112 protein-coding genes, 1 tRNA gene and 5 pseudogenes (1 of these 118 only partly in view) are annotated in these 110,556 nt (G+C 68.1%); 59 read left to right on the top strand and 59 right to left on the bottom strand.

Annotated elements, in window-relative coordinates; genetic code table 11:
* Positions 1 to 932 (bottom strand): IS3 family transposase gene (locus ACOFKS_RS02595; protein ID WP_419807427.1). Its coding sequence is split into 2 segments (ribosomal slippage): positions 1 to 683 and positions 683 to 932, totalling 1,122 coding nucleotides (it extends 189 nt beyond the left edge of the window); the frame shifts between segments, so codons are not numbered across the junction.
* Between ACOFKS_RS02595 and ACOFKS_RS02590 the strand changes: the two genes are divergently transcribed.
* Both ACOFKS_RS02590 and ACOFKS_RS02585 read left to right on the top strand, forming a co-directional pair.
* Positions 840 to 1,070 carry an ATP-binding protein gene (locus ACOFKS_RS02590; RefSeq protein ID WP_419807686.1) on the top strand — a complete coding sequence of 77 codons (231 nt, stop codon included), beginning with the start codon at positions 840 to 842 and terminating at the stop codon, positions 1,068 to 1,070. The two genes, ACOFKS_RS02595 and ACOFKS_RS02590, sit on opposite strands and share 93 nt — an antisense overlap.
* Before the next feature lie 189 nt (positions 1,071 to 1,259).
* The gene (locus ACOFKS_RS02585; RefSeq protein WP_419807941.1) at positions 1,260 to 1,553 is read left to right on the top strand and encodes an integrase core domain-containing protein; all 294 of its coding nucleotides are present in this window, start codon (positions 1,260 to 1,262) and stop codon (positions 1,551 to 1,553) included.
* On the opposite strand, the gene murJ is transcribed toward ACOFKS_RS02585, so the two are convergent.
* The 10 genes from murJ to ACOFKS_RS02535 all read right to left on the bottom strand — a co-directional run bounded on the left by murJ (position 1,546) and on the right by ACOFKS_RS02535 (position 15,780).
* Positions 1,546 to 2,880: a murein biosynthesis integral membrane protein MurJ gene (murJ, locus tag ACOFKS_RS02580; protein WP_419807685.1), complete on the bottom strand. Its 1,335-nt coding sequence runs from the start codon at positions 2,878 to 2,880 to the stop codon at positions 1,546 to 1,548. The two genes, ACOFKS_RS02585 and murJ, sit on opposite strands and share 8 nt — an antisense overlap.
* A 34-nt stretch (positions 2,881 to 2,914) precedes the next feature.
* Positions 2,915 to 3,955: an SDR family oxidoreductase gene (locus tag ACOFKS_RS02575; protein WP_419807684.1), complete on the bottom strand. Its 1,041-nt coding sequence runs from the start codon at positions 3,953 to 3,955 to the stop codon at positions 2,915 to 2,917.
* Between the two features lie 17 nt (positions 3,956 to 3,972).
* Positions 3,973 to 5,319: a hypothetical protein gene (locus ACOFKS_RS02570; protein WP_419807683.1), complete on the bottom strand. Its 1,347-nt coding sequence runs from the start codon at positions 5,317 to 5,319 to the stop codon at positions 3,973 to 3,975.
* 79 nt (positions 5,320 to 5,398) lie between these two features.
* A complete protein-coding gene (locus ACOFKS_RS02565) occupies positions 5,399 to 6,694 on the bottom strand; it encodes a nucleotide sugar dehydrogenase (RefSeq protein ID WP_419807682.1) in 1,296 nt (431 codons plus the stop codon).
* A 116-nt stretch (positions 6,695 to 6,810) separates the two neighbouring features.
* Positions 6,811 to 8,772, bottom strand: coding sequence for an asparagine synthase (glutamine-hydrolyzing) (gene asnB / locus ACOFKS_RS02560; RefSeq protein ID WP_419807681.1), 1,962 nt, complete (start codon positions 8,770 to 8,772; stop codon positions 6,811 to 6,813).
* Positions 8,773 to 8,789: 17 nt separating this feature from the next.
* Entirely contained in the window at positions 8,790 to 9,977 is a 1,188-nt protein-coding gene (locus ACOFKS_RS02555) for a glycosyltransferase (protein ID WP_419807680.1), read from the bottom strand.
* Positions 9,974 to 11,218, bottom strand: a complete 1,245-nt coding sequence (locus ACOFKS_RS02550; protein WP_419807679.1) for a hypothetical protein — start codon at positions 11,216 to 11,218, stop codon at positions 9,974 to 9,976. The genes ACOFKS_RS02555 and ACOFKS_RS02550 overlap by 4 nt, the downstream gene beginning before the upstream one ends.
* Entirely contained in the window at positions 11,215 to 12,369 is a 1,155-nt protein-coding gene (locus ACOFKS_RS02545; protein ID WP_419807678.1) for a glycosyltransferase, read from the bottom strand. Before ACOFKS_RS02545 ends, ACOFKS_RS02550 begins: the two co-directional genes overlap by 4 nt.
* A gap of 136 nt (positions 12,370 to 12,505) precedes the next feature.
* Positions 12,506 to 13,693 (bottom strand): glycosyltransferase family 4 protein, encoded by a 1,188-nt coding sequence (locus ACOFKS_RS02540; protein ID WP_419807677.1) that lies wholly within the window; start codon positions 13,691 to 13,693, stop codon positions 12,506 to 12,508.
* 80 nt (positions 13,694 to 13,773) lie between these two features.
* A complete protein-coding gene (locus ACOFKS_RS02535; protein ID WP_419807676.1) occupies positions 13,774 to 15,780 on the bottom strand; it encodes a polysaccharide biosynthesis protein in 2,007 nt (668 codons plus the stop codon).
* 98 nt (positions 15,781 to 15,878) lie between these two features.
* On the opposite strand from ACOFKS_RS02535, the gene ACOFKS_RS02530 reads away from it, so the two are divergent.
* Positions 15,879 to 16,460 (top strand): sugar transferase, encoded by a 582-nt coding sequence (locus ACOFKS_RS02530; protein ID WP_419807675.1) that lies wholly within the window; start codon positions 15,879 to 15,881, stop codon positions 16,458 to 16,460.
* Here the strand turns inward: ACOFKS_RS02530 and ACOFKS_RS02525 are convergent.
* Complete coding sequence (locus ACOFKS_RS02525) at positions 16,457 to 17,278, bottom strand: NAD-dependent epimerase/dehydratase family protein (protein ID WP_419807674.1); 822 nt, start codon at positions 17,276 to 17,278, stop codon at positions 16,457 to 16,459. The genes ACOFKS_RS02530 and ACOFKS_RS02525 overlap by 4 nt on opposite strands.
* Before the next feature lie 475 nt (positions 17,279 to 17,753).
* Here ACOFKS_RS02525 and ACOFKS_RS02520 point away from each other — a divergent pair.
* Positions 17,754 to 18,874 (top strand): IS3 family transposase gene (locus tag ACOFKS_RS02520; RefSeq protein WP_419807427.1). Its coding sequence is split into 2 segments (ribosomal slippage): positions 17,754 to 18,003 and positions 18,003 to 18,874, totalling 1,122 coding nucleotides; the frame shifts between segments, so codons are not numbered across the junction.
* Positions 18,875 to 18,891: 17 nt separating this feature from the next.
* On the opposite strand, the pseudogene ACOFKS_RS02515 reads toward ACOFKS_RS02520, so the two are convergent.
* From ACOFKS_RS02515 to ACOFKS_RS02495, 5 genes and pseudogenes are all read right to left on the bottom strand, one after another.
* A pseudogene (locus ACOFKS_RS02515) lies at positions 18,892 to 19,108 on the bottom strand (GDP-mannose 4,6-dehydratase); the annotation flags it as partial.
* A gap of 256 nt (positions 19,109 to 19,364) precedes the next feature.
* Positions 19,365 to 20,183: a class I SAM-dependent methyltransferase gene (locus tag ACOFKS_RS02510; protein ID WP_419807673.1), complete on the bottom strand. Its 819-nt coding sequence runs from the start codon at positions 20,181 to 20,183 to the stop codon at positions 19,365 to 19,367.
* Positions 20,184 to 20,376: 193 nt separating this feature from the next.
* Positions 20,377 to 20,685: pseudogene (locus ACOFKS_RS02505) on the bottom strand (integrase core domain-containing protein); the annotation flags it as partial.
* 155 nt (positions 20,686 to 20,840) lie between these two features.
* Positions 20,841 to 20,924: pseudogene (locus tag ACOFKS_RS02500) on the bottom strand (hypothetical protein); the annotation flags it as partial.
* Between the two features lie 175 nt (positions 20,925 to 21,099).
* Positions 21,100 to 21,174: transfer RNA gene (locus tag ACOFKS_RS02495), tRNA-Gly, on the bottom strand.
* 101 nt (positions 21,175 to 21,275) lie between these two features.
* On the opposite strand from ACOFKS_RS02495, the gene ACOFKS_RS02490 reads away from it, so the two are divergent.
* On the top strand, positions 21,276 to 21,953 hold the full coding sequence (locus ACOFKS_RS02490) for a phosphatase PAP2 family protein (RefSeq protein WP_419807672.1): 678 nt from the start codon (positions 21,276 to 21,278) through the stop codon (positions 21,951 to 21,953).
* On the opposite strand, the gene ACOFKS_RS02485 is transcribed toward ACOFKS_RS02490, so the two are convergent.
* Positions 21,933 to 22,757, bottom strand: a complete 825-nt coding sequence (locus ACOFKS_RS02485; protein WP_419807671.1) for an HpcH/HpaI aldolase/citrate lyase family protein — start codon at positions 22,755 to 22,757, stop codon at positions 21,933 to 21,935. The two genes, ACOFKS_RS02490 and ACOFKS_RS02485, sit on opposite strands and share 21 nt — an antisense overlap.
* Complete coding sequence (gene galE, locus ACOFKS_RS02480) at positions 22,754 to 23,746, bottom strand: UDP-glucose 4-epimerase GalE (RefSeq protein WP_419807670.1); 993 nt, start codon at positions 23,744 to 23,746, stop codon at positions 22,754 to 22,756. The genes ACOFKS_RS02485 and galE overlap by 4 nt, the downstream gene beginning before the upstream one ends.
* A gap of 46 nt (positions 23,747 to 23,792) precedes the next feature.
* On the opposite strand from galE, the gene msrA reads away from it, so the two are divergent.
* Positions 23,793 to 24,347 carry a peptide-methionine (S)-S-oxide reductase MsrA gene (gene msrA / locus ACOFKS_RS02475; protein WP_419807669.1) on the top strand — a complete coding sequence of 185 codons (555 nt, stop codon included), beginning with the start codon at positions 23,793 to 23,795 and terminating at the stop codon, positions 24,345 to 24,347.
* 116 nt (positions 24,348 to 24,463) lie between these two features.
* On the opposite strand, the gene ACOFKS_RS02470 is transcribed toward msrA, so the two are convergent.
* Positions 24,464 to 25,465, bottom strand: a complete 1,002-nt coding sequence (locus tag ACOFKS_RS02470; RefSeq protein ID WP_419807668.1) for an L-threonylcarbamoyladenylate synthase — start codon at positions 25,463 to 25,465, stop codon at positions 24,464 to 24,466.
* Positions 25,466 to 25,506: 41 nt separating this feature from the next.
* On the opposite strand from ACOFKS_RS02470, the gene ACOFKS_RS02465 reads away from it, so the two are divergent.
* Both ACOFKS_RS02465 and ACOFKS_RS02460 read left to right on the top strand, forming a co-directional pair.
* Complete coding sequence (locus ACOFKS_RS02465; protein WP_419807667.1) at positions 25,507 to 27,195, top strand: acyl-CoA dehydrogenase; 1,689 nt, start codon at positions 25,507 to 25,509, stop codon at positions 27,193 to 27,195.
* Positions 27,196 to 27,319: 124 nt separating this feature from the next.
* Positions 27,320 to 28,135 carry an arylamine N-acetyltransferase family protein gene (locus ACOFKS_RS02460; protein WP_419807666.1) on the top strand — a complete coding sequence of 272 codons (816 nt, stop codon included), beginning with the start codon at positions 27,320 to 27,322 and terminating at the stop codon, positions 28,133 to 28,135.
* Here ACOFKS_RS02460 and ACOFKS_RS02455 read toward each other — a convergent pair.
* Genes ACOFKS_RS02455 through ACOFKS_RS02445 form a run of 3 tightly spaced genes read right to left on the bottom strand, consistent with a single transcriptional unit; the run spans position 28,132 to position 29,530 of the window.
* The gene (locus ACOFKS_RS02455; RefSeq protein WP_419807665.1) at positions 28,132 to 28,536 is read right to left on the bottom strand and encodes a hypothetical protein; all 405 of its coding nucleotides are present in this window, start codon (positions 28,534 to 28,536) and stop codon (positions 28,132 to 28,134) included. The two genes, ACOFKS_RS02460 and ACOFKS_RS02455, sit on opposite strands and share 4 nt — an antisense overlap.
* Positions 28,533 to 28,904 carry a GntR family transcriptional regulator gene (locus ACOFKS_RS02450; protein WP_419807664.1) on the bottom strand — a complete coding sequence of 124 codons (372 nt, stop codon included), beginning with the start codon at positions 28,902 to 28,904 and terminating at the stop codon, positions 28,533 to 28,535. Before ACOFKS_RS02450 ends, ACOFKS_RS02455 begins: the two co-directional genes overlap by 4 nt.
* A 47-nt stretch (positions 28,905 to 28,951) precedes the next feature.
* Positions 28,952 to 29,530: a nitroreductase family protein gene (locus ACOFKS_RS02445; protein ID WP_419807663.1), complete on the bottom strand. Its 579-nt coding sequence runs from the start codon at positions 29,528 to 29,530 to the stop codon at positions 28,952 to 28,954.
* Between the two features lie 91 nt (positions 29,531 to 29,621).
* Between ACOFKS_RS02445 and ACOFKS_RS02440 the strand changes: the two genes are divergently transcribed.
* The 4 genes from ACOFKS_RS02440 (at position 29,622) to ACOFKS_RS02425 (ending at position 33,265) form a co-directional block, all read left to right on the top strand.
* A complete protein-coding gene (locus ACOFKS_RS02440) occupies positions 29,622 to 31,271 on the top strand; it encodes a peptide MFS transporter (RefSeq protein WP_419807662.1) in 1,650 nt (549 codons plus the stop codon).
* Positions 31,268 to 31,960 (top strand): NnrU family protein, encoded by a 693-nt coding sequence (locus ACOFKS_RS02435; protein WP_419807661.1) that lies wholly within the window; start codon positions 31,268 to 31,270, stop codon positions 31,958 to 31,960. Before ACOFKS_RS02440 ends, ACOFKS_RS02435 begins: the two co-directional genes overlap by 4 nt.
* Before the next feature lie 143 nt (positions 31,961 to 32,103).
* Positions 32,104 to 32,631, top strand: coding sequence for a hypothetical protein (locus tag ACOFKS_RS02430; RefSeq protein WP_419807660.1), 528 nt, complete (start codon positions 32,104 to 32,106; stop codon positions 32,629 to 32,631).
* A gap of 1 nt (position 32,632) precedes the next feature.
* A complete protein-coding gene (locus ACOFKS_RS02425) occupies positions 32,633 to 33,265 on the top strand; it encodes an OmpA family protein (protein WP_419807659.1) in 633 nt (210 codons plus the stop codon).
* Here ACOFKS_RS02425 and ACOFKS_RS02420 read toward each other — a convergent pair.
* A complete protein-coding gene (locus ACOFKS_RS02420) occupies positions 33,262 to 34,254 on the bottom strand; it encodes an aldo/keto reductase (protein ID WP_419807658.1) in 993 nt (330 codons plus the stop codon). The two genes, ACOFKS_RS02425 and ACOFKS_RS02420, sit on opposite strands and share 4 nt — an antisense overlap.
* Positions 34,251 to 35,501 carry a dicarboxylate/amino acid:cation symporter gene (locus ACOFKS_RS02415; protein ID WP_419807657.1) on the bottom strand — a complete coding sequence of 417 codons (1,251 nt, stop codon included), beginning with the start codon at positions 35,499 to 35,501 and terminating at the stop codon, positions 34,251 to 34,253. Before ACOFKS_RS02415 ends, ACOFKS_RS02420 begins: the two co-directional genes overlap by 4 nt.
* Positions 35,502 to 35,633: 132 nt before the next feature.
* Between ACOFKS_RS02415 and glmM the strand changes: the two genes are divergently transcribed.
* Positions 35,634 to 36,974, top strand: a complete 1,341-nt coding sequence (gene glmM, locus ACOFKS_RS02410; RefSeq protein ID WP_419807940.1) for a phosphoglucosamine mutase — start codon at positions 35,634 to 35,636, stop codon at positions 36,972 to 36,974.
* A 9-nt stretch (positions 36,975 to 36,983) separates the two neighbouring features.
* Here the strand turns inward: glmM and ACOFKS_RS02405 are convergent, their stop codons facing one another.
* Entirely contained in the window at positions 36,984 to 37,997 is a 1,014-nt protein-coding gene (locus ACOFKS_RS02405; RefSeq protein WP_419807656.1) for an NAD(P)/FAD-dependent oxidoreductase, read from the bottom strand.
* A 215-nt stretch (positions 37,998 to 38,212) separates the two neighbouring features.
* Here ACOFKS_RS02405 and ACOFKS_RS02400 point away from each other — a divergent pair, with 215 nt between their 5' ends.
* The 3 genes from ACOFKS_RS02400 to ACOFKS_RS02390 are packed head-to-tail and all read left to right on the top strand — an operon-like array spanning position 38,213 to position 39,979.
* Positions 38,213 to 38,452: a DUF1272 domain-containing protein gene (locus ACOFKS_RS02400; protein WP_419807655.1), complete on the top strand. Its 240-nt coding sequence runs from the start codon at positions 38,213 to 38,215 to the stop codon at positions 38,450 to 38,452.
* Positions 38,449 to 39,453 (top strand): histone deacetylase family protein, encoded by a 1,005-nt coding sequence (locus ACOFKS_RS02395; RefSeq protein WP_419807654.1) that lies wholly within the window; start codon positions 38,449 to 38,451, stop codon positions 39,451 to 39,453. The genes ACOFKS_RS02400 and ACOFKS_RS02395 overlap by 4 nt, the downstream gene beginning before the upstream one ends.
* 52 nt (positions 39,454 to 39,505) lie before the next feature.
* Positions 39,506 to 39,979, top strand: a complete 474-nt coding sequence (locus tag ACOFKS_RS02390; protein ID WP_419807653.1) for a DUF1440 domain-containing protein — start codon at positions 39,506 to 39,508, stop codon at positions 39,977 to 39,979.
* Here ACOFKS_RS02390 and ACOFKS_RS02385 read toward each other — a convergent pair.
* From ACOFKS_RS02385 to ACOFKS_RS02350, 8 genes are all read right to left on the bottom strand, one after another.
* Positions 39,971 to 40,999 carry a sensor histidine kinase gene (locus ACOFKS_RS02385; protein WP_419807652.1) on the bottom strand — a complete coding sequence of 343 codons (1,029 nt, stop codon included), beginning with the start codon at positions 40,997 to 40,999 and terminating at the stop codon, positions 39,971 to 39,973. The two genes, ACOFKS_RS02390 and ACOFKS_RS02385, sit on opposite strands and share 9 nt — an antisense overlap.
* Positions 41,000 to 41,001: 2 nt before the next feature.
* The gene (locus ACOFKS_RS02380; RefSeq protein WP_419807651.1) at positions 41,002 to 41,445 is read right to left on the bottom strand and encodes a response regulator; all 444 of its coding nucleotides are present in this window, start codon (positions 41,443 to 41,445) and stop codon (positions 41,002 to 41,004) included.
* The gene (locus ACOFKS_RS02375) at positions 41,442 to 42,953 is read right to left on the bottom strand and encodes a sensor histidine kinase (protein WP_419807650.1); all 1,512 of its coding nucleotides are present in this window, start codon (positions 42,951 to 42,953) and stop codon (positions 41,442 to 41,444) included. The genes ACOFKS_RS02380 and ACOFKS_RS02375 overlap by 4 nt, the downstream gene beginning before the upstream one ends.
* Before the next feature lie 123 nt (positions 42,954 to 43,076).
* Positions 43,077 to 43,838 (bottom strand): 3'-5' exonuclease, encoded by a 762-nt coding sequence (locus tag ACOFKS_RS02370; protein WP_419807649.1) that lies wholly within the window; start codon positions 43,836 to 43,838, stop codon positions 43,077 to 43,079.
* A gap of 19 nt (positions 43,839 to 43,857) precedes the next feature.
* On the bottom strand, positions 43,858 to 44,367 hold the full coding sequence (locus ACOFKS_RS02365) for a PH domain-containing protein (protein ID WP_419807648.1): 510 nt from the start codon (positions 44,365 to 44,367) through the stop codon (positions 43,858 to 43,860).
* 38 nt (positions 44,368 to 44,405) lie between these two features.
* On the bottom strand, positions 44,406 to 45,770 hold the full coding sequence (pgmG, locus tag ACOFKS_RS02360; protein WP_419807647.1) for a phosphoglucomutase/phosphomannomutase PgmG: 1,365 nt from the start codon (positions 45,768 to 45,770) through the stop codon (positions 44,406 to 44,408).
* 151 nt (positions 45,771 to 45,921) lie between these two features.
* Positions 45,922 to 46,179: a J domain-containing protein gene (locus tag ACOFKS_RS02355; protein WP_419807646.1), complete on the bottom strand. Its 258-nt coding sequence runs from the start codon at positions 46,177 to 46,179 to the stop codon at positions 45,922 to 45,924.
* Entirely contained in the window at positions 46,176 to 46,997 is an 822-nt protein-coding gene (locus ACOFKS_RS02350) for a division plane positioning ATPase MipZ (RefSeq protein ID WP_419807645.1), read from the bottom strand. Before ACOFKS_RS02350 ends, ACOFKS_RS02355 begins: the two co-directional genes overlap by 4 nt.
* 94 nt (positions 46,998 to 47,091) lie before the next feature.
* Between ACOFKS_RS02350 and panC the strand changes: the two genes are divergently transcribed.
* From panC to ACOFKS_RS02325, 5 genes are all read left to right on the top strand, one after another.
* A complete protein-coding gene (gene panC, locus ACOFKS_RS02345; RefSeq protein WP_419807644.1) occupies positions 47,092 to 47,928 on the top strand; it encodes a pantoate--beta-alanine ligase in 837 nt (278 codons plus the stop codon).
* Between the two features lie 185 nt (positions 47,929 to 48,113).
* A complete protein-coding gene (locus tag ACOFKS_RS02340; protein ID WP_419807643.1) occupies positions 48,114 to 48,410 on the top strand; it encodes a hypothetical protein in 297 nt (98 codons plus the stop codon).
* Between the two features lie 72 nt (positions 48,411 to 48,482).
* Positions 48,483 to 48,794, top strand: a complete 312-nt coding sequence (locus tag ACOFKS_RS02335; protein ID WP_419807642.1) for a putative quinol monooxygenase — start codon at positions 48,483 to 48,485, stop codon at positions 48,792 to 48,794.
* Positions 48,795 to 48,851: 57 nt separating this feature from the next.
* Positions 48,852 to 49,538, top strand: a complete 687-nt coding sequence (locus ACOFKS_RS02330) for a helix-turn-helix transcriptional regulator (RefSeq protein ID WP_419807641.1) — start codon at positions 48,852 to 48,854, stop codon at positions 49,536 to 49,538.
* Between the two features lie 117 nt (positions 49,539 to 49,655).
* The gene (locus tag ACOFKS_RS02325; protein ID WP_419807640.1) at positions 49,656 to 50,099 is read left to right on the top strand and encodes a hypothetical protein; all 444 of its coding nucleotides are present in this window, start codon (positions 49,656 to 49,658) and stop codon (positions 50,097 to 50,099) included.
* Between the two features lie 16 nt (positions 50,100 to 50,115).
* Here ACOFKS_RS02325 and topA read toward each other — a convergent pair whose 3' ends face one another.
* Positions 50,116 to 52,695: a type I DNA topoisomerase gene (gene topA / locus ACOFKS_RS02320; protein ID WP_419807639.1), complete on the bottom strand. Its 2,580-nt coding sequence runs from the start codon at positions 52,693 to 52,695 to the stop codon at positions 50,116 to 50,118.
* A gap of 149 nt (positions 52,696 to 52,844) precedes the next feature.
* Here topA and rhuM point away from each other — a divergent pair.
* A pseudogene (gene rhuM / locus ACOFKS_RS02315) lies at positions 52,845 to 53,875 on the top strand (RhuM family protein).
* On the opposite strand, the gene dprA reads toward rhuM, so the two are convergent.
* Together dprA and plsY are read right to left on the bottom strand one after the other, a co-directional pair.
* Complete coding sequence (gene dprA / locus ACOFKS_RS02310) at positions 53,872 to 54,960, bottom strand: DNA-processing protein DprA (protein WP_419807638.1); 1,089 nt, start codon at positions 54,958 to 54,960, stop codon at positions 53,872 to 53,874. The pseudogene rhuM and the gene dprA overlap by 4 nt on opposite strands.
* On the bottom strand, positions 54,957 to 55,619 hold the full coding sequence (gene plsY / locus ACOFKS_RS02305) for a glycerol-3-phosphate 1-O-acyltransferase PlsY (RefSeq protein ID WP_419807637.1): 663 nt from the start codon (positions 55,617 to 55,619) through the stop codon (positions 54,957 to 54,959). Before plsY ends, dprA begins: the two co-directional genes overlap by 4 nt.
* A gap of 188 nt (positions 55,620 to 55,807) precedes the next feature.
* On the opposite strand from plsY, the gene ACOFKS_RS02300 reads away from it, so the two are divergent.
* Genes ACOFKS_RS02300 through hemA form a run of 3 tightly spaced genes read left to right on the top strand, consistent with a single transcriptional unit; the run spans position 55,808 to position 58,660 of the window.
* A complete protein-coding gene (locus ACOFKS_RS02300) occupies positions 55,808 to 56,533 on the top strand; it encodes an EF-hand domain-containing protein (protein WP_419807636.1) in 726 nt (241 codons plus the stop codon).
* A 31-nt stretch (positions 56,534 to 56,564) separates the two neighbouring features.
* Positions 56,565 to 57,362, top strand: a complete 798-nt coding sequence (gene murI, locus ACOFKS_RS02295) for a glutamate racemase (protein ID WP_419807635.1) — start codon at positions 56,565 to 56,567, stop codon at positions 57,360 to 57,362.
* Between the two features lie 44 nt (positions 57,363 to 57,406).
* Positions 57,407 to 58,660 carry a 5-aminolevulinate synthase gene (gene hemA, locus ACOFKS_RS02290; RefSeq protein ID WP_419807634.1) on the top strand — a complete coding sequence of 418 codons (1,254 nt, stop codon included), beginning with the start codon at positions 57,407 to 57,409 and terminating at the stop codon, positions 58,658 to 58,660.
* Here the strand turns inward: hemA and ACOFKS_RS02285 are convergent.
* From ACOFKS_RS02285 to ACOFKS_RS02275, 3 genes are read right to left on the bottom strand one after another with little or no spacing between them, the layout of a single operon-like run.
* Positions 58,657 to 59,097, bottom strand: coding sequence for a hypothetical protein (locus tag ACOFKS_RS02285; protein ID WP_419807633.1), 441 nt, complete (start codon positions 59,095 to 59,097; stop codon positions 58,657 to 58,659). The two genes, hemA and ACOFKS_RS02285, sit on opposite strands and share 4 nt — an antisense overlap.
* Positions 59,094 to 59,594, bottom strand: coding sequence for a DUF3429 domain-containing protein (locus tag ACOFKS_RS02280; RefSeq protein WP_419807632.1), 501 nt, complete (start codon positions 59,592 to 59,594; stop codon positions 59,094 to 59,096). The genes ACOFKS_RS02285 and ACOFKS_RS02280 overlap by 4 nt, the downstream gene beginning before the upstream one ends.
* On the bottom strand, positions 59,591 to 60,151 hold the full coding sequence (locus tag ACOFKS_RS02275; RefSeq protein ID WP_419807631.1) for a Uma2 family endonuclease: 561 nt from the start codon (positions 60,149 to 60,151) through the stop codon (positions 59,591 to 59,593). Before ACOFKS_RS02275 ends, ACOFKS_RS02280 begins: the two co-directional genes overlap by 4 nt.
* A 106-nt stretch (positions 60,152 to 60,257) precedes the next feature.
* Between ACOFKS_RS02275 and glyA the strand changes: the two genes are divergently transcribed.
* From glyA to ACOFKS_RS02240, 7 genes are all read left to right on the top strand, one after another.
* Entirely contained in the window at positions 60,258 to 61,583 is a 1,326-nt protein-coding gene (gene glyA / locus ACOFKS_RS02270) for a serine hydroxymethyltransferase (protein WP_419807630.1), read from the top strand.
* A 1-nt stretch (position 61,584) separates the two neighbouring features.
* Positions 61,585 to 61,761, top strand: a complete 177-nt coding sequence (locus tag ACOFKS_RS02265) for a hypothetical protein (protein ID WP_419807629.1) — start codon at positions 61,585 to 61,587, stop codon at positions 61,759 to 61,761.
* Position 61,762: 1 nt separating this feature from the next.
* Entirely contained in the window at positions 61,763 to 62,248 is a 486-nt protein-coding gene (nrdR, locus tag ACOFKS_RS02260) for a transcriptional regulator NrdR (RefSeq protein ID WP_419807628.1), read from the top strand.
* A 13-nt stretch (positions 62,249 to 62,261) separates the two neighbouring features.
* Positions 62,262 to 63,413: a TrmH family RNA methyltransferase gene (locus ACOFKS_RS02255; protein WP_419807627.1), complete on the top strand. Its 1,152-nt coding sequence runs from the start codon at positions 62,262 to 62,264 to the stop codon at positions 63,411 to 63,413.
* 62 nt (positions 63,414 to 63,475) lie between these two features.
* Complete coding sequence (locus ACOFKS_RS02250; protein ID WP_419807626.1) at positions 63,476 to 63,934, top strand: hypothetical protein; 459 nt, start codon at positions 63,476 to 63,478, stop codon at positions 63,932 to 63,934.
* Between the two features lie 2 nt (positions 63,935 to 63,936).
* Positions 63,937 to 64,344 (top strand): hypothetical protein, encoded by a 408-nt coding sequence (locus ACOFKS_RS02245; protein WP_419807625.1) that lies wholly within the window; start codon positions 63,937 to 63,939, stop codon positions 64,342 to 64,344.
* Positions 64,345 to 64,346: 2 nt separating this feature from the next.
* The gene (locus ACOFKS_RS02240) at positions 64,347 to 65,168 is read left to right on the top strand and encodes a ferredoxin--NADP reductase (protein WP_419807939.1); all 822 of its coding nucleotides are present in this window, start codon (positions 64,347 to 64,349) and stop codon (positions 65,166 to 65,168) included.
* 111 nt (positions 65,169 to 65,279) lie between these two features.
* Here ACOFKS_RS02240 and gyrB read toward each other — a convergent pair whose 3' ends face one another.
* A complete protein-coding gene (gene gyrB, locus ACOFKS_RS02235; protein ID WP_419807624.1) occupies positions 65,280 to 67,832 on the bottom strand; it encodes a DNA topoisomerase (ATP-hydrolyzing) subunit B in 2,553 nt (850 codons plus the stop codon).
* A 177-nt stretch (positions 67,833 to 68,009) separates the two neighbouring features.
* Between gyrB and ACOFKS_RS02230 the strand changes: the two genes are divergently transcribed.
* Entirely contained in the window at positions 68,010 to 68,639 is a 630-nt protein-coding gene (locus ACOFKS_RS02230; RefSeq protein ID WP_419807623.1) for a PEPxxWA-CTERM sorting domain-containing protein, read from the top strand.
* Between the two features lie 288 nt (positions 68,640 to 68,927).
* On the top strand, positions 68,928 to 69,563 hold the full coding sequence (locus ACOFKS_RS02225; protein WP_419807938.1) for a choice-of-anchor C family protein: 636 nt from the start codon (positions 68,928 to 68,930) through the stop codon (positions 69,561 to 69,563).
* A 76-nt stretch (positions 69,564 to 69,639) separates the two neighbouring features.
* Here the strand turns inward: ACOFKS_RS02225 and ACOFKS_RS02220 are convergent, their stop codons facing one another.
* Positions 69,640 to 70,809, bottom strand: a complete 1,170-nt coding sequence (locus ACOFKS_RS02220) for a DNA replication/repair protein RecF (RefSeq protein ID WP_419807622.1) — start codon at positions 70,807 to 70,809, stop codon at positions 69,640 to 69,642.
* Positions 70,810 to 70,910: 101 nt separating this feature from the next.
* Complete coding sequence (locus ACOFKS_RS02215; RefSeq protein WP_419807621.1) at positions 70,911 to 71,702, bottom strand: Coq4 family protein; 792 nt, start codon at positions 71,700 to 71,702, stop codon at positions 70,911 to 70,913.
* Positions 71,703 to 72,076: 374 nt separating this feature from the next.
* Here ACOFKS_RS02215 and ACOFKS_RS02210 point away from each other — a divergent pair, with 374 nt between their 5' ends.
* Together ACOFKS_RS02210 and ACOFKS_RS02205 are read left to right on the top strand one after the other, a co-directional pair.
* Positions 72,077 to 72,316, top strand: coding sequence for a hypothetical protein (locus tag ACOFKS_RS02210; RefSeq protein WP_419807620.1), 240 nt, complete (start codon positions 72,077 to 72,079; stop codon positions 72,314 to 72,316).
* Entirely contained in the window at positions 72,316 to 72,753 is a 438-nt protein-coding gene (locus ACOFKS_RS02205) for a hypothetical protein (RefSeq protein WP_419807619.1), read from the top strand. Before ACOFKS_RS02210 ends, ACOFKS_RS02205 begins: the two co-directional genes overlap by 1 nt.
* 8 nt (positions 72,754 to 72,761) lie before the next feature.
* Here the strand turns inward: ACOFKS_RS02205 and rlmN are convergent, their stop codons facing one another.
* Genes rlmN through ACOFKS_RS02185 form a run of 4 tightly spaced genes read right to left on the bottom strand, consistent with a single transcriptional unit; the run spans position 72,762 to position 76,493 of the window.
* Positions 72,762 to 73,970, bottom strand: a complete 1,209-nt coding sequence (gene rlmN, locus ACOFKS_RS02200; protein ID WP_419807618.1) for a 23S rRNA (adenine(2503)-C(2))-methyltransferase RlmN — start codon at positions 73,968 to 73,970, stop codon at positions 72,762 to 72,764.
* A gap of 32 nt (positions 73,971 to 74,002) precedes the next feature.
* Entirely contained in the window at positions 74,003 to 75,373 is a 1,371-nt protein-coding gene (locus ACOFKS_RS02195) for a glycoside hydrolase family 47 protein (protein ID WP_419807617.1), read from the bottom strand.
* Complete coding sequence (locus tag ACOFKS_RS02190; RefSeq protein WP_419807616.1) at positions 75,370 to 75,855, bottom strand: hypothetical protein; 486 nt, start codon at positions 75,853 to 75,855, stop codon at positions 75,370 to 75,372. Before ACOFKS_RS02190 ends, ACOFKS_RS02195 begins: the two co-directional genes overlap by 4 nt.
* Before the next feature lie 2 nt (positions 75,856 to 75,857).
* On the bottom strand, positions 75,858 to 76,493 hold the full coding sequence (locus ACOFKS_RS02185; protein WP_419807615.1) for a histidine phosphatase family protein: 636 nt from the start codon (positions 76,491 to 76,493) through the stop codon (positions 75,858 to 75,860).
* A 136-nt stretch (positions 76,494 to 76,629) separates the two neighbouring features.
* Here ACOFKS_RS02185 and ACOFKS_RS02180 point away from each other — a divergent pair, with 136 nt between their 5' ends.
* The 6 genes from ACOFKS_RS02180 (at position 76,630) to ACOFKS_RS02155 (ending at position 82,653) form a co-directional block, all read left to right on the top strand.
* Complete coding sequence (locus ACOFKS_RS02180; RefSeq protein WP_419807614.1) at positions 76,630 to 77,295, top strand: outer membrane protein; 666 nt, start codon at positions 76,630 to 76,632, stop codon at positions 77,293 to 77,295.
* 250 nt (positions 77,296 to 77,545) lie between these two features.
* Complete coding sequence (gene dnaN, locus ACOFKS_RS02175) at positions 77,546 to 78,661, top strand: DNA polymerase III subunit beta (protein WP_419807613.1); 1,116 nt, start codon at positions 77,546 to 77,548, stop codon at positions 78,659 to 78,661.
* 165 nt (positions 78,662 to 78,826) lie between these two features.
* On the top strand, positions 78,827 to 79,216 hold the full coding sequence (locus ACOFKS_RS02170; protein ID WP_419807612.1) for a hypothetical protein: 390 nt from the start codon (positions 78,827 to 78,829) through the stop codon (positions 79,214 to 79,216).
* Between the two features lie 187 nt (positions 79,217 to 79,403).
* Complete coding sequence (locus tag ACOFKS_RS02165; RefSeq protein ID WP_419807611.1) at positions 79,404 to 80,156, top strand: sulfite exporter TauE/SafE family protein; 753 nt, start codon at positions 79,404 to 79,406, stop codon at positions 80,154 to 80,156.
* 12 nt (positions 80,157 to 80,168) lie between these two features.
* Entirely contained in the window at positions 80,169 to 81,410 is a 1,242-nt protein-coding gene (locus tag ACOFKS_RS02160; RefSeq protein WP_419807610.1) for a class I SAM-dependent methyltransferase, read from the top strand.
* Positions 81,411 to 81,420: 10 nt separating this feature from the next.
* A complete protein-coding gene (locus tag ACOFKS_RS02155) occupies positions 81,421 to 82,653 on the top strand; it encodes an argininosuccinate synthase (protein ID WP_419807609.1) in 1,233 nt (410 codons plus the stop codon).
* 761 nt (positions 82,654 to 83,414) lie between these two features.
* On the opposite strand, the gene rpsD is transcribed toward ACOFKS_RS02155, so the two are convergent.
* The 3 genes from rpsD to pepN all read right to left on the bottom strand — a co-directional run bounded on the left by rpsD (position 83,415) and on the right by pepN (position 87,081).
* The gene (gene rpsD, locus ACOFKS_RS02150) at positions 83,415 to 84,029 is read right to left on the bottom strand and encodes a 30S ribosomal protein S4 (protein WP_419807608.1); all 615 of its coding nucleotides are present in this window, start codon (positions 84,027 to 84,029) and stop codon (positions 83,415 to 83,417) included.
* Between the two features lie 147 nt (positions 84,030 to 84,176).
* Entirely contained in the window at positions 84,177 to 84,425 is a 249-nt protein-coding gene (locus ACOFKS_RS02145) for a hypothetical protein (RefSeq protein ID WP_419807607.1), read from the bottom strand.
* A 73-nt stretch (positions 84,426 to 84,498) separates the two neighbouring features.
* Positions 84,499 to 87,081, bottom strand: a complete 2,583-nt coding sequence (pepN, locus tag ACOFKS_RS02140; protein ID WP_419807606.1) for an aminopeptidase N — start codon at positions 87,079 to 87,081, stop codon at positions 84,499 to 84,501.
* Positions 87,082 to 87,199: 118 nt separating this feature from the next.
* Between pepN and ACOFKS_RS02135 the strand changes: the two genes are divergently transcribed.
* Both ACOFKS_RS02135 and ACOFKS_RS02130 read left to right on the top strand, forming a co-directional pair.
* The gene (locus tag ACOFKS_RS02135) at positions 87,200 to 88,921 is read left to right on the top strand and encodes a M28 family metallopeptidase (protein ID WP_419807605.1); all 1,722 of its coding nucleotides are present in this window, start codon (positions 87,200 to 87,202) and stop codon (positions 88,919 to 88,921) included.
* Positions 88,922 to 89,066: 145 nt separating this feature from the next.
* Positions 89,067 to 89,891 (top strand): NAD(P)-dependent oxidoreductase, encoded by an 825-nt coding sequence (locus ACOFKS_RS02130; protein WP_419807604.1) that lies wholly within the window; start codon positions 89,067 to 89,069, stop codon positions 89,889 to 89,891.
* Here ACOFKS_RS02130 and ACOFKS_RS02125 read toward each other — a convergent pair.
* Together ACOFKS_RS02125 and ACOFKS_RS02120 are read right to left on the bottom strand one after the other, a co-directional pair.
* On the bottom strand, positions 89,801 to 90,715 hold the full coding sequence (locus ACOFKS_RS02125; protein ID WP_419807603.1) for a DMT family transporter: 915 nt from the start codon (positions 90,713 to 90,715) through the stop codon (positions 89,801 to 89,803). The genes ACOFKS_RS02130 and ACOFKS_RS02125 overlap by 91 nt on opposite strands.
* A 103-nt stretch (positions 90,716 to 90,818) precedes the next feature.
* Positions 90,819 to 91,820, bottom strand: a complete 1,002-nt coding sequence (locus tag ACOFKS_RS02120) for a threonine aldolase family protein (protein WP_419807602.1) — start codon at positions 91,818 to 91,820, stop codon at positions 90,819 to 90,821.
* Positions 91,821 to 91,876: 56 nt separating this feature from the next.
* Here ACOFKS_RS02120 and ACOFKS_RS02115 point away from each other — a divergent pair, with 56 nt between their 5' ends.
* Positions 91,877 to 93,019 carry a winged helix-turn-helix domain-containing protein gene (locus tag ACOFKS_RS02115; RefSeq protein ID WP_419807601.1) on the top strand — a complete coding sequence of 381 codons (1,143 nt, stop codon included), beginning with the start codon at positions 91,877 to 91,879 and terminating at the stop codon, positions 93,017 to 93,019.
* A gap of 107 nt (positions 93,020 to 93,126) precedes the next feature.
* Here the strand turns inward: ACOFKS_RS02115 and ACOFKS_RS02110 are convergent, their stop codons facing one another.
* Positions 93,127 to 93,702 (bottom strand): NADPH-dependent FMN reductase, encoded by a 576-nt coding sequence (locus ACOFKS_RS02110; protein ID WP_419807600.1) that lies wholly within the window; start codon positions 93,700 to 93,702, stop codon positions 93,127 to 93,129.
* Positions 93,703 to 93,807: 105 nt separating this feature from the next.
* On the opposite strand from ACOFKS_RS02110, the gene ACOFKS_RS02105 reads away from it, so the two are divergent.
* Entirely contained in the window at positions 93,808 to 95,958 is a 2,151-nt protein-coding gene (locus tag ACOFKS_RS02105; RefSeq protein ID WP_419807599.1) for a transglycosylase domain-containing protein, read from the top strand.
* Positions 95,959 to 96,238: 280 nt separating this feature from the next.
* On the opposite strand, the gene gpmA is transcribed toward ACOFKS_RS02105, so the two are convergent.
* Complete coding sequence (gpmA, locus tag ACOFKS_RS02100) at positions 96,239 to 96,925, bottom strand: 2,3-diphosphoglycerate-dependent phosphoglycerate mutase (protein WP_419807598.1); 687 nt, start codon at positions 96,923 to 96,925, stop codon at positions 96,239 to 96,241.
* A gap of 82 nt (positions 96,926 to 97,007) precedes the next feature.
* Between gpmA and ACOFKS_RS02095 the strand changes: the two genes are divergently transcribed.
* Positions 97,008 to 97,733 carry a dienelactone hydrolase family protein gene (locus ACOFKS_RS02095; protein WP_419807597.1) on the top strand — a complete coding sequence of 242 codons (726 nt, stop codon included), beginning with the start codon at positions 97,008 to 97,010 and terminating at the stop codon, positions 97,731 to 97,733.
* Between the two features lie 41 nt (positions 97,734 to 97,774).
* On the opposite strand, the gene ACOFKS_RS02090 is transcribed toward ACOFKS_RS02095, so the two are convergent.
* The 4 genes from ACOFKS_RS02090 to ACOFKS_RS02075 all read right to left on the bottom strand — a co-directional run bounded on the left by ACOFKS_RS02090 (position 97,775) and on the right by ACOFKS_RS02075 (position 100,669).
* Positions 97,775 to 98,368: a tetratricopeptide repeat protein gene (locus tag ACOFKS_RS02090; RefSeq protein WP_419807596.1), complete on the bottom strand. Its 594-nt coding sequence runs from the start codon at positions 98,366 to 98,368 to the stop codon at positions 97,775 to 97,777.
* Positions 98,369 to 98,476: 108 nt separating this feature from the next.
* Positions 98,477 to 98,932 carry a GNAT family N-acetyltransferase gene (locus ACOFKS_RS02085; RefSeq protein WP_419807595.1) on the bottom strand — a complete coding sequence of 152 codons (456 nt, stop codon included), beginning with the start codon at positions 98,930 to 98,932 and terminating at the stop codon, positions 98,477 to 98,479.
* Positions 98,932 to 100,041 carry a M14 family metallopeptidase gene (locus tag ACOFKS_RS02080; protein WP_419807594.1) on the bottom strand — a complete coding sequence of 370 codons (1,110 nt, stop codon included), beginning with the start codon at positions 100,039 to 100,041 and terminating at the stop codon, positions 98,932 to 98,934. The genes ACOFKS_RS02085 and ACOFKS_RS02080 overlap by 1 nt, the downstream gene beginning before the upstream one ends.
* Positions 100,042 to 100,063: 22 nt before the next feature.
* Complete coding sequence (locus tag ACOFKS_RS02075; protein WP_419807593.1) at positions 100,064 to 100,669, bottom strand: DUF4136 domain-containing protein; 606 nt, start codon at positions 100,667 to 100,669, stop codon at positions 100,064 to 100,066.
* Between the two features lie 136 nt (positions 100,670 to 100,805).
* Here ACOFKS_RS02075 and ykgO point away from each other — a divergent pair, with 136 nt between their 5' ends.
* From ykgO to ACOFKS_RS02060, 3 genes are all read left to right on the top strand, one after another.
* Positions 100,806 to 100,931 carry a type B 50S ribosomal protein L36 gene (ykgO, locus tag ACOFKS_RS02070; protein ID WP_003046794.1) on the top strand — a complete coding sequence of 42 codons (126 nt, stop codon included), beginning with the start codon at positions 100,806 to 100,808 and terminating at the stop codon, positions 100,929 to 100,931.
* 118 nt (positions 100,932 to 101,049) lie between these two features.
* Complete coding sequence (locus tag ACOFKS_RS02065; RefSeq protein WP_419807592.1) at positions 101,050 to 101,667, top strand: HAD-IA family hydrolase; 618 nt, start codon at positions 101,050 to 101,052, stop codon at positions 101,665 to 101,667.
* A gap of 42 nt (positions 101,668 to 101,709) precedes the next feature.
* A complete protein-coding gene (locus ACOFKS_RS02060; protein ID WP_419807591.1) occupies positions 101,710 to 102,654 on the top strand; it encodes a DUF3829 domain-containing protein in 945 nt (314 codons plus the stop codon).
* Positions 102,655 to 102,697: 43 nt separating this feature from the next.
* On the opposite strand, the gene pyk is transcribed toward ACOFKS_RS02060, so the two are convergent.
* On the bottom strand, positions 102,698 to 104,152 hold the full coding sequence (pyk, locus tag ACOFKS_RS02055; protein WP_419807590.1) for a pyruvate kinase: 1,455 nt from the start codon (positions 104,150 to 104,152) through the stop codon (positions 102,698 to 102,700).
* 72 nt (positions 104,153 to 104,224) lie between these two features.
* Between pyk and ACOFKS_RS02050 the strand changes: the two genes are divergently transcribed.
* The 9 genes and pseudogenes from ACOFKS_RS02050 to ruvB all read left to right on the top strand — a co-directional run.
* Entirely contained in the window at positions 104,225 to 104,518 is a 294-nt protein-coding gene (locus ACOFKS_RS02050) for a DUF1244 domain-containing protein (protein WP_419807589.1), read from the top strand.
* Between the two features lie 58 nt (positions 104,519 to 104,576).
* Positions 104,577 to 104,816 carry a DUF2312 domain-containing protein gene (locus ACOFKS_RS02045; RefSeq protein ID WP_419807588.1) on the top strand — a complete coding sequence of 80 codons (240 nt, stop codon included), beginning with the start codon at positions 104,577 to 104,579 and terminating at the stop codon, positions 104,814 to 104,816.
* A 97-nt stretch (positions 104,817 to 104,913) separates the two neighbouring features.
* Positions 104,914 to 105,657 carry a YebC/PmpR family DNA-binding transcriptional regulator gene (locus tag ACOFKS_RS02040; protein WP_419807587.1) on the top strand — a complete coding sequence of 248 codons (744 nt, stop codon included), beginning with the start codon at positions 104,914 to 104,916 and terminating at the stop codon, positions 105,655 to 105,657.
* A 145-nt stretch (positions 105,658 to 105,802) separates the two neighbouring features.
* Entirely contained in the window at positions 105,803 to 106,288 is a 486-nt protein-coding gene (gene ruvC, locus ACOFKS_RS02035) for a crossover junction endodeoxyribonuclease RuvC (RefSeq protein WP_419807586.1), read from the top strand.
* A 157-nt stretch (positions 106,289 to 106,445) separates the two neighbouring features.
* A complete protein-coding gene (gene ruvA / locus ACOFKS_RS02030) occupies positions 106,446 to 107,048 on the top strand; it encodes a Holliday junction branch migration protein RuvA (RefSeq protein WP_419807585.1) in 603 nt (200 codons plus the stop codon).
* Entirely contained in the window at positions 107,045 to 107,920 is an 876-nt protein-coding gene (locus tag ACOFKS_RS02025) for a glycoside hydrolase family 16 protein (RefSeq protein WP_419807584.1), read from the top strand. The genes ruvA and ACOFKS_RS02025 overlap by 4 nt, the downstream gene beginning before the upstream one ends.
* 11 nt (positions 107,921 to 107,931) lie before the next feature.
* Positions 107,932 to 109,146 carry a GFA family protein gene (locus ACOFKS_RS02020; protein ID WP_419807583.1) on the top strand — a complete coding sequence of 405 codons (1,215 nt, stop codon included), beginning with the start codon at positions 107,932 to 107,934 and terminating at the stop codon, positions 109,144 to 109,146.
* 30 nt (positions 109,147 to 109,176) lie between these two features.
* A complete protein-coding gene (locus ACOFKS_RS02015) occupies positions 109,177 to 109,866 on the top strand; it encodes a hypothetical protein (protein WP_419807582.1) in 690 nt (229 codons plus the stop codon).
* A 13-nt stretch (positions 109,867 to 109,879) separates the two neighbouring features.
* A pseudogene (gene ruvB / locus ACOFKS_RS02010) lies at positions 109,880 to 110,556 on the top strand (Holliday junction branch migration DNA helicase RuvB); the annotation flags it as partial.

Below are 110,556 nucleotides of genomic sequence, written 5' to 3'. Positions count from 1 at the left end.
CAAGCGACCATTAAAGCTTTCGACGAAGCCGTTCTGCTGCGGCTTGCCCGGCGCGATGTAATGCCAGTCGACCCCGGTATCCTGGCACCAGGCAAGAACGGCGTGACTGGTCAGCTCGGTGCCATTGTCGCTGACCACCATGCACGGCAGCCCGCGACGTTCGGCGATAGCGCTCAGCTCACGAACGACCCGCCGACCGGACAGCGACGTATCGACGATGCAGGCCAGGCATTCCCGGCTGTAATCGTCGATGACGTTGAGCAAGCGGAACCGCCGGCCGCAGGCCAATGCATCCGATACGAAGTCGAGCGACCAGCGCTGGTTGGGCTCCTGCGGGATTGCCATCGGCGCCCGCGTGCCCAGCGCGCGCTTGCGCCCGCCACGCTTGCGTATCGTCAGCCGCTCCTCGCGATACAGCCGATACACCTTCTTCAGGTTCATGCCCTTGCCCTCACGCTGCAGCAGGATCGCCAGCCGCCGGTAGCCGAACCGACGACGCTCGTTCGCGATCTCACGCATCCGCTCGCGGACAGCATCGTCCTTCCCGCGAAGCGGCTCATATTGCCATGCCGACCGATTGACCCCGATCAGCCTGCAGGCGCGACGCTCGGAGAAGCCGTGATCGGCCATCAGCTTCTCCACCGCAGCATAGCGCTCTGCAGACCGGGTCAGTTTTTTCCCAGCAGATCCTTAAGCGCCGACACGTCCAGCATCGACTCCGCCAGCAGCTTCTTCAGGCGTCGGTTCTCATCCTCGAGCGCCCGCAACCGCGCCGCGTCGGACACCGTCAGCCCGCCGTACTTCGACTTCCAATTGTAGAACGTCGCATCGCTGATCCCGTGCTTGCGGCACAGGTCCGCCGTCTTCACGCCAGCCTCGTGCTCGCGCAGCACGCCAATGATCTGATCCTCGGTAAATCGGCTTCGCCGCATCGCTCGTCTCCATCTGACGAGCTAACTTACCAATGGCATGATTCCCGGGGAGCAGGTCACATGCTAGACCGGCTCACGCACCACTGCGCCATTGTCGACACCGGTAACGACAGCTGGCGCCTCAAGCACCGCAGCTGATGTCCCAGCGGACGGAAGGACGCTCCGCGCTGGTTGCAACTCCGGTTAAGCTACGCGCGCCCTACTCCGCAACCAGCGCGAAAGGTGCGCCCGGCATCGATCTGCCGCCACTCGAAAGGGGGGCCTTGTTCGGCGCCGATGAGGGGTCCCGGTTGGACGCCTATTTACAACACCCACTAGTTCCTTTCGCTGGAGGACGCCCGGGCCAAGATCGAGGCTTGGCGGCGCGACTACAACGAAAGCCGCTCTCACACATCACTTGGCTGGCGCCGATCGAATATGCTGCTGCCGCTGCCATCAAAGCGGCCGATTGAACGCCGGAAACCGGGGCACCCTCAACGTCACCACGCACATGCTCGCGCGCCCGCAGGGCAGGGCAGGAGCCTTGAGGCGCTGACGGTAGAGCCTTCACACGACGTCCCCAGGAAGCATGGCAAGACGCCCACGGAGAGTACGTTTTCTCGGAACAACCCGACTATTTAGAGCGGATTTGGCTAACTTGGGCAACTAGCGAAAAGGCATACATCCCCACAGTGGACAGCATAAGGGCATAGAGCCCCAAAACCGGGATCAGAAGCTGCAATAAGGTGATCTTCACGATAACTGCCATTCCCGCGATGATCGATACCGACTTGTAACGCCCACTCGCCGCTAGCCACTGGACGATGGCGGTGCTCGCGAAGAAGAACGGTAACTGCATGATACCGAGACGGACCAGATCGGCAACCACGTCGGCGTCATGGCCGCCGAAGGCTCCGCGTTGCAGCAGGAGCCGGATGGCAGGCCCCGATGCCACCCATCCCAAGGCGGCGCAAACAACACCTAGCACTCCGCAGACGACCGCCCATTGCCATGCCTGCTGACGAGCAAGGGCGACGTCGCCATCGGCGATCGCGCGTGAGAAGGTCGGCAACAGGGCACGGGCGATAATGACAATCGCGATGCTGGTGCCCATGCCGATCAAACGATTGGCGTAATTGAGGGACGCCACCGCGCCAGCGCCCAGCCGTGCGGCATAGGCCTGTTCCACGGGTACGGTGATCCACAGGATACCGGCGCCGATAGCCAGAGTTCCGATCGCCTTGCGGATGCGCGGCCAGTGCGGGGATGAGAAGTCGAGCGAGAAGCCCCCTATACCCTCATCCGTTCGAAGAAGGAGGAAAGCCAGAAAGGCTATCTGAACGATCGTTCCTGTTAACAGGCCGGTGATGAGCGCGTTCTCGTCGCTCCACGCAAGAGGAGCGATCGCACCCAGCGATATGCCGATCGGCGGGAAGGCCTCGCCTATGGTGTAGAGGTAACGCTGCTGTGCCTGCAGTCGCGTGGCTAGGTAGCCGGCGACGAGACCCAGGCCGGCGACGGGAGCCAGGCGTACGATCATTGCCTGCGTCAGCGAATGGGTCGTAGACGTGGTCGCGCCTGTCATAAGTGCGCTGGCCCATGGCGCCGTGACCGCGGCTAGGGCGCATAGGCCGATAGCGAGCATGGCGATGACGGCATTGAGTTCCGCAACCATATGCTGGTGGCTTCGCTGGTCGCGGACGCTGGAAACCAGCAGGGGAACAAGACCGGTTGCAGCGGTGCTCACCAACAAGACTGGCAGCCAGCTGGCGATTGTAAACGCCATGTTGAAGGCGTCGATCGAAATCCCGGTCCCGTATCGGTAGGCGAGCGTCACCTCGCGTACGATCGTGAATAGCTTGGCCGCGATGGCAAGCGCAGTCACCCGCGCGCCGCTGGCCACGATCGCTCGACTGCTTGGATGGATCGCAGCCATCGATGCCGCAGCCAGTTTACGAAAGGGCTTCATCTGCCGCGACATTGGATGTGCCGAGTAGTTCTGTTCAAGATAAAAGGCCTTTTCGATCCGCTTCCAGATACCAGGTCATTGCCTCGCGCAATCCCTTGTCAACAGTATGGCTCGGTGCATAACCTATTCGATTCTCAGCCTTCGAAATGGCGGCTTGCGAGTGACGGACGTCTCCAGCGCGAAAATTGGCATGTATGGGATCGAGGCGATAGAAATGCTGATGTTCGCTCAGGATTTCGCGGATCTTGCCGAACAACTCATTGAGTGACATTCGATGGCCGAGAGCGACGTTGAACACTTCGCCCTGTCCATCCGCAGGCGTCAGTGCCGCGCGCAAATTGGCTTGTACGGCATTGGCGATGTAGCAGAAATCCCGGCTCGTCTCGCCATCGCCGTTAATCACAACCTCCTGGTCCCGGATCATCGCAGCCACCCACTTGGGAATCACTGCGGCATAGGCTCCGTTGGGATCCTGACGCGGACCGAAGACGTTGAAATAGCGGAGGCCGGTCGCCGCGAAACCGTAGCTGCGGCGATAAACGGCGCCATAGAGTTCGTTGACGAGTTTGGTCACGGCATAGGGGGAAAGCGGATTACCTATGACATCCTCGACCTTGGGCAGGGCGGGGTGATCCCCATAGGTTGAACTAGACGCGGCGTAGACGAAGCTCAATACGCCTGAGACGCGCGCTGCGTCGAGCATATTCACGAACCCCATCACGTTGGTCTGGGTCGACGTGATCGGATCGGCGATCGACCGGGGTACCGATCCCAGCGCAGCCTGATGCAGGACATGGTCGACGTCCTGCGTGCAACGGCGACATGCGTCCGGGTCGCGAATGTCCGCTTCGACGAAGGTAAAATTCGCCCAGGCGTCGCCGACGACCTCGGCCACCTCGTCAAGGTTGCGTTGATGGCCTGTCGCAAAATTGTCCATCCCCGTGACGCGCTGACCGTGACGCAGCAATGTTTCGACCAAGTTTGATCCGATGAAGCCGGCGGCCCCGGTTACCAGCCAGTTCCGCTGTTTCTGGCGCAGTGCGGCTGCGAAATCGTCGGCGATCCAGTTCGTCATGCGATGCTCCTTGGTCGTCAGCGGGCCGTCTGGCTGCGGCGAATAAGCGTAAAGCCGGACGGCAACGCCGGTGCGATTCTAGCGGCTGGGCCTTCCAGATTTACGCGCACCGCGATTGACGGCCCGCTGTAGGCGGTAATGGGGTGTTGAACGAGGTTTAGATCGCCCGAAATCGTGATCGCGCTCCACGTGTTCGCAGTGCGAACGGTCTCGAGCCGCATGCCTGAGTAGCTGGAGAAGCCGATGCCGGTGACGCGGTCGAGGCCGGCGGATACCTGAAGAAGGTCGAACACAATCCGGATGTCACTGATCCGGGCCGTGCCCGTCGAGGGATCAGGCTGGTGTTCCAGTTTCACTAGGTTGGAGAACCGGGCCACGGAGCCGCGAAAGGTCGCGTTCAATCGGATGTCCCTAGTATCGAAAACATACCGCTTGATGAGAAAGCAGGCATCCGCACCGAGCGCATCGCTATCATGATCGACGGTTAGGTTGATCTCATGATCGCTGACACCATAGGCGAAATAGCTTCGCCGACAGTTCCGGGTGGACAGGTCCGCACGGACCTTATCGCCGTTTTCCGCGAAGACCATGCCGTAATAGCATCGAACCGCTGACGATCTGGTGACGCGAATGCCTCTGACCCGCTGCGGCAATGTGCCGGCGGCAAAGAGGAACGCGACCGCATCGTACACGACAATCCGGTCCAGGGTGAGATTGTCGCAGTCCCCCAGGTTGGCATCGGGAGATATAAAATACAGCCCGCGCCATTCGGCATTGATATCGGTGCCGCTATCCGTCGCCCGCATTGATCGGATCGTGACGTTACTAAAGTCGCGAAGGGTGAAGAGAAAGGTTTGACAGTGCGGCGTCGCGGAATGCGACCGAATCGTCGCGCCGCGGCCATCGATAACAGCATCGCGCAGATGGTCGATCATGAAAATGCGATTGATCCTGCCCGACCACGCGCCGACGAAGTATCGACGGCCCGCAGAAAAGGCGACGGTTCCGCCTGCCGTCTGCCAGAATGCGATCGCCGATTGTATCGCGACATAATCGTTGGCTTCGTCGTCGCCGATCGCACCGAATTGATCGACCTCAATCGCGGCGCTGGGCTCGAGACGATAATGATGCCCATCGCGGCTGCGTGCGGCTCCGCGGGAAGCCCATTGCACGTCGGACGGTGCGGGCGATGCTGTGCGACGATAGCGTGCGGCACCGATGCCGACCAAGCTCCAGCCCCGCGTCACGATAAAGGGGGCTCCATACGTTATTGTGGAGGCGATCGCGGCGAACGTATCCACGACGACGGCATTCGAACCTGCTGCGCAACCAGCGCCCGTGCCACCAATCGGCAGTGCGATCATGCCGGTTATGATCCGTCGCCGACTGATCCGGTAGGCCAAGCGCTTCGTGGCAGTGCCGGTCGCGAAGACGTCCCCGATGCTAAAGGCTCCAGTATGCGATACCCTCGGGCACTCGAGCCGGATCGACGGCGGCCTTGAGGTCGATGAAGACACCGTCCGGGCGCAGGCATCCCACCAACGCATCGATATTATCCAGGTAATTGCGGTGATTGACCGCGAGAATCAAGACATCGACATCGGCCAGTTCTTCGGGCGCAGTTAGCGTGACGCCATATTCGTGCTTGGCCTCCGCCGGGTCGGCAAGAGGGTCGTGGATGCTGGTCGCGATGCCGTAATCGGCGAGCTCTTCCAGGATGTCCGGAACCTTCGAGTTGCGCAAATCGGGAACATCTTCCTTGAACGTCAAACCCAACACCGCCACCCTCGCTGCCTGGACGTTACGGCCGCGCTTGATGAGCATCTTTATCGCCTTGCGGGCGACATGACGACCCATGTCGTCGTTGATCCGGCGACCCGCCAGGATCACCTCGGGACGATAGCCAAGCTGCTCGCTGGCATGAGTGAGGTAATAGGGGTCGACGCCGATGCAATGACCGCCCACCAGACCCGGTGAAAAACGCAGGAAGTTCCACTTGGTGCCCGCCGCATCAAGAACGGCTTTGGTGCTGACTCCCATGCGGTCGAGAATGACCGACAGTTCGTTCATCAGCGCCACGTTGAGGTCGCGCTGGGTATTCTCGATGACCTTGGCCGCCTCCGCCACCTTGATGGTCGGTGCGACGTGGAGTCCCGCATCGATGATGGCGCCGTAGACGGCCTTCACGCGCTCTAGCGCTTCGGGACTGTCGGCTGCAACGATCTTAGTGATGGTTTCCAGGCGGTGTTCCTTGTCGCCCGGATTGATCCGCTCCGGCGAATATCCCAGCGCGAAATCGATGCCGTGTTTCAGGCCCGAAATCTTCTCGAGAAGCGGGCCGCAGATGTCTTCAGTCACACCGGGGTAGACAGTGGATTCGAAGACGACGATGGCGCCGCGCTTCAGCTTTTCGCCGATAAGCTGGCAAGCGCTGCGGATCGGCCCAAGGTCGGGTTGCCGGGAGGCGTCGATCGGGGTCGGCACGGTGACGATGAAAAAGGTCCGATTCGCGAGATCCCTCACATCGGCGGAAATACGCAAGGGGCAGGCATGCAGGCGCGCGTTCTCGATCTCGCCGGTACGATCGTTGCCGTTCCGCAGTTCGGCAACGCGTCTTTGCGAAATGTCGAAGCCGACCACGTCGGTCATCTTCTCTGCAAGCGCGACTGCGACGGGCAAACCTACGTATCCGAGTCCGATTACGCCGATTTTCTCGTCAACAACCATGATCTTTCGCAATCCTGCCGTGAATCTTCGCGTTGCTGCCCACTAGGCAGCGGGCTCGCCGCATTGTTTGCGTCGGATCCGCTTGGCACCGCCCTTAAGTGCCGAATTATTTTGGCGCAAGCGAAGTGCTAGGATGCTCGCTTTGTGATTGCGATCGCGGCGCGGTGCTCGTCGAGCCAGGCCTGAAACATCATGATGTCCCAGACACGATAGCTCGTAGTGCTGCTTGCCCCATGATCGATTTCGCGCTGTAGGTCTTCGACCCGTGCAGGTGCGAAATACCCCTCGGCAGCGATACGGGTGGGGTCGAGCAACGTATGCCGCCATTCACGCAGGGGACCGGTCAGCCAGGCGCCGAGCGGCACGCCGAAGCCCATTTTCGGTCGATCGATGAGGGATTGCGGGACGTAGCGGTATAGGACCTGTCGAAGGATATGCTTGCCGACTCCGTCCTTCAGCTTGGTCGAGAGCGGCAAACGCCATGCGAACTCTACGACACGCGGATCGAGGAAGGGAATTCGTGATTCAAGGCTGACCGCCATCGACGCACGATCCACTTTCGTCAGAATATCGCCGGGAAGATAGGACAAGGTATCGAGATACATCATCGTTTCACGGAAGTCCGTAAACGCCGGGCGAGGTATCCCGGTGATACCTGCCGGTTCGCGGCCCCCCAGCGCCATGGCTTCTGGTTCGATGTCGTGCGAGACGAGACGACGATATAATTCCTCTGGCGTGCTGCAGCGCAGAACCTCGGCCACTTTGCCCAAGCGGCCATACAGATGGATGCGGCGATAGCGCTCGGGCAGGAGCGGCCGGATCGCGTGCAACGCCTTCTCGGTGACAGGCGATTCAAGGCCCGCCGCGACGGCGCGGCGTAGCGGCAGCGGGATCGGCTGAGTCAGAGATCGAAGACGATCGGCATGGACGTATCGATTGTAGCCGCCGAAGATTTCGTCGCCTGCGTCGCCCGAAAGGCTGACGGTGACATGCTGCCGCGTCAGCGCGGACACCAGCAGGGTCGGAATCTGCGAGGAATCGGAGAATGGCTCGTCCCAAATAGCCGGAAGCCGCGGGAGTGTATCTAATGCGTCCTGCGGACGGGCGATCAGTTCAGTATGTTCGGTGCCGAGGTGGGTTGCTATCGCCTTGGCATGATCGGCTTCGTTGAAGCGCGGATCGTCGAACCCGATTGTAAACGTCTTGACCGGGCGCGTTGATTGCGCCTGCATCAGTGCAGTGATGAGCGATGAATCGATCCCACCGGAGAGAAATGCCCCCACCGGTACGTCTGCGTCCATGCGTAGACCCACCGCATCGAGCAGCAGCGCATCGAGTTGATCCACGACTTCAGTCGTATCGGGCAGGGGATTGGCTTTGGCGTGTGTGATTGTTTCCAGCAGCGACCAATAGGCTTTCGGGCTGGCGCTGGTAACGAGCGGACGAATTTCGACATAGTGCCCGGGTTCGAGCTTTGATATGCCTTCCCAGATGCTATGCGGCGCGGGGATGTAGTTGTGGCGCAGATATAGGGTGAGCGCATCGCGATTGATCGTGCCGGAGAAATCGGGATGCGCATACAGCGCCTTCATCTCCGAAGCGAAGAGCAGCTTTCCTTGCTGCCATCCGAAATAGAGGGGCTTTTCGCCGAACCGGTCGCAGGCGAGCGTGAGAACCTCGCGTTTGCGGTCCCATACCGCCAGCGCGAACATACCGTTGAAACGTTGCAGGGCCGTTTCGATTCCCCAAGCCTCGAAAGCGGCGAGTATTACCTCGGTGTCCGAATGTCCGCGCCAGTTTGGCGCCCGTCCGGCTTCGTCCAGTTCGCGGCGCAGCAGGCGATGGTTGTAGATCTCGCCGTTGTAAACGAGCTGGTAACGATCTTGCGCCGACGCCATCGGTTGATGGCCGGCCGTCGAAAGATCGAGGATCGAAAGCCGCCGGTGGCCGAGGGCGACGCCGTGGTGGGGTTCGAGCCACAATCCGGCATCGTCGGGACCGCGATGTCGGATGCCGGTCGTCATGCGACGAAGAATTGCCTTGGGGTCACCAGACGCGTTGGCAGAGATGAAGCCGGCAATGCCGCACATCGCTGAAGGTCCTAGCTTTAGAGGGGGGTGCCAGGGTTTATAGCCGAGTGGTCGGGAGAGCGCAAAGTGCGGCTCTCTGGTCGCCGTTTCCGTACGTCCGTATAGAGCGCGCCATAACAAGCGGCCATAGCTTCCAGACTGAAGCCACGCACGATGTGATTGCGGGCTTTTCGGCCGACAACAAGGCGTTCTCCCGGCGATCTGGAAGTGAGATCGAGTATTGCCTGTGCCAGCGCGTCGATGTCGCCGGGAGGGACGAGCACACCGTGACCATCCATCAGTCGGGCGGTATCGCCGACAGCCGTAGCGATGCAGGGCAGTCCCGCCAGCATTCCCTCCGCCACTGCATTAGGAAACGCCTCGCTCCGGGAAGGATTGATCAGGGCATCGAGGCCACTCAGCAAAGCCGGTGCGTCGTCGCGCTCCCCGAGCGCGTGGATGCGGTTAGCGATGCCCAACTCGGCTGCGAGGGCCGCAACCGGTCCGTCGATGACCTCCGTTCCGGCACCGATCAAAACCAGATGGGCACGGGGTCGGTCAGGCGCGATGGCAGCGAACGCGCGAAGCAACAGATCATGGCCCTTGATCGGGTGGACGCGCGCGAGCTGGCCGATCAGCACGACGTCTTGCGGTAGACCGAGCTTGTCGCGCAGATCCTCCGCACCGGCTGGCGCAACCGGAGCCGCTTGGACCCCATAGCCGTTGGCTATGACGACGCCCTTTGCGGCGGGGTAGCCGATTGCCTCGTGCTGAAGTTGGCTGGCGTGGGACACGTAGCAGATGCGCGTGGCTCGTCGCCCGAGCACGGCCAGTGCGCGAATGATCGCCACGCTGCGGCGTTTCTCGCCGGTAAGATCATCCAGCGAGTGGCGGATGCCGATTACCAAGGGCAGGCGATGCGGCAAGACTGCGAGCAGCGCTGCAGGGTGGATCAACCATGCATGGACCAGATCGGGGCGGGAGGCGGCGACGAGCTTGCGCCAGCGTGACCACGCGAGGCGGAGCCCCCCGCCCCCAAGATGATGGACCGGTACTCCGGCCGCTGCAATGCGCCGAGCAAGCAGCGTATCTCCGCCGGAGAGCGTCGCGACCGCGACATGCTCGATCGGCGCCGATGTCTCGACGAGACGGGCGAGAGAAACCTCCGCACCGCCGCGATTGAGGCTTGTGATGACGTGGAGGACGCGAGGAGGGCGATCCGTCACGGCTGCGGCTCGTCGCTAGGTTCCAGGGCAGCTACCGTGCGTGTAACGATCCACAACGCCAGGCAGGAATAGAGAATCCTGTTGATCAGCGTAATACTGTTCGCGACATCATTGCGATGAATATAAAAGGCGATAAAGGAGCCAACCAAGGCAAGCGCCAGTTTCGCGAAGCTATCAGTTTTCCGCATATAGCGGCTGATCGATACCAGGGCAGCATTCTGGATGACAATGTATATAAGTATACCGATATATCCCATAGCGGCATAAAAGTTCGCGTAGATATTGGACGCGACGCCATATCTCAGATTTGGAAAAAGCTGATCCTGAAAGTCAAACTTAACCTGATCGATAGAAATAGTCGTCAGAACGTTTGATAAAGGGATTACTGATATCAATGAGCTAAGAAAGCTCTCAATGGGTATAGAAAAGTCACGTTCAATCACTTCCTTGAGAATAGATTGAGTGATAAATGGCTCAGACTTAAGAAATATATTGGCGAGGAAGTCGCGATCGCCTAAAGTCTGAAAGACAAGGTCCCATCTGCCGAGCTTAACGTTAGCGTAAACAAATTTATAGGCAAAAAGAAACATAACAATGGAGACAAGCGTAAAAATGTTTCTAACCTTGAAGAATGATCGTACTCCGTCACGATAGGCAATCCAAACAAAGATACAGAAGGCGGCAATCGCCAACTCAGAGCGAAATCCGATGAAGACCAAGAACGCGACACACAGAATCGACGGCATAGCCATTATATACTGTTTCTGCACGATGAACAGGACTAGGGTAACCTGACTCAGCGTGGCAAAAAGAATAATGGAGCGGTCCTGGACGTTCAGAACATCGTTCTTGTCGGGGCTGAACAAGTCCTCGCCTCCCACCAAAAGGGCTACTACGAACGAAATCAGCAAGAGCGCGACAATAACGGCGTTGGCCGCTGGCGTAGTGAACGGGCGCGTCGTTTGCTTTTGTTGTACCGACAGAGCGGGTAACGGATTATACAGGATGCCGGTAAGAACGGCGCCCCCCAGCGCCCCGATCCACACAAGATAGGTCGCGGTGGATATTGGCTCAATAGGAAAGTCGTCAGGATAATAAGGATTAAATAGCAATCCATGAAACCCTGGCATAAAATAGACAATACAGCCAAAGTAACCAGCTGAAACGAAGTCGAATGTCGAGCGCTTAAAAACAAAAAACCAAACACCTAAAAGCGAAACTATGTAGAAAATATATATCATGCAACCACACCGATCTCTGTCGGTAATTGTGGGAGTACTCCGTCGAGGAGGACGTTCTTGTAGGCGGCTGTTGCGGCCTCCTCGGAGAAGGCATGAAGCGAAGGTGCTGGAGCAAAATGACTTCCGTCCAATGTCGCCATGATCGCGGACGCCATCCTGGCGGGATCTCCGACGGGAACAAGTGCGGGCGATCCTTCGCCAAGGATTTCCCGTGGCCCGGTCGGACAATCGGTGCTGACGACGCATGTTCCCACGGCGAGCGCCTCGACGAGGACGCTCGGCAAACCCTCGGAGGTGGACGACAGGACGAACACCGACGCGTGCTTCATGTAGGAGAAGGGATTAGACTGGTATCCGGCCAAGTCGACATCGCCGTCAATCCCGAGACGGTGCGCCAGGTCTGACAACGTCCGGCGCAGGGGACCGTCACCGAGGATCACAAGCCGAATCGCCCGGTGACGGCGGATCAGGAACATGGCTTCGAGCAGCGTGTCGAACCCTTTTTCGGGCACCAGCCGGCCGACCGCCAGCACGACCGGTACGTCCTGGTGCAGCCAGGGGTGATCGACCGGTTCCCCAGCTTTAGCCAGGAGGCCGTCGGATACGACCGGATTGTAGATCGCAAACACCCGCTGCCGCGAAAGGCCGAGGCCGGCGACGAGCTCGACCGAGAGCGCTTTCGAGACGGTGACGATCGCATCGGCACGACGATAGAGAAGGCGCATCGCGCCGCGCAACGATCGTTCCTTCAGGCTGCGTTGAGTCCGCTGCAGCGCTGCGAAACTCTGCCGTTCGCTGATGACCAAGCGCGACGTCGACCGTGCAATCGCATGGGCGACAATCGCGATCAGATTGGCGTGATGCATGGCGGAAAGAAGGGCGGCGGGACGTTCTCTCATCAGATAGCGCACCAGCCCAGGCAGGGCCGCAGCGACCCGGCGCCGGCCCAGGTCGACGATACGTACCTTGCCCGAAACGTCGTTCAGAACACTACCTGTGGCGGAAGCCAGGACGAGGTCGACGTCGATTCCCTGTCGGCTCAAGGCAACGGCCAGCCGCACGATAGATTTTTCGGCCCCCCCACCGCCCAGCGAGGGAAGGAACATCGCGATTTTGCCGACGGCGGGCGTCTCGGACTGCTGCAGATACAAAGGTTCTCTCACGGCTGCCTGTTGCCGGGAACGACGCCGCCGGCCGCTGATGGCATGCGTTCATCCAAGGGAGGTATCGCTCGTCCTGTCGCCGGGCCGGCACGAGCCTGCCTATCCGAACGCTTGGGCACCGGGATCATCGTGCCTCGGCCAGGCGGGAAGCCGGTTCGGTTAGGCCATCATACCCCAGGATCAACGCCGTTGTCGCATCGGCAACGATGTCCAGCTCGTAGAGTCGGGCGCAACGGGCGTGTCCTGCCGCACCCATCTTCCGGACGCAAACCGGATCATCGGCCAAATCGAGCATCGCTGCCGCCAGCGCGTCGGCATCAGCGACGGGCACCAGCAGCCCGTTCTGCCTGTCAACAACGGTGCTGCGACAGCCAGGGGCATCCGTCGTGATGATTGCCCGGCCGACGGCCATGGCTTCAAGATTGGTACGTGGCGTTCCCTCGCGATACGAGGGCAGCACGAAGACGTGGCATGCCGCGAATTCGGCAAAGGGATCGGCAACGTGACCACGCGCTTCCACGACGCCCTCGCTCACCCATTTGGCGACATCCTCGTCGGTGATTGAGGCGTAATTGTAGTCGGTTCCACCGACAAGCACGAAACGAACGTCAGGCCTGACCGCTTTGACTGCGCGCGCTGCGGCGACATATTCGAGGACGCCTTTGTCACGAAGCAGGCGGGAAACCATCAGGAACACAGGGGGGCCGCCTGGGATCGGCATGGCGCGGAACTTCTTCATATCCACACCCGAACCGTTGACCAGTGCCGTTCGCGTGCCGGCCGGGATGGATCCGCTCCGGCGCAGCGCTTCGAGGTCGTCGGGGTTCTGGAGAATGGCCAGGTCGGCCCACGAGAGGGCGAAGCGATAGCTTACCCTGGCGAACACGCGCGCCAGTCGGCGCGAAAAGCCGCGCCCATCAATGAAGGCAAACCCGAGGCCAGGAATCATGCACACCCGTCGTTTCACGCCGATCAGGCGCGCTAGGGGCAAGGCATAGATAACGGATTTGATGGTGTGGACGAAAAGGATATCCGGCTGGTACGCTTTCAATATACGCCACAGGGCTCGTATGTGGGAAAGATCCGCCAACGGATTCATTCCTGCCGGTTGGAGCGTCCAGGGAACGAACTCTATACCTGTACGGTCGAAATCATTGATGTTGAAACCCTTCGACGGGGTGGCGACAACGACGACTCTATAACCAAAGTCTCTAAGCCTCCGCATTACCGGAAGGCGAAAGAGGAACATATATTGTGCGTGAGCACCCACGAAGATCGCGGTCTTTTCATTAGGCGGATAAATCGGGGTCACGAACGGCAAGCCTTGGAAAAAAGCGAGGGGGTAATTTGAATCAAGATCAAGCTGCGTGCCGTCGTGGAACGGCGTCGAACTTAGTAGGCATCCATGGGAGATAAGACCTTGTTAACGATGTCTTCACAACTGGAGATGCCAATTCCGCGGTGCTTTGTCGTTTCGAGATAGATGCTGTCGACCAAAGCGGAGCTGGGGTCGTATTCCGTCACGATGGCGCGCAGCAGATTGCGGGTATCCATCGAGTCCTGTCGCGTGATTGCGGAGTGGAGGCGCGCCAGGTGCGGCTCCAGATCGCGTATCGCAAGGAAGACTTCCGATGCCTTACGAATGCGCGGGTGGTCGGTCGCAAGCGGCGCGTCCTCGATCAGCAGTTCTTCGTACAGCTTCTCACCCGGCCGCAGGCCGACGAACTGAAGTTCTATGTCTCCTTGAGGGTTGCAGGCGTCACGCACCGACAGGCCCGACAATTCGATCAGGTTGCGCGCCAGATCGACGATCCGCACTGGCTCGCCCATGTCGAGCACGAACATCTCGCCCCCCCGCGCCATTGCCCCGGCCTGAAGAACGAGTTGTGCTGCCTCAGGAATCGTCATGAAGAATCGCGTGATGCGCTCGTCGGTGATGGTGACGGGACCTCCATTGCGAATCTGCTGTCTGAACAGCGGCACGACCGAACCGGAGGACCCCAAGACGTTGCCGAATCGGACCATCGAAAGACAGGTGTCGCTCTTCTCGTCCGCCAGCGCCTGCAGCACCATTTCCGCCATCCGCTTGGTGGCCCCCATGACGTTGGTAGGGCGCACCGCCTTGTCGGTGCTGACGAGCACGAAATAGCGGACGCGGTGGCGGATGCACTGGCGGGCGACCGTCAGAGTGCCGAACACGTTGTTGGCGACGCCCTGCACGGGATTGTGCTCGACGAGGGGGACGTGCTTGTAGGCCGCGGCGTGATAGACATGACTGGGCTGCCAGCAAGCCAGGATGCCGTCCATCCGCAGCTCGTCCTGGATCGATCCCAGGAGCGCCACGAGTTCGACCGGCGCCGCCCGCTCGTCCGCCGCGCGCCTGGCCGCCAAGGTTAATTCCAGCTCGCGATGAACGGTATAGAGCGCGTATTCGCTGCTGTCGAAGAGGAGCAGGCGGGCCGGGTTGGCCGCGATGATCTGCCGGCAAAGCTCGGAGCCGATCGAGCCGCCCGCCCCGGTCACGAGGATCGTGTTCCCGTTGAGATGCCGCGCGATCACGTCAGCGTCGGGGGCCACGACCTCGCGGCCCAGCAGGTCGTTGATGTCGAGGTTGGTGATGTCATCGTTCAGTCGGTTGCCCAGCGCCAGTTCGACGAAGTCGGGAAGCGTTCTGACGCGAACCTGAAGCGGGCGCAGGGCAGCGAGAATTTCGTTGCGGCGGTGCTGCGTGGCATTTGGAACGGCGAGCAGGATTTCGGTGACGCCAAGTTTGGCGATCAGCGTGGAAATATGTGCGGGCGCATGAACTCGGACCCCGTTCAACGAGGCGCCCTGCAACCCGCGGGCGTCGTCGATGAAACCGACCACCTTCATCTCGCGTCGGCCGGCAAGCACGCTGGCGACCTGGCGGCCCGACTCGCCGGCGCCGTAGATCAGGACGCGCACCCTTGGGTGCGAGCCCGCTCCGCGGTCGAGCAACTCGGCCAGTAAATGCCGCGCCACAATCCGCGTCATGACCATGAAGACGAACAGCAGCACCGGCTGAATGATGCCGACCGTGCGGGGCACGCCGGGGACGCCCCATAACGAGAAAACGGCAAAATAGGCGGACGTATAAGCGAGAGAGGCGGTTAGGATCTGACTGACGCCGGTGGTGTCGGCATGCCGAAATACGGGTCGGTACACCCCCAGCGCAAAGAAAGACGGGAATGCCAGCAGCAAGGATCCCAGCGCCGCCGGCGCGGGCGGACCGTAGAGAGGAGCCCAGGCGTTCAGGCGCAGGAAAAAGGCGATCCATACCGCCAACAGGCACAGGACCACGTCAAGTGAGATGAGCAGTAGGCGCTTGGTCCAGCGCGGCAGCAAGATGACCAGTTGGGCCGCGTTCACTAAGCGCATCGAAATAAAACTCGCGGATCTATCAACGTGATTGCGTGCGCTGTTTATCGAGTGGAGCGCCGCTTGACCAGCCAATGTCTTCCTTCCTAGGGCGCGATATGCATGAGATTGGGATACGAAGCGGCAAGAAGCGCGCGTTTGATCTTGCGCTGGCGTTGCTGCTCGCGGTGCCGGCTGCGGTGGCCTGTGCGGTCGCGGCGATACTGATCTGGCGCGATGACCGTGCAAGTCCGTTGTTCGTGCAGACCCGGCTCGGCCGCGACGGTCGTCCGTTCAGACTGGTAAAGCTGCGCACTATGCGCGTGGGGACCGGCGACTTGCCCTCCCATGAGGCCGCACGCAGCAACATCACCTCCAGCGGCGCAATGATGCGGCGTACGAAGCTCGATGAGCTGCCGCAGCTCTGGAATGTTATTCGCGGAGAGATGAGCTTCGTCGGCCCGCGTCCGGGATTGCCAAGTCAGCGCGAGCTTGCCGAAAGCCGGCGTCGCCATGGGGTAGACAGGCTGTTGCCGGGCATTACCGGCGTGTCCCAAGTCGCCGGGCTCGATATGTCGACACCCGAGCGTCTTGCCGAAATGGACGCGACCTACGCGGGGAGTTGGTCGTTAATTCGTGACATGCGGCTTCTCGTGCGGACCGCCCTAGGCGGCGGGCGTGGCGACGCGGCAAAGCTTTAGCGGGAAGCCTGCCAGCCGATCGCGTCGCGCAGGCCGGCCCGATCGCGTTCTAACTGCCCGGACGTGACGCGACCGCCAATCAGTCTATCGACCCCGGGAACCGGCAGCAGCCGAGTTCGACCTCCTCCCAAGGCGCGCGCAAGGGCCGCAAGGCTTGCCGATTGCCCGTCAACGGGTACGAAAGTTAGTCCGCGCGCGCGTGCGAAAGTATCTTCATCGATCTCAACTAGGCGAACGCAGAGGTTTGCGAGGGAATCCAGCGCCAAGAACCGACGCGGTGCCCGCGCCAGCCCCAATGGCAGAATCCAGCCCTTTTCCACGGCGCGTGCGATGTGGCGGATGGCACCGCGCGCTCCTGGGCCATGAAGCGGTGGCAGACGCAGGATCACGGCGGGCGCTCCCGGCTCTGGCGCTAGGCCGACGGCTTCCATCGCGCGCTTCGACTGCCCGTAGAGATCATTGCACCGGCCGTCACGATCGGCATATACAGAACTTGCAGCAACAACCCGCTTGATGCCCTGTCTCGCCGCAGCGGTACGCAGCGCGGCCATGACGGTCGCGGCGTCGCCGACATTGTTGACACGATAGCGTCGGCGATCGGCACGATCAGCGAAATGAAAGATCGTGTCGCATCCTGCCACGGCTTCCGCCAGCATCGCTGCGTCGGTCAGATCGGTCACGATACGTAAGGTATGGCCGGTCGATGGCGCATCAGAGCGTCGGCTGATGCCGATGACCACATGCCCGGCGTCGCGTAAGGCGTTTCCGACCCTACCGCCGGCAAGGCCCGTGATGCCGGTGATCGCGACGGTCGACATAAGAGTGTCGTACCTGGGGCGTGATTATTCGGCAACTGCGGGTTTCATAGGGACTGCTATTGCAGCTTTAAGCACGATAGCGTTTTTTTGGCATCTAAGATTGAGCGTTTCCATGCTTTGGAACTCATAGGCAGCTGAAGCTAGCCTTGTCATAGGCATTGTGGCGAACCGCGGGTCGTCGCTGGTAAGCCCATATCCTTAACCGCCGGATTTCTCGATCCTCATTAGGACACCACCTCCGCCTCTTTCTCTATCCACCACGCGGCGTGCACGAACCCTGCGTCGCGCTGGACCAAGAGTGCGAACGGCACTCTGATGACGTGATGTACCCGCCTGACCCGGTCCGCGCCGGTAATTGTTCGAGCAATTTGTGATGAGCACCGGGAGGCCATAGGTATCCCCAGGCCGATACGAGGTGACCTGCTCCCCGGGAATCATGCCATTGGTAAGTTAGCTCGTCAGATGGAGACGAGCGATGCGGCGAAGCCGATTTACCGAGGATCAGATCATTGGCGTGCTGCGCGAGCACGAGGCTGGCGTGAAGACGGCGGACCTGTGCCGCAAGCACGGGATCAGCGATGCGACGTTCTACAATTGGAAGTCGAAGTACGGCGGGCTGACGGTGTCCGACGCGGCGCGGTTGCGGGCGCTCGAGGATGAGAACCGACGCCTGAAGAAGCTGCTGGCGGAGTCGATGCTGGACGTGTCGGCGCTTAAGGATCTGCTGGGAAAAAACTGACCCGGTCTGCAGAGCGCTATGCTGCGGTGGAGAAGCTGATGGCCGATCACGGCTTCTCCGAGCGTCGCGCCTGCAGGCTGATCGGGGTCAATCGGTCGGCATGGCAATATGAGCCGCTTCGCGGGAAGGACGATGCTGTCCGCGAGCGGATGCGTGAGATCGCGAACGAGCGTCGTCGGTTCGGCTACCGGCGGCTGGCGATCCTGCTGCAGCGTGAGGGCAAGGGCATGAACCTGAAGAAGGTGTATCGGCTGTATCGCGAGGAGCGGCTGACGATACGCAAGCGTGGCGGGCGCAAGCGCGCGCTGGGCACGCGGGCGCCGATGGCAATCCCGCAGGAGCCCAACCAGCGCTGGTCGCTCGACTTCGTATCGGATGCATTGGCCTGCGGCCGGCGGTTCCGCTTGCTCAACGTCATCGACGATTACAGCCGGGAATGCCTGGCCTGCATCGTCGATACGTCGCTGTCCGGTCGGCGGGTCGTTCGTGAGCTGAGCGCTATCGCCGAACGTCGCGGGCTGCCGTGCATGGTGGTCAGCGACAATGGCACCGAGCTGACCAGTCACGCCGTTCTTGCCTGGTGCCAGGATACCGGGGTCGACTGGCATTACATCGCGCCGGGCAAGCCGCAGCAGAACGGCTTCGTCGAAAGCTTTAATGGTCGCTTGCGCGACGAGTGCCTGAACGAGCACCTGTTCCCATCGCTGGCCGCGGCAAGACGGATCATCGAGGCATGGCGGACGGACTACAACACCGTGCGTCCGCACAGCAGCCTTGGCGGGTTGGCACCCGCCGAGTTCACCAACTGCCCCCGCCAGGGGCATATGGACACTGAAGCTAAGTTATCAGCGGCCTGAAAACGGGGAGCAGGTCAGAGGTGGTCCGACCCTGCCTTCGACGCCCATTAGGGCTAGCGCGGATCGTAGGACGTGTCCTCGCTGAAGACCCCCGTTTCCCAACGAGCCGTAGACCTCGTCGGCCGAGTTATGGTGGAAGCGGAACGCCGCCTTCGCCTCGCCCTCCAGCCCCTGCCAATAGGCGCGCGTGGCCGACAGCATCGTGATGGTGCCCACGAGGTTGGGCTGGATGAAGGCGTCTCGATCGCCGCGTCAGCCAGTCCCTGCGATTGCGCCGGGCTGGATCCGCCGGCGACATCAGTCGCAGCGTGCCCACCTGATTGGCCTTGCGCAGGGGCGAGATCGGGCGCGAGCGAAGTTTGCGCAGAGGGCTCATACGGTTAGCGGCCCGTCCGCCGGGCCGCCCCTGTCCCCGAAGCAACATGTCTGCTTCATGCGACCGAGGGCGCGTTAGAGCAGACCGGTACGCATTCCAGTCAAGCCTACGCGGTCAGGCGCGAGCGTTGAACACGAACTCGCTACACCCCGTTCCAAAGACACCGAGGCTCGGGCGCACCACACTCTTGTGCCTCAAGCGCAAGCCAAGTGCCTCAACAAACCCAATCACCTCGTCTGCACGTGTCGATTGGTAGGGGTAGCCTCCCAGCCAGTCGTCAGCGTCACGCCAAAAATCCATGCCGCGGTCAGCATTGTAGTGTCGGATCATGGAAAGAGGACTGACACGTCGGAGAAGGCAGGAGGCCAGTAGGCGAGCAGCACCGAAAGGATAACGAATCAGTCGTCGGACGAGCGGGCCGGCCTTCGCGTAGAAGTGCTTCTCCTTCTCCCATAAGCCGCAGAGCGGGGCCTTCTCGTATAGAGCGATCGCAAAGACCCCACCTAATGCTACGAGCTCCGCGGCGGATTCAATGGCACGCCACACGTCACCCGTGTGGTGAAGTACGCCCCACGAGTAAACAATGTCGAACTTTCCTAAATTCTTAACATCGCCATCAAGTATCGACTGTTGTCGCGCCACTGGAGGAAAACCACCGCTGACGAACAACGCGTTGGCTGTGGCGACCGAGTCATTGTCCACATCGATGCAGATGACCGAGGCGCCTTTCTTCATGGCGGCAAGGGCATGGACGCCGGACCCGCACCCGATGTCGAGGAAAGTACGATCGTTCAGATCGCTGAGTCCCAACCGCTCTAGACCCTCAGATGCCCGATCAATCGCGTCATTTGGCAGATCAGCAGCATAAGCGGCCCAGTTTCGCCCGAAGTCAAAATGAGTTGATGGGCGGGTCGGGTCGACCAGGATGTCCATGTCCATTTCCCGAAATTGGACCACGCCCCCCTCTACCGGCAATCAGAAAGCGCCAAGCCGCCCGAAGTGACCGACACGTGGAGAATGCAGCCCGAAAGGGATGACTTTCGAACCAAGTGGAAGCTGCCGCCCAACGGCAACATTCGACATCATGCGTGACACGCAATCTCCAAAAAAAGGCACGGTTCTTGACCTAGGTGTTTAGTCCCGGCATCTGATGGATCGGAGTGACAATGAACCGACCTGCCTCTGACGTCCATATCTTGGCGATGTATTCGTAGGGTGTGAGGCCGCTGAGCGTCTTGAGCCGGCGAGCGAAGTTGTAGGCAGCCATGAAGTCGGCGAGGTGCGTCCGGAGCTGGTCGTGGCTCTCATGGTCGAAGCGTTTGACGGTCGCCTCCTTGATTGTTCGGTTCATCCGCTCGACCTACCCGTTGGTCCACGGGTGGTTCGGCTTGGTGAGCCGGTGCTCGATGTCGTTCGCCTCACAGATGATGTCGAAGCGCATCTGGCGCGACCAAGTGTCGCGACGCGAGCAGGAGGATCGATTTGCTGAGGATCGCTTTTCGCCTTCTCGGTCAGGATGATCGCCCGTGCGCTCGCGATGGACAGCGATCCCGCTTCAGAAACGCCGACCGGTAGCAACCGGGCTGACACGAAACGGGCATCAATCTCGGCGGCAACAAGGTGTGACCGTCGAGCAGCCACTCTCAAGCTGTCGGTGCGGAGCGAGCGCCAGATTTCAGACCGTCCATTACCGGGCGGAGAGCGTCAGGAAGCCGTCGCCTGACGTAGAAAAGGCCGTTGCGCAGAACGACGACTAAGGCGCGATTGTGGGGCGTGTTTGTGTAGCAGTCGCGCAAAAACAGCCTACTCGACGGCGCAACCCACTGTTTTACCGTGCTTCTTTCGCGACTGGAGCGGGCGAAGGGATTCGAACCCTCGACCCCAACCTTGGCAAGGTTGTGCTCTACCCCTGAGCTACGCCCGCTCTGGCGCCATGCCCGGCCTACGGCTCGGGCGGGTGAGGGGCGGCCCCTAGCAGCGCCTCCGCGCCCTAGCAAGCGTTTACGGAACGGCTATGACCCGGCGATGCTCGATCCCCGTCCCACCCGTCGTCCACCGCCGCTACTCGTCGGGGCGGGTGTGGTCGCGCTCGGGCTGGCGCTGGTGCTCGCCGCCGGGTTCGCGTTGGGACGCTGGCCGCTCGCTCTCGACCGCGCGATCCTGCTCGGCCTGCGCGCGTGGGGCGGGCCGTCGTGGCTGCGCGGCGCGGCGGTCGACGTGACGGCGCTGGGCAGCGTCACGGTGCTGACGCTGGTGGTGATCGCCGCCGCCGGGCTGCTGATCGCGGAGCGGCATTACCTGACCGCGGGCGTCGCGCTGCTGGCGACGATCACCGGCGGTCAGGCGGTGACGCTCATCAAGCATCTCGTCCACCGCCCGCGCCCGACGCTGGTCGAGCACTGGACGACGATCCACGACCTGAGCTTCCCCAGCGGCCATTCGGCGTCCAGCGCGATCGTCTATCTGACGCTCGCCGCGCTGGCGACGCGGACGATGCGGAGCACGACCGGCAAGCGCTACGTCATGGCCACCGCGATCGTGCTGGTCGGGGCGATCGGGGTCAGCCGCGTGTATCTGGGCGTCCACTGGCCGTCGGACGTGCTGGCGGGGTGGAGCCTCGGGACATTCTGGGCGCTCGGCTGGTGGCTGGCAACGGCGCGGTTCCGGCAGTCGCTTGGGGCTTCACTGGGCCGCGGCGAGTAGCCGCTGCGCTGCCTTCAGGTGCGGCGCGTCGACCATCCGGCCGTCGAGCTGCAACGCGCCCGCGCCCGGATTAGCGGCGAAGAGGTAGACGACGCGGCGGGCGTGGTCCAGTTCCGCCGCCGACGGCGTGAAGGCGGCGTTGATGACCGGCACCTGCGTCGGGTGGATCGCCATCATGCCGGTGAAGCCGTCGCGCCGTCCCCGCGCGGCATAGGCGGCGAGGCCGTCCAGGTCGCGGAAGTCGGGGTAGACGGTCTCGATCGCGGGCACGGCGGCGGCGTGCGCGGCGAACAGCGTGAGGCTGCGGGCGAGCTGGTAGGGCGCGGTATAGCCGCCGTCCGCCTCGCGCGCGGTGCCGGCCCCGATCGCGGCGGGCAGGTCCTCCGCGCCCCAGGTGAGACCCGCAAGCTGCGCGGCGGCCTCACGATAGGAGCCGAGCCCGAAGATCGCGGCGGGGGTCTCGGTGGCGACGGGCAGGATCGGCAGCGCCGTCCGCTCGCCCAGCCGCCGGATGTCCGCCGCACCTTCCGCCTTTGGCAGGACCAGTCCGTCGGGCGCCGCGTCGGCGAGGGCGGCGAGATCGTGGTCGACGAAGGCCGAGTCGAGCGGGTTGATCCTGACGAACGCGGTGATGCCACGCTGCTCCGCCAGGTACGCCGCCACCGCCGCGCGCGCCGCCGCCTTGCGGTCGGGCACCACCGAGTCCTCCAGGTCGAGGATCAGCGCGTCCGCGCCGCTCGCCGCCGCGTTGGCGAAGCGCTCCGGTCGGTCGCCTGGCACGAACAGCAGCGACCGCAGCCTCATGCCTGCCGCTCCGCGAGCGTCCGTTCCCATGCCAGCGCATCGCCGACGATGCCGTCGAGATCGTCGTGCTGCGGCCGCCACGGCAGCGCCGCCAGGATCGCGCGGTTGTCCGCGATCAGCTCCGCCGGATCGCCGGCGCGGCGCGGCTCCAGGCGGCGCTCGATCGTGCGGTTGGTGACGCGGTCGACCGCGTCGAGCACCTCCATCACCGAGAAGCCACGGCCATAGCCGCAGTTGAGCGTGTGGCTCTCGCCCGGTCGTTCGACCAATAGCTGCAATGCCGCGACGTGCGCCGCCGCCAGGTCGGACACATGGATGTAATCGCGCACCCCGGTGCCGTCGCGGGTCGGGAAATCGGTGCCGTAGATGCCGACCGCGTCGCGCTTGCCGATCGCCGCCTCCACCGCGATCTTGATGAGGTGGGTGGCGCCCACGGTCGACTGACCCGACCGCCCCTTCGGATCGGCGCCGGCGACGTTGAAATAGCGGAGCGCCGCATAGTTGATCGGATGCGCCGCCGCGACGTCGCGCAGCATCGCCTCCGTCATCAGCTTCGAGGTGCCGTAGGGGTTGATCGGCACCGTCGGATCGCCCTCCGCCACGGGCACGCGCGCGGGCGTGCCATAGGTCGCGGCGGTCGAGGAGAAGATGAAATGCGGCACGCCCGCCGCCACCGCGCTCTCGATCAGCGCGCGCGTCGCGACGGTGTTGTTGCCGTAATATTTGAGCGGATCGTTGACCGATTCGGGCACCACCACCGAGCCGGCGAAATGCATGATCGCGCGCACCCGGTGCTCGCGCAGCACGTCGGCGATACGCGGATCGGCGACGTTCATCTCGACCAGCGTCGCGCGCGCATCCACCGCCCAGGCGAAGCCGGTGACGAGGTTGTCGACGACGACGACCTCATGCCCCGCATCGAGCAGCGCCAGCACCGCATGGCTGCCGATATACCCGGCGCCGCCGGTGACCATTACTTTGCCATCCATTGCCGCGCGTTAGCCGCTTCCTACATCTGGAGAAAGGAGATCACTGATGACCGAATATGCGACGCTGGCGGGCGGCTGTTTCTGGTGCACGGAGGCGGTGTTCAAGGATGTGATCGGGGTGGAGAGCGTCGAGTCGGGCTATATCGGCGGCCATGTCGAGAACCCGACCTATCAGGCGGTCTGCAATGGCTCGACCGGGCATGCCGAGGCGATCCGGATCGGCTTCGATCCCGCGCAGCTGCACTATGGCGACCTGCTCGACATCTTCTTCGCGACCCACGATCCGACCCAGCTCAATCGCCAGGGCAACGACGTCGGCACGCAATATCGCTCGGCGATCTTTCCCGAGACGGTGATGCAGGAAGAACAGGCGAACCAGGCGATCGCGCGTGCGCAGACGGACCAGTCGAAGCCGATCGTCACGACGATCGAGACGCCGGAAGGCGTTGGCGCCGAATGGTATCCGGCGGAGGGTTATCACCAGGATTACTGGGAGAGTTCGGGGCGGTCGAACCCCTATTGCATGGCGGTGATCCCGCCCAAGCTGCAGAAACTGCGGAAGAGCTTCGCGGCACGCGCGAAGTCGATGGCGACCGCCTGATCCACCGGACGAGCGGTTCGCCCTTCCGTCATCCCCGCGCAAGCGGGGACCCAGCTCCCGAGTTCAGGTGATGGGTCCCCGCTTTCGCGGGGATGACGAACAGCTGCGAACAGGGGTCAGCCTCGGTGCGCCGCGCGGTGGAGGCGGTCGTTGATCGCCGCACCGATCCCTTCCATCGGCACCGGCGCGACCGCGATACGAGGTTTGTCCGAAGCATCGGCGCGGTGAAGCGCGGCGAACAGCTGCGCGGCGGCTGCGGTCAGGTCGCCCGTAGCGGACAGAGTGTCGTCGCCGGCGAGTGCGCCGAAGCCGATCAGCCACTCGCCTGACTCGGCGACCGTGGCGTTCAGTCGTAGCGGCTTATCGGGCGCGTAATGCGATGGTAGTTGGCCCGGCGCGGTCGGCTTCCACCCCTCCGACGGCCGTCCTTTCGAGGGAAGTGTATCGGAAGTCGGGGCTGCGGTCTCTTCGGCGGTGTTCGCAACCGGACTCTCGCCTTCGCTGGTGTGGAGTGCGTTCGCGACCATCGCCGCCGTCACCGGTCCCGGCCGCAGCACCGCGCGTCCCGCCACGATCGTCGATTCGACCCCCGCCGGGCAGGCGCCGTCGTCGAGGATCAACGGCACCGCCGCGCCCAGACTCGCCGCGACATGCGCCGACGTGGTCGGGCTGATCCCGCCGCTCCGATTCGCGGACGGGGCCGCCAGCGGTGCGCCGCTCGCCGCCAGCAGGGCCCGCATCGCGCGGCCCGCCGGCACCCGGATCGCGACGGTCGGCAGCCCCGCCGTCACCGCGCGCGCCAGCCCCGCCCCTTCGCGCACCGGCAGCACCAGCGTCAGCGGCCCCGGCCAGAACGCCGCCGCCAGCGTCTCCGCATCCGCATCGAACACCGCCAGCGCCCGCGCCGCCGCGACATCCGACACATGCACGATCAGCGGATTGAAGCTCGGCCGACCCTTCGCCGCATAGATCCGCGCCACCGCGTCCGCCCGGCGCGCGTCGGCGGCGAGGCCGTAGACGGTCTCGGTCGGGACGCCGACGACCTCGCCCGCCGCGATCAGCGCGGCGGCGCGCGCGATCGCGGCGTCGTCGAAGGGCAGGATGGTTGGTGTCGCCATGCCACGCCGCTATAGCCCGGCGCCGAGGAGTTTCGAGAGCCATGCCCTTCACGCCCCCCGTCGCCGACCAGCGGCTGGTCCTGAACGAGATCGTCCGCCTGCCCGAGCTCGCCGCCACCGAGCGGTTCGCCGCCGCCACTCCCGACGTGATCGACGCGGTGCTGGACGGCGCGGGCGAGTTCGCCGCGGGCGAATGGGCGCCGCTCGCCAAGGTCGGCGATACCGTCGGCGCGACCTGGACACCCGATGGCGTGGTGATGCCCGACGGCTATGCGCGCGCCTATCGCGATTATGTCGAGGGGGGCTGGGGCACGATCGGCGTCGCCGAGGAATGGGGCGGACAGGGTATGCCCTTCGCTGTGCAGACGGCGGTGCTGGAGATGCTGGGCGGGGCGAACATGGGCTTTGCGCTGTGCCCGACGCTGACGGTCGGCGCGATCGAGGCGCTCGCGCATCACGGCTCGCCCGCGCAGCAGGCGGCTTATCTGCCCAAGCTCGCGACCGGCGAGTGGACGGGCACGATGAACCTCACCGAGCCGCAGGCGGGCAGCGACGTCGGGGCGCTGCGGTCGAGCGCCGTCCCGCTCGGCGACGACAAATGGTCGGTCAAGGGCACCAAGATCTTCATCTCGTTCGGCGACCACGACATGGCCGACAACATCGTCCACCTCGTCCTCGCCCGCACCCCCGACGCCCCGGCGGGAACGCGCGGCATCTCGCTGTTCCTGGTGCCCAAAATGCGGCTCGACGGCACCCCCAATGACGTCCGCGTCGTGTCGATCGAACACAAGATGGGGCTCCACGCCTCGCCGACCTGCGTGCTGTCGTTCGGCGACCATGACGCGTGCGTCGGCGAGCTGATCGGCCCGGAACATGGCGGGATGCGCGCGATGTTCACCATGATGAACAACGCGCGGTTGAACGTCGGGCTCCAGGGAGTGCAGGTGGCGGAGGGCGCGACGCAGGCGGCGGTCGCCTATGCGCTCGATCGCGTCCAGTCCGCCCGCGCCGGCGCGGCAAGCCGTGATTCGGTCCCGATCGTCGAGCACCCCGACGTCCGGCGGATGCTGCTCCGCATGAAGGCGCAGACGCTGGCCGCGCGCGCGCTGGTCTATTACGCCGCCGGTCAGGTCGACCGCGCCGGGCTCGGCGATGCCGCCGCGCGCAACCGGCTGGAGATCGTCACCCCACTAGCCAAGGCGCACGGCACCGATCTGGGCAACGAGGTCGCCAGCATCGGTATCCAGGTCCATGGCGGCATGGGCTATATCGAGGAGACCGGCGCCGCGCAGTTCTTCCGCGATGCCCGCATCACGCCGATCTACGAAGGCACCAACGGCATCCAGGCCGCCGATCTGGTCGGGCGTAAGCTGGGCCTCGACGGCGGCGCGGCGTTCGCGAGCCTGATCGCCGACCTGCGACAGGATGCCGAATCGGAGGAACTGCTGGCGCTGATCGACGCCTGCGACGTCATCGGTGGGCGGCTCGCGAACGTCGGGCACGATGATCGGCTGGCGGCGAGCTATCCGTTCCTGACGATGTTGTCGGTGGCGGTGTGCGGTTGGCTGATGGAGCGGCTCGGCCGCGCGGCGGATGCGGGCGAGATGACCCGCGTCGCGGCGCGCTTCTACGTCGCACAGATCGTCCCCGAGGCGCTCGGCCTCCGCGCCGCCGCGACCGCCAGCGCCGACGTCCTCTACAGCCTCCCCGCCGAGGCGTTCGCCGCCTAATCCTCCCCGGCACGGGAGGTGGCGCGTGCGAAGCACGTGACGGAGGGGGCTTACCGCGAGCATACCGCCTGTGGCGGCCTCCCTCCACCCCTACCCCCTTCCAGGAGGATCAGAGAGAAGACCCATGTTCGACCTCCCCGCCTATCTCTCCCGCATCGGCCTGCCCGCGCGCGTCACCACCGACGCGGAGGGGCTGCACCGGCTCCAGCGCGCGCACCGGCTGGCGATCCCGTTCGAGAACCTCGACATCGCGCTCGGTCGCCCGATCGCGATCGATTCGGCCGCCGTCTTCGCCAAGCTCGTCGTCGCCCGGCGCGGCGGCTATTGCTTCGAGCAGAACCGGCTGTTCGGCGACGCGCTCGCCGCCCTCAGCTTCGTCGCGCGGCCGCTGCTCGGCCAGGTGCTGCTGAGCGGCACCCCCAGCCCGCCAGGCACTCATGCGCTCAGCCTGGTGACGATCGCCGGGCAGAACTGGATCGCCGACGCCGGCTTCGGGGGCAGCTACGCCCCGCCGATGCCGCTCACCGATGGGGCCGAGGCGAGCGCCCCGGACGGCGCCCGTTTCCGCCTTCAGGCTGACGGCGACGGCTGGACGCTGCTGCGCGACGGCGACCCCTGCACCACCGACGGACGCGGCGGCGGTCCCGGCTGGCGCCCGCAATACCGCTTCACGCTCGCCGAAGTCGACGATGCGGCGATCGCAGCGGGCAACGACTGGGCGGCGACCCACGCCGACAGCCGCTTCGTCGCGCACCGTATCGTCTCGATCGTCCTCCCGAGCGGCTTCGCCCGCCTCACCGACCGCGACTACCACCGCCAGGTCGGCGACGCCGTCAGCGAGGGCGAGATCACCGACCCGCGCGTCTATCGCCTGCGGCTGAGCCTGATGTTCGGGATCGACCTGACACGCGAGGAAGTGGCCGCGCTGGGCCTGTTCTAGACGGCCCGCAACCGCGCCGACGCGATGTGCCAGCGCAGCTGCGCCGTGGTGGCGCCGTCGACGCCGTTGACCCGGCGAAGCACGTAACTGCCGCGGAAGCGCTGGCGGGTGCCGTTCCTCAGTGTCGCCGTGACCGTCACCGGCACCGTGACGAACACCGATCCCGCCGCACCCTCGCCGTCCGTCGGCGTGCCTGCGACGACGCGGGTATGCGCGGTGCGCGCGAAGCCGCTCGCAAACGCCGCGCACCTCTTGCCGCTAGCGCCGTTCCAGAGCTGATATGCGGTCCGATAGCGACCCCGCTCGATCGCCGCGTAGTAGCGCTGCACGACCGCGCGCGCCGCCGCAGGCGTGGTCTGGGCGGCGGGGAGGCCGCCGGCGAGCAGCAGCAGGCCGATCACGCGCGCTCGGCCTCCAGCAGGTCCGCGGCATCCAGCCCGAGCAGTTCGATATAGTCCCGGATGCGCGGCCAGTGCCCGGTCACGAAGCGCTCACGCTCCGCCACGCGCAGCCGCTCCGCCGCGCCCGGTAGCACAAACATGCCGACACCGCGCCGCACCTCGACATAGCCGTCGTCCTGGAAGCTCTGATACGCCTTGGCGACGGTCAGCGGATTGGCGCCGTGCTCGGCCGCCAGCGCGCGCACCGAGGGCAGCTGATCGCCCGCGCGATATTGCCCGCGCAGGATCGCCGCCGCCACGGTGGCACGCAGGCGCAGGTAGACCGGCGAGTCGCCGTCACCCAGTCCCGTGCCGCCCCATGCTGTCATGCTGCCTTAATACAGCAACGGGGGTCGCGAGTCCAGTTGCGCCACCGTCACCATCGCGACACGATCGCTGTCAGGTCGGGCCGGGGCCGCTCCTCCAGCGCGCGGCCGGGCGTGCCGATGAAGACGAAGCCGACGATGCGCTGGTCCGCGTCCCCCGACGCCTCCACCAACGCATCGCGCACCGCGTCGGAAAAGGCGGGCCAGCCCGTCAGCCACCCGGCCGCATAGCCCATCGCGTGCGCCGCATGGAGCAGGTTCATCGCCGCCGCGCCCGCCGACAGCTTCTGCTCCCATACCGGCACCTTGTGGTCTCGCACCGGCGCCGACAGCACGACCACCAGCGCCGGCGCCTGCGTCGCGAACTGCCGCGCCGTCGTCAGCTCGTGCGCCGGCGCGCCGGGATGATCGTCCGCCCAGACCCGCGCGAGCAGATCGGCCAGCCGGGCGCGATCCTCGACGACGACGAACCGCCACGGCGCCAGCTTGCCGTGATCGGGCGTCCGCGCCGCGATCGCGATCATGCGGTCGATCTCCTCGCCGGTCGGTCCGGGGGCGCCGAGATCGCGCGGCTTGCCCGAGCGGCGGGTGGCGAGCAGCGAGAGCGGGGTGGTGGCATCGTTGAACATGGCCGCGCCCTTACCCGCCGCGCGCGACGATGGGGAGGATTTACACGGGGCGGACAGTCGCTAGGCTCGGGCGCGGCAAGTGGAGAGTGGCGTGGGCTTCAAGAACGTGGCGTCGTGGAACGAGGGCGACTGGATCGCGGCGCTGGGCGCGATCGCGCTGTTCGCGGTGCTCGCCTTCGGGCTGTCGCTCGGCGGCCGCAAGTCGGACGAGGTCGTCGGCCATCCCAAGGGCCTGTTCGTGCTCTTCTATGCCGAGATGTGGGAGCGCTTTTCCTATTACGGCATGCGCGCGCTGCTGATCTTGTATCTCACCAAGTTCTGGCTGTTCGGGGACGGCAAGGCGAACCTGATCTACGGCGCCTATACCAGTCTGGTCTACATCACCCCCGTGCTCGGCGGCTATCTGGCCGACCGCTATTTGGGGCAGCGCAAGGCGGTGGTGTTCGGCGGCATCCTGCTCGCGATCGGCCACGGCTTCATGGCGTATGAAGGACTGCAGGGGGTCACCGATCCGGTCGTCAAACAGGGCGATCCGGCGCTCAACGTCTTCTGGTTCGCGCTGGCGCTCATCATCGTCGGCTCCGGCTTCCTGAAGGCCAACATCTCCGTCATCGTCGGCCAGCTCTATCGCCTGACCGACGGCCGCCGCGACAGCGCCTATACGATCTTCTACATGGGGGTGAACACGGGTGCGGCGCTGGGCACCATCCTGGTCGGCTATCTGGGCGAGACGGTGGGCTGGTCCTACGGCTTCGGCTTGGCCGGGATCGGCATGGTCGTCGGCCTCATCATCTTCGCGATCGGCCGCCCCGCGCTGCGCGGGCAGGGCGAGGCGCCGGGGCCGTTGGCGAAGGCGCGCGAGTACACGCTCTACGCCATCGGCCTCGCCGCCGTCGCCGTGATCTGGCTGCTGGTCCAGTATCAGGACGTCGTCGGCAACCTGCTCGCCGTCGCGGGCGTCGCGATGCTCGGCTACACGCTGTACGAGGCGTTGAAGCTGCCCAAGGAACCGCGCGAGCGGATGTTCGCGATCCTGTTCCTGATCGCGCTCAACCCGATCTTCTGGGGTCTGTTCGAGCAGGCGGGCGGCAGCCTCAGCCTCTATACCGACAAGTTCGTCGATCGCGGCGGCGTGCCGACCAGCCTGTTCCAGTCGATCAACCCGATCTACATCGTGCTGCTCGGCCCGATCTTCGCCGGCCTGTGGCTGATGCTCGGCAAGCGGGGCCGCGACCCGTCGGCGCCGGTCAAGTTCGGGCTGGCGCTGTTTCAGGTCGGGCTCGGCTTCCTGGTCTTCGTCTGGGGCGCGAAGGCGGCCGGGCCGGGCGTCGCGACGCCGGTGCTGTTCGTGTTCCTGATCTACCTCCTCCACACCATGGCCGAGCTGTGCCTGTCGCCGGTCGGGCTGTCGGCGATGAACCGGCTGACGCCGCGTCACCTCGCCAGCTTCATCATGGGCGCGTGGTTCTACATGACGGCGGTCGGCAACTTCATCGCCGGCAAGATCGGTGAGGCGACCGGCGGCGAGGGCGGCGTGATGACGCAGGGCGGGACGCTGTCGATCTATCAGACGATCGGCTGGGTCAGCATCGGCGCCAGCGTCGTCGTGCTGCTGGTGTCGCCGGTGGTGAAGCGCTGGATGCATCTGGACACGCTGCGTGACGACGACGAACTCGCCGGACAGGCGCAGCTCGCCGAGCCGGAGGCCGCGGGCTTTCGCGTCGCGGGCGAGACGCGGTGACCGGTCTGGGCGCCGTCGTCGCGGCCGCCGTCGCGTTCGTCGGCACCCATTTCGCGATGTCGCACCCGTTACGCCGGCCGCTCGTCGGGGTCACCGGGGAGCGCGGGTTCCTGATCCTGTATTCGCTGGTGTCGTTCGCGACGCTGGCCTGGCTGGTCGTCGCCTATCGCGCCGCGCCGCCGGAGGCGCCGTGGTGGACGCCCGGCGACGCGTTGTGGGCGGTGGCGACCGTCGTCATGCTGATTGCGAGCATCCTGCTGATGGGGTCGCTGCTCGGCAACCCGGCGCTGCCGACCGGCGGCGCGCCGGGCAAGGTGCCTGACCGGGCGCGCGGTGTCTTCGCGGTCACCCGCCACCCGATGATGTGGTCGTTCGCGCTGTGGGCGGGGGTCCATGTCGCGGTCTATCCGATCGCCGCCAACGCGGTGCTCTGCGCCGCGATCGCGGTGCTGGCGCTGGTCGGCGCGGCGATGCAGGACCGCAAGAAGGAACAGCTCCAGCCTGTCGAGTGGCGGGCGTGGGAGTCGCGCACCGGCTATTGGCCGTTCGCCGCCATCGCGAGCGGCCGCGCGAGCTTTGCCGGGTTTCGTCCGCACGACATCGCCGGCGGCGTCGTGATCTGGCTGGCCGCGACCTGGGCGCACCTTCCGCTCGCCGGCTGGGCGGCGGGGGTGTGGCGGTGGATCTAGCCCAAGCGGCACCGGCGCCGCGCGACAGCGTGGGCAAGCGGCAAGCTCGGGCGACTCTACGCGGCGGCTACCGGCGACGTCGCGAGTGAGGGAACAAAGCCGCCCGTCGCGGCTACTGTGGCAAACGATCGGGAGAGAAGGCGATGAAGGCATATCCGGTTCTGGCCGTTGCGATCGTGTCGCTCGCCGCCTGTCAGCAGCGCGGCGCCGACAATGTCGCCGATGTGGCCGCGCCCGCCGCGACCACGCCCGGCCTGCCCGCTCCGGCCGCGTCCACGCCCGCCCCCGTCGCGGCGGGTCCATCGCTCGGCCAGTCGATGGATGCCAAGGAGGAGCTGCGGCTCGACGTGATCGAGGCGACCCGCGCGGGCGGCATCCTGACGCTGCGGACCCGCATCACGCTGGTCGGCGGCAAATCGGGCAGTCGTCCGGTGCCCGGCTCGGTCAGTGACGGCATCTATGTCTCGGCGGCGGACAAGAAGTACCTCGTGCTGAAGGACGACGCCGGCAAGGCGCTGATGTCCAACAACTATTATCCCAGCTTCGATCAGATCGGCGCGTCGTCGACCTGGTGGGCCAAGTTCCCCGCGCCGCCACCGGAAGTGAAGGCGATCGACTTCTATTTCAACGACTTCACGCCCGTAGGAAACGTCGCGATCACGGACCGCTGACGTGATCCCGTTGTGGAGAGGCGCGCCGCTGGTCGCGACGCTGCTCGCGACCGCCGCGGCCGCGCAGACCGCGAGCGAGGAGGCGACCGCCGACGCCGCCGCCCGCGCCGCGCTGCCCCGCGCGGAGATCCGCACGCTCCTGCCCGAGGTGCGGACGATCCAGGGGCTGGGCGGCGGCATCGGTGGTGATGCGCGGACGATCAGCGGCGCCGTCGTGCCGATCGCCTCGCTACAGCGATCGCTCGCCGGCGACGGGTTGGCGACGCGGCTGGTGGGCGGGCGGCTGGAGGTCAGCCTGCCCGGCGACGTGCTGTTCGACTTCGACAAGGCGACGATCCGGCCCGACGCGATCCCGACATTGGCGAAGGTCGCAGATGCCGCCGCGCGGAGCGGACGTCCGATCACGGTCGAAGGCCATACCGATGCGCGCGGCGGCCCCTCGCATAATCGGCCGCTGTCGGAGGCACGTGCGCGCGCCGTCGCCGACCGGCTGGTCGCGGCGGGCATCGAGCGGGCGCGGATCACCAGCGTCGGCTTCGGCGCGACGCGGCCGGTCGCGCCCAACAGCGATGCCGCCGGACGCGACGACCCGGCGGGACGACAGCGCAACCGCCGCGTCGCGGTCGTGCTCTAGATCCGCACCATCTTCATGCCCCGCTCGGCATAGCGCGGCCCCGCCGTGCCGCCTTTCGGTGCCGCCTCGTCCAGCTCGCGCAGGTCCTGCTCGGTCAGCGCCACCTTCCACGCGCCCGCCGAATCGCGCATCGTCTCGCGTCGCTTGACGCCGGGGATCGGCACGATGTTCGGCCCCTGCGCCAGCAGCCAGGCGAGCGCGATCTGCGCGTTCGACACCTCGTGCCGCGCCGCCACCGCGCTCACCGCATCGACGACGCCCAGATTCTTGGGCAGGTTCTCCGCCGAATAGCGCGGGTCGTTGCGCCGCCAGTCGTCGGCGCCGAGATCGTCGAGGCTCCTGATCCCGCCCGCCAGAAAGCCGCGCCCGAGCGGCGAATAGGGCACGAAGCCGATATCGTTGGCGCGACAGATCTCCAGGATCTCGTCCTCGACGTCGCGCTCCCACAGCGAATATTCACTCTGCAACGCCGCGATCGGATGCGTCGCCACCGCACGGCGCAGCGTGTCCGGCCCGGCTTCGGACAGGCCCAGGTGACGGACCTTGCCCTCCTTCACCAGCTCGGCCATTCCGCCCACCGTCTCCTCGATCGGCACGTTGGGGTCGACGCGGTGCTGATAGAACAGGTCGATCGTGTCGATGCCCAGCCGCTGGAGCGACCCTTCGACCGCGCGCCTGGCGTTGGCGGGCGAGCCGTCCAGCCCGGCCATCTGGTCGCCGTTCCACTTCATCGCGAACTTGGTCGCGATCACCAGGCCGTCGCGCTTGCCGTCGATCGCGCGGCCGACCAGCTCCTCGTTAGAAAACGGGCCGTACATCTCGGCGGTGTCGAAGAAAGTGACGCCGAGATCGATCGCCTCGTGGATGGTCGCGATCGACTCGCCCTCGTCCGCCGCGCCGTAGCTGATGTTGCCGCCGGCGATCATCGGCATGCAGCCGATGCCGATCGCGGACACCTCGAATCGCTGTCCCAGCCACCGCTTCATCATGCTAGAGTCTCCTCGGCCACCGCATCGGCGGCCTGGTCACGGGTAACGATCGCGGTCAGCGCCAGGTTGCTCGTGACGTTGCCCAGCGTGCGGAAGATGTCGGGGATCGTCTCCACCGCGATCAACAGCCCCAGCGGCGCCAGCGGCACGCCCATGGCCGACGCGATCGGGACGACGGAGGCGAAGAAGGTGATCTGGCTCGGCAGGCTGATCGAGCCGAGCGACGTGACGGTGCCGACCAGCACCGCCGCCGCCACCGCCCCGGCCGATACCTCCACCCCGAACCAGCGCCCGATATACATCGCGATCGCGACGTTCATCGCCGGCTGCGTCGCGCGGAACATCGCGACGCCGAGCGGCAGGGTCACGCCCGATGCCCCGCGCGGCACCCCCATCGCGCCCACCGCCTTGAGCATCGCGGGCAGGGTGGCGAGCGACGACTGCGTGGACACGGCGAAGATCTGCGCCGGCAGCGCCTGCTTCGCGAACTGTGCGACCGGCACCCGCGCGCCGGCGACGACGACGAGATAGGCGACGATCGTCACCACCACGCCGACCGCGGAGATCACCAGCAGATAATGGACCAGCGCCCCGAACGCGGCGCTGCCCGCCCGCGCGCCGACCAGGAACGCGAGCGCGAACACCCCGATCGGCGCCAGCAGCAGCACCCACCCGACCACCACCAGCATCGTGTCGCGGATCGCGGCGGACAGCCGGATCAGCAGCGCGCGTCCTTCCGCGTCGATCCGGGCGAGCGCGAACGCGAACACCAGCGTGAAGACGATCAGCGACAGCAACGCGCCGTTGCTGGCGGCGGCGAAGACGTTGGTAGGGATGATGGCGGCGAACAGCTCGCCGATCGGTGGCGCGGCGGCAACCTCTGGCGACCCGCCGAGCGCCCCGCGCAATGCCCGCGCCGCGTCGACCGGGATCGGCACGGCATTCAGTATCAACGGGGTCAACAGCGCCGCGACCGTGCCGTTCAACACCAGCAACACCAGCGTGCCGACGATCGTCCGCGCCGCCAGCTTGCCGGCGCTGGCGGCTTCCGCGGTCGATGCGACGCCGGTCACCAGCAGCGACACCACCAGCGGGATGACCGTCATCTGCAATGCGTTGAGCCAGGCGGTGCCGACCGGCTGCGCGATCAGGATACCCACCCGCGCCGCCTCTCCCCAGCGCGCGATCAGGATGCCGCCGAGCAGGCCGGCGAGCAGGGCGAGGAGGATGCGGGTGGGTCGCGACACGGTGGTTCTTTCGTCACCCCGGCCTTGTGCCCGAGTCCGCTGGGGAGCACAGGCTGTGAGCGGGAACCTGGACGATCCAGCCTGGACGACCCTGGATGCCGGGACAAGCCCGGCATGACGATGGAAAATGCGATGGCGCGCAAATATTTCGGCACCGACGGCATCCGGGGGGCGACCAACACCGCGCCGATGACGGCTGCGATGGCGATGAAGGTCGGCATGGCGGCCGGCGCGTACTTCCTGCGCGGCGAGCACAAGCACCGCGTGCTGATCGGCAAGGACACCCGCCTGTCGGGCTACATGCTCGAATCGGCGCTGGTGGCGGGGTTCACGTCGGTCGGGATGGACGTGGTGATGGTCGGGCCGATGCCGACGCCGGCGGTGGCGATGCTGACCCAGTCGATGCGTGCCGACATCGGCGTGATGATCTCCGCCAGCCATAATCCCTATGCGGACAACGGCATCAAGCTGTTCGGCCCCGACGGCTTCAAGCTCTCGGACGACGCCGAAGCGGCGATCGAGGAACTGATCGATGGCGACGTGCCGCTCGCCGCGTCGGGCCAGATCGGCCGCGCGCGCCGCGTCGACGACGCGCAGGGCCGCTACATCCACTTCGCCAAGTCGACCTTCCCCTCCGACCTGACGCTCGACGGGCTGAAGGTCGTGATCGATTGCGCCAACGGGGCCGCCTACAAGGTCGCGCCGTCCGCGCTGTGGGAGCTCGGCGCCGACGTGATCGCGATCGGCGTGACGCCGGACGGCACCAACATCAACCATCGCGTCGGCTCGACCGCGCCGCAGACCTGCGCGGAGACGGTGGTCGCGTCGGGCGCCGATATCGGCATCGCGCTGGACGGTGATGCCGACCGGCTGATCGTCGTCGACGAGACGGGGCGGGAGGTCGACGGCGACCAGTTGATGGCGACGATCGCCGGCGGCCGCGCGCGGGCGGGGACGCTCAAGGGCGGCGGGCTGGTCGCGACGGTGATGTCGAACCTGGGGCTGGAGCGGCATCTGGCGGCGCAGGGGCTGGCGCTCCACCGCACCAAGGTCGGCGACCGCCACGTGCTGGAGGCGATGCGCGCGCGCGGCTTCAACGTCGGCGGCGAGCAGTCGGGGCATATCATCCTGTCGGACTATGCGACCACCGGCGACGGCCTGGTCGCGGCGTTGCAGATCCTCGCCGAACTGAAGCGCGCCGGTGCGCCGGCCAGCGAGGTCCTCCACCGCTTCGAGCCGCTGCCGCAGGTGTTGAAGAACGTCCGTTTCGACAAGGGCGCGACACCGCTGGAGGTCGAGTCCGTCAAGACCGCGATCGCGGCGGGCGAGCAGACGCTGCACGGCACCGGCCGCATCCTGATCCGCCCGTCGGGCACCGAACCCGTGATCCGCGTCATGGCCGAGGGCGAGGATCGGGGTACGGTGGAGGCGGTGGTCGACCGCATCTGCGCGGCGGTGCGGGCGGCGGCGTAGCAGCCGGCCTCAGTCGCCCGCGATCGCCGCGGCGACCTCTCGCCCGAGCAGCGGCGCGAGCAGCACGCCGGGATGCGCCACCAGACCGAACAGCCCCGCGCACCCTTCCAGCGCGCCGCAGATCGGTCCGTCCACCGGCATCGGCCGCTCGGCCGTCGCGGCGGATCGGCAGACGGGCGGTGCCGGCAGCCGCAGCAGATCGGCGATGGCGCGCGCATAGTCGGCCGCCATCGCGGCCACGCCCGCGGTGCCGCCCGGCGGCACGTCCGCCGCCGAGACGAGCCCGCCGTCGAGGCCGGGACGCACCTCCAGTTCGCCGGCGTAAACCAGGTGGCGCAGCCTGTCGGGCGGCGCGTCGAACCGGAGCAGCATCGCCGGCGAGGCGTTCACCCGCAACGTGACGCCTGCCGACCGCGCCAGCGTCACCCCGCCGACCCCGTTGGCGAGCAGCACCTGGTCGGCCGTCACGTCGCGGCCATCGGCCCGCACACCGGTCGTGCGCCCGCTCGCCGTCAGCACCGCCTCCACCCGTCCGTCGATCAGCGTCGCCCCTGCCGCCGTCGCCGCCGCCATCAGCTGCGCCGCCAAGCGGCCGGACTCGACGGCCATCTCGTCGGGTGCCCAGGCCGCCAGCGCAGGCGCGGCAAGCCGCGGCACGCGCGCGAGCACCGCCCTACGCGACAGCGATTCGATCCGCACGCCCGCCGCCCGTAGCGCGTCGATCCGCGCCGCGGTCGCGTCGTCGTTCTCGCCCCAGGCGATTGTGCCGCGCGCCGCGACCGGCAGCGGCCCTAGATCGCTCGCCAGCCGCGTATATTCGGCCAATGCCTCCAGCCGTCGGGCGATCACCGCCGGCAGCGGCGGCTCCGTCGCGAGCGTGCCGAGCCAGCCGTACGACGCGGCGGTGGCACCCGGACGGCCGTCGCGGAACAGCGTCACCGCCGCGCCCGATCGGACGAGATGCCATGCAGCGGCCGCACCCGCGATGCCGCCGCCGACGACGATGACCCGGCGTGCCGCCATTCCGCTCCCCTCCAGTCTGCTCGTCCTGCGCGGCGGCACAGGGCTCTTGCTCTTCTATCGGCTGACCGCCTGCGATACGACGGAAAGGTAGCGGCCGGCTCGGTTCCGGGGGCAGCATGTGGCGGTCGCTGTGTGAGCAAGCCGGCGCACGGTCGATTGTCGGACCTGAGTGCTTGAGCCTTCCGGTTCGCGTCGGCCGCGCCTATTCCACGTCCATGCTCGCCATGCACCCCGACTGCCAGCGCTGCGGCGCCGACCTGCCACCGCAATCGGGCGGTGCGTTCATCTGTTCGTTCGAGTGCACCTTCTGCGCCGAATGCGCCGATGCGCTCGACGAGCGCTGCCCGAACTGCGGCGGCGAGCTGCTCGACCGGCCGACGCGCACGGGCAAGGCGCTGAAGGATCATCCCGCCGCCGCCGAGCGACGGTTCCGCGACGGAGGGATATCAGCATGAGACATTTTTTCTCGCCACGCCAGCTCGCCCACGCGCCCGCGATCGAGCTGCACAACGGGGCCTTCGTCCCTTATGCCGAGGTGCCTGCGCGCGCCGAAACCATCCTGCGCGCGATCGGCGGTGCCGAGGAGCCGGCCGACCATGGCCTCGCCGCGATCGAGGCGGTGCACCCGGCCGCGTATCTCTCCTTTCTGCGGGACGCGCCCGCGATGTGGCGCTCGGAGGGGCGCTCGGGCGATGCCATCCCCTATGTCTTCCCGGTGGTCGGGCGGCGACCGCTGCGGCTCGACCGGATCGATGCGCTGCTGGGTCAATACGCCTATGACGCCACGACGCCGATCACGCCCGACACCTGGAATGCCGCCTATTGGGGCGCGCAGACCGCGCTCGCCGCGACGCACGCGGTGCTCGACGGCGAGCCTGCCGCCTTTGCGCTTTGCCGCCCGCCGGGTCACCATGCCGGGGCCGATTACTGCGGTGGCTATTGCCACCTCAACGTCGCCGCGATCGCCGCCCAGGCCGCTCGCGATGCCGGCATCGCGCGGGTCGCGATCCTCGACATCGACTATCACCACGGCAACGGCACGCAGGACATCTTCTGGGAACGCGGCGACGTGTTCTACGCCAGCGTCCATGCCGATCCCGCCACCGACTACCCCTTCTACTGGGGCCATGCCGATGAGGTCGGCGTCGGCGACGGAGAGGGCGCGACGCTCAACCTGCCGCTGCCGCACGGCACGACGCTGGACCCGTTCCGCCGCGCGCAGGCCGAGGCGCTCGACGCGATCGCCCGGTTCGCACCCGACCTGCTGGTCGTCAGTTTCGGTGCGGACACCTGGGAAGGCGACCCGATCAGCCACTTCGCGCTCAGGACCGCCGATTACGCGGTGCTCGCGCGCGGCATCGCTGCGCGCGGCTGGCCGACGGTGATCGTGATGGAGGGCGGCTATGCCGTCGACGCGCTCGGCGACAACGTCGTGGGCTTCCTCAGCGGCTTCTGACCGGAACGCCGCTCCTGCTGTGCCGTTCTGTCCTGACAACGGGAGATCAGGAATGGCTTGGTGGAAGGTCCTTGCGGCGGGGGTGGTCGGCGGCATCGCCGCGACGGCCGCGACCAGCCTGTATCAGGCGCTCGCCGCGCCCGCCTTCGGGCAGGACGGCGGCGACGGCGATCCGGCCAATGTCCAGGCCGCCGACTCGGCGAGCGAGCTTGTCGCCGGCCGGCCGGTGCCCAAGCCGGGGCGGCAGGCGGCCGGTAGCGCGGTTCACTATGCGACCGGCATGGCGCTGGGCATCGGCTATGCCGTCGCGGCGACCCGCGCACCGGCGGTGACGAAGGGGCTCGGCGTGCCGTTCGGACTAGGCGTGGCGTTGGTGCTCGACGATCTGCTGGTGCCGGCGTTCGGCTGGGGCGACTGGCCGGCAGAAACCGGCGCGGCGACGCATGCCTACGGCCTTACCACTCACGCGGTGTTCGGCGCGGTGCTGGAAGGCGGGCGGCGGCTGGTCCTCGACGCGCTAGACTAACGCGGCACGCAGCGTCGCGCGGACGCCGGCGTGAGCGGAGTCGTAGGTGACGCTCGCCCGCAGGCTCTGCGCCATCGCGCGGATCAGTTTCTGGCCCAGTCCCGTCCCGCGCGGGCCCGCATCGGGCACCATGCCGCAACCGTCGTCCTCGACCACCAGTTCGAAGTCGTCGTCGGTTTCCCGCAGGCGCACCCGCACCTCGCCACCGCCGGCGGGATAGGCGTATTTGCATGCGTTGGTCACCAGTTCGGTCACGATCACGCCCAGCGACACGGCGCGATCGGTCGGCAGGCGCACCGATTCGGCGAGCAGCTGCAAGCGGCGCGGCGCGGCCTCGCTCGACAGCGTCTCCCCCAGTTCGTCGATCAGCGCGCGCAGGTATTCGCGCATGTCGACGCTCTCGACGTCGCTGGAGGTGTAGAGCCGCCGGTGGACCTGCGCGATCGCGTCGATCCGCCGCTGCGTATCTTCCAGCGCGCCGCGTGCGGCCGGGTCCGATAGCGCGGTGGCCTGCAGCCGGATCATCGCCGACACGATCTGGAGCGAGTTGGCGACGCGGTGATTGACCTCGCCCAGCAGCGCCTCCAGCCGCGCATTGCTGGCGATCAGGTCGGCGTCGGCGGTCGCCTTGTCCCGCTCCAGCCGGGCGCGGTCGAGCACGGCGGCGAAGCTGGCCGCGAGCAGGTCGAAGAAGTCGCCGCCGACCGTCTTGACGACATAGTCCGCCGCCCCCGCCTTCAGCGCCGCGACCGCGATGCGGCCCTCGTCGGACCCGGTGACGTAGACCACGGGCGTGGTGTCGCCCCGCGCGCGCAATGCCGCCAGCGTGGCGAGCCCGTCCATGCCGGGCATGTAATGGTCGATCGCGATCAGGTCGAAGCGGTCGTTGGCCGCCTTTTCCAAGCCAGCCACGCCACTTTCGGCATCCGCAACATCATAGCCCAGCCGCGTCAGCGCACGCGTCGCCAGCCGCCGGATTCCGTCGTCGTCGTCGACATATAGGACGCGAACGCCGGCCAAGATCAAACTTCGGGGTCCGGCACCTGGATCACCGACAGGAACAGCCCGAGCTGGCGGATGGCCTGGGCGAAGCTTTCGTAGTTGACCGGCTTGGTGATGTAGACGTTGCAGCCCAGATCGTAGCAGCGCTGGATCTCGACCTTGTCGTCGGTGGTGGTGAGGACCACCACCGGCGTACGCCGCAGCGGGCTGCCCTCCGCCTTGATCTTGGCGAGGATGTCGGTGCCGCTCATGTCGGGTAGGTTGAGGTCGAGCAGGACCAGCGCCGGGCCGTTCAGCGCCGGGCCTTCGGGCGAATCGAACATGAACTCCAGCGCACTCGTCCCGTCGAGGAAGTGCCTGATCTGGTTCATGATTCCGGCCCGCCGGATATTCTTCTCGATCAGTCGCGCATGGCCTTCGTCGTCCTCGATCATCACGATGCTGACGGAGCGATGATCGGTCATGGCCGGGGTGCCTCTGCTTGAAAGACGGGGGGCAGGACGAGGCGGAAGGTCGACCCTTCGCCGAGCGTCGAGACGAGGTCGATGGTACCGCCCAGGCGATAGGCGAGCGCGCGGACATGCGCCAGCCCGATGCCTTCGCCCGGCTGATCCTGTGCGCCCGAGCGGCGGAACAGGTCGAACACGCGCTGGTGATCGGCAGGGGCGATGCCGCGGCCGTTGTCGCCGACCGACACCGCCACCCGGCCGCCTTCGACCGTGCCGGTGATGTCGATCCGGCCGGGTCGGCCGGGCTGCAGGTATTTGGTCGCGTTCTCGATCAGGTTCGAGAGGATCTGCTCGACCGCCAGCCGGTCGCTGGCGAGCGCCGGCATCGGGCGGTGGACCGTGACGGCGGCGCCGCGCTCGTCGATCGTGTGGGCGAGTGCTGCCACCGTGTTGTCGGCGATCATGCCCAGGTCGAGTGGCTCGGGGCTCAGCACGCGGCGGCCCTCGCGCGACAGCTTGAGGATGGCGTTGATGAGCCGGTCCATCTTCTGGGTCGAGGTGCGGATGAACCCGATCGCCTCCGGCAGATCCTCGCGCGCCGCGATCCGGTCATCGGCGGTGACCAGGTCCGGCGCATTCTTTTCGGCGCGATCTACCAGCGCCGCGAGCGTCGCGCCGGCCGCCTCCAGCTCGGCGGTGAAACCCATCACGTTGACCAACGGCGAGCGCAGGTCGTGGCTGACGATATAGGCGAAGCGCTGGATTTCCTCGTTGGCGCGGGTGAGGTCGGCGGTGCGCTCGGCGACCTGATCCTCCAGCCGTTCGTTGAACCCGCGCAGCCGGTCACGCGAGGCGGCCAGATCGCGGGTGAAGCGGAGCATCGTCAGCGCGGTCAGCCCGACCAGCAGCGCCAGCATCGCGCCGGCCAGGCCGGTGACGACATAGAAGATGCCGGTCGAGCGCTGCAGGTCGCGGTCGCGGATGGCGAGCAGGCGCCGCTCCTCCGCGCCCAGTCGCCCTGCACTCTCGCGGACGACGCGAGGCCGCCTGAAATCGGCTTCGGCGATGAAGACGCGCTGTGCCTCGTCCAGCCGGCCGGCGCCGACCAGCGCGATCGTGCGCGCCCGCGCGGCGGTCAGCGCGGCGTTGGCGCGACGGTAGGTGACGAGTTCGCGCTGCTGCACCGGATTGTCGCGGGTCAGGTCGGCGAGTGCGGCGATGGCGGGCTCTACCGCGCGTTCGAAGCCGGCATAGGCGTCGAGATAGACGTCCTGGTGCGCCAGGAGGTAGCCGCGCCGCGTCGTCTCCGCCTGCTCGACCAGCTTCTGCGTCCGTTCGATCGCGATCTCGACCCGATAGGTATGCGCCACCCACGCCGCATGACGCTGGTTCTCGCGCTGCACCCAGATCGCGGCGACTCCGGCCGCCAGCAGCAGCAGGAAGCCGAGCGCCAGCGAGGCGATGAGATATCGGCCGATGGACTGGTCGTTCGCCCCCATCCGCCGCGCGAGCGCGCCGAACATGGTCGTGGCTATAGCGTAACGATTTCAGAACGCTAGAGCAGCAGGGTCGCGCTTCAGAGCAACAGCTCCTGCGCGCCTTTGTTGCGCTTCAGAGCAACAGTTCCTGCGTGCCTCTGTTGCGCTTCAGAGCAACAGTTCCTGCGCGGTTGCCCGGCCGACGCTGCCGCCGCCGCTGCGGCGGTCGAACTCGGCCTGGGCGGTGAAGCGGACGTCGGGGTCGCGGTCGGTCAGGAAGCCCATCAGCGATTCGTGCGCGATCTCTCGCCAGTCCTTGCCACGATCGGGACCGTAGCGGACGCGGGGCAGCAGGCCGGGGGTGCGGGACCATTCGATCAGCTGCGCGACGCTCGCCTCGTTAAGCATGTCGCGGAGGTGAAAGGCAGTGACATAGGCGTCGGGAAAGGCGCGGTGGGCGGGCAGGCCGCGTTCGTGTTCCAGCCCGTGCGGCTTGCGCCAATAGCGCAGCACCTGGTTGGAGAAGGCGGGACTGTCGGGCCAGAGCCGCAGCGCGCATTTCCAGGTGCAGATCCAGTCGGCGCCACGGGTCAAAGCGGGGGTGCAGAATTGCTGTTCGAAGTCGGCGCGATGCGCGGCGAGCGCGACCCGGCGGGGCCAGGGGTCGAGCACGGGCCGGGCGACGTCGTGCCAGAACGGCGCGTCGGCTACTTCCTCGTCGAGGATGTGGTGGACCGCCTGCGTGACCGGCGGGATGGCGCGGCCGGGATTGACCCAGCGGGCACCGCCCTCGCCCTGGATCTCCCACCGACCGTCGCTGCCGAGCGCGACGTCCTGCCAGCCGATCTCCAGCACCCCGTGCGCGGGCGGGGCGTTGCCCGTGGTCTCTAGGTCGATGACGCGGACGATCTGGGGCGGGGGTGGAGGCATGCTCAACCTAGATGGGCGTTCAACCGTTCGGCTGGAAGCCCTCGTGATCGAGGTCCAGCTCGCGGACGCCGCGCCGCTGCCGCGCGCGCTCGATCAGGCCGCGCAGCCCTTCGCGCCGGTCGCGCGCCTGCGGCACGTCGGGGAGCACGAACTGCGTGTCGCCGGTGGTGCGGTCGGTCGAGGTCAAGGTAATGGTGCCGATCCCCGCCATCTGCCCGAGCACCGAGAAATCGAGGCGGATGTCCTTGACCCGATACAGCTCGATCTCGTCGACGGTCTTCATCACCAGCCCGTGGCAGACGATCAGCCGCTGATCGGTGACTTCGTACAGCGACGACAGCGCGCGCAGCCAGTGGACGAGGATGAGGACGACCCCCAGCGCGCTCGCCGCCAGCGGCCAGGCGGTGCCGAGTGCCACGGTGGCGATCACCCCGGCCGCGACGAGCGCCAGCGTGCCCAGTCCCGCCAGACTGCCGTAGAGCCAGCGGAGCGTGCTGGTGCGGAAGCGGTCGACTTGCTGCTCGGGCATCGGCGCGAGACTAGCCGTGGCGGCGGGCGCGTCAAGATTCACCACCGCACCCCGGAGCGCGCGAGCTGGTCGTCGATCGCCGCGAGCAGCCGGTCGAGCGCGGCTTCGTCCTGCGCCTCGGCGCGGACGGTGACGACGGCCTCGGTGTTGGACGCGCGTAGCAGCCACCAGCCGTCCGGCGTGGTCACCCGCGCGCCGTCGGTGGTGTTCACGGTCGCGCCGTCGGCCAGCAACCGCGCGACGATCTCGGCCGCGATCGCGAACTTGCGCGCCTCGTCGACCGGCACGCGCAGCTCTGGCGAGGTGCAGAGCGCGGGCATGGCGCCGCGCAGCTCGGTCAGGCTGTGGCCCGACGCGGCGATCGCCTCGATAAGGCGAACGGCGGCATATTGCGCGTCGTCGAAGCCGTACCAGCGGTCGCCGAAGAAGATGTGGCCGCTCAGCTCGCCGGCCAGCGGCGCGTTGGCCTCATACATCGCGGTGCGGATCAGACTGTGGCCCGACTTGCCCATTACCGGCCGCCCGCCGAGCTCGGCGATGCGGTCGAACAGCATCGCGCTCGACTTGACGTCGCCGATGATCGTCGCGCCGGGATGGCGGGCGAGGACCGGTGCGGCGAGCAGGGCGAGCAGCTGGTCGCCCCAGATCACCCGCCCGTCGCCGTCGATCGCGCCCAGCCGGTCGCCGTCGCCGTCGAACGCGACGCCGAAATCGAGTCGCCGTTCGCTGACCAGGCGTTTCAGCTGATCCAGATTGGCCTCGACGGTCGGGTCGGGATGATGGTTCGGAAAAGTGCCGTCGACCTCGGCGTTGATGACGTGGTGCTCGCCGGGCAGCAGCTGGACGAGCCGTTCGATCGCCGGTCCGGCGGCGCCGTTGCCGGGGTCCCAGCCGATGCGATAGCCGGCGCCTTCGACATCGCGGACGAGGCGCTGGACATAGTCCTCCGCGACATCGGCGGTGGTGACGGTGCCGCTGCCTTCTGTCCAGTCGCCCGCCGCCGCGAGCCGGGCCAGATCCTGGATGTCCTCGCCGAAGAAGGCGGCGTGGCCGAGCACCATCTTGAAGCCGTTATAATCGGTCGGGTTGTGGCTGCCCGTCACCTGCACGCCGGCGTCCACCTCCAGCTCGGCCTCCGCATAGTAGAGCTGCGGCGTCGGTCCGAGCCCGGTGCGGACTACGTCGACGCCGCCGGCGGTCAGCCCCTCGACCAGCGCCGCTTCGAGCGCGGGCGAGGAGAGGCGGCCATCGTAGCCGACCACGACGCGGGTGCCGCCCGCGCGCCGCACGCGGGTGGCGAAGCTGCGGCCGAGCGCCCGCGCATCGGCGGGGCCGAGCGAGCGGCCGACGACGCCGCGCACGTCATATTCGCGCAGGACGACGGGATCGAAGCGGTGGGTCATGCCGGGGTCCGGACGCGCGACGCCTCACGAACCGCACGGTACGTCGCCGCGAAAACAGTGCCTGCGACGTGACCGACGGGCGATCGGCGGGCAAGGCTAGGCGTGGTCATGCCGAACTGTTGGCACGGATCGGCGGTCGTGGAACAGTCCTTCAGTCGAGGCGGCGCAGCAGCGTGTCGCGCGCGGCGTTGACCCGGCGGGTCAGCTCGGACGAACCGCCCCGGTCGGGATGGACGCCCGCGACCAGCCGCCGATGCGCGCCACGGATCGCGTCGGCATCCGCATCGGGACCGAGGCCCAGCACCGCGCGGGCATCGGTCAGCTCGCGATCGGCCGGCGCGGCCTTGGGCTTGGGACGGAAATAGTACCACAGCGCCAACAGCGCGGCGACGAGCAGCAGCAGCTTCATGCCGAGGCGGCTTCGGGCACCGGATCGCCGACCATCGGGAGCTGACGCTCGGGCAGCGACAGCCCCGCCATCATCTCGCGCAGTTCCTGCCGCGCGGCGACGTGGCCGATCCCCATCTGCCCGAAGGCGCTCGAGTCGATCATGGTGAGGCCAGCGGGGAACAGTTCGCGATAGATAACGCGCTCGCCGAGTCCCGGAATGAGACGGAATCCGACGCGCTTGGCTAGCTGCGTCAGCGCTTCCTGGACGCGGCGCATGTTGCGTGCCTCGATGTGCTGGAGGCGATTACGCAGCACCACCCAGTCGATCGTCGCGCCGTCCTCGCGCGCCCGCGCCTTGCGTGCATCCCAGATCAGCTCGGCGTAGAAGGAGGGGCGCGTGACCTTGTAGGTCTCCGGATCGACCTGACCGATCAGGTCGAAGTCGACGAAGCTGTCGTTCATCGGCGTCACCAGCGTGTCGGCGCGCTGTGCCGCCAGCCGCGCGAACGGGTCGTCGCGCCCCGGCGTGTCGATGACGAGGTAATCGGTGCCGTCGAGCAGCTGCACGTAGAGCTCCTCGAACCGCTCCGGCGTGTGGCCGTCATGCGTGGCATAGGCAGGCATCGGCAGGTCGGCGCCGGTGCGCTTGATCGTCGCGGCGCGGTTGTCGAGGTAACGGCCGACGGTTCGCTGGCGATGATCGAGGTCGAGGCACGCGACGCGCGCCCCTTTCGCGGCCAGCGCGATCGCGACATGGACCGCGGTGGTCGACTTGCCGGTGCCGCCCTTTTCGTTGGCGAAGACGATGACGTGGGTCTGGTCCGGCCCGCTGGGCAAGGCGCGTTCCTCCGGTGAAGGTGGGTTGACGGTTTACCCATGCTCCATAGAAGCCGCCGCTCTCGGTTGCGAGAGGGGTATTGGGGGTGCTGCGTTGCGAACCGTCCGGGAGCTGACCGAGTTGCGCGCCGCCGTCGCCGAATGGCGCGCGGCGGGCGAGCGCGTCGCGCTGGTGCCGACGATGGGGGCGCTCCATGCCGGTCACATGGCGCTGGTCGAGGCGGCCAGAAGGCCGGGCACTCGCGTCGTCACGTCGATCTTCGTCAATCCCAAGCAGTTCGGCGCGGGTGAGGACCTGGCGCGCTATCCCCGGCGCGAGGCGGGCGACGCGCGGATGCTGACGGACGCCGGCTGCGACCTGTTGTGGGCGCCGGCAGCGGAGGTGATGTACCCCGACGGCTTCGCGACGGCGGTCGCGGTGGCGGGGGTGAGCGAGCACTTCGACGGTGCGGTGCGGCCCAGTCATTTCGACGGGGTCACTACGGTGGTGACGAAGCTGTTCAATCAGGTCGCGCCGGACGTCACCTGTTTCGGTGAAAAGGACTGGCAGCAATTGCAGGTGGTGCGGCGGCTGGTCGCGGACCTGGACCTGCCGATAGAGATCGTCGCGGTGCCGACGCAGCGCGAGGACGACGGTCTCGCGCTGTCGTCCCGCAACATCTATCTGTCGCCCGACGAGCGTGCGGCAGCGGTGGCGCTGCCCCGCGCGATGGGCGTGGCGGCGCGGGCGATCGGGCGCGGCGACGAGGCGGCGGACGCACTGGCGGCGGCACGGGCGAGCCTGACGGCGGCCGGGTTCGACGTCGACTACGTCGCGGTGGCGGATGCGGAGACGCTGGCGCCCGACCCCGCGGCAGGACGGCCGCGCCGGTTGCTAGTGGCCGCGCGGCTGGGGACGACGCGGCTGATCGACAACATCGCGGTGGAGTGACGGGTCGTGGCGCGGGATGCGCCGCGGCAAAGCCGCGCCGTCGAACGGATTCGGCTGCGCCGACCCGCCTGCCGCACTGGCCGGTCGTGGTCGCTGCTTCGCCGCGAACATGCCTGCTGCGCCATTAACCATTCGGCAACACGAATCGCGTCACAACCCGTTCAACAGAGGAACGGGGATCGACCATGGGCACCAGTGCGAAGAGCGCGCAATTTCTGATCGACAGCCGGCTCGCGGAGGCGGCGCGCGGGGACGGCGACGCGCTCTACGACCTCGGCCTGTGCTATTCGACGGGGACCAACGGCGTCGACATCGACCTGGTCGAGGCGCACAAATGGTTCAACCTGGCGTCGATCGCGGGGCTTGAAACCGCGCAGATGTGCCGCGCCGAGATCGCCGAGGACATGACTGCGCGTGAGATCGCGACCGCGCAGGCAGCGGCGCGGTCGTGGCTCCAGCAGACGCAGCGCCGCGCGGCGTAGCCCGCTCATCTGCTGACACCACGCTGTCAGCAGGGTCGCGCTAATCCTCCGCCATCGACAAATGGAGGATTCATGACCGATCACTACGACACCACCCATGTGATGCTCGCCGAGCTTACGATCGCGGCGGGGCGGATGGATGCCTTTCTGGCATACACCATCCCCAATCTGGCGGTGAGCCGCGCCTGGCCCGGCAACAGCCGCTTCGACATGCTGGTCGACGAAGCGCGGCCCGGTCGCGTGCTGTTCTACGAGATATGGGACTCGGTCGAGGTGCAGCAGGCCTATATGGCCTGGCGGGCGCAGGCGGGCGATGTGGCGCGGTTGACGTCCTTCCTGGCGGCGGCGCCCGACTTCACGGCGTTGCGCGCGGTGCGGGACTAGCGGGGCCGGGCTAGCGGTGCCGCCGCCGGTCTGACACCTTGACGTCGGGAGGGAACGATGCGGCGCGCCGAACGCCTGTTCAGGTTGGTCAACCGGCTGCGCGCGCGCCATGTCAGCCGCGCGGGCGATCTCGCCGCGCATCTCGAGGTCAGCGTGCGGACGGTCTATCGCGACATCGCGCATCTGCAGGCGTCGGGGTTGCCGATCGAGGGTGAGGCGGGCGTCGGCTATCTGCTGCGGCCGGGGTTCGACCTGCCGGCGATGACCTTCACGTTCGAACAGCTCGACGCGTTGGCGATGGGGCTTGCGTTCGTCGAAGCGGCGGGCGACGCGGCGCTGGCGGACGCCGCGCGGGAGGCGCGCGCGAAGCTGCAGCCGGCGCTGCCCGATCCGGCGGCTCACAGCCTGACGGCGGCGCCGTTCTTCGCCGCGCGTCGCGACGGTCGCGCGGCGCAGGCGGCGGCTGTCGTCCGCAGCGCGATCCGCGCGTCGGTCGTACTGCGGCTGAGCTACGCGGACGGGGCGGGCGGCGTGTCCGACCGCCGCGTCCGGCCGCTGGCGATCTGGGCGGTGACCGACGGCTGGCTGGTCGCCGCCTGGTGCGAGCTGCGCGAGGACTTCCGCGCCTTTCGCCTGGATCGGATCGCGTCGGTGACGGCGACGGGCGATCGGTTCGGCGACGATCCGGCTCGCGATCTGCGGGCGTTCATGGCGGCGAAGTCGATGGCCATGCCCGATCGCTGATCCGCGCCCGCAATGCGCGATCGTCGACGGATCGCCGCTCTTTCGTCGCGCCGCGCTTTCGCGCCGCTCGTCGCCGCTGGCACCGATGCGGCGGGGAACGTACGCGAGGGGAGAATCATGGCACGCCTGTTGAAGACGCCGTTCGGCTATCGGATCAATCTGGACGCATCGGTCGGCAAGGGCGGGGCCAACGGCCGCAGCGACGTCGGCACGCTCCAGTTCGCGCTGCGCCAGATCTATCGCGCCAACGACAAGCCCGATCCGTACAATACCGGCACCACGCTGAAGAGCCCCGACGGCGGCGTGCTGGAGGTCGATGGCGGCTATGGGCCGCAGACCAGCGACTATATCGAGGCATACCAGACGTGGCGGCGGATGCGGCCGGAGATCTGGGGGCAGCTGCCGGGCGTCACCGGCGTGTTCGAGCAGGGCGGCCTAGGCTGGCGCTTCATGACGCCGCAGAACGACGCGGTCAGCGCCTATGGGCGACCACTGGTGGACCAGATGACCACGGTCGGCTTCGTGCCGCAATGGTTGCTGGCGCAGTTCATCGGTACCTGAGCGTAAAGGGTGCCGCTCAGGTGCCAGCCTTCTTTACCGCGGTTTTCTTCGGCGCCGCCCTTTTCGCCGGGGCCTTTGCGGAGGCGCCCTTCGCTGCCGCCGGCTTCTTGGCGGCAGCCTTCCTGACCGGCTTCTTCTTCACCGGCGCGGCGGCGGCGCGGGCGTCGAGGAGCTGGGCGGCTTCCTCCAGCGTCAGCGCCTCCGGCGCGATCGTCTTCGGCAGGGTCGCGTTGGTGTTGCCGTCGGTGACGTAAGGGCCGTAGCGACCCTCCATCAGCTTGACCGGCTCGCCGGTGCGCGGGTGGTCGCCCAGTTCCTTGAGCGGCGCGCGTGCGGCGCCGCGTTGCGGGCGGCCGCCGCCCGCCGCCGCTTCGGCCAGCTTGACGACGGCGGCGTTCATGCCGGTTTCGAACACCTCCGCGGTCGATTGCAGCCGCGCGTATTTGCCGGCGTGGAGCAGATAGGGGCCATAGCGCCCGATCGCGGCGGTGATCGGCTCGCCTGACTCGGGATGCGTGCCGACCGTGCGCGGCAGGCTCAGCAGCTTCAGCGCGAGTTCCAGCGTCAGCTCGCCCGCGTCGGTCGGGATCGACGCGCGCTTCGCCTCCTTGCCCTCGCCGAGCTGGATATACGGGCCGAACCGCCCCGCCTTGCGCTCGACCGGCAGCCCGGTCTCGGGGTCGTGACCGAGCTGTTCGGGGGTCGCGTCGGCCCCGCCCGCGTCCTCGCCGCCCTGGCCGAAGCGGCGGGTGAACTTGCAGTCGGGGTAATTGGAGCAGGCGACGAACGCGCCGAACTTGCCGCCGCGCAGGGCCAGCTTGCCCGCGCCGCAATTGGGGCAGAGCCGGGGATCGGCGCCGTCGGCGCGTTCGGGGAACAAATAGTCGGCGAGGAACAGGTCCAGCTCGGCGGTGATCGCCGACGGCTGCTGCTCCATCACCTCCGATGTCTTGGGCTTGAAGTCGCGCCAGAAGGCGTCGAGCACCGACTGCCACGCGGCGCGACCGCCGGACACGTCGTCCAGCTCCTCCTCCAGCTCGGCGGTATAGTCGTAGCCGACGTAGCGCGGGAAGAAGCGCTCCAGGAACGCGGTCACCAGCCGGCCGGATTCCTCGGCGTGGAAGCGGTTCTTCTCGACGCGGACATAGGCGCGGTCCTTCAGCGTCTTGATGATCGACGCATAGGTGGAGGGGCGGCCGATGCCGAGTTCCTCCATCCGCTTGACCAGCGACGCCTCCGAAAAGCGCGGCGGCGGCTGGGTGAAATGCTGTTCGGCGGCCACGTCCTTCTTCGCCGGCGCGTCGCCTTCCTTGAGGCGCGGCAGGCGGCGGGCGTCCTCCGCCTCGTCGTCGGTCGATTCCTCGTAGAGCGCGAGATAGCCGGGGAAGAGCACGACCTGCCCCGTCGCGCGGATCACGTGGCGGCCGGTGCCTTCGGCGAGGTCGACGGTGGTCCGCTCCAGCCGCGCCGATGCCATCTGCGACGCGAGCGCGCGTTTCCAGACGAGGTCGTAGAGGCGAGCGTGGTCGCCGCTGCCGATCCTGTCGCGGCCGAAATCCGTGGGCCGGATCGCCTCATGCGCTTCCTGCGCGTTCTTCGCCTTGGTCTGGTACTGGCGTGGCTTGTCGGGGACGTAGCCCGCGTCATAGCGGTCCGCGACCGCCTTGCGCGCGGCCGAGATCGCGCTGCCGTCCATCTGCACGCCGTCGGTGCGCATATAGGTGATGGCTCCATCCTCGTAGAGCTGCTGCGCGATCCGCATCGTGTGGTCGGCGGAGAAGCCGAGCTTGCGCGAGGCCTCCTGCTGCAGCGTCGAGGTGGTGAAGGGCGGCGGCGGGTTGCGGGTGAGCGGGCGCGTCTCGACCGACTCGACCTTGAACTGTCCGGCCTCGACGTCCGCCTTCGCCCGCGCGGCGGTGTCGCCGTCGCCGATCGCGAGCCGGTCGAGCTTGCGCCCCTCCCACTGGATCAGCCGCGCGGTGAACGCGGTGCCGTCCTGTTCCAGCGTGGCGGTGACCGACCAGTATTCCTGCGCACGGAACGCTTCGATCTCGCGTTCGCGCTCCACGATCAGGCGGAGCGACACCGACTGGACACGCCCCGCCGACTTGGCGCCGGGCAGCTTGCGCCACAGCACCGGCGAGAGCGTGAAGCCGACGAGATAGTCGAGCGCCCGGCGTGCGCGATACGCGTCGATCAGGTCCGTATCGAGCGCGCGCGGCTCGCCCATCGCCTTCAGGATCGCAGGTTTGGTGATCGCGTTGAAGGTGACGCGCTGGACGTCCTTGGGCAGCGCCTTGCGGTTACGCAGCACCTCCTGGACATGCCAGCTGATCGCCTCGCCCTCGCGGTCGGGATCGGTGGCGAGGATCAGGCGGGTGGCGGTCTTCGCCTCGTCGGTGATGGCGCGGAGCTGCTTCGCCTTGTCGGCGTAGTTCTCCCATTCCATCGCGAAGCCGTTGTCCGGATCGACCGAGCCGTCCTTGGGCGGCAGATCGCGGACATGGCCGTACGACGCGAGGACGCGGTAGTCGCCACCGAGATACTTCTCGATGGTCTTTGCCTTGGCGGGAGATTCGACGATGACGAGTTGCATGGGGGTGTGACGCGGTCCCTTACGTGTACGCGCGAGGGTGGCGAGCGGGACGGGGTGGCGTCAAGCGGCGTTGCGCGAGACGCTTGATCTCGCGGCCGTGTTCCACGATTGTTCCAAGTACCCGAACCGACCCCCTTGGATGGAAACTCATGCGAGAACACGACCCCGTCATTCTTCAGGAGGATGAGCGTACCGGCGATCGTTTTCTCGTTTACGGCACCGATCGGGGGGCGCAACTCGACATCCGCTACCTCGGCGAAGCGCTCTGGATGACGCAGGCACAGATTGCCGAGCTGTTTGGCCGGGATGTGTCGGCAATCTCCCGCCACATCGGTAATATCCTGCAGGAGGGAGAGCTCGACGAAGCCACTTCTTTGCAAAAAGCGCAAACATCGACTGGTCGCCCGGCGACTCTCTACAGCCTCGATATGGTCATCTCCGTCGGCTATCGCGTTTCGTCGTCACAGGCGACGCTGTTCCGCCGGTGGGCCACGCAGAAGCTCGTACAGTTCGCGACCAAGGGCTTCGTGATCGACCCCGTCAGGTTGAAGCAGCCGGAGAGCGCCGATCGCCTCGTCGAACTTCGCGAGATCATTCGCGACATCCGGTCGGACGAAGCCAACGTCTATCGCGAGCTGCGTCGCATCTGTTCGATGTGCCAAGACTATGACGGTGAGTCCGCGGCATGGCGCGACTTCTATACCAAGACGCAAGCCAAGCTCGTCTACGCGGTGACCTCGAACACGCCGGCGGAGATCATCAAGACCCGAGCGGATGCGGCACAGGCCGATATGGGGCTGACCAGCTGGTCGCACGACAACATCCGCAAGGGCGACGTGACGGGTTCGAAAACTATCTGGCGGATGCCGAAGTCAGGGAGCTGAACCGCCTCACGACCATCCTCCTCGATATTTTCGAGGATCAGGCGGACCTTGGCAGGCTGGTCATGATGGACGACGTGCGGCAGCTGCTGGACCGGCAGCTGGGGATGCTCGGACGGACTGTGCTCGGCCATGGCGGGCAGGTCGCGGCCACTGACGCGAAGCGGCATGCCGAGCGGCAATACGCGCTGTACGCCGCCGATCGTAAGTCGGAGCGGCAAACGGCTGCGGATCAGGCCATCGTCGCTCTCCGCGCGGTGGACACGGACCTTCCCGGTCGCGGCCGTCGCGCGCGTTAGACCAGGCTCGCCCGGCCCCCCGCGTGCCGCTCCAGCCGGCCGCCCAGCTCCAGTTCCAGCAGCACCGTCTGTACCACCGCCGGTGACAGCCCCGACTGGCGGATCAGCTCGTCGACCGCGACCGGGACGGGACCGAGCAGCGCCGTCAGCCGGGTGCGGTCGGTGTCGCTGGCGTCTTCGGGCGGGGTGTGGTCGAACGGAGGCGCGGGCGAGCGCACAGCGCGCGGGTCGATCGGGCGGAGCTGTTCCAGCACGTCGGCGGCGGACTGGATCAGCGTCGCGCCCTCGCGGATCAGCAGGTTGCACCCCTGCGCGCGCGGATCGAGCGGCGAGCCCGGCACCGCCATCACCTCGCGCCCCGCCTCGTTCGCCAGCCGCGCGGTGATGAGCGAGCCGGACTTCGGCGCGGCCTCCACCACCACCGTCCCGCCCGCGATGCCGGCGATGATGCGGTTGCGATAGGGGAAGTGGCGCGCGCGCGGCTCGGTGCCGGGCGGCATCTCCGCGACGAGCAGCCCCTCGGCCGCGACGCGCTCCTGCAGCGCGGCGTTTTCGGGCGGGAACACCACGTCAATGCCGCCGGCGATCACCGCGATCGTGCCGCCCGACAGGCTGCCGACATGCGCGGCGGTGTCGATGCCGCGCGCGAGGCCGGAGACCACCGTCACTCCTCCCTCCTCCGGCCCGGCGAGGTCGTGCGCGAGCTGGCGCGCGAAGCGGCAGGCGGCGGCGCTGGCGTTGCGCGCGCCGACGATCGCGACGGCGGTGCGCCGCGCCAGCGCCACGTCACCGCGCACGATCAGCGCGGCGGGCGCGTTGTCGAGCTCACGCAGCAGCGGCGGATAATCGGCGTCGTCCTCCCACAGATAGCGTGCGCCGAGCCGGGCGACGGTCGCGGCTTCGCGTTCGGCAAGCGCGGCGTCCGGAACGCGCGGCGCCGCGCCGCCACCTCGCCGTGCTAGTTGCGGCAGCGCTTCGATCGCCGCCGTCGCGCCGCCGAAGCGGCCGAGCAACTGGCGAAAGGTGACGGGGCCTACCCCCGACGTGCGGATCAGCCGCAGCCGATCGAGCAGGTCGTGTGTCACACGCCTGAGTCGTTCAGGGGTGTCTCGTTCATGGGCAAATCGTCCGATTGCGCGTCCGCCGCGCGAGCGCCGACCCGCGGCTCGGTGCCCGCGAGCAGCCGCTCAATGTTGTCGCCATGCTTCCACACCAGGATCAGCGCCAGCGACAGGAACAGCAGCACCAGGTCGAACCGGCCGGACAGCGCCGCGGAGACCGGTGCCGACAGCGCCGCGACGATCCCGGCCAGTGACGACATCCGCAGCGTGGCGAGCAGCAGCAGCCAAACCGCCGCATAGACCAGCCCCACCGGCCAGTGCAGCGCCAGCGCGATGCCGAGCATCGTCGCCACGCCCTTGCCGCCGCGAAAGCGCAGCCAGACGGGGAAGCAATGGCCCAGGAACGCACCCGCCGCCGCGACCGCCTCGTTCCCCGGCGCGAACCGATGCGCCAGCAGCACCGCCGCCACGCCCTTCAGCGCGTCGAGGATCAGCGTCGCGGCGGCCAATCCCTTGCGGCCGGTACGCAGCACGTTGGTGGCGCCGATGTTGCCCGAGCCGATCAGGCGCACGTCGCCCGCCCCGCTCCACCGCGTCAGCAGCACGCCGAACGGAATCGATCCCAGCAGATAACCGATCAGCAACGCGCACGTCGGCGCGACCCAGAGCATCTCCGTCGGCAACCCCGCCCCTTTCGTTCCGCAGCATAGCGAGATCGATCGGACTCGCCAACCAACCTCGATCATATCGGCTGCGTGACGGAAATCGACTCCCGGCCAGCGCATCGCGGGCGCCACGATCCCGCCCGGTCGGTTGGGGTACCAGCGGTGCGGGCTTGGGTTAGGGGGCCACGGTCCGCTAGCGGATGCCGATGGACCGGATGTCTCAGGCGCTCGCCCGACTGTCGGAAGGCGAAAAGACGTGCCTGCGCCGTCGCCTGGCGGGGGAGACGGCCAAGGAAAGCGCGCTGGCGATGGGCATCTCGCCGCATGCGGTCGAGAAGCGGCTCAAGATGGCGCGAGCGAGGCTCGGCCTGTCGTCGTCGCTGGCGGCCGCACGGCTGCTGGACCAGTTCGAGGCGGGTCGGCTGGTACCCCATGCGGAAGGGCTGGTCGCGATCGGTGCGGTCGGCGCATCGACGGTGCGCGCCCATCAACCGGCGCTGACCGGAGCCATGCCGATGCTGTTGATCGCCCTTCTCGCCGCCCTGCCGCAAGCGTCCGCCCCGCTGCCCGCGTCCCGATCGGGCGGGGGACTCACCGACGCGGGCGGGCGGCGCGTCGCGGTCCGCGCTGTCGACATGAACGAGGCCGCCGCATTCCTGGGCAACGGCTTCGACACGATGGACCTCGATCGATCGGGGTTCCTGACGGACGCGGAGATCGACCGGCTTGAACCGCGCGATGTCGCCCTGCGCGACACCACGTTGCCCCCGCCGCCCCCGGCCGGCCGGCCGGACACGGCGGCCCAGGAAAAGTGGCTGCGAAAGATGGACACCGATCGCGACGGGCGGATCGGTCGGGCGGAGTATGTCGCCTACATGCTGCCCTGGCTCCTCTGGCAGGGCGTGCCCGCCGACTGGCACCCGCGGCGTTGACCCCACCCACCGCGCTCGCCATCGCGGTGCGATGCTGGAAGACGCGCCGATCCTGTTCTTCGATTCCGGCGTCGGCGGTTTGTCGGTGGTGGCACCGGCGCGCGCGCTGCTGCCGCACATGCCCGTCGTGTACGCAGCGGACAGCGCCGGCTTCCCCTATGGCACCCGGACCGAGGCGGAGATCGCGGGGCGCGTGCCGGCGCTGCTTGGGCGGCTGGTCGAGCGCTATCGCCCGCGGCTGGTGGTGATCGCGTGCAACACCGCGTCGACGATCGCGCTGGCGGCGGTGCGCGCGGCGCTGGACCTGCCGGTGGTCGGCACGGTGCCGGCGATCAGGCCGGCGGCCGCGCTGAGCCGGACGCGGACGATCGGGGTGTTGGGCACCGAGGCGACGGTGCGCCAGCCTTACGTCGACGATCTGGCGGCGCGGTTCGCGGCCGACTGCGTGGTGCTGCGGCATGGGTCGGCGGCGCTGGTGGAACTGGCGGAGGATGCGCTGGCGGGGGCGATACCGCCGCCCGAGCGGATCGCGGCCGAGCTGGACGGTCTGTTCGGCCAGCCCGGCGGCGACCGGATCGACGTGATCGTCAACGCCTGCACGCACTTTCCGCTGCTGGCGCCCGACCTGCTCGCGGTGGCGCCGGCGGGGATGACGTTCGTCGACGGCGGGCCGGGAATCGCGCGGCGCGTCGCGCACCTGACGCAGGATCAGGACTGGCCCGACGTGCCACCGCCGCCGCGGCTGGTCTTCACCCGGTTGGGCGCGCGGGAGGCGGCGATCGGCGCGACGCTGGCCGCCCGCGGCTTCGCCCCGCCCGAAGCGCTCTAGGCCGCTGGAAATCCATCGCGAAAGCCGCTAGGCGCTCGCGCGTCATGATTACCGACGTCACCGCGCCCCGAGTCGACCAGAAGCTCGATTATGGCCGCGTCTTCGCGTCCGCGATCGACCGGCTGCATGCCGAGGGGCGGTATCGCGTCTTTATCGACATCCTGCGGACCAGGGGCGCGTTCCCCAACGCGCGCTGCTTCGCCGGGCATAACGGGCCGAAGCCGATCACCGTGTGGTGTTCGAACGACTATCTCGCGATGGGCCAGCATCCCAAGGTGATCGCGGCGATGGAGGAGGCGCTGCACGATGTCGGCGCGGGTTCCGGCGGCACGCGCAACATCGGCGGCAACACGCACTACCATGTCGACCTTGAGGGCGAGCTGGCCGACCTGCACGGCAAGGAAGCGGCGCTGCTGTTCACCAGCGGCTATGTCTCCAACGAGGCGACGCTGTCGACGCTGGCCAAGGTGTTGCCGGGCATCGTCATCTTCTCCGACGAGCTGAACCATGCGTCGATGATCGCGGGCATCCGCGCCGCCGGCTGCGAGAAGCGCATCTTTCGCCACAACGACCTCGCGCATCTGGAAGAACTGCTCGCCGCCGAAAACCCGGACGCGCCCAAGCTGATCGCGTTCGAGAGCGTCTATTCGATGGAGGGCGACATCGCGCCGGTGACGGCGATCTGCGACCTCGCCGATCGCTACAACGCGCTGACCTATTGCGACGAGGTCCATGCGGTCGGGATGTACGGCCCGCGCGGCGGCGGCATCACCGAGCGCGAGGCCGTCGCGGACCGGGTGACGGTGATCGAGGGTACGCTGGGCAAGGCGTTCGGGGTGATGGGTGGCTATATCGCCGCCGACCGCCAGATCGTCGACGTGATCCGCTCCTATGCGCCGGGCTTCATCTTCACGACCTCGCTGTCGCCGGTGCTGGTCGCGGGCGTGCTGGCGAGCGTGCGCCACCTCAAGGCGTCCAGCGTCGAGCGCGACGGGCAGCAGGCGGCGGCGGCGCGGCTCAAGACGATGCTGGGCGACGCCGGACTGCCGGTGATGCCGGGCGAGACGCACATCGTGCCGCTGATGGTCGGCGATCCGGTCAAGGCGAAGCGGATCAGCGATATCCTGCTCGCCGAATACGGCATCTACGTCCAGCCGATCAATTACCCGACCGTGCCGCGCGGCACCGAGCGGCTGCGCTTCACGCCCGGCCCGGCGCATGACGAGGCGATGATGCGCGAGCTGACGGAGGCGCTGGTCGAGATCTGGGGCCGGCTGGAGCTGCGACAGGCCGCCTAATCGCGGCAATAACCCTCGCCGGATACGACGGTGAGGCAATCCTTTTTGTCCGCGAGGTATTTCAGCCCGGTGGCCGCGCCGTCCGTCGGCCGCAGTGTCAGGCGCTTGCCGTCGCGGGTGAACACCAGCGTCGTGCCCTCGCGCGTGGCGTCGACCGTGGCGCGATGGTCGAGGTCGTATTGCATGGTGAGGCGGTAGCGATCGGCGGCGGCAGCGGGCGCGACGTCGAGGACCATGCCTTCGACGCCGATCCAGCGGCCGGCGTAGTCGAGCGCGGGCGTCGCGGCCGGGCCTGGCGCGGCGGCCGGTACGACGGGTGGCGGCGTGGGCGAGGGCAGGGCCGCCGGTTCCGTTTGCCGCGCCTCGTTACCGGCGGGCGCCGGGCCACAGGCGGAGACGAGGCCGGAGAGCATCAGGCCGAAACGGGTCTTCTTCATCGCATCTCTCCCATGTGGATCAGCAGCAATCCGGCCGCGATCGTCAGCAGGCCGAGGCCGAGCGACAGCGGCACGCGCAGCCGCATCCAGTTCGCCGGCACCTCGCCGGTCGCGACCAGATGCCGGTCCACGGGCAGCGTCAGCATGAGCGCGGACCCGAGCGCGATCGCCGGCCACGGCCCACCCGAAGGCATCGTCAGCCCCGCCGCCGCGACGCACGCGACGCCGACCAGCGACGGCAGCACCGCCACCGCCACCAGCCGCGCCTGCCCCTGCTCACGCCGGATCGCGACACCCCACCAGATGCCGCCCAGAAAGCTGAGGATGACCGCGCCATAGACCAGTGCCGTGCCGTACCCGACCATCAGCGGCACCCACGCCATGTCGGTCGGATCTCGCCGGCCGATCACGATCAGCGCGACGGCGGCGAGCTGCGGCAACAGGCCCGCGACACCGAGCAGGAACGCGGTGCGATCGACCGGGGCGGGCGGGGTCACGAGAGGGTGATCGTCTCGCTCGTCCCCGGCACACTCAGCGGTTCGCCGAAGCGAACGGTGTGGACCTGGATGTAATCGCCGTCGGTTGGCTCCTGATAGACGTGGACGACCGAGCGCCGGCTGTCGACGACCCAGTAAAGCGGCACGCCGGCGCCGGCATATTTGGTCCGCTTCATTTCCGAATCGCGGCGGAACGTGGTTTCCGCCACCTCGATCACCAGCAGCAGGTCCGCCGCCGTCAGCATGCGCTTGTCCGTCACCGGCGCGCGCAGCAGGGCGCCATCGCACGCGACCAGCGTGTCGTCGCCGAGATCGATCCCCTGTTCGGCACGGACCCGTGCTACGCCGGCGAGCGCGATCAGCTGCGACAGCAGCGCGATCTGCAACAGCCCGTGCGCATTCCCCGGTGGTGGCATCCGTTCCAGCTCTCCGTCCACCAGGTCGACCTTGATGTCGCCAAAGGCGCCCAGCTCGATCATCTTCAGGAACTCGGCCGTCGTGAAGCGAGCCTTGAAGCCGTCGACCGGGGCCGCGACGATGCGGGTCATCTGGTTCATGGGCGATGCCTTACCGTTTCACCCGCCCGGAAGCGAGTCGCCGGTAGCGTCGCGCGGACACAGCGGCTATGGCGCGGGCGATCCCGCCAGCCCCGAAGGAGCTCGCATGAGCACCCAGCCCGCCGCCATCGCCGACGTCCGGTCCGCCCCTGCGCCGGACGGCGCCTTCTTCACCCGCACGCTGGCCGATGCCGATCCCGCCGTGTTCGCGGGTGTCGAGCACGAACTCACCCGCGAGCAGACGCAGATCGAGCTGATCGCGTCCGAGAACATCGTGTCGAAGGCGGTGCTGGAGGCGCAAGGCTCGGTCTTCACCAACAAATATGCGGAAGGCTATCCGGGCAAGCGCTATTACCAGGGCTGCGCGCCGTCCGACGAGGTCGAGCGGCTCGCGATCGATCGCGCGAAGCAGCTGTTCGGCTGCGCGCACGCCAATGTCCAGCCGCATTCGGGCGCGCAGGCGAACGGCGCGGTGATGCTGGCGCTGGTCAAGCCCGGCGACACGATCCTGGGCATGAGCCTGGATGCGGGCGGGCACCTGACGCATGGCGCACGCGCGGCGATGAGCGGCAAGTGGTTCGACGCGGTCCAGTACGGCGTCGATGCGACCACGCACCTGATCGACTACGACCAGGTCGAGGCACTCGCCCGCGAGCGCCAGCCCAAGCTCATCATCGCCGGCGGCTCCGCCTATCCGCGCCACATCGACTTCGCCCGGTTCCGCGCGATCGCCGACGCGGTGGGGGCGTATTTCATGGTCGACATGGCGCATTTCGCGGGCATCGTCGCGGCGGGGCTGCACCCGACGCCGTTCGGCCATGCGCACGTCGTCACCACCACCACGCACAAGACGCTGCGCGGTCCGCGTGGCGGCATGGTGCTGACCGACGACGACGCGATCGCCAAGAAGATCAATTCGGCGGTGTTTCCGGGGCTCCAGGGCGGCCCGCTGATGCACGTCATCGCGGCCAAGGCGGTGGCGTTCGGCGAGGCGCTGCGCCCCGACTTCAAGGACTATATCGCCGCGGTAGTCGAGAACGCGAAGGTGCTCGCCGCGACGCTGAAGGAGCGCGGCGCCGACCTGGTCTCGGGCGGCACCGACACGCATCTGGCGCTGGTCGACCTGACGCCGCTCAACGTCACCGGCCGGGACGCGGACGAGGCGCTGGAGCGTGCGGGCATCACCTGCAACAAGAACGGCATCCCCAACGATCCGCTGCCCCCGGTCAAGACCAGCGGCATCCGCGTCGGCTCGCCGGCGGGGACGACGCGCGGCTTCGGCCCGGCGGAGTTCCGCGAGATCGGCCACATGGTCGCCGACGTGCTCGACGGGCTGGCGAAGAACGGCGAGGCCGGGGATGCGCAGGTCGAACATGCGGTGCGCGAGCGCGTCCGGGCGCTGTGCGCGCGCTTCCCGATCTATGGAGGCTGACATGTCGAAGCTGGACGAAATGCGCGACGAGATCAGGAGCGATCCGACGCTCGGTCGCCGCATGGCCAAATACGGCGCGGTGGGCGCCGTGCTGGCGATCCCGTTGCCGTTCGTCGGTCCGATCATCGGTGCGGCGGTCGGTGCCGCGGTCGCCTATTCGAGGCGCGACAAGGGCTGACATGCGCTGCCCATTCTGCGCGCATGAGGACAGCCAGGTGAAGGACAGCCGCCCCACCGAAGACGGGGCGGCGATCCGGCGGCGACGGCAGTGCGAGGGCTGCGCGGCCAGGTTCACGACGTTCGAGCGCATCCAGCTGCGCGAGCTAACGGTGTTGAAATCGGAGGATCGGCGCGAGCCGTTCGACCGCGACAAGCTGCTCCGCTCGATCGCGATCGCGGCGCGCAAGCGGCCGATCGAGGCGCCCCGGCTGGAGAAGCTGGTGTCCGGCATCCAGCGCCGGCTGGAGACGCTGGGCGAGACGGAGATCACGTCCAAGCGGATCGGCGAGCTGGTGATGGATGGGCTGAAGGCGCTCGACAGCGTCGCCTATATCCGCTTCGCCAGCGTCTATCGCGACTTCAGCGAGGCGCGCGATTTCGAGGCGTTCGCGGGCGCGGTCGAGGAAGTCGGCGGGCAGGCGACGCCGCTTACCCGTTCGTCCTGAGCGAGGGCGATCGATGGCATTCTGGGCGTACATCCTCCGCTGCTCGGACGGCAGCTTCTACACCGGCCATACCGACGATCTGGAGCGCCGGGTCGGCGCGCATCAGATGGGCGAGGTGCCCGGCTGTACTCAGCGGCGGCGGCCGGTGACGCTGGCATGGGCGCAGGACTTTCCGTCGCGGCTGGAGGCGCTCGGTGCGGAGCGGCAGATCAAGGGCTGGGTGCGGGCCAAGAAGGAGGCGTTGATCGCGGGGGATTGGGCGTTGCTGCACGAATTGGCGATCCCGCCGTCCGAGCGTGCCCTTCGACTTCGCTCAGGGCGAACGGAAGTCGGAGGCGAGGCCCTCGATTTCGTTCACGCCGATCGAAATGACGGTGTCACGCTTCCCAGTGAAAATGACGAGCCGGCCAATCCTCCCGTTCGTGCTGAGCGAAGTCGAAGCACAATCCTCCCCCCCGTGATCGTGCTCGTCCGCCCGCAGCTCGCCGAGAATATTGGCAAGGCCGCGCGCGCCATGCTCAATTTCGGGCTGACCGAATTGCGGCTGGTCAGTCCGCGCGACGGGTGGCCGAATCCGGCGGCGGGGCCAGCGGCGAGCGGGGCGGACGAGGTGCTGCGCCATGCGGTTACGTACACCGATGTTGGCGAAGCCGTCGCCGATTGCGCGCATGTCTATGCGACGACGGTGCGGAAGCGCGGGGTGACCAAGCCCGTCGTCGATCCGGCCGAGGCGGCGCTGGCGATGCGGGGCGCGACCGGGCGGTCGGCGGTGCTGTTCGGGCCGGAGCGGTCGGGGCTGGAGACCGACGACGTCGCCCTCGCGCGCACGATCCTGACGGTGCCGATCAATCCGCAGTTCGGTAGCCTCAACCTGGCGCAGGCGGTGATCCTGGTCGCGTATGAGTGGTCGAAGGGCGAGGCGCTGGCGCAGCCGCCCGAGGTGCCGATCGACCCGCCGGCACCGCAGGGCGAGCTGGACGGAATGATCGCGCAGCTGGACGCGATGCTGGTGACGGGCGGCTTCTATCACCCGCCCGACCGCACCCCGACGACGCGCCGCACGCTCAGGACGCTGCTGACCAAGCCGGGCTGGACGACGCAGGAGGTGCGGACGGTGCGTGGCGTGCTGTCCGCGCTCGGTGGCGCGAAGGGACCGCGATCCTAGCCTATTGCGATTGACTATCATTATCGAGGTAGTAGAATCGCGGGCCTGAGCGGAGGCCCGGCATGTCGTACATGGAAAGCATCACCGTTGCGGGCGACCGGCAGAGCACCGTCGTCGAGGCGCTGCGCTGTTACGCCACGGCGCGGCGCGAGCGGCGGCCCGTTCTGCCCGATCTGGTCGCCATCGCCGGGCGCAGCGGCCTTGCGGCCCCCGCGATGGTCGCGCTGGGCAGCGTCTTCGAGCTGACCGAAGGGTGTCTCGGGCGCAGCCTGGCGACGGGGGGACCCGGTCGGCTGTCCCGCGACGAACGCGCGATGCTGCGGCTGCTCGATTGCGCCGACATGGCCGACCCGGCGAGCGGCAGCGCGGCGGTGCCGCACGGTCTGCCGGGCGTGCTGATCTGGGCGATCCGCAGCGCGCGGCGGCTGTGGCCGGGCGCGCGCCCGGCCCCGCCCCGCGCGACGGGAGCGACCTGCCCGTTCGACACCATCGCGCTGTCGACACCGAACGAAGGACGTTAGCGATGTACACCTATCTGGATCGCCGCACGAGCGAGCTTGCCGAGGCCGACCTGTTCGTCCTGTCGGCGATGCGCGGCTGGGTCGCCGCCGCGCGGGGCGGGCGCTGTGTCTGCCATGCGCTCGCGCGGGGTTTTGAGCAGCGCGGGGTGCTCGAGGCGCTGATGGAGTTCGCGACCGCGATGGCGCTGGTCGATCGCTTCGGCCGGGCGCAGTTCCGCTTCGGCGCGATCGCCTGCGTCCGGGTCACCGACGACGAGGCGCGGCTGCTGTCGCTGTTCGCGCTCGGGCGGGCGGGCGACCGCGAGGGCGTAGCGATCGCCGCGGCGGGCACCATCGCCGCGCCGTCGGTGCCGCGCATGCTGGTCGCGATCGACACGGTGAGCACCGCGCTGACGGGGGACGCGGCGTGAACATGATGACGCGGCTGCCGCGCCTGATCGCCGACCTGCCCGCGTTCCAGACCGTCGCGGTCAGGTCCGTGCGTCACTGGAACGAGCATCTGTTCAGCTTCGCGGTCGAGCGGCCGGCGTCGTTCCGCTTCCGCTCGGGCGAGTTCGTGATGATCGGGTTGCCGGGATCGGGCGAGCCGCCCGCCCGTCCGGTGATGCGCGCCTATTCGATCGCCAGCCCCGCCTGGTCGGACGAGCTGGAGTTCCTGTCAATCAAGGTCGCGGACGGGCCGCTGACCGCGAGGCTGCAAACGATCCGGGCGGGCGACCAGCTGTATCTGGGGCGCAAGCCGACCGGCACGCTGGTCGCCGACGCGCTGCTCGGCGGGCGGCGGCTGTTCCTGTTCTCGACCGGCACCGGGCTGGCGCCGTTCCTCAGCATCGCGCGCGATCCGGAAATCTATGTGCGGTTCGAGCAGGTGGTGGTCGTCCATTCGGTGCGGCGCGTCGGCGACCTCGCCTTTCACCGCGAACAGACCGCGTTGTGGGCGGACGATCCGCTGGTCGGCGACGAGGCGGTGTATCGCTTCCACTATGTCCCGACCGTGACGCGCGAGCCGTTCCACACCACCGGCCGGATCGGCGCGTTGCTGGAGAGCGGCGCGCTGTTCCCGCTGGGGCTGGAGGGGCCGCGTCGGCTCGACCCGGCCACCGACCGGGCGATGCTGTGCGGGTCGACCGCGATGATCCGCGATACGGCGGCGATGCTGGAGGCGGCGGGGTTCGCCGAGGGGTCGAACGCGACGCCGGGCAGCTATGTGATCGAGCGCGCGTTCGTGGATTGAGGTCGATACAACCCGTCACCCCGACCTTGGGCCGGGGTCCCGCTGCCTTAAGACGTCGAAGAAGAAGCGGGATTCCGGCTCAAGGCCGGGATGACGAGGTCGGCACCGCGCTCAAACGTCCAGGTTCGCCACGTTCAGCGCATTGTCCTGGATGAACTCGCGTCGCGGCTCGACCACCTCGCCCATCAGGCGCGAGAAGGTTTCGTCGGCGGCGGCGAGATCGTCGCTGGTGACGCGCAGCATCGACCGGTTCGACGGGTCGAGCGTCGTTTCCCACAGCTGCTCCGCGTTCATCTCGCCCAGCCCCTTGTAGCGCTGGATCGACAGGCCCTTGCGGCCAGCCGCCAGGATCGCGTCGAGGAGCTGCGACGGACGCGAGACCAGCGATTCGCCGCGCCCGACGCCCCGGCTCTCCGGCACGGTCGTACGGCCCTCCTCGTCGGTCGGTTCGTCGCCCTCCGCCGTGGGCGCGCTCGCGTCGGGGTCGGGGCGCGCGGCGGCGGCGGCGCGGCTGGGGACCAGCTTGCCGGGATGCGCGTAGGCGTCCCCCTGCTCGCCGGCGAGGCCGTGGAGCTTGCGCGCCTCGGCGGAGACGAGGAAGCTCGCCTCGACGATGTGATGGTCGGTGACGCCGCGCCACAGCCGTTCGAAATGGATGCCGCCGTCCTCGGTCAGCCGTGCGGTCCAGCGCGCGTCCTCGTCGCCCGCGTCGAGCTGCCGCGTCACGGACTGGACGCGGCCGTCGCGCGCGTCGCGGGCGAGGTCGGGTTCGAGCGCGCCGCCCAGCGCCAGCGCCTCGATGATCCCGGCGTCGTAGCGGCGGGGCACGTAGCGCATCAGCGTCCGCATCCGGCGCGCATGTTCGACCAGATCGCGCAGGTCGGCGCCCGAGCGCGGGCCGCCGACCGCCTCCAGCACGGTGTTCGCGACGCCGGCATCGACCAGATATTCGTCGAGCGCCGCGTCGTCCTTGAGGTACACCTCCGACCGGCCCTTGGCGGCCTTGTAGAGCGGCGGCTGCGCGATGAAGAGGTGGCCGCGCGTGATCAGCTCGGGCATCTGGCGGTAGAAGAAGGTCAGCAGCAGCGTGCGGATATGCGCGCCGTCGACGTCGGCGTCGGTCATGATGACGATCTTGTGGTAGCGCAGCTTGTCGGCGTTGAAGTCGTCGCGGCCGATGCCGGTGCCCATCGCCTGGATCAGCGTGCCGATCTCCTTCGACGAGATCATCCGGTCGAACCGCGCGCGCTCGGTGTTGAGGATCTTGCCGCGCAACGGCAGGATCGCCTGAAAATGCCGGTCGCGGCCCTGCTTGGCGGAGCCGCCGGCGGAGTCGCCCTCGACCAGATACAGCTCGCACTTGGACGGATCGCGCTCCTGGCAATCGGCGAGCTTGCCGGGCAGCGACGCGATGTCCATCGCGCCCTTGCGCCGGGTCAGCTCGCGCGCCTTCTTCGCGGCCTCGCGCGCGGCGGCGGCGTCGATGATCTTGCCGACGATCATCCGCGCATGCGCCGGGTTTTCCTCCAGCCACTCCGCCATCTTGTCGGCGAGCAGCGACTCGAGCGGCTGGCGCACCTCGGACGACACCAGCTTGTCCTTGGTCTGCGACGAGAATTTGGGATCGGGCAGCTTGACCGAGACGATCGCGGTCAGCCCCTCGCGCATATCGTCGCCGGTCAGCGTCACCTTCTCCTTCTTGAGGAGTCCCGACCGGTCGGCATAGTTGTTGAGCGTGCGCGTCAGCGCCGCGCGGAACGCCGCGATATGGGTGCCGCCGTCGCGCTGCGGGATGTTGTTGGTGAAGGCGAGGACGTTCTCGTAATAGCTGTCGTTCCACTCCAGCGCGACGTCGATGCCGATATCGTCGCGCTGGCCGGTGATCGCGATCGGCTCCGGGAACAGCGGCAGCTTGGAACGATCGAGATATTTCACGAACGCGGCGATCCCGCCTTCGTAATACAGTTCCACCGTCTTGGGCTCGTCGTGGCGCGCGTCGGTGATGAACAGCCGGACGCCGGAATTGAGGAACGCCAGCTCGCGATAGCGATGCTCCAGCTTGTCGAAGTCGAACTCGACGATCTTGAAGGTGGCGGGCGAGGGCAGGAAGGTGACGCGCGTGCCCTTGCGGCCCGGTGCGTCGCCGACGATCTTCAGCGGCGCCACCGCGTCGCCGAACGCGAAGCGCATGTTGTGCTCCTGGCCGTCGCGCCAGATCGTCAGGTCGAGCCATTCGGACAGCGCGTTGACCACCGACACGCCGACGCCGTGGAGGCCGCCGGAGACCTTGTAGGCATTGTCGTCCGACGTGTTCTCGAACTTCCCGCCCGCGTGGAGCTGCGTCATGATGACCTCGGCCGCCGAGACGCCTTCCTCGGGGTGGATGCCGGTCGGGATGCCGCGGCCGTTGTCGGTGACGCTGACCGAGCCGTCCGGGTTGAGCTGGATGTCGATCCGGTCGCAATGCCCCGCCAGCGCCTCGTCGATCGCGTTGTCGCTGACCTCGAACACCATGTGATGGAGGCCCGAGCCGTCGTCGGTGTCGCCGATATACATGCCGGGCCGCTTGCGAACGGCATCCAGGCCCTTGAGCACCTTGATCGACGAGGCGCCATATTCGTTGGCGTTGGGGTTTTCGGCGGAGTCTTGCGGCTGATCTGTCATACTTGCGATATAAGGGCGTCGCGGCCGGATCGAAAGCGCGAGCTTGCGCTGTACCGCCTGGTACCGATTCGGGACTCCACGCAACAAAAACAGTCAACATTGCGTTTACTTTTTGGAGCGACTCGGGTAAATACGAGTCAATCGAATGTCGGTTCATTCGTTCTAAAGGGTAATATCATGCGTCTTTCGCTCCTTGTAGCGGCCGCTGCCGCATCGCTCATCGCGTCGGGCGCGAGCGCTCAGACGGCTACGTTCACCGGGGGCGCGTCGACCCCGACCGCCGGCTTCACGGTCATTAACGAGTTCACCAGCCTCGCCGGGCTGACCAGTGTCACCAATGCGCAGATCAAGATGCCGCCGTCGGACAGCGAAGGCGCGCCGCCCGCGACGTCGGACGGGTCGAGCTATCTCTCGGTCCTCGGTGGCGGCTCGGCGACCTATGACCTTGGTGCGTTCAACCCGCGCAACATCCAGTTCGACTGGGGTTCGACCGACGGCTACAACAGCCTGACCGTCAAGACTGCTGGCGGCAAGAGCTACGTCTACGTCCCCGGCACGAACTTCCCGGCCGGCACTGACGGTAACCAGGTCCTGCCCGGCACCAACGGCGTGTTCACGCTGAAGCTGGGTGACGACCGGGTCAGCTCGGTGATGTTCGCTTCGGGTTCCAACTCGTTCGAGCTCGACAACTTCGCCATCGCCGGTGGCGTGCCGGAGCCGACGACCTGGGCGCTGATGATCGTCGGGTTCGGTGCGGTCGGTGGTGCGATGCGCCGTCGTCGTGCGCCGTCGCTCGCGACTGCCTGAACCTTCAGGTTCTGACCGAAAAAGGGGGGCGGCGCTCGCGAGAGCGTCGCCCTTTCTGCTTGCCCGCTGACCTCGCGTCGAAAGCAAGCGGCCCATGCGGCGGCAACGATCCCGACCCGGCGGTAACGCGGCGTTGGATACCTTGGTCAGGCGTTCGTCAGACGAGTCCAAAACTCCGATCTACCCGGCTGCACACCTGCCGATACCGTCAACACTGTATTTACCTTTGATAGTGGAGCCGCTATGCGGCTTTCACAGTATTTTATCTTTTTGGGGGTCATCATGCGTCTGAAGCTTCTTCTCGCGGCCGCCGCGGCCGTGTCGTTCGGCTCTGCCGCCGACGCGCAGAGCTTTGCCAACGGCAGCTTCGAGGATGGTGCAGCGCCGGGCTCGTTTACGACGCTCAACGGCGGCAGCACGGTCATCACCGGCTGGACGGTAACGGGCAACAGCGTCGATTACATCGGCGACTATTGGAATGCCGATACCGGCAGCCGCAGCATCGATCTGAACGGCAACGGTCAGGGCGGGATCCAGCAGACCTTCTCGACGATCGCCGGCCGCAGCTACACCGTCGGATTCAGTCTCGCGGGTAACCCCGACGGCGCGCCGGCGACCAAGACGGTCTCAACGATTGCCTCCGACGGCGGTGCCAGCCAGATCTATACGTTCGACTCGAGCGGCAGCACGCGTAGCAACATGGGCTGGCTTCCCTATACCTACAGCTTCCTCGCCAGCGGCGGCAGCACGACGCTCTCTTTCGCGTCGGGCGACACCGGGTCGTATGGCGCAGCGCTCGACTCGGTTTCCGTGTCGCTTTCCGCGGTGCCGGAGCCGGCGACCTGGGCGCTGATGATCCTGGGCTTCGGCCTGACCGGTGGCGCGATGCGCCGCCGTCGCGCTACGAGCGTCGCCTTCGCCTGAAGGGTTTGGTCGTGATCTGACAATGGGGCGGCGCTCGCGAGAGCGTCGCCCCATTTCGTTCTTGCAAGGCAGAAGGTCAGCCGCCGAGTCTGACCTGTGTCGCGGGACCGGCGTCGGCGAACAGCGCCGCTTCGGTCCCCGTCATCCACACCTGACCCATCCCCGTCAGCCGTGCGAACAACGCCGCGCGCCGGCGCGGGTCCAGATGCGCGGCAACCTCGTCCAGCAGCAGCACGGGTGCCGCGCCGGTGCGCGCGCGGACCAGTTCGGCATGCGCGAGTACGATCCCCAGCAGCAGCGCCTTTTGCTCGCCGGTCGAGGCGAGCCCGGCCGCCTGCGCTTTGTCGACATGCGTCACGGCGAGGTCGGTGCGGTGCGGCCCGGCGAGCGCGCGGCCGGCGGCGGCGTCGCGCGCGCGACCCTGACGTAGCGCATCGGCCAGCGCCTGCGCGTCGCCCGACCAGCCCTCCAGCGTCAGCGCACCCCGCGCGAACGGGCCGGGGGGCTGCGCGGCGAGCTGCTCGCCCAGCAACGTGACGGTCCCATGCCGGGCGGCGTCGATCGCCGCGCCGTGTTCCGCCATCTGCGCCTCCAGCGCGGTGAGCCAGGCGGGGTCCGGAGCCGCGGCGTCGGCGAGCAGCCGGTTGCGCGCGCGCATCGCCGCTTCGTAGCGCTGCGTGTTGTGGGCGTGGCCGGGGGTGAGTGCCAGCGCGAGCCGGTCGAGGAAGCGCCGCCGCCCGCCCGCCGCCTCGACGAACAACCGGTCCATCGCGGGCGTGAGCCATAGCACGGTCAGCCACTCGGCGAGCGCGGTCGCGGCGGCCGGAGCACCCTGAACGCGGACGAGCCGACGCTCGGGCGCGTTCGCGCGGGTGCCGGTCGCGATCGTTACCGCATCCGATGCGGGTGCAGGCGTAGGGTGCGCGGACACGCTATCCCCCGACCCCTCCCGCCCCGGGGAGGGGCGTTCGAGTGCATCGTCCGATGACTGCGGGGACGCCGACGATCGAGCGTCATCGGTGGCGAGGGTGGCCGCGACGCCGAACCCCCCCGGCCCATCGCCTCGCGCGATCTGCGACAGCGCCGCGCGGCGCAGGCCGCGTCCGGGGGCGAGCAGCGAGACCGCTTCGAGGACGTTGGTCTTGCCCGTCCCATTCTCGCCGACCAGCACCACGAAGCCCGGCCCCGGCGCGAGCGTCAGCGCGGCGTGGTTGCGGTAATCGGTGAGCACCAGGCGCGACAGCATCGCGACCCGGCTTACAGCGTCAGCCGCCTTGCGTCATGCCGGCGCTTAAGCCAGCGGCCTGTCGCAAAAGCCGTCATGCCCGGCGCGAAGTCGGTGACGGGTCACGCCGCCAGCTTCTCCGGCATCGGCGTGTTGGCCGCACGGCGCTCGCTGAGATACGAGGCCAGCTCCGGCCCCAGCTCGCGCTGCGCCTTTTTGTAGAGCAGCGGCTCGCGGATATCGAGCCGGGTGCGCGCCGCTTCCAGCGGCTCCGCCATCAGCTTCTCGTAATCCTCGCCCGCCAGCCACTTCGCCTTGCGGCCGTGGCGATAGCCCTCCCACACCGCGCGCGCGAACTTGGCGCCCTTGGTGACCTTCAGGCTCTTGAGCGACGCCGCACCGCCGATGAACGCCCAGCCCAACCCGCCCAGCTGCGCGTAGGAGAACGCGACCAGCGCCGCCTCGCCCAGGCTCTCGTCCGCCTGATAGCCGGTCAGCACATGCCACAGGTCATGGACGTCGCGGGTGCGACGACCATACCAGGCATAGGGGTGGCGCATGTCCTCCTCGGCGTTGAGGCGGCTGACCTCGACCAGCCCGTCGGCGGAGTAGCCGGTGGACTCGAGGAAATGGCGATACGCCGCGCCGACGGTGCCGGGCGCGAAGGTGTCGATCCAGGCGCGATCGCCCAGCCGCTGCGCCAGCTCTACCTGTTCGGTCGCCATCCGGCCGCCCTCGGGCGTCGCGATCATGCGGGCATAGCCGTTGGGCGCGGAGCCGACGTTGAGCGCGCGCATGATGCGGAATACCTGCGTCGTATCGTCGCCATTGGCGAGCAGCTTGCGGATCGCCTCGAACGCGGTCCGCCAGTCGCGGTGTCCGGTCGTGCCGGGGAAGGGGGGCATCTTGGCCATGACGGGCTCCTTACTGACACTGATGTCAATAAGGTGTTACGACGGCGATTGCAAGCGTTGTCGTTCTGCCGCCGGTGCCGATCAAGATCCTTAGGGTCGGGACTGCCTATTGCGGTCCCGACTGTAAGCTGCGACGCGGAAGATAGGGAGATCGCTGATGAGTGATGGTTGTTCGACTGTGAACGTCGTGCGCTTCATTCACGATCATTTGGCTGATGCGACGACGCTGGGAGCGCAGTTGCAGGTGTCGGCCAGCTACATCCTAGGTCTGTCTGGCTGGGAGACGACTTGGGGAAACAATTGGTTTGCGCGCGAGAGGTAACAATTTTTTCTCGCTGCACCGATCGCGAGCGGCACCTTATGCGAACGGAAGCATGCAGGCGGCCGGCGCGCGCGTGTCGCTTTCGACTTTTCCGAGCTATCTCGCCTCCGGGCAGTCGTTCATCGCACAATATGGGCAGTATTTGCGCGGGGCCGGATCCCCGCAGGCTTTCGCACAGGGGCTGATCCGTTCTCATTTCAACAGCGGCAGTGCCAAGACCGGCGGCAACGACAACTTTGCGAGCAATACTGTCACAGCTATTGCAATGGTCGAGAGGCGAAAGGCTTGCTGATGCGGTGGTGGCTGGCTGCACTGGTTGTCTTCGGCCTGTCGCAGGCAGCATCAGCACAGAGCCGGCGGACGTTCGTCCCGACCTCGGACGCGATCCGCATGGCTGAGATTATCGCGCGGGCGCAAGGCTATGACCTTGACGACCGACGCCGTTATTTTTTCGATCTTGTTAGGGATCGTGAGGGCAAGCCGCTGATTGCCGGTTTCACGACGTTCGAGTTCCAGTGGAACGGCTCGCTCGTCTCGACGATCGCGATCGACGATCACAGTGGCTTGGCCGTAGATACGACCAGTTGCACCATCTACGCCTATCCGGCGCTACGTCCGTTCCAGTCCGCCGTCGCCCGTAGCGCGCCCGACGCCCTGCGGGACAAGACGGGGTGCGATCGGTTCCGCGTCGCCGACACGCCCAGGACGCATCGGCAACCGCGTCGCTGACAAGCCGATCACCCCAGCGCCACCATTTTCGCCTCCGCCTCGCGGTCCATTTCCGCGCGGCTCTTCCGCTCGGACGCGGTCTTCAGCTGGCCGCACGCGGCGTCGATGTCGCGGCCGCGCGGGGTCCGGGTGGGGGCGCTGATGCCGGCCTCGAAGATGATGTTGGAGAACGCACGGATACGCTCGGGCGTGGAGCATTCGTAGGGCGCGCCGGGCCAGGGATTGAACGGGATCAAATTGACCTTGGCCGGCAGCTTGTAGTGCCGGAGCAGCCGCACCAGCTCGCGCGCATCGGCGTCCGAGTCGTTCTTGTCGCGCAGCATGACGTATTCGAACGTGATCCGCCGCGCATTGTTGGCGCCGGGATAGTCCGCGCACGCCTGCAGCAGCTCGTCGATGCCGTATTTGCGGTTGAGCGGCACGATCTCGTCGCGCACCTCCTTGGTCACCGCGTGCAGCGACACGGCGAGGTTGACGCCGATCTCCTCCCCCGCGCGTGCCATCATCGGCACCACGCCGCTGGTCGACAGCGTGATCCGCCGCTTCGACAAGGCCAGCCCGTCGCCGTCCATCACGAGGCGCAGCGCGTCGCGGACGCTGTCGAAATTATAGAGCGGCTCGCCCATCCCCATCATCACGATGTTGGTGAGCATCCGCCCCTCCGGGCTGGACGGCCACTCGCCGAGCGCGTCGCGCGCCAGCATCACCTGGCCGACGATCTCGCCGGCGGTCAGGTTGCGGACCAGCTTCATGGTGCCGGTGTGGCAGAACCGGCAGTTGAGCGTGCAGCCGACCTGCGACGAGACGCACAAGGTGCCGCGATCGGCGTCGGGGATGAACACCATCTCGTAATCCTGCGCGTCGTCGCTCCGCAGCAGCCACTTGCGCGTGCCGTCGGTCGAGACCTGCGCCTCCACCACCTCCGGCCGGCTGATGACGAACCGCTGCTCCAGCCACGGGTGCATCGTCTTGCTGATGTCGGTCATCGCCGCGAAGTCGGTGACGCCGCGATTGTAGATCCAGTGCCACAGCTGCTTGCCGCGCAGCTTCGCCTGCTTCGGCTCCAGCTGCGACGTCTCCAGCGCCATCCGCAGGTCCATCTTCGACAGCCCGAGCAGGTCGATGCGCCCGTCGCTACGCGGCGCCATCGTCCGCGGCACGGGCACGGGATCGAACTGCCCCGGAATGGGCATGGATAGCGCCGGCTCTGTCAGCATGGGGCCCACATAGGGCAATTAGGACGAAATTGCTACCGGACCAGCCCGAGCAGCACGTTGCCCTCGGTCGACAGGTAGTTGCGGCGGTAGTCGAAGCGTGGCGTATCGCTGAAGATCAGCCAGTAATATTTCATCTGCTCCGACCACCAATAGCCGGGGCAGTGGTCCGCCTGCCGCTTCGTCGTCACGTCGGCGAGGTCGGTATAGCCATAGGCGGCGCGGTGCCAGCGACGCATCGCGCGGAAATGGTCGGCGGCGAGGTGGCGCCAGCGTTCGTCGCGGTCGAGCAGCCAGAGGGTGAAGGCGGCATCGGCGAGTTCCGGCCGCAGCGCGTTCCCGAGCTGCGTCGGTGCGGCCGCCGCATAGTCCCATTCCTCGGGCAGCACGCCGTAGCGCGCCTGCACCGCCGCCCAGCTGTCGGTATAGGCGATGCCGTCGCGCGCGTGCCCGCCCTGCGCGAGCAGGCCGCCGAAGAAGGAGGCGAGCTCGTCCTGCCGCGTGTTGAGGATCGCGCCCGTCTCGAAGTCGACGTCGGCGAACCATAGCCGCCCGTCGCGCCGGTCGCGCTGGTGTCGCAGGATCGCGGCGATGCAGGTGTCGAACATCGCCTTGCATTCGCGGTCGCCGTACAGCTGCCAGCCGTCCCACAGATATTCGTAGAAGCTGTCGGCATAGGAGCCGATCGTCGCGCGGCGATCGAGCCATTCGCCGGTGCGGCAGTCGATCTTCACCGCCAGCAGGTCGAGCCGCGACCGGCGTGCGTAGCAGGCGCGGACCGCCTTCATCGCCGCGTCGTGGTAGCGTGGGTCGCCGGTCAGCCGGCTGAGCGTGCCCCATTCGGGCAGGAAGGTGCCCACCTCCGCCGGGTTGGTGGCGGGATCGCGCACCGCGCCGGTCAGCAGGTTGACGAAGCGATACGGCATGCCGGTCGGCGTCGCGAACGCGGGCAGCAGCCGGTCGGCAAGATCCCTGGCGCGCGCCAGCAGCATCGGGTCGCCGCACGCATGGTGCGCCGACAGCAGCCCGCCGACCAGCCGGATCGAGGTCTCGAACACAGACACCTCGCCGTCGAGCGCGAAATCGGCATGGTCGCGGACCCAGGCGACGCCGTCCGCGAACCGGTCGTCGAGGCCCATCACCCACAAGGTATCGAGCGCCTCGATCAGCGTCAGGCCGAGATGCTGCCCCTTGAGCGGAAAGGTGGAGCTGCCGCCGCTGACGGGCTTGATCTCGTCCTTGCCCCAGGCGCGGGCGCGATACTGGTCCCATGCCCACGCCATCTCCGCACGCACGTCGGCGGCGAGCGGGTGCCAGTCGGTGCGCCGCGCCGCCCGCACGGGCGCGGCCAGCGCGAGCAGCCCGCCGAGCACGCCGCGCCGCCCCGGCCCGGTCACCGGCCTCACCCCGCGCACGCCAGCACCGCCGCGTCGATCGCGGTGGCGGCGCCGGCCAGCGCATAGGTGTCGGCGAAGGGGCGGCCGCCCTCGCCGACCGCCTCGACGCTCATCGAGCGGGCGCCGCGCAGGGCGGTGACGATCGCGCGGTCGCTCGGCGCGTCGGCGGCCCAGGCGTCGGCGGTGTTGGCGGCGAGCGTGAACCGACGCTCGCCGCCCGCCCCGTCCACACCGCCGCCGACCGTCAGCGTCACCGGCGCGGAGCGGTCGCGCGCGCGGCTGAGCCGGACGTGGAGCGAGGCACGCACGCCCCGGTCCGGCCAGCGCGCGACGCTGGCCCAGCCGTCGCGCCGCTGGCCGGTCGGCACCGGGCGAGCGATCGCGTAGCACCGCGCCGGCGTCCGGTCGCGGAACGTGCCCCAGCCCTGCCACACCCCGATCGCCTCGCGTCCGGGCGGCGCGGTGGCGAGCAACAGCAGCAGCGCCACCATGCTCACGCCGGCGCGTGGCCGGTGCCGAGATGGGGCACGCTCTCGCGCCCGCTCTCGATCAGCACCACCGATCCCTGCGGCAGCCCCGGCGCGATCGGCGTCGCATAGTCGTGATGCACGGCCGCCCCCGTCATCACCCCGCGCAGCACGCGGCTGGAGATGCCGTGCATGATGACCAGCCGGTCGCCCGCGTCGTCGTCGGTGTCGGCGAGCCAGCCGCCGACCCGCGCGGCGATCGCGGTATAGTCTTCGCCGTCGGGGGCGGGGCGGAGCAGTCCCTCGGCGGTGACGACCGGCCCGACTTCGCCGACCACGTCCGCGTAATAGCGCCCGCCCCACGCGCCCATGCCGATCTCGACCAACCGGTCGTCGGTGCGCGCGGCGTGCCAGTCGAGCTCCAGATGCTCGGCGATCACCGCCAGCGTCTGTAGCGCGCGGCCCGAGGTGGAGGACCACAACGTCAGCGCGGGTTTCGCGCCGAGCAGGTCGCGCAGCGCCCGCCCCATCTCGTCCGCCTGCGCGAAGCCGGCGCGGGTCAGCGGCGTGTGCGGGTGATCGCCCTGCAACCGGCGCGCGGCGTTGAACACGGTCTCGCCATGACGGGCGATGAGATCCCGGCCCTTGCGCTTGGTCTGCATGCCGTATCGTTCAACCCCCTGTGGCGGGAATGCAACGGTTTTCGCCGTTTAGGTGAGGTTCATGCAACCTGACCGCCCTGTCGGGGCTTTCCACCGCCTCTCCCGCGTCCTGGGGGAGCTGTGAAGAGGAAGTACCATGCGTAAGTTCGTTCTGGCCGCGTCGGCCGCCGCCGCCTTTGCCGCCACCCCCGCCCTGGCGCAGGACGGCCCCCCGGTCGATCCGGTCTTCACCGGCCCGCGCGTCGGCGCGATCGTCGGCTACGACCATGTCGGCGCCGGATCGGACGTGTCGAACAACAACGGTCGCGACGATCAGAAGATCGACGGGCTGCTGTACGGCGGCGATGTCGGCTATGATCTGGCGGTCGGCCGGCTGCTGGTCGGCGCGGAGGGCGAGGTGACGGCGTCGACCGCCAGCTCCAGCCGCAACCCGTATACCAGCACCACCTTCGGCTATGGCCGCGTGCGTCAGCTGCGCGACCTGTATGTCGGCGGGCGGGTCGGCATCCTCGCCAGCCCGACGACGATGATCTACGCCAAGGGCGGCTACACCAACTCGCAGCTGCGCGTGCTGGCGGGGTCGACCAACTTCTCGACGAACAACCGGTTCGAGCTGGACGGCTATCGCGTCGGCGCCGGCGTCGAGCATGCGGTGGGGCCGCACAGCTATGCCAAGGTCGAGTATCGCTACTCCAACTACGGCCGCGCGGACGTGCTGTACGGCTCGGGCGCGACCAGCGGGCGGTTCGACGTCGATACCGACCGGCATCAGGTGGTGGCGAGCTACGGGTTCCGCTTCTGACCTGTAATCCTCCCCGCATCGCGGGGAGGGGGACCGCCGCTTAGCGGTGGTGGAGGGGGCGGGCCGCGAGCGATCCATTTGCGGCCCACCCCCTCTGTCAGCGCTTACGCGCTGCCACCTCCCCGTGCCGGGGAGGATCGGGCCCCACCTATCCACATCAAACCACCGCCACCCCGCTTGCCCCTCGCCCTCCCGCCCGGCTAGTACATCGCCGAGGTGTCCCCGCGGCCGGGGCAGGGGATAGAAGTCCATGAAGGCGACGATCGAACGCGCGACGCTGTTGAAGGGGCTTTCCCACGTCCAGTCCGTGGTGGAGCGCCGCAACACGATTCCGATCCTGTCCAACGTCCTGCTGGAGGCGACGGCCGAGGGCGCGCTGCGGCTGATGGCGACCGACCTCGACCTCCAGATCAACGAGCAGGTCGCCGCCGCGGTGGATCAGCCGGGCGCGATCACCGTCTCCGCGCACACGCTGTTCGACATCGCGCGCAAGCTGCCCGAGGGCGCGCAGGTCTCGCTCAGCGCCGCCGAGGGGCGGATGACGATCGTCGCCGGCCGCGCGCGGTTCAGCCTCTCCACCCTGCCGCGCGACGACTTTCCGGTTATCGCCGAGGGTGAGCTGCCGACGCGGTTCGAGCTGCCGGCGGAGACGCTGAAGCAGATCGTCGACAAGACGCGGTTCGCGATCTCGACCGAAGAGACGCGCTATTATCTCAACGGCATCTTCCTCCATTCCAGCGAGGACGGCGGCGGGCCGGTGCTGAAGGCGGCGGCGACCGACGGTCACCGGCTGGCGCGCGTCACCGTCCCGCTGCCAGAGGGCGCGGCGGGGATGCCCGACGTGATCGTGCCACGCAAATGCGTGGCGGAACTCCGCAAGCTGCTGGACGAGGTCGACGGCTCGGTCGGGGTGTCGCTGTCGGCGTCGAAGATCCGCTTCGACCTGGGCCAGGCGATCCTGACCTCGAAGCTGATCGACGGCACCTTTCCCGACTATTCGCGGGTTATCCCGACCGGCAACGACAAGATTCTGAAGATCGATCCGTCCAGCTTCATGGAGGGTGTGGACCGCGTCTCCACCATCGCCGCGGAGAAGACCAAGGCGGTCAAGATGGCGCTCGACCGCGACAAGATCACGCTGTCGGTGACCAGCCCCGAAAACGGCACCGCCGCCGAGGAAGTCCCCGGCGAATATGCGGCGCAGGGGTTCGAGATCGGCTTCAACTCGCGCTACCTGATGGACATCCTCGGCCAGATCGACGGCGACATGGTGGAGGTCCACCTCGCCGACGCCGCCGCGCCGACGCTGATCCGCGAGAACGACAAGGCAGCGGCGCTGTACGTGCTGATGCCGATGCGGGTGTAGCGCGCACGCGGGCAGCGTCGCTGCTCGCGAGACGCGCAAACCCCGGCCGGGCTCGGCGCAGCCGAGCTTCGACGTCACGGGATTTACTCCCGTGACGGCCTCTCCGTAGACCCCCTCGTCGCACCAGCCTTGACGCCCTGATGCCCGCTGGCGAAAATACCCGCCATGTTCATCCCCGGTGTCCCGCTCAGCCGTTCGATCATCTGGGGCGTCATCGGACGCCAGTTCCGCTTTACCGTCGCGGGCGACCGGCTGACGCTCGACACCAGCGACGGGCGGCTGACGCTGTCGCGGCACGAGTGGCAGGGGGTGGCCGCCGCGCTCGCCTCGCTGGAGCCGTTGCGCGCGCGTGAGCCGCAATTCCCCGGCGAGGCGACGAGCAACCGGCGCGCCTGGTCGCCCGACGACGACGCGGCGCTGTGCGACGGCTGGTATGCGGGCAACGGCCTCGCGGCGCTGGCGGGGCGGCTGGGGCGGACGGAAGGCGCGGTGACCGCGCGGCTGGTGCGCCTCGACCTGGTCGGCGACCGCGCGGAGGCGCGACGGCGGCCGTAGCGGACCCTCTCCCTGCGGGGGAGAGCCAGGGTGAGGGGATGACGTGGGTGTGTCCCAACCCGGCGACCTACAGGAAAAGCGGGACCCCGGCTCAAGGCCGGGGTGACGGAGGATGTAGCTTGCGGGCATCGGCAAACCGCCGCGTCCCCCATGGACAGCGCCGCCGCCGCGCGCTTTAGCCGTGCGGGTGATCCCGACGCTGCTCCTCCCCTTCGCCGCCGGTGTCGTCGGTGGCGCGATGAACGCGCTGGCCGGCGGCGGCACCTTTGCGACGCTGCCGGCGCTGATCGCGCTGGGGTTGCCCGCCAATACCGCCAACGCGACCTCCAACGTCGCGCTGCTGCCGGGGGCGGCGACCAGCGCCTGGGCGTTCCGCGACGAACTGGGGCCGGTCGGCGGCGTCGACTGGCGGTTGCTGGCGGGCGTCACGTTCGTGAGCGCGCTGGTCGGCAGCCTGTTGCTGGTGGCGACGCCGAGCCGTGCGTTCGACCTCATCATCCCGTGGCTGCTGCTGTTCGCGTTCGTCGTGATGGCGTTCGGGCGGCGCGCGGCCGACTGGCTGCACGCGCGCGTCACGATCGGGCGGCGGACGCTGATCGCGGCGCAGACGCTGCTGGGCGTCTATGGCGGCTATTTCGGTGGCGGCGTCGGGTTGATGACGACGGCGGTCTACGGCCTGCTCGCCAACGTCAGCCCGCGCGCGCTGTTCGCGCCGCGCACGACGATGCTGGCGATCGCCAACCTGGCGGCGGCGGTGGTGTTCATCGGCTTCGGGCTGGTGCGCTGGACGGCGGGCGTGCCGATGCTGGTCGGGGCGGTGATCGGCGGCTGGGCGGGGGCGAAGCTGGGCAAGCGCCTGCCGCCGCGCGCGGTCCGCGTCTGGACGCTGCTGGTCACGGGCGCGACCACGGGTATTTTCTTCCTGCGTGCATATGCTTAAACGGCGCTGCCCATGGCCCTGATCGACCATTTCCTCCGCCGCCTGGTCCGGCGCGGCGAACTGACCGTCATCCATCCCGACGGCAGCCGCGTCGTCTTCGGCACGCCCGATCCGACGCTGACGCCGGTGACGCTGCGCTTCGCCGACGCGGGCGTCGGCCGCGCGATCGTCCGCGACGCGGCGCTGGGCACCGGCGAGATGTACATGGACGGCCGCCTACTGATCGAGGCGGGCGACGCGCTTGACCTGGTGACGCTGGTGACCGCCAACGACCGGTGGGAGGCGGGGCAGAACAAGCTGGAACCGTCCTTCGCCGCGCGCGCGATCGGCGCGGTCAAGTACCGGCTCGACCGGCGCAACATGGCGCGCGCGTCGAAGCGGAACGTCGCGCATCACTACGACCTCGACGACCGGCTCTACGCGCTCTTCCTCGACCGCGACCGGCAATATAGCTGCGCCTATTTCACCGACCCGGCGAACGGCCTGGAGCAGGCGCAGGCGGACAAGCTGGCGCACATCGCGGCGAAGCTTGCGATCGAGCCCGGGATGCGGGTGCTCGACATCGGTTGCGGCTGGGGCGGGATGGCGCTGTACCTCAATCGCACGCTGGGGGCGGACGTGACCGGGATCACGCTGTCGGAGGAGCAGCTCAAGGTCGCGCGCCGCCGCGCCGCCGATGCGGGCGTCGCCGACAAGGTGCGGTTCGAGCTGACCGACTATCGCGACATCGCCGGTACGTACGACCGCGTCGTCTCGGTCGGCATGTTCGAGCATGTCGGCCCCGGCCACTACCGCACCTTCATGCGAAAGTGCCGCGACGTCATGACACCAGACGGCGTGATGCTGCTCCACACCATCGGCCGGATGGGCGCGCCCGGCGTCACCGATGCGTGGACCGCGAAGTACATCTTTCCCGGCGGCTACAACCCCGCGCTGTCGGAGATCGCGCGCGCGTACGAGGGGCTGCGGCTGTTCCCGACCGATATCGAGGTACTGCGCCTCCATTATGCGTGGACGCTGAAGCAGTGGTACGCCCGCGTCGTCGCCAACCGCGCCGCGATCGAGGCGTTGTACGATGCGCGCTTCTATCGGATGTGGACCTTCTATCTCGCGGGCGCGGCGATGGGGTTCGAGCATGGCGGGCTGTGCAACTATCAGTTGCAGCTTTCGCGCGGCCGCACCGCGTTGCCGGTGACGCGCGACTATATGATCGAGGGCGAGCGTGCCTTGCGCGAGACGGTCGCTCCGGCCTAAGCGCGCCGCCATGAGCGATACTCCCCAGCGCGTCGTCCTCGCCTATTCCGGCGGCCTCGACACCAGCGTCATCCTGAAATGGCTGCAGGCGGAGAAGGGGTGCGAGGTCGTCACCTTCACCGCCGATCTGGGCCAGGGCGAGGAGCTGGAACCGGCGCGGCGCAAGGCGGAGATGGCGGGCGTGCGCCCCGAGCACATCTTCATCGACGACCTGAAGGAAGAGTTCGTCCGCGATTACGTCTTCCCGATGATGCGCGCCAACGCGCTGTACGAGGGGTTGTACCTGCTCGGCACGTCGATCGCGCGGCCGCTGATCGCCAAGCGCCAGATCGAGATCGCCAGACAGGTCGGCGCCGACGCGGTCAGCCACGGGGCGACCGGCAAGGGCAACGACCAGGTCCGCTTCGAACTCGGCTATTACGCGCTCAATCCCGACATCAAGGTGATCGCGCCGTGGCGCGAATGGGACCTGACCAGCCGCTCCAAGCTGATCGAATATGCCGAGGCGCACCAGATCCCGGTGGCCAAGGACAAGCGCGGCGAGGCGCCGTTCTCGACCGACGCCAACCTGCTGCACACCTCCAGCGAGGGCAAGGTGCTGGAGGACCCGTGGGCAGAGGTGCCCGACTACGTCTTTTCGCGCACCGTCGCGCCGGAGGACGCGCCCGACACGCCGCAATATGTGGTGATCGACTTCGAGCGCGGCGACGCGGTGGCGGTCGACGGCGCGGGCATGAGCCCGGCGACGCTGCTGGCGCACCTCAACGATCTCGGCCGCGATCACGGCATCGGCCGGCTCGACCTGGTCGAGAACCGCTTCGTCGGCATGAAGTCGCGCGGCATGTACGAGACGCCGGGCGGCACCATCCTCCACATCGCGCATCGCGGCGTCGAGCAGCTGACGCTGGATCGCGGCGCCGCACACCTCAAGGACGAGCTGGCGCCGCGCTATGCCGAGCTGGTCTATAACGGCTTCTGGTTCTCGCCCGAGCGCGAGATGCTGCAGGCGGCGATCGACGCCAGCCAGCGGCAGGTGACCGGACAGGTGCGCGTCAAGCTCTACAAGGGCAGCGCCACCGTCGTCGGCCGCCGTGCGGCGACGCAGTTCAACCTTTATTCGCCCGATATCGTCACCTTCGAGGACGACCAGGGCGCCTATGACCAGCGCGACGCGGAAGGGTTCATCAAGCTCAACGCGCTGCGGCTGCGGCTGTTGGGGCGGCGCGGGCGGGGCACAGACTGAATCCGCGACCCGGCTACGAACTGGGGGCATAGTTATGGCAGGTGGAAATTCGTAACCACACTGTCGACCGGTTTCGCCGCTGGAACCGCTTGCAACCGACGATATCGTCTTGCCGTGGCCGAACCGTGTTGTGGGTGAGAGGCTGGAGCGGCTCATCCCATATGTTCAGTGCCGTCATCTGGTGGATCGGATTAACGATGAACCTGTACGGCTCTGACGTTCATAATTTGGCGATGTATCCGTAAGGCGTGAGGCCGCCGAGCGTTTTGAGGCGCCGGGCGAAGTCCTCGGCGGCCATGAAATGGGCGAGGTATGTTCCACTACGAACGTCTCGACCAGCTCCGGACAAGCGTTCGGCCATCGTTTCACCGGCTATTCATGCGTGGCCTGCCGTCGCTATCGATCGCTGCGACGCCGCTTTCGTCCGATCGGCAATCTACGGATGCCGAATGCGCCGTTCGAGTCCGGTAACGGTATCCGCCCGCTTCGGGCATATGGCGCCGGACGCGTGGACCGCATATCGCTTTTAGATTGAACGTGCTGCGTATGCGGATCGCGACAGCGACTGACGCGGTGCTGCTCAAATCGATAGCGCTCAATTCGCTTGGCCGATCATTGGGCGCAGCACGCCTTCGCCGGATCGGGACGCAGAAAGGGCGGTCCCGCAGAACCGCCCCTCTGTTTCGCGCCGGGTCGCACCCGCTTTTCGTCTTGGCGAACCGGCCGCTAGCGCTGTGCGGATGCTGACGTAAACCTAATCCTCAACGCGAGTAGAACTCGACGACCAGATTCGGCTCCATCTTCACCGGATAGGGCACCTCGTCCAGCGTCGGCACGCGGTTGAAGGTAGCCTTCGTGGCACCCTCCGGCACGACATAGTCGGGGATTTCACGTTCTGCGAGGCTCTGTGCTTCCAGCACCAGCGCCATCTCCTGCGCCTTCGTCCCCAGCGTGATCTCGTCGCCGACGAAGCAGCGGCGCGAGGCGATGTTGCACTTGGTGCCGTTGACGCGGATGTGGCCGTGGCTGACCAACTGGCGCGCGGACCAGACGGTCGGCGCGAACTTCGCGCGATAGACGATCATGTCCAGCCGCTGCTCGAGCAGGCCGATCAGATTCTGGCCGGTGTCGCCCTTCATCCGGGCGGCCTCGATGTAGCAGGCGCGGAACTGCTTCTCGGTGACATCGCCGTAATAGCCCTTCAGCTTCTGCTTGGCGCGCAGCTGGATGCCGAAGTCACTGACCTTGCCCTTGCGACGCTGGCCATGTTGACCGGGGCCGTATTCACGCTTGTTAACCGGGCTTTTCGGACGACCCCAGATGTTCTCGCCCATCCGGCGGTCGAGCTTGTACTTGGCGCTGGCGCGCTTCGACATGGTAATTCCTTCGATCTACGAACGACGTTTTTTCCGGTATCGCTCCATCCGACCAACTATCGGACAGGGCCACCGCTTCACCGGAATGCGGGGCCGATTGCGAAGTGCGGGCGCTTAGGCGAAAGCCGGCGCGCGGTCAATGCGAGGTCAGTTGACGCCGCCGGGACGCAGGCCGTTCTGTGGGCGATCGCGAAAGGTGTCGACACTACGGCCGTTGGCGGCGTCGATCGCGGCCCACTCGCTCCTGAGATGGCAGGTGCGCTTGCCCGGCATAATCGACCCGGTGGTCGTTTCCGACCGACAGACCTTGCGGTCGGCCGGCGCGGGCGCAGGGGTCGGCTGCGCGGCGGGGGACGCCATCTGAACGGCGAGCAGGAGTAGAATTAGGGTCGGCACGAGACGCTGAACTCCGAAAATGAGCGAAGGAGACTGACCTATTCTCGCCGTCTGCGCAAGATGTAGCGGCGCGTCACCCCGCCAAGCTTTTGCTCGCCTGTTCGAATAGATCCTTCGACACGCCGGACGTCGCGACGATCCGCTCCAGCGCGGCGCGCATCTGCGTAGCGCGGGAGTCGTCATAGCGGCGCCAGCGGCCGAGCGGCGGCAGGAGGTTGGCGGCGGTCTGAGGGTTGAGGCGGTCGAGCGCCAGCAGCTGATTGGCGAGCAGGCGATAGCCGCGCCCGTCGGCGACGTTGAACGCGCGCTGGTTAACCGCGAACGCACCGATCAGCGCGCGTGCGCGGTTGGGATTGGCGAGCGAGAAGTCGCGATGCCCGAGCAGCTCCGCCACCACGTCCGGCGTATCGACGCGCGTCGACAGCGCCTGCGTCTGGAACCATTTGTCGAGCACCAGCGGATTGTCGGCGTAGCGGTTGTAGAAGATATCGAGCGCCGCGACGCGCTCGTTCGAATCGTCGCTCGCCAGCGCGGTCAGCGCGCCCTGGCGGTCGGTCATGTTGTCCGCCGCCTCGAACTGCGTGAACGCCAGCTTGGCCGCATCCTCCGCGCCGGATGCCGCGATATAGCCGAGCGCGACGTTGCGGAGCCGCCTCAGCCCCTTCTCCGCCGAATTGTAGGCATAGGGCGCGCGGGCGCCGTCGTATTTCTCGCGCCACTGCGCGTCGAGCCGCCGCCCGATCTCTCGCCGCAACCCCTCGCGCGCGCGGAATACCGCTTCCGGGTCGACGGTCGTCAGCTGATCGCCGACGAAGCTCTCCGACGGCAGCAGCACCGCCTCCGCCACGAACGCCGGGTCGAGCGCCGGATCGGCGAGCGTCGCGCCGATCGCGCGCACCACCGCGTCGGTGTCCGCCCGCCCCTCGACCGTCAACGCCACCAGCGCGTCCAGCATCAGCTGCTGCATCGCCTCGTAGCGCGCGAAGGGATCGTCGTCGTGCGCCGACAGAAAGGCGAGGTCGGCGGCGGACCGGTCGCTCTCGATGACGACGGGGGCCGAAAAGCCGCGGTTGATCGACAGCACCGGCCGTTCGGTCAGTCCCTCAAACACGATCGTCTGGCTGGCATCGTCGAGCAGGTGCAGCCGCTCGGGCGTCAGCGCGCGGCCGCTCTCCGCGCCGAACAGCTTGAGGCGCAGCGGCAGCACCATCGGCTGCTTGACCGGCTGGCCCGGCGTCGCCGGCAGCCGCTGCGCGAGGCGCAGCGTCGCCCGTCCGCCTTCCTGCTCCAGCGCGGCGGCCACGCGCGGGGTGCCGGCCTGACCGTACCACAGGCGGAACTGCGTCAGGTCGATGCCGCCGCCGACTTCCATGCACCGCACGAAGTCCTCGCACGTCGCCGCCGTCCCGTCATAGCGATCGAAGTACAGGTCGGTCGCGGCGCGGAAGCGCTCCGGCCCGAGCATCGTCGCCATCATGCGGATCAGCTCGGCACCCTTGTTGTAGATGGTCGCGGTGTAGAAGTTGCTGATCTCCTGATAGCTGTCGGGGCGGACCGGATGCGCGAGCGGGCCGGCGTCCTCCGGGAACTGCGCGGCGCGCAGGCCGCGCACGTCCTCGATCCGCTTGACCGCCGCCGACCCCTGATCGGCGGAGAAGCCCTGGTCGCGATAGACGGTGAAGCCCTCCTTCAACGAGAGCTGGAACCAATCGCGGCAGGTGACCCGGTTGCCCGACCAGTTATGGAAATATTCGTGCGCGACGACGGTGGCGACGCCGTCGTAATCGTAATCGGTGGCGGTATCCGGGTCGGCAAGCACGTAGCGGCTGTTGAAGATGTTCAGCCCCTTGTTCTCCATCGCGCCGAAGTTGAAGTCGTCGACCGCGACGATGTTGAAGACGTCGAGGTCGTATTCGCGGCCATAGGTCCGCTCGTCCCACGCCATCGCCTGACGGAGCGCGTCGAGCGCGTGATCGGTGCGTTCGAGGTCGGCGGCGCGCACCCAGATGCCGAGCGCCACCTCGCGCCCCGACGCGGTGGTGAAGGTGGTGCGATTGGCCTGCAGGTCGCCGGCGACCAGCGCGAACAGGTAGGAGGGCTTGGGGAACGGGTCGTGCCATTCGGCCCAGTGCGTGCCGCCGTCCCCGTCACCCGCCGCGACCGGATCGCCGTTGGCGAGCAGCACGGGATAGCGTGCCTTGTCCGCGCTCATCCGCACGCGATAGCGCGAGAGCACGTCGGGTCGATCGGGGAAGAAGGTGATGCGACGGAAACCCTCCGCCTCGCACTGGGTGCACAGGATGCCGCTGGAGGCATAGAGGCCCATCAGCTGGGTATTGGCCTCGGGCGCGATCTCGACCTCGGTCGCGATTGTGTGGGTGGTCCCGGCGAGCGGGATCACCAGTTGCTCGCCATCGAGGTGCCAGTCGTTGATCGCGACGCCGTCGACGCTGACCGAGAGCGGGATCAGCCCCTCGCCGTCGAGGCGCAGCGGTTCGTCGCCGCCGTTGCGCGTGACGCTGAGCGTCGCACGGACGCGGGTCGCGGCGGGATCGAGCCGGAAGTCGAGCGACAGATCGGGGACGAGCCACGCCGGCGGGGTGTAATCCTCGCGGCGGGTGACGGCGGGCGCGGCGAGGCTCTGCTGCATGTCCATGAGGCAGCTATACGCATGGGGGCGGTAAAGGCATCCGGAATCCGCCCCGTGCCGCCGAGGATTGTGTTCCTGCCCGCACCCGCTAACCGCGGCGTAAATCGTTGAGAGGATTGCCCGAATGTTCCGTTCCGCCACCGCGCTGTCGCTGGTGCTGATCGCCGGCGTCGCGACGGCGCAGGACCGGCCCGCGACGCCGCCGCCCGCCGGCGCGCGGGTCGCCGATTCCGTCCCGCCGCCGGGGCCGCCCCCGGCCCCGACGCCCGCCGAGATCAACGCGCGCGTCAACGCCGTCCTGCCGCCCGATCAGGCGGCGATGAAGGCGCATGTGCTGTTCCTCGCGTCGGATGCGATGCGCGGGCGCGAGGCGGGGAGCCCCGAGTTCGACATCGCCGCGCAATATGTGGCGGCGCAATTCTATGCGGCGGGGCTGCGGCCCGGTGGCGACGACAGCGGCTACCTTCAGCGCGTGCCGCTGGTCACCTACAAGCTCGACGGCGACGCCACCGCCGGCTGGACGCCGCGCGGCGGGACGGCGCAACCGCTGGTCGTGGGCACCGACTGGCAGCCGAGCGCCAACCCCGGTCGAACCGAGACGACGGTGACCGCGCCGGTCGTCTTCGTCGGCTATGGCATCGACGCCGCGCAGTTCGGACAGGACGATTACAAGGGCGTCGACGTGCGCGGCAGGATCGTCGCGGTGGTGCAGGGCGCGCCGGCGCGGTTCGGCGGCGAGGAGCGCGCGTTCTTCGCGTCGGTCGGCACCAAGGCGGCGATCGCCGAGCGGCACGGCGCGATCGGGATCGTCACCGTCTCGACCCGGCCCGCCGCCGCGACCCCGCCCGGTGCCGTCCCGCGCCCGCCGCGCAATCGCGCCGAGCGGATGACCTGGGCCAAACCCGACGGCGCCGGCCGCAGCGACGCGCCCGGTGCGCCGTCGCTGGGGTCGCTGACCGCCGCGGGGGCCGCCAAGCTGTTCGGGGCGGACTGGGCGAAGGTGATGGCGGTGACCGGCGACAACCCGCGCTATCCGACGCTGCGTTCGGCGGGGACGCTGACGGTCGCGACCCGCACCGCCTTTACGCCGGGCGCGAGCAGCAACGTCATCGGCGTCATTCCCGGCACCGATCCGGCGCTGAAGCACGAGGTCGTCGTCCTTTCCGCGCACCTTGACCATATCGGCGTCAACGCCACCGGCGAGGGCGACCGGATCAACAACGGCGCGCTCGACAACGCGCTCGGCATCGCCAGCCTGATCGAGGAGGCGAAGCGCTTCACCGCTTCCGGCACGCCGCCGAAACGCACGATCATGTTTCTGGCGGTGACGGGCGAGGAAAAGGGGCTGGTCGGGTCCGACTGGTTCGCCAACCACCCGACCGTGCCGCTGGCCGACATCGTCGCCGACGTGAATCTCGACATGCCGATCCTGACCTATCGGTTCGAGGATATGATCGTGTACGGCGCCGACCGCACCACGCTCGGGCCGGTGGTGCGGCGCGCGGTCGAGTCGGCGGGCGTCGGCATGTCGCCCGATCCGATGCCGGAACAGGGCATCTTCGTCCGCTCCGACCATTTCCGCTTCGTGCAGAAAGGTATCCCGGCGGTGTTCCTGTGGCCCGGACAGAAGGGGCCGGGCGCCGCCGCCGTCGCCGCGTTCATGGGCCGCTGCTATCACCGCCCCTGCGACGAACTGGCGCAACAGCCGATCATGTGGGACCAGGGCGTGCGCTTCGTCGACGTCAACTACCGCATCGCACGCGAGGTGGCGGACGGCGCGGCGCGGCCGGTGTGGAACCGGGGGGATTATTTCGGGATGCTTTACAAGGGCCGGATGGCGCGGTGACGCGAATGCTCGCCGGGACGGGGAGGTGGTGCGCGGCGCAGCCGCGTGAGGAGGGGGATCGCCCCGAGCGCACCGCGTGCGGCCCGCCCCCTCCACCACCGCTCTGCGAGCGGCGGTCCCCCTCCCCGTGCCGGGGAGGATTTGAGTGCGCCTGCTGATCTTTGGCCTCGGCTACAGCGCCACGCGCATCGCCGCGCTGGCGGAGGCGCGAGGCGCGGTCGTCACCGCCACCACGCGCGACGGCCGTGACGCGACGCTGCGGTTCGACGACCGCGCCGCCGTGCTGCCCGCGATCGCGGCGGCGACGCACCTTCTCTCCTCCGTGCCGCCAGACGGCGACGCCGACCCGGTGCTCGCCGCGTATGGCGATGCGCTCGCGGGCAGGTGGCTCGGCTATCTCTCCTCGACCGGCGTCTATGGCGATACCGGCGGCGCGTGGGTGGACGAGAGCGCCGCGACCGGCGGGCGACGGCCGGCGCGGACCGCGGCGGATCGCGCCTGGCTCGATCTCGGCGCGCGCGTGTTCCGGCTGCCCGGCATCTATGGTCCCGGCCGCTCCGCGCTGGATCGCGTGCAGGGCGGCGAGGCGCATCGTGTCGGCGGAGCGGGCGTGTTCAGCCGCATCCATCTCGACGACCTGGCGGCGGGCGTCGTCGCGGGGTTCGATGCGCCGGCGGGGGCGTACAATCTCGCCGACGACCTGCCGGTGCCGCACGACCGCGTGATCGAGTTCGCCGCGCGGCTGTTGGGTATGGCACCGCCGCCGGTGGTGCCGCTCGCGTCGCTGTCGCCGATGGCGCGCGGCTTTCATGCGGAGAACCGCCGGGTCGCCAACGGCAAGGCGAAGCGCGTGCTCGGCTGGAGGCCGCTTTATCCGACCTATCGCGACGGCCTGCGCGCGGTCAGCGCGATCGCCAGCCCGACGCCCGCCAGCGCCGCCCCCCCGACGGTCAGCGCCGTCCAGCGATAGCCCTCGAACAGCGTCGACAGCGTCATCGCGATGACGGGGACGATGACGCTGGAATAGGCGCCCTTGGCCGGGCCGATCGTCCGCAGCACCTGAAAATAGAGCGGGAACGCCAGCGCCGATGCCGCCAGCGCCAGATAGGCGACGCCCAGCAGATAACCCGCGCGCCACTCCACCACCGGCGGGCCGGTCATCGCCCAGGCGAGGCTTGCGTCCAGCGCCGCGCCGATCAGCATCGCGATCGCGACGGTGGCGATCATCGGATAGCGCTTCGCGGTCGCGCTCGCCTGCATCACGTTCGAGGTGGAGGCGGCGAGCACCGCGCATAGCGTCAGCCCGATGCCGGTCAGCGACGCCGCCGGCCCACGCGGATCGGCGCGCGCCTCGTGCAGGAACAGCAGCGACACGCCCGCCATCGCCACCACCGACCCGACCAGCAGCTGTCGGCCGAGCCGCTGACCCAGAAAGACGCGCGCGAGCAGCGCGTTGGGCACCAGCAGCAACGCAAAGGTGACCGCGACCAGCCCCGAGGTGATGAAGTGCTCCGCCTGATAGACGAAGTTGAAGTTGAGGCAGAACTGCGTCAGCCCGACCGCCGCGGCGAACAGCCAGCCGCGCGCGTCGAGCCGGAAACTCTCCCGCCGCACGAGCGCGAAGGCGGCGAGCGCCAGCCCGGCGAGCGTGAAGCGATAGCTCACCGACCACCCCGCCGGCACCACGCCCAGCCCGTCGCGGATGACGATCCAGGTCGATCCCCAGATCAGCGTCACGATCGTGAACGGGATCAGGACCGCAAGGCGCGTCGATTGCGGGCGGGCGTCGGTCATGCCGATCCGTCCGCCGTGCTCCTGCCGAAGCAGGAGCCGAGGATACTGGGCGGTGTCCTCCGCGACTCTGGGCTCCTGCCTCCGCAGGAGCACGAGACCCGCGTCACAATGCCCCGATCGCGTCGGCCAGCTTGGCGACCGCCGCCTCGTCCGTGTCCCACGCGGTCACCAGCCGCACCTCGCCGGGTGCCCAATCGTAGAAGTCGAATCCTTGCGCGCGGAGCGCCGCCGCTTCGGCGGGGGTGGCGCGCAGGAACAGCTCGTTCGCCTCGACCGGATGCACCAGCCGTCCCCCGGCCGCCGCCGCCAGCACCCGCGCGCGCGCGTTGGCGTCGTGGCCGAGTTGCAGCCACAGGCCGTCCTCCAGCATCGCCAGCAACTGCGCCGCCAGATAGCGCCCCTTCGACAACAGCAACCCCGCGCGCTTGCGCCGCCGCTTCGTCTCGCGGGCGAGGTCGGGGCGGAACAACACCAGCGCCTCCGCCGACATGCCGCCGTTCTTGACGAAGCCGAACGACAGCGCGTCGACGCCCGCGCGCCAGGTCAGGTCGGCGGGATCGGCACCGGTAAACGCGACGGCGTTGGTGAAGCGCGCGCCGTCCATGTGCAGCCCCCAGCCGCGATCCCGACACAGCGCGCCGATCGCGGCGACCTCGTCCGCGCGATAGCTCAACCCGTATTCGGTCGCGTTGGTGATCGACACCGCGTGCGGCTGCACCCGGTGGACGTCGTCGACGACCGCGTCGGCGACCGCGGCGATGCCCTCGGGCGTCAGCTTCGCGCCGGTGCCGTCGGCGAGCATCAGCTTCGCGCCGTGCGTGTAGAACTCCGGCGCCCCCGCCTCGTCGTTCTGGATGTGTGCGTCGCGGTGGCAGATCACGCCGCCCCAGGGCGGGCACAGCGCGCCCAGCGCCAGGCAGTTCGCCGCCGTCCCCGTCGGCACCCACAGCACCGCCACCTCGGTCCCGAACAGCGCACCGAAGGCGTCGTCCAGCCGCGCCGACCAGCGGTCGCCGTCATAGGCGGTATCGAGCGTGTTCGCCTGCCCGAGCGCGTCGAGCACGCGCGGATGTACCGCGGCGGCGTTGTCGGAGAAGAAGCGCATGCGGGTCGCTTTAGGGGAGGCGCGGCGCGGGTGTCACCCTGCTACGGCGGGGCGGCATGGAAAGATTGACCCTCGCGCAGGCCCGCCGTGTCACCATCGCCGCGCAGGGGCTCGACCGGCCGCGTCCCGACCAAGTCACCACCGGCGCGATCCGCCGCACCGCCGAGCGGCTTGCCCTGTTCCAGATCGACAGCGTCAACGTCGTCACGCGCGCGCATTACCTGCCCGCCTTTTCGCGGCTGGGACCCTATGACACGACGCTGCTCGACCGCATGGCATGGGGGCCGCCACGCGAGCGGCGGTTCTTCGAATATTGGGCGCACGAGGCGTCGCTGCTGCCGCTGGACCTGCACCCGCTGCTGCGCTGGCGGATGGCGGCGGCGGATCGGGGCGAGATCGGCTGGGGCGCCCTGCGCGCCTATGCCGGCGAGCGACGCGCGGAGGCGCTGGCGCTGCGCGACCGGGTCGGCGCGGAGGGGCCGCTCGCCGCGTCGGACGTCGAGCGCCGCACGGGCGGCGGCTGGTGGACGTGGAGCGATGCGAAGCGCACGCTGGAATGGCTGTTCTGGGCGGGGCACGTCACCACCGCCACGCGGCGCGGCAGCTTCGAGCGCGTCTACGACCTGACCGAGCGCGTCGTTCCGCCCGCCGTGCTGGCGCTGCCGACCCCCGATCCAGCGACCGCGCACCGGGCGCTGATCGAGCGGGCGGCGCGCGCACACGGGATCGCGACCGAGCCGTGCCTGCGCGACTATTTCCGCCTCAAGCCCGCCCAGAGCATGGCGGCGGTGGCGGCGCTCGCGGCCGAGGGCGTGCTGCTGCCCGCGACAGTGCCCGGCTGGACCGAGCGCGCCTGGCTCCACCGCGACGCGCGCCGGCCGCGTCGCGCGGCGGCACGCGCGCTGCTGGCGCCGTTCGATCCGCTGGTGTGGGAACGCACGCGCACCGAGCGGCTGTTCGGGTTCCGCTATCGGCTGGAGATCTACACGCCGGCCGACCGGCGCGTGCATGGCTATTACGTCCTGCCCTTCCTGCTCGGCGAGCGCCTGGTCGCGCGCGTCGACCTCAAGGCGGATCGGCAGGCCGGGCGGTTGCTGGTCCACGCGGTGCATCCTGAACCGGACGCGCCGGGGGAGACGATGCGCGAGCTGGAGGCGGAACTGGACCTGCTGGCGGGCTGGCTGCGCGTCGGCCGCTGACATCCTCCCCGGCACGGGGAGGTGGCGGCCGCGCAGCGGCGTGGTCCCCCTCCCCGTGCCGGGGAGGATGTCAGCGGCCGGCCTTGGCCGTCTCTCGGCTAGCTTCGCTATCCGTGTGCGGCCAGCGGCGCGAAGCGGGCCACCTGCTGCCCCACCCGGCGCAGCTGCTCGACCACGGCTGGGTCGTTCGCCCCGCCGTCCGCGTCGAACTTCGTCTCCTGCGTGTTGATCGCCGCCGCGAACGGCGTCGGCCAGCCGCGCAGCGCGTGGACGATCGAGCGCAGCGCCGCGATCGTCGAGCCGGTCGCCTGCCAGCCATAGGCGGTCGCGATCAGCCCCACCGGCATGTCGGCCAGATACGGCCGCTCGTCGCGCGCGGTCTCCTCCAGCAGGTCCAGCGCGTTCTTGACCACGCCGGAGATGCTGCCGTGATAGCCGGGGCTGGCGATGATGACCGCCGACGCCTGACGCACCGCATCGACGAACGCCTGCTCGTGCTCGGTGCGGGTCGTGCCGCGCGGGTCGTAGAGCGGCAGCCGCGCCATGTCGGCACCGCCGAACATCCGCGTCGCGAAGCCCTCCGCGCCCGCCGCGTCCAGCGCGATCTTGAGCGCGCGCTCGGTCGAGGAGGTCGCGCCGATCGTGCCGCCGATGCCGACGACGAGGGGTTGGTTGGCTGCCATGACCGGCTCATCGCGCGGGCGGCGGCAAAAGAACAGGCCTTCCGTGGTCGTGCCGCGAGGACTAAGAGGGTTGCCTGCCGGCTGTGTTAGGGCAATAGGACACGCGTGACCGACCGCCGGAACGATCCACCGCCGTCCGATCCCAACGACCGGACCCCCGCCCGCGTCCGCTATGCCTATGACCGCGTGCTCGGCGACGACCCGGCACCCGCGTCGGGCTTCTTCGCGGGCGAGGACGCGCCCTATCGTCGCGCCGATTACCCCGACGTCGATCGCCCGCCCAGCCGCCGGCGGCGCTGGCTGCGCTGGATCATGCGCGGGCTGGGCGTCGGCATCATCCTGCTGGTGCTCGCGATCGTCTGGCTGGCGATCACCGCGCCGCTGTCGCGCTCGCTGGAGCCGCCCGCGCCGCCGTCGATCACCATCACCGATGCGGACGGCAACCCGATCGCGCGGCGCGGCGCGATCGTCGGCGCGCGGGTGGACGCGTCGAAGCTGCCCAAGCACGTCACCGACGCCTTCGTCGCGATCGAGGACCGGCGCTTCTATTCGCACTGGGGCGTCGACCCGCGCGGCATCGCGCGCGCGCTGTTCCACAACGCGACCAGCGACGAGCGCAGCCAGGGCGCGAGTACGATCACGCAGCAGCTGGCGAAGAATGCCTTCCTCGATTCGGACCGCACGATCGGGCGCAAGCTGCGCGAGGTGTTGATCGCCTTCTGGCTGGAAGCGCGGCTGTCGAAGAACGACATCCTGTCGCGCTATCTCAGCAACGTCTATTTCGGCGACAACGTCTATGGACTGACGGCGGCCGCGCAGCATTATTTCGGCCGCACGCCCGATCGGCTCAACGTCGGCCAGGCGGCGATGCTGGCGGGGCTGGTCAAGGCACCGTCGCGGCTCGCGCCCACCGGCAACCTGGCCGGCGCGCGGGCGCGGCAGGCGGTGGTGGTCGGCGCGATGGAGGAAGCGGGGTTCATCACCCACGCGCAGGCCGACAGCGTGCAGCCGCAGCGCGTGCTGCCGATCCGCCGCGACGCGCTGCCGACCGGCACCTATTTCGCCGACTGGGTGCTGCCCGAAGCGCGCGAGGCGGCGGGCGAGGGGGTGGAGGGCTTCGGCGGCGACGCCACCGTCCGCACCACGCTGGACCGCCGGATGCAGCGCATCGCCGAACGCGTCGTCAAGACCGCCGGGCTGCGTCAGGCGCAGATGGCGCTGGTCGCGATGCACCCCGACGGCCGCGTCGTCGCGATGGTCGGCGGCAAGGACTACAAGCTCTCAACCTTCAACCGCGCAACGCAGGCGCGGCGTCAGCCGGGGTCGGCGTTCAAGCTGTTCGTCTATCTCGCGGCGCTGCGGTCGGGGATGACACCCGATTCGATGGTCGACGACAGCCCGCTCGACTGGGCCGGGTGGAAGCCGCGTAACGACGACGGCCGCTATCTCGGCCCGATCAACCTGCGCCGCGCCTTTGCGCGTTCCTGCAACGTCTGCGCGGCGCGGCTGACGCAGCAGGTCGGCGTGCGCTCGGTCATCAAGGCGGCGCGCGACCTGGGCATTTCGACGCCGATCCCCAGCGAGGCGACGATCTCGCTCGGCACCTCGACCGTTTCACTGCTGGAGCTGACCGCCGCCTATGCCGCGATCGCCGACGGCCGTTATCCGGTCCACCCGCGCGGCATCGCGGAGTCGCGGACCAAGGGCTGGCTGGAGCAGTTCACCGGCCGGCCTTCGACCATCCCCGGCGATGTCGAGGACGGGATGAAGGCGCTGCTCGACTCGTCGCTCAATCGCGGCACCGGCGTCGAGGCGGCGCTGTCGGTGCCCGCCTGGGGCAAGACCGGCACGACGCAGGACGGCCGCGACGCGCTGTTCGTCGGCTGGTCGAAGGATCTGGTGGTCGGCGTCTGGGTCGGCAACGACGACAACACGCCCAATCCGGGCCTCCACGGCGGCGGCATCCCCGCGCGGCTGTGGCGGTCGTTCATGGCGCAGGCGCTCAACGTCCAGACCCGCGCTTCGGCACAGGCGGCGGCTGCGGCGGCCAGCGACGATACGGAAGCCGAAGGCGACGACGGCGACGCCGGGCTGAACATCAACGGTGCGCTGGACGGGCTGGGCATCAACCTCAACATCGGCCGCGACGGCATCTCGATCGGGCCCAGAGAGACCAGGGGCGACGACCGCGGCGACCGCCGCGACGGCGCGCCGCCGCCGTCACGCGACGAGCGGCGGCCCGACGAGGAGCAATAACGCCATCCGTCATGCTGAACTCGTTTCAGCATCCATGTGCGACGGCCGCCTGCGGGACGACATTCGTCGGGCGCGTCACACCGACGTCATTCCCGCGAAAGCGAGGACCCATCACGTGCTGGTCGGCCAGGTTCATCATGGTTCGATACGGCACTCGTCACCCCGGCCTTGAGCCGGGGTCCCGCTGCCTCCTGACCGTCGAAGAAGCGGGATCCCGGCTCAAGGCCGGGATGACGAGGAGAAGCTTCGCATCTTCTCTGCGCGACTTAGTGAACCGCCCCTACCGCTCGTTCAGATAATACCGATCCAGCGCCCGCAACCCGTCGTCCAGCTGGTAGACGATCGGCTGCCCGGTCGGGATTTCCAGCCCGCTGATTTCGTCGTCCGAAATCCCCGACAGATGCTTGACCAGCGCGCGCAGCGAGTTGCCGTGCGCGGAGATCAGCACCCGCCGGCCGTCGCGCAGCGCCGGCGCGATCCGCTCGTCCCAATAGGGCAGCACGCGCGCGATCGTGTCCTTCAGGCTCTCGGTCTGCGGGATCGGCACGCCCCGATAACGCTCGTCGCGCGACAGGTCCCAGGCGCTGCCCTCCTCCGGCAGCGGCGGCGGGATGTCGAAGCTGCGCCGCCACAGCTTGACCTGTGCCTCGCCGTGCTTCGCCATCGTCTCCGCCTTGTCGAGCCCGGTCAGCCCGCCATAATGCCGCTCGTTCAACTTCCACGACTTCTCTGTCGGCAGCCACAGCCGCCCCATCGCCTCCAGCGCCAGATTGAGCGTCTTGATCGCGCGCGTCTGAAAGCTCGTGAAGGTCAGGTCGAAGTCCAGCCCCTTCGCCTGCATCAACGCGCCCGCCGCCGCCGCCTCCGCGACGCCCTGCTCGGTCAGGTCGACGTCCCACCAGCCGGTGAAGCGATTTTCCAGGTTCCAGGCGGACTGGCCGTGGCGGATCAGGACGAGGGTCGGCATCGTGGTTCCTTGCGCGGAGACGGGTTGCTCGGGATCGGGCGGACCTCTAGCGGACCGGGGAACCAGAACAAGGAGAGCGGACATGGCGATCGTGCGCGAGACGATGGTGTATGACGGCCCCGGCGGCCCGTTCGAGGGCGTCGTCGCCTATGACGACGAGGTCGAGACCGCGCGGCCGGGCGTGCTGGTCGTCCCCAACGTGCTGGGGCAGAAGGAATCCGACAACGTCGTGGCGGAGCGGCTCGCGGCGCTCGGCTATGTCGCCTTCGCCTGCGACGTGTTCGGCCAGGGGCGGCGTAAGACGCGCGAGTCCGCCGACATGGCCGAGTACATGAACGAGATGCTCGCCGACCGCGCGCAGCTCCGCGACCGCCTCGCCGCCGGCCTCGCGGTGCTGACGGGAATGAGCCGCGTCGCGCCGGGCAAGGTGGCGGCGATCGGTTACTGTTTCGGCGGACTATGCGTGCTCGACCTGGCGCGCAGCGGGCAGGACGTGCTGGGCGTCGTCAGCTTTCACGGCGTCTATGGCCGTCCCGACTATGCCAACGTCCAGCCGATCCGCGCCAGGGTGCTGGTCGCGCACGGCTGGGACGACCCGCTTGGGCCGCCCGACGCGGTGGTCGGCCTCGCCGCCGAGCTGACCGAAGCCGCCGCCGACTGGCAGCTCCACGCCTATGGCCATGCCGGCCACGCCTTCACCGATGTGGGCACGAAGGGGTCGGGCCGCCCCGGCTTCGGCTATGAAGAGAGCGCCGACCGCCGCAGCTGGCAGGCGATGAAGGACTTTCTGGCGGAGCTGTTCGTTTAGCTAACGTCCGGTTGTGGTGGAAAGCGGACCTTGCGCCTCCCCTAGCGTAGGATGTCGACGTCAGGATCTGCCGCTGCAGCCTTGCCGGCCTGGAGTGCAATCTTGAAGATGCGTATCCAAAGAAGTAGTCGTCTGAAGAGTGACGGGGAGTACCGGCTTTCACGTCGGAGCAGATAGCTTTTCGCGAAAAGGTGTCCTTTTGCTGCTGCCGTGTCCAGCCATTCGATGCCGCGACAGACATCAACAGCTCCGCCCCGACCTTCCAGCATTTGCTTACCGAGCCAATACATGCAGGAAACATTACCTGCTTCCGCACCATACTGAAATGCGGTCCGCGCCTTTTCATCTTCGCCTAGATCCATCCATATCTGCCCTAAGCGGCGTTGCGCTTCATCACTGCCGTGGCTTGCAGCACAGTCATAGTAGAAGATGGCGTTTCTCAGATCAGATGATTCTAGATCGCCCCGTTCATAGAGGGCGCCGAGAGAAACCAGCGAATATATGGAACCTCTAGAGGCTACAGGCTCCAAGAGGCGGCGCGCTTCTTCGTAGTCACCCTGTTCTATTGCTAGATACGCCCGGAGCTCCTGATCGTAGTCTTCGATCGATCCGAGCATCGAGTCAGTGTCACCCAACTCGTGCCTCTCGTGGCTCATTAAGCGAGTTTAAAGGTCGTTGCCGATGTCCGCAAGGTATCGAAGACGGACGTGACGCGAATGTCCGCTATTGGGCGATAGCCGCCGCTACAACCCCATCGTCATGAAGCGATTGTGCGGGCTCGCCGGATACCCACCGAACGCCGCGCAATCGGTGAACCCCGCCGCCTCGTAAAGCGCGTTGGCGGGCACGAACATCGGCCCCGTGCCCGTCTCCAGGCTCAGTCGCGCGAACCCGCGGGCGCGCGCCGCCGCGATGACATGCGCGAGCAGCGCCCGGCCGACGCCGCGCCGCAACGCCGCCGGGGTGGTCCGCATCGACTTCAGTTCGACATGCTCGGCCGACATCGCCCGCAGCGCCGCCATGCCGAGCAGCGTCTCGCCGTCGCGCGCAGTGAAGAAGGTGATCGCCGGATCGACCAGCGCCGCCGCGTCGAGCGCATGCGCGTAACCCTGCGGGATCAACCCGCGCGCGGTCTTCGCGTGGAACGCGATCAGCGCCGCGACATCCTCGCGGAGCGGATCGTCGACCGCGATCCGCATCAGATCTCCCCGATCATCCCCGCCAGCACCTCCAGGCACGCGACGCCCAGCGCCTTCGACCGGTCGGGCGACCAGCCCTGCTCGGGGTCTGGATTGGGGTCGTGGTCCTTGAACGGCATCTCCAGCGTCACCGAGACCGCGCCGAACCGCTCGGCGAGCTGGTTGGTCGACATCGACAGGTTGGCGTTGCCGGCACTCGCCTTTTCATAGCCCTTGCCGACCTGGAAGTCGGGCGTGTGCGCCGCCAGCCGGTCGCCGAACGCATAGAATTTCGCGCCGTGATCCTCGGTCCAGGACGGGATGCCCTCAAAGCCCGCGATGAAGTTGGCCGGGATCGCCTCGTCGCCATGGACGTCGATCGCGAAGTCGACCCCGGTCGCGTCCATCGCGTCGCGCACGCACAACACTTCGGGCGAGCGCTCGGGCGTCGGTGCGTGCCATTCGCGGTTGAGGTTGGCGCCTGCCGCATTTGTGCGGAGATGCCCGCGCCGCGTGCCGTCGGGATTCATGTTGGGGACGACATGCACCGTCGCCGCCGCCAGCAGCGGCGCGGCGGCATCGCTCGTCAGCCAGTCGAGCGCGCCTTCCATCCACCATTCGACCATCGATTCGCCGGGATGCTGGCGCGCGTACAGCCACACCTGCTTGGCCCCCGTTCCGAAGCGCAGATAGTCGATCGCCTGTCCGTCCAGGCTCTGCCCCAGCTCGCGATGCGTCGTGCCGGGCGTCGCCGCGATCCGCGCGACCAGCGCCGCGTGCTGCTCCATCGTGTACGGCGCGAAATAGGCGAACCAGGCGAGATCGCCGTCGAACGTCCACCGCCATTCCAGCACGCCGTCCGCATAGGTCGTGTCGGCCTGCCGCCAGACGGTGCGATCGCTGCTCGCCCGCGTCCGATAGCCTGGCCAGCCGAACGGATAGGCCGACTTGCCCGCGTTGAGCAGCCGAAACGTCACCGACTGTCCCGTCACGCCCGCCGCGCGGAAGTAGAACCACTGGAAGAATTCGGAGTCCTTGTCGGTGACGATCTCCAGATCGACGCGATCTCCGCTGATCGAGACGACCCTGACATTGCCGCTGTCGAAGGCGGCGTTGATGGTGACGGTCATGCGGTGTGGGCGATGATGTAGATCATCGGACCGTGATAGTGCGCCCGGACTCGCCGGGGAACCCCGTGAACACCGCCGTGGCGAGCTTGTCCGCCGTGATCCGCATGTCGGCCGCGCGCGGGGCGACGGTGCGGGCGTGACCTTCCCAGACCGGCGACTGGTCGACGCGGCGCTTGATGAGCACGGTCAGCTCGGTCGCGTCGATCGTGGTGCGCCGACCCCGACCGATCGGAAAGCCGATCCCGCCGCCCAGCCCGACGCCGCCGCTCCGGCCGCCGCTGAAGCCGCCACCGCCCAGCCCGATCGAGAAGGGCGAGGGCCGCCGCTCCTCGCGGCTGATCTGCCGTACCTCGACCAGCGCGATGAACTGCACCTCGCCGCCGGGTGCCGCGGGCGTGTAGCCGGCCGTGCCGAGCGCGCGCGCCACGGCCTCTTCGTAAGGCTGGCCGGACAGCCCGTCGCCGCCCGCCGCCGACTGCACCACCACCGTGCCGCGCTCCAGCGGCTGACCGAGATGATAGCGGATCACGTCGGTCGGCGCCGAGCCGCCGCCGGTCGTGGCGCACGAGGCGAGCAGGGGCGCGGCGAGCAGGAAGGGGACGGCGAGAAGGGCGACCTTGGCGCGCATGGGTATTTACCTTGGTTGATAGCTTCGTCGTGGGGAACGCACCGCCCGTCGCGGGTATCCGCGCGGTTGACTTTCGCGGCCCGTCTCCATAGGCGGCGCGCTTTCCGTACGAACGCTCGCGCAAAGTAGATTGACCATGAAGATCCGCAACTCGCTGAAGTCGCTGAAGGACCGTCATCGCGACAACCGCGTGATCCGTCGTCGCGGCCGCACCTATGTCATCAACAAGACGAATCGCCGCTTCAAGGCGCGCCAGGGCTGAGCCGAGGTAGCGGATTAGCTAGGCTAATCCGCGTCTCGACCGAGGCGACGGCCGGCGGCGCAGCGTCCGACCGACGACACGGATTCTACTTCCGTGTCGCGCCCCTGCCGGTGATCGAATGACCAAGCCGCACGCCGTCATCTTCGACATCGGCCGTGTGCTCTACCGATGGGAGCCGCGGCTCCTCTACGAGCGCCTCATCCCCGACGACGAGGCGCGCAGCGTATTTCTGCGCGACGTCGTCACCTCCGACTGGCATTTCCAGCACGACGCCGGCCGCGATTTCGCCGCGACGTCGGCCGAACTGATCGCCGCGCATCCGCACCATGCCGACCTGATCGCGGCCTGGGCACCGAACTTCCTTAACACGATCCCCGGCCCGGTCGAGGGCATGCCCGCGCTGGTCGACGACCTCCACGCCGCCGGCGTGCCGCTGTACGCGATCACCAACTTCTCCCACGAGTTCTTCCCGCCCTTCCGCGCGCGCGAGGCGGCGATGTTCGACCGCTTCCGCGATATCGTCGTGTCAGGCGACGAGAAGCTGGTGAAGCCCGATGCCGCGATCTACCGCCTCGCGCTCGACCGCTTCGGCCTGCGCGCCGAGGACGCGGTGTTCGTCGACGACAACGAAGCCAATGTCGCGGGCGCGGCGGCGGTGGGGCTGCATGCGCTGCACTTCACCGACCAACCCCGGCTGCGCGGCGAGTTGACGGCGCTCGGATTGCTCGGACCCTGATCGGCGCTGACGCGTTCGGGCGGCTGGGCAGGAGGGACATAGATGCACACCACGACTCGATCGATCGCCGCATTGTCGGCGATGGCGCTGCTGTTAGCGGGCTGCGGGAAGGGCACGACCACCGGTAACAGCAGCACCGCCGCGGCGGGCGAGGCTACCCCGGCGGGCGCGGACGCGGACCGGCAGGTCGGCACCAAGATCAGCGCCTATACCGAGGGCTACAACAAGCTGATCGAGACGTTCGGGCTGACCGAAACCGCGCGCCGCTACATGGATGAGAAGATCGCCGGCAAGTCGCCGACGGACAGCATCTCGATCACCGACGGCTGGGTCGATCAGGCGCTCGCCAAGCTGAAGGCGGCGCGCGCGATGCCCGGTGCCACGCCCGCGCTCGACCGTTCCGCCGACGCGCTGATCGCGGCGCTGGACAAGGTCATGGCACGACTGGGGCCGCTCAATACCTATTACGACAGCAAGGCGTACAAGGACGATGCGCTCGCGCGCGGCAAGCGCGAGGACCCGCTGATGGTGGCGGAGTTCCGCGCCGCGCTGGCGGAGGCGGACCGGTTCGATACCGCGCTGTCGGCGGCGCGGCGGGCGCGGCTCGACGGCGAGCTGTCGCGGCTCAAGGCGGCGGGGAATACGCTCGGCTACAACACCAAGCTGGAGCTGAAGCAGGCCGAGGATCTGCTGGCGCTGTTTCCCGACCCGGCGGCGGTGAAGAACCCGGCCACCTATGGCCGCGCCGACGCGATCGTCGCCTCGCTGGAAAAGCTGCTCGCCGAACAGCGCACCGCCTATGACGCCGCCAAGGCGAAGGCCGCGCCGACCGACCAGCCCGACAGCGGCCATTCGTCGGTGGTGGACAACCTGACCTCGATGATCGGCGACTATCGCGACCTGCGGCAGAGCAAGGACCCGGACGATCTCAACGACGTGATCGAGGAGTTCAACCGGGCGATCGACAGCGCGAACAACATCGACTGATCCGGGCTCCCCTCCCCGTCGGGGGAGGGGCTTCGCACTCGCCTCAGCCGAAGTCCTTCAGCTCCTCGCCCGTCAGCCGGACGACGTGGAGCACGTTGGTGGAGCCGGGCGTCTTGAAGGGGACGCCCGCCAGCACGATCACGGTCTCGCCCGCGCGCGCGATCTTGTGGCGCAGCGCCATGCGTTTCGCCTTGGCGACCATCTCCTCGAACGACTCGACGTCGCGGGTGTGGACGGCGTGCGTGCCCCACAGCAGCCCCAGTCGTCGCGCGGTGACCGTCGACGGCGTCAGCACCAGGATCGGCACCGACGGCCGCTCGCGCGCGATCCGCCGCGCGGTCGATCCCGACGTGGTGTAGCAGACGATCGCGGTCGCCCCCGTTGTCGCGGCGATCGTCTTGGCGGCTTCGGCCAGCGCGTCGGCGGTGGTCGGGTCGGGCCGCATCACCGTGAAGTGGATGCGGTCGCCGTGCGCGGGGTCGCGCTCCACCGCGTCGCCGATCGCGTTCATCATCGCCACCGACTCGACCGGCCAGTCGCCCGCCGCCGACTCCGCCGACAGCATGATCGCGTCCGCGCCGTCATAGATCGCGGTCGCGACGTCGCTGACCTCCGCGCGGGTCGGCGAGGGCGAGGTGATCATCGATTCGAGCATCTGAGTCGCGACCACCACCGGTCGGCCGAGCCGCCGCGATACCTCGACGATGCGTTTCTGCAACGGCGGCAGGTTCTGCGGCGGCAGCTCGACGCCCAGATCGCCGCGCGCCACCATCACGCCGTCGCACTGTTCGACGATCTCCTCCAGCCGGTCGATCGCGGCGGGCTTCTCGATCTTGGCCAGCAGCGCCGCCTTGCCCTCGATCAGCGTGCGCGCCTCCATCAGGTCCTCGGGCCGCTGCACGAACGACAGCGCGATCCAGTCGACCCCGGCCTGCACCGCGAAGGCGAGGTCGCTGCGGTCCTTTTCGGTCAGCGCCGGGACCGGCACGACGACGTCGGGGACGTTCAGCCCCTTGTTGTCCGACAACGCGCCGCCGACCTCGACCCTGGTGACAATCCGGTCCGTGTCGTGCTCGACCACGCGGAGCACCAGCTTGCCGTCGTCCAGCAACAGCCTGGCCCCGACCTCGATCGCGGCGAAGATCTCGCGATGCGGCAGCTGCACGCGCGTCGCGTCGCCCGGCACGTCGGAGCGATCGAACACGAACCGGCTTCCCGTCGCCAGCATCGCGCGCCCGCCCGCAAAGCGCCCGACGCGCAGTTTGGGGCCCTGCAAGTCGGCCAGGATCGTCGTCGGCCGGCCGTATTTCTTCTCCAGCGCGCGGATCGCGGCGATCACCGGCAGCTTTCCTGCCTGGTCGCCATGACTCATGTTGAGCCGGAACGCATCCGCCCCGGCATTGTACAGTGCCTCGATCATCTCGGGCGTGTTGGACGCGGGGCCCAACGTCGCGAGCACGCGGACCTTGCGCGATCGCGGCGTGATGGCTTTGGTCATCTTGGGAAACCTCGGTGCGGCCGGTTCTCCGCTGTAGCCGTTAACCCTGTTCAAGCAACGTGGAGAATGTGAATGGACCCGCTCGACCAGCTCGACGACGCGCACGCCGCCGCCGCGTTCCGCCGCCTCGTCCGCCATCTGCGTCACCGCGACGATGCGGCGAACATCGACCTGATGGGGCTGGCGGGCTTTTGCCGCAACTGCCTGTCCGAATGGGTCGAGGACGCCGCCGGCCAGCCGCGCGGCGCGGCGCGCGACCTGATCCACGGCGAACCCTATGCCGAGTGGAAGGCCCGCCAGCCCGCCGCGACGCCGGATCAACTGGCGCGGATGGCGGAAAGCCTCGAGAAGAACCCGCAGGGGTGACAGCTGCGCCCGCGCGCCGCTACACGGCCGCCAGCTTTCGATTCACCCAGGGACCATCATGACCGACAATGTCTCCGCCGAGCAGCTCCGCCAGTTCATCGAGCGCATCGAGCGGCTGGAGGAAGAGAAGCGCAGCTTCGCCGACGACATCAAGGACGTCTACAGCGAGGCCAAGTCGACCGGCTTCGACGCCAAGACGATGCGAAAGATCGTCGCGCTGCGTAAGATGGAGAAGCACCATCGCGACGAGGCGGACGCGCTGATGGAGACGTACCGCCAGGCGCTGGGTCTGCACTGAGGCTTCGTCACCCCGGCCTTGAGCCGGGGTCCCGCTTTACTTAAGCGGACGAAAGGAGCGGGATCCCGGATCAGGTCCGGGATGACGAGGAAAGAAAATGGCAGGCCATTCCAAGTTCAAGAACATCATGCATCGCAAGGGCGCGCAGGACAAGAAGCGCTCCGGCATGTTCTCCAAGCTGTCGCGCGAGATCACCGTCGCGGCCAAGATGGGGCTGCCCGACCCGGACATGAACCCGCGTCTGCGCGCCGCGGTCAACGCCGCCAAGGCGCAGTCGATGCCCAAGGACAACATCCAGCGCTCGATCGACAAGGCGACGCGCGGCGACGCCGAGACCTATGAGGAGATCCGCTACGAGGGCTTCGGCCCCGCCGGCGTGTCGCTCATCATCGAGGCGCTGACCGACAACCGCAACCGCACCGCGACCAACGTCCGCACCGCGGTGAGCAAGAACGGCGGCAATCTGGGCGCGAGCGGCTCGGTCAGCCACGGCTTCGACCGGCTCGGCCTTATCAGCTATCCCGTGAGCGCGGGCGACGCGGAAAAGGTGTTCGAGGCGGCGCTGGAGGCGGGCGCGGAGGACGTCACCTCGGCCGAGGACGGCCACGAGGTCTGGACCGCGATCGGTGACCTGCACGAGGTCGCCAAGGCGCTGGTGCCGGCGCTGGGCGAGGCGGAGGGGGCGAAGCTCGCGTGGCGGCCGCAGACGATGATCGCGCTCGGCGAGGACGATGCGGCGACGCTGTTCAAGCTGATCGACACGCTCGACGACGACGACGATGTTCAGACCGTGTGGGGCAATTACGAGGTCTCGGACGAGGTGATGGAGCGGTTGGGGTGAATTTTTTCCTCCCCGTTCACGGGGAGGGGGACCGAGCCGCGCAGCGGCTTGGTGGAGGGGGCGGGCCACAGGCGATGCGCTCGCGGCAACCCCCCTCCACCAGCCTGCGGCTGGTCCCCCTCCCCGTGCCGGGGAGGATTGATCCATGATCGTCCTCGGCCTCGACCCCGGTCTCGGCACCACCGGCTGGGGCGTCATCCGCGCGGAGGGCAACCGGCTCTCCCACCTCGCCAACGGTCGCCTCAAGACCGTCACGAGCGACAGCCTCGCCCGCCGCCTCGCGCATCTCGACACCATGCTCGCCGCCCTCCTCGCCGACCATGCGCCCACCGCCGCCGCGGTCGAGGAGGTGTTCGTCAACACCAACCCGCAATCGACGCTCAAGCTGGCCCATGCTCGCGGCGTGGCGCTGCTGGCGCTCGCCCGTGTCGGGATCGAGCCGGGCGAATATGCTCCCGCGCGGGTGAAACAAGCGGTCGTCGGCACCGGCCGCGCGGAAAAGGCGCAGGTCCACGCGATGGTGTCACGGCTGCTGCCGGGCTGCACGATCGCCGGCTCGGACGCGGCTGACGCCTTGGCGGTGGCGATTTGCCACGCGCATCATCTGGCGAACGCGCGGACGCGCGGCTGATCGCCTTCCCTGAAAGCGACCTGCCCGCTACGCCGTCTTCGGTGTCCGATCCGATCCTCACGACTCTGCCCTTTCGCTGCCGCCGCGCCCTCGTATCGGTGCGCTTGAGGCACCGCCGTAGCGTGAGGCGCGTGAGCGCCCGTACGAGCGTGGCCCGATGATCGCGCACCTGAAGGGTCGTCTCGAGTCGATCGGTATCGACACGGCCGTGATCGACGTCGGCGGTATCGGCTATCTGGTCGGCTGCTCCAGCCGCACGCTCGCCGCCCTCGGTCCGGTCGGCGAGGCGGCGATGCTGCATACCGAGATGCTGGTGGGGGAGGACTTCATCCGCCTGGTCGGTTTCGCGGCTGCTGCCGAGCGCGACTGGTTCCGACTGCTCACCGGCGTCCAGGGCGTCGGCGCGCGCGTCGCGCTGGCGATCCTGTCGGCGCTGGAACCCGCCGACCTCGTTCGCGCCATCGCCGCGCAGGACAAGGCGACGGTGGCGCGCGCCAACGGCGTCGGCCCCAAGCTCGCCGAGCGCATCGTCCGCGAGCTGAAGGACAGGACCGGCGGCATCGTCCTCGGCCCTGCCGCCGCGGCGCAGGCTCATCCCGCGGGGGCGGGCGCCGACGCCGTCTCCGCCCTCCTCAACCTCGGCTTCCGTCCCGCCGAAGCGGCGAGCGCGGTCGCCGCCGCCGCCGAGGCATTGGGCCCGGACGCGACGCTCGACGCACTGGTCCGCCTCGCGCTTCGCAAGGCTGCCAAGCCGGTATGAGCCGCCTCGCCGCCCTGCTGCTGCTGCTGACTCTGACCCCGACCCTGACCAGCGCCGCGTCGGGACAGACGCTGTCCGCGACCGACGCCCGCGACGACACGCCGCTCGTCCGCCCCGCCGACGCGCAGCTGGTCTTTGCCGACGAGTTCGCCGGCCGCCGCCTCGACCCTGCCCGCTGGGCCTTCGAGACCGAGCGCAACCGCCAGGGCTGGTTCAACCACGAGGCGCAATATTACTCGGTGGACCCCGCCAACGTCCGCGTCGCGAACGGCCGACTGGTCATCGAGGCCCGCGCCGGCGCACCTGCCGCCGCCACCCATCCCGACCTGGGCGGGCAGCGGTTCACGTCGGGCCGCATCACCAGCCGCCGCGGCTGGACCTATGGCTTCTACGAGGTCCGCGCGAAGCTGCCCTGCGCGCGCGGCACCTGGCCCGCGGTCTGGCTGCTGCCGGTCGCGCGCGGGCAGTCCTGGCCCGAGGCGGGCGAGATCGACCTGATGGAGATGGTCGGTTGGGACCCGACCGTCGTCCACGCCACCCTCCACACCGGCCTGTTCAATCACGTTCGCGGCACCCAGCGCGGCGCCCAGATCACCGTGCCGACCAGCTGTTCCGCCTTCCACCGCTATCAGCTGGAATGGACGCCGGCGGCGATCCGCATCGGCGTCGACGGTCGCAGCTACATGCGCGTCGCCAACGACCGGCCCGGCGGACACGGCGCCTGGCCCTTCGACGCGCCGTTTCGCCTGATCCTCAACCTCGCGATCGGCGGCGACTGGGGCGGCGCCCGAGGCATCGACGAGGCTGCGCTGCCGCAGCGGATGGAGGTGGACTATGTCCGCGTCTGGCGACGGCACGGCGCGCGCCGGTGATGATGGAGGTCATGCTTCCGTCCGAAGGGTCCGTGCTCGGCATCGATGTCGGCTGCTCGGAGACAAAACGATCGAGCGCGATCTGCCGGCTCGATTGGACCGCGACGACGGTCGACTGGGTCGTGCGTCGCTTCCGCGCGACCGAGGACGAGCGCGTCGCGGCGATCACGGCACTGGCCGATCGACCGCTGCTCGCCGCCGCCTTCGATGGGCCGTTGCGGCGCGGTCTGGACGAGATCGGCGCCTATCGTCGCGCCGAGCGCCTGCTGACGCTCGGCTTCCAGCCTCGGATCGGCAAGCCCGGCCAGTCGAACTCACCCGTCGGTCGGTTGCTCAACCGCCACGCGAACGCCTGCGCTCGTGCCGTACTCGCGACCGGCACCGTGCGATCGGCCCGCCATCCGCACGCGATCGACGACCGTGCGATCGTTGAGGCGTTTCCGTCGGCATGGCTGGGCATGCTGATCGCCGATCCCGAGACGTTGGACGCGACCCGGAAGGACCGCTCCGACCGGTTCTATCGGCACGCGGCCGATCGGGGCATCCTCCCGGCGGCGATCGCGCATCTGCTTCCCGGTCGATCCCATCGAGACTTCGCGTCGGTGACCGATCACGACGAGCGTGCCGCGCTGGTCTGTTCGCTGACCGCGCTCGGCGTCGCGGCGCAAGACTATGTCGCCGTGGGTGACGCGCAGGGGTGGATCGTCCAGCCGCCGGCAGTGCTGATCCAACGGTGGGCACGCGATCTCCTGGCGATCAACGACGCGCGCTGTGGTGGTGGTGTCGCGGTTGTCGGGCGACCCGACGAGGACGAAGCGCACATTGCATCGGGTGCGGAACGCCGCGCCGCCTGCCAGTGCGGCAAGCTGTCGGTGACGTGCAGCGTTGAGCCGGTGCGCGTGTCGGTCTGCCACTGTCTAGCGTGCCAGCGGCGCAGCGGGTCGGCGTTTGCCGCGCAGGCACGCTTCCCGGCGGATTGCGTGACGATGAACCGCGAAGCGCGGACGTGGCGGCGGACGGGGGATGAGGGCGGTGGCGCAACGTTCCACTTCTGCCCGGATTGTGGTTCGACGGTCTATTATCGCGCCGATTCGCAGCCCGATCTCGTTGCCGTCGCGCTGGGCGCCTTTGCGGACCCGACATTTCCCTCGCCTCAGTCGTCGAACTACGAGGGGCGCCGGCAAAGCTGGGTCGCGATCACCGGCGATATCGAACACCATGACTGACGATCGACCTCGACTATCTATAGGTCACAGATGACTGAAGAGCCGCCCCCCGCCGGCGCACCCGCGCCAGAGGACACCGCCATGATCGACGAACCCGAAGCGCCGCACGCACATCACAAGTCCGGGATCGCCTGGCTGGACCTGTCGCTCGCGATCGCGGTGCTGGTGCTCTCGGCGGCGTCGTTGCTGACCGCGCAGCATACCGGGCACACCATGGAGAAGCTGGTCGAGGAGAACAGCCGGCTGGTCCGCGCGAATGCCACGCCGATCCTTCAGTTCCTGACCGGCAACGTCGAGGACGGCGCGCGCGCGATCACGCTCAGCGTCGCCAATGTCGGCACCGGTACGGCGCGGGTGATCTGGTTCGAGGTGACCAAGGACGGCGTCGTCCAGAACGATCCCAACGACCTGATCGACTATACGCCGCGCGCCGAAGAACAGGATTATCTGCCGACGCGCCCGGTCGGCGGCACCTATTTCCCGGCCGGCGAGACGCGGCAGTTCATGCTGTGGCGATATCCGACCGGGCCGGCCAGCCGAGCGAAATGGAACGCGTTCGATTCCGCGCGCGAGCGGATCAAGGTCACCGCCTGCTTCTGTTCGGTGCTGGGCGAATGCTGGACGTCGCATCTCGCCGCCGACATGCCGCAGCCGGTCGCGGTCTGCCCGCCGCGCGGCCGGGTCAATTTCAGGGAGTCGCCGTCGGCGCTCAGCCGGTGAGGCGCCCGCAACGATGACCGACGAACGCCTCGTCACCCCCACCCGCCACCCCGACGACGCCGATGCGGCGCTGCGGCCCGCGCACGCTCGACGATTTCGTCGGTCAGCGGGCGGCACGCGACAATCTGCGCGTCTTCATCGCCGCCGCCAAGGCGCGCGGCGACGCGCTCGACCACGTCCTGTTCTTCGGCCCGCCCGGCCTCGGCAAGACGACGCTGGCGCAGATCGTCGCGCGCGAAATGGGGGTCGGATTCCGTGCCACCTCCGGGCCGGTCATCGCCAAGTCGGGCGATCTCGCGGCGCTGCTGACCAATCTGGAAGACGGCGACGTCCTGTTCATCGACGAGATTCACCGGCTCCAGCCCGCCGTCGAGGAGGTGCTCTATCCGGCGATGGAGGACCGCGCGCTCGATCTGATGATCGGCGAGGGGCCGTCGGCGCGCTCGGTCCGCATCGACCTGCCACGTTTCACGCTGGTCGGCGCGACGACGCGGCAGGGCCTGCTGACGACGCCGCTGCGCGATCGCTTCGGCATCCCGGTCCGGCTGCAATTCTATTCGGTCGAGGAACTGACCCGCGTCGTCGTCCGCGCCGCGGGGCTGCTCGGGCTGCCGGTCTCGCCCGACGGCGCGGCGGAGATCGCGCGCCGCGCGCGAGGCACGCCGCGCATCGCCGGGCGGCTGCTGCGTC

Origin of the sequence: Sphingomonas sp. (assembly GCF_965200135.1) — a bacterium.
Taxonomy (GTDB): Bacteria; Pseudomonadota; Alphaproteobacteria; order Sphingomonadales; family Sphingomonadaceae; genus Sphingomonas.
Note: the sequence above shows the minus strand (reverse complement) of the source record. Positions and strands in the feature narration are given on the sequence as shown.

Bases quoted from the DNA above. Each gene is read 5' to 3' on its own strand.
- ACOFKS_RS02335 (WP_419807642.1), top strand. From the start codon at position 48,483: ATGACCGATCACTACGACACCACCCATGTGATGCTCGCCGAGCTTACG.
- ACOFKS_RS02370 (WP_419807649.1), bottom strand. From the start codon at position 43,838: ATGCCTCCACCCCCGCCCCAGATCGTCCGCGTCATCGACCTAGAGACC.
- ACOFKS_RS02240 (WP_419807939.1), top strand. From the start codon at position 64,347: ATGATGACGCGGCTGCCGCGCCTGATCGCCGACCTGCCCGCGTTCCAG.
- ACOFKS_RS02340 (WP_419807643.1), top strand. From the start codon at position 48,114: ATGGGCACCAGTGCGAAGAGCGCGCAATTTCTGATCGACAGCCGGCTC.
- ACOFKS_RS02085 (WP_419807595.1), bottom strand. From the start codon at position 98,932: ATGCGGATCGCGGTCGACGATCCGCTCCGCGAGGATGTCGCGGCGCTG.
- ACOFKS_RS02255 (WP_419807627.1), top strand. From the start codon at position 62,262: ATGGCATTCTGGGCGTACATCCTCCGCTGCTCGGACGGCAGCTTCTAC.
- ACOFKS_RS02390 (WP_419807653.1), top strand. From the start codon at position 39,506: ATGGCTTGGTGGAAGGTCCTTGCGGCGGGGGTGGTCGGCGGCATCGCC.
- ACOFKS_RS02275 (WP_419807631.1), bottom strand. From the start codon at position 60,151: ATGAACCAGATGACCCGCATCGTCGCGGCCCCGGTCGACGGCTTCAAG.
- ACOFKS_RS02445 (WP_419807663.1), bottom strand. From the start codon at position 29,530: ATGTTCAACGATGCCACCACCCCGCTCTCGCTGCTCGCCACCCGCCGC.
- ACOFKS_RS02395 (WP_419807654.1), top strand. From the start codon at position 38,449: ATGAGACATTTTTTCTCGCCACGCCAGCTCGCCCACGCGCCCGCGATC.
- ACOFKS_RS02170 (WP_419807612.1), top strand. From the start codon at position 78,827: ATGTTCATCCCCGGTGTCCCGCTCAGCCGTTCGATCATCTGGGGCGTC.
- ACOFKS_RS02215 (WP_419807621.1), bottom strand. From the start codon at position 71,702: ATGGCCAAGATGCCCCCCTTCCCCGGCACGACCGGACACCGCGACTGG.
- pyk (WP_419807590.1), bottom strand. From the start codon at position 104,152: ATGACCAAAGCCATCACGCCGCGATCGCGCAAGGTCCGCGTGCTCGCG.
- ACOFKS_RS02160 (WP_419807610.1), top strand. From the start codon at position 80,169: ATGGCCCTGATCGACCATTTCCTCCGCCGCCTGGTCCGGCGCGGCGAA.
- topA (WP_419807639.1), bottom strand. From the start codon at position 52,695: ATGCAACTCGTCATCGTCGAATCTCCCGCCAAGGCAAAGACCATCGAG.
- ACOFKS_RS02095 (WP_419807597.1), top strand. From the start codon at position 97,008: ATGGCGATCGTGCGCGAGACGATGGTGTATGACGGCCCCGGCGGCCCG.
- ACOFKS_RS02530 (WP_419807675.1), top strand. From the start codon at position 15,879: ATGCATGAGATTGGGATACGAAGCGGCAAGAAGCGCGCGTTTGATCTT.
- ACOFKS_RS02325 (WP_419807640.1), top strand. From the start codon at position 49,656: ATGGCACGCCTGTTGAAGACGCCGTTCGGCTATCGGATCAATCTGGAC.
- ACOFKS_RS02045 (WP_419807588.1), top strand. From the start codon at position 104,577: ATGACCGACAATGTCTCCGCCGAGCAGCTCCGCCAGTTCATCGAGCGC.
- ACOFKS_RS02115 (WP_419807601.1), top strand. From the start codon at position 91,877: ATGGAAAGATTGACCCTCGCGCAGGCCCGCCGTGTCACCATCGCCGCG.
- rlmN (WP_419807618.1), bottom strand. From the start codon at position 73,970: ATGCTGACAGAGCCGGCGCTATCCATGCCCATTCCGGGGCAGTTCGAT.
- ACOFKS_RS02125 (WP_419807603.1), bottom strand. From the start codon at position 90,715: ATGACCGACGCCCGCCCGCAATCGACGCGCCTTGCGGTCCTGATCCCG.
- ACOFKS_RS02155 (WP_419807609.1), top strand. From the start codon at position 81,421: ATGAGCGATACTCCCCAGCGCGTCGTCCTCGCCTATTCCGGCGGCCTC.
- ACOFKS_RS02570 (WP_419807683.1), bottom strand. From the start codon at position 5,319: ATGATCGCACTGCCGATTGGTGGCACGGGCGCTGGTTGCGCAGCAGGT.
- ACOFKS_RS02120 (WP_419807602.1), bottom strand. From the start codon at position 91,820: ATGCGCTTCTTCTCCGACAACGCCGCCGCGGTACATCCGCGCGTGCTC.
- ACOFKS_RS02205 (WP_419807619.1), top strand. From the start codon at position 72,316: ATGCGGTGGTGGCTGGCTGCACTGGTTGTCTTCGGCCTGTCGCAGGCA.
- ACOFKS_RS02420 (WP_419807658.1), bottom strand. From the start codon at position 34,254: ATGATGAAGCGGTGGCTGGGACAGCGATTCGAGGTGTCCGCGATCGGC.
- dnaN (WP_419807613.1), top strand. From the start codon at position 77,546: ATGAAGGCGACGATCGAACGCGCGACGCTGTTGAAGGGGCTTTCCCAC.
- gyrB (WP_419807624.1), bottom strand. From the start codon at position 67,832: ATGACAGATCAGCCGCAAGACTCCGCCGAAAACCCCAACGCCAACGAA.
- ACOFKS_RS02230 (WP_419807623.1), top strand. From the start codon at position 68,010: ATGCGTCTTTCGCTCCTTGTAGCGGCCGCTGCCGCATCGCTCATCGCG.
- ACOFKS_RS02220 (WP_419807622.1), bottom strand. From the start codon at position 70,809: ATGCTGTCGCGCCTGGTGCTCACCGATTACCGCAACCACGCCGCGCTG.
- ACOFKS_RS02330 (WP_419807641.1), top strand. From the start codon at position 48,852: ATGCGGCGCGCCGAACGCCTGTTCAGGTTGGTCAACCGGCTGCGCGCG.
- ACOFKS_RS02430 (WP_419807660.1), top strand. From the start codon at position 32,104: ATGAAGGCATATCCGGTTCTGGCCGTTGCGATCGTGTCGCTCGCCGCC.
- msrA (WP_419807669.1), top strand. From the start codon at position 23,793: ATGACCGAATATGCGACGCTGGCGGGCGGCTGTTTCTGGTGCACGGAG.
- ruvC (WP_419807586.1), top strand. From the start codon at position 105,803: ATGATCGTCCTCGGCCTCGACCCCGGTCTCGGCACCACCGGCTGGGGC.
- ACOFKS_RS02485 (WP_419807671.1), bottom strand. From the start codon at position 22,757: ATGAGGCTGCGGTCGCTGCTGTTCGTGCCAGGCGACCGACCGGAGCGC.
- nrdR (WP_419807628.1), top strand. From the start codon at position 61,763: ATGCGCTGCCCATTCTGCGCGCATGAGGACAGCCAGGTGAAGGACAGC.
- ACOFKS_RS02060 (WP_419807591.1), top strand. From the start codon at position 101,710: ATGCACACCACGACTCGATCGATCGCCGCATTGTCGGCGATGGCGCTG.
- ACOFKS_RS02020 (WP_419807583.1), top strand. From the start codon at position 107,932: ATGCTTCCGTCCGAAGGGTCCGTGCTCGGCATCGATGTCGGCTGCTCG.
- ACOFKS_RS02245 (WP_419807625.1), top strand. From the start codon at position 63,937: ATGTACACCTATCTGGATCGCCGCACGAGCGAGCTTGCCGAGGCCGAC.
- ACOFKS_RS02400 (WP_419807655.1), top strand. From the start codon at position 38,213: ATGCTCGCCATGCACCCCGACTGCCAGCGCTGCGGCGCCGACCTGCCA.
- ACOFKS_RS02510 (WP_419807673.1), bottom strand. From the start codon at position 20,183: ATGGACATCCTGGTCGACCCGACCCGCCCATCAACTCATTTTGACTTC.
- ACOFKS_RS02015 (WP_419807582.1), top strand. From the start codon at position 109,177: ATGACTGAAGAGCCGCCCCCCGCCGGCGCACCCGCGCCAGAGGACACC.
- asnB (WP_419807681.1), bottom strand. From the start codon at position 8,772: ATGTGCGGCATTGCCGGCTTCATCTCTGCCAACGCGTCTGGTGACCCC.
- ACOFKS_RS02490 (WP_419807672.1), top strand. From the start codon at position 21,276: ATGCTCGATCCCCGTCCCACCCGTCGTCCACCGCCGCTACTCGTCGGG.
- ACOFKS_RS02250 (WP_419807626.1), top strand. From the start codon at position 63,476: ATGTCGTACATGGAAAGCATCACCGTTGCGGGCGACCGGCAGAGCACC.
- galE (WP_419807670.1), bottom strand. From the start codon at position 23,746: ATGGATGGCAAAGTAATGGTCACCGGCGGCGCCGGGTATATCGGCAGC.
- ACOFKS_RS02460 (WP_419807666.1), top strand. From the start codon at position 27,320: ATGTTCGACCTCCCCGCCTATCTCTCCCGCATCGGCCTGCCCGCGCGC.
- ACOFKS_RS02300 (WP_419807636.1), top strand. From the start codon at position 55,808: ATGGACCGGATGTCTCAGGCGCTCGCCCGACTGTCGGAAGGCGAAAAG.
- glyA (WP_419807630.1), top strand. From the start codon at position 60,258: ATGAGCACCCAGCCCGCCGCCATCGCCGACGTCCGGTCCGCCCCTGCG.
- glmM (WP_419807940.1), top strand. From the start codon at position 35,634: ATGGCGCGCAAATATTTCGGCACCGACGGCATCCGGGGGGCGACCAAC.
- ACOFKS_RS02110 (WP_419807600.1), bottom strand. From the start codon at position 93,702: ATGGCAGCCAACCAACCCCTCGTCGTCGGCATCGGCGGCACGATCGGC.
- ykgO (WP_003046794.1), top strand. From the start codon at position 100,806: ATGAAGATCCGCAACTCGCTGAAGTCGCTGAAGGACCGTCATCGCGAC.
- ACOFKS_RS02040 (WP_419807587.1), top strand. From the start codon at position 104,914: ATGGCAGGCCATTCCAAGTTCAAGAACATCATGCATCGCAAGGGCGCG.
- ACOFKS_RS02375 (WP_419807650.1), bottom strand. From the start codon at position 42,953: ATGTTCGGCGCGCTCGCGCGGCGGATGGGGGCGAACGACCAGTCCATC.
- ACOFKS_RS02065 (WP_419807592.1), top strand. From the start codon at position 101,050: ATGACCAAGCCGCACGCCGTCATCTTCGACATCGGCCGTGTGCTCTAC.
- ruvA (WP_419807585.1), top strand. From the start codon at position 106,446: ATGATCGCGCACCTGAAGGGTCGTCTCGAGTCGATCGGTATCGACACG.
- ACOFKS_RS02465 (WP_419807667.1), top strand. From the start codon at position 25,507: ATGCCCTTCACGCCCCCCGTCGCCGACCAGCGGCTGGTCCTGAACGAG.
- pepN (WP_419807606.1), bottom strand. From the start codon at position 87,081: ATGGACATGCAGCAGAGCCTCGCCGCGCCCGCCGTCACCCGCCGCGAG.
- ACOFKS_RS02365 (WP_419807648.1), bottom strand. From the start codon at position 44,367: ATGCCCGAGCAGCAAGTCGACCGCTTCCGCACCAGCACGCTCCGCTGG.
- ACOFKS_RS02285 (WP_419807633.1), bottom strand. From the start codon at position 59,097: ATGAAGAAGACCCGTTTCGGCCTGATGCTCTCCGGCCTCGTCTCCGCC.
- ACOFKS_RS02380 (WP_419807651.1), bottom strand. From the start codon at position 41,445: ATGACCGATCATCGCTCCGTCAGCATCGTGATGATCGAGGACGACGAA.
- ACOFKS_RS02180 (WP_419807614.1), top strand. From the start codon at position 76,630: ATGCGTAAGTTCGTTCTGGCCGCGTCGGCCGCCGCCGCCTTTGCCGCC.
- ACOFKS_RS02080 (WP_419807594.1), bottom strand. From the start codon at position 100,041: ATGACCGTCACCATCAACGCCGCCTTCGACAGCGGCAATGTCAGGGTC.
- ACOFKS_RS02470 (WP_419807668.1), bottom strand. From the start codon at position 25,465: ATGGCGACACCAACCATCCTGCCCTTCGACGACGCCGCGATCGCGCGC.
- ACOFKS_RS02355 (WP_419807646.1), bottom strand. From the start codon at position 46,179: ATGAAGCTGCTGCTGCTCGTCGCCGCGCTGTTGGCGCTGTGGTACTAT.
- ACOFKS_RS02075 (WP_419807593.1), bottom strand. From the start codon at position 100,669: ATGCGCGCCAAGGTCGCCCTTCTCGCCGTCCCCTTCCTGCTCGCCGCG.
- ACOFKS_RS02050 (WP_419807589.1), top strand. From the start codon at position 104,225: ATGGACCCGCTCGACCAGCTCGACGACGCGCACGCCGCCGCCGCGTTC.
- ACOFKS_RS02210 (WP_419807620.1), top strand. From the start codon at position 72,077: ATGCAGGCGGCCGGCGCGCGCGTGTCGCTTTCGACTTTTCCGAGCTAT.
- rpsD (WP_419807608.1), bottom strand. From the start codon at position 84,029: ATGTCGAAGCGCGCCAGCGCCAAGTACAAGCTCGACCGCCGGATGGGC.
- gpmA (WP_419807598.1), bottom strand. From the start codon at position 96,925: ATGCCGACCCTCGTCCTGATCCGCCACGGCCAGTCCGCCTGGAACCTG.
- pgmG (WP_419807647.1), bottom strand. From the start codon at position 45,770: ATGACCCACCGCTTCGATCCCGTCGTCCTGCGCGAATATGACGTGCGC.
- ACOFKS_RS02450 (WP_419807664.1), bottom strand. From the start codon at position 28,904: ATGACAGCATGGGGCGGCACGGGACTGGGTGACGGCGACTCGCCGGTC.
- ACOFKS_RS02265 (WP_419807629.1), top strand. From the start codon at position 61,585: ATGTCGAAGCTGGACGAAATGCGCGACGAGATCAGGAGCGATCCGACG.
- hemA (WP_419807634.1), top strand. From the start codon at position 57,407: ATGATTACCGACGTCACCGCGCCCCGAGTCGACCAGAAGCTCGATTAT.
- ACOFKS_RS02550 (WP_419807679.1), bottom strand. From the start codon at position 11,218: ATGATATATATTTTCTACATAGTTTCGCTTTTAGGTGTTTGGTTTTTT.
- ACOFKS_RS02575 (WP_419807684.1), bottom strand. From the start codon at position 3,955: ATGACGAACTGGATCGCCGACGATTTCGCAGCCGCACTGCGCCAGAAA.
- ACOFKS_RS02535 (WP_419807676.1), bottom strand. From the start codon at position 15,780: ATGCGCTTAGTGAACGCGGCCCAACTGGTCATCTTGCTGCCGCGCTGG.
- ACOFKS_RS02525 (WP_419807674.1), bottom strand. From the start codon at position 17,278: ATGTCGACCGTCGCGATCACCGGCATCACGGGCCTTGCCGGCGGTAGG.
- murI (WP_419807635.1), top strand. From the start codon at position 56,565: ATGCTGGAAGACGCGCCGATCCTGTTCTTCGATTCCGGCGTCGGCGGT.
- murJ (WP_419807685.1), bottom strand. From the start codon at position 2,880: ATGAAGCCCTTTCGTAAACTGGCTGCGGCATCGATGGCTGCGATCCAT.
- ACOFKS_RS02025 (WP_419807584.1), top strand. From the start codon at position 107,045: ATGAGCCGCCTCGCCGCCCTGCTGCTGCTGCTGACTCTGACCCCGACC.
- ACOFKS_RS02405 (WP_419807656.1), bottom strand. From the start codon at position 37,997: ATGGCGGCACGCCGGGTCATCGTCGTCGGCGGCGGCATCGCGGGTGCG.
- ACOFKS_RS02190 (WP_419807616.1), bottom strand. From the start codon at position 75,855: ATGGTGGCGCTGCTGCTGTTGCTCGCCACCGCGCCGCCCGGACGCGAG.
- ACOFKS_RS02185 (WP_419807615.1), bottom strand. From the start codon at position 76,493: ATGCAGACCAAGCGCAAGGGCCGGGATCTCATCGCCCGTCATGGCGAG.
- ACOFKS_RS02135 (WP_419807605.1), top strand. From the start codon at position 87,200: ATGTTCCGTTCCGCCACCGCGCTGTCGCTGGTGCTGATCGCCGGCGTC.